At 37.9% G+C, this 115343-nt stretch carries 102 protein-coding genes and 1 tRNA gene (2 of these 103 running past the window's edge); 39 read left to right on the forward strand and 64 right to left on the reverse strand.

Annotated elements, in window-relative coordinates:
- The 21 genes from KO02_RS21790 to KO02_RS21890 all read right to left on the reverse strand — a co-directional run.
- Positions 1 to 616, reverse strand: the beginning of a protein-coding gene (locus KO02_RS21790; protein WP_038701703.1) for a glycosyltransferase family 4 protein. Its footprint begins 641 nt before the window's first position; the window shows 616 of its 1257 coding nt (coding positions 1-616); its start codon is at positions 614 to 616; its stop codon lies beyond the left edge, outside the window.
- A 79-nt stretch (positions 617 to 695) separates the two neighbouring features.
- Entirely contained in the window at positions 696 to 1472 is a 777-nt protein-coding gene (locus tag KO02_RS21795; protein WP_038701705.1) for an AglZ/HisF2 family acetamidino modification protein, read from the reverse strand.
- 5 nt (positions 1473 to 1477) lie between these two features.
- Positions 1478 to 2092, reverse strand: coding sequence for an imidazole glycerol phosphate synthase subunit HisH (hisH, locus tag KO02_RS21800; RefSeq protein ID WP_038701707.1), 615 nt, complete (start codon positions 2090 to 2092; stop codon positions 1478 to 1480).
- Positions 2093 to 3235, reverse strand: coding sequence for an N-acetyl sugar amidotransferase (locus KO02_RS21805; RefSeq protein ID WP_038701709.1), 1143 nt, complete (start codon positions 3233 to 3235; stop codon positions 2093 to 2095).
- Complete coding sequence (locus KO02_RS21810) at positions 3228 to 4448, reverse strand: glycosyltransferase (RefSeq protein ID WP_038701711.1); 1221 nt, start codon at positions 4446 to 4448, stop codon at positions 3228 to 3230. Before KO02_RS21810 ends, KO02_RS21805 begins: the two co-directional genes overlap by 8 nt.
- Positions 4445 to 5443, reverse strand: coding sequence for a hypothetical protein (locus tag KO02_RS21815; RefSeq protein WP_038701713.1), 999 nt, complete (start codon positions 5441 to 5443; stop codon positions 4445 to 4447). Before KO02_RS21815 ends, KO02_RS21810 begins: the two co-directional genes overlap by 4 nt.
- Positions 5444 to 5534: 91 nt before the next feature.
- Entirely contained in the window at positions 5535 to 6416 is an 882-nt protein-coding gene (locus tag KO02_RS21820) for a hypothetical protein (RefSeq protein WP_038701715.1), read from the reverse strand.
- Positions 6416 to 7864 (reverse strand): hypothetical protein, encoded by a 1449-nt coding sequence (locus KO02_RS21825; protein ID WP_038701717.1) that lies wholly within the window; start codon positions 7862 to 7864, stop codon positions 6416 to 6418. The genes KO02_RS21820 and KO02_RS21825 overlap by 1 nt, the downstream gene beginning before the upstream one ends.
- Positions 7861 to 8370: a KdsC family phosphatase gene (locus tag KO02_RS21830; RefSeq protein ID WP_038701719.1), complete on the reverse strand. Its 510-nt coding sequence runs from the start codon at positions 8368 to 8370 to the stop codon at positions 7861 to 7863. The genes KO02_RS21825 and KO02_RS21830 overlap by 4 nt, the downstream gene beginning before the upstream one ends.
- A gap of 8 nt (positions 8371 to 8378) precedes the next feature.
- Positions 8379 to 9425, reverse strand: a complete 1047-nt coding sequence (locus KO02_RS21835; RefSeq protein ID WP_200878589.1) for an N-acetylneuraminate synthase family protein — start codon at positions 9423 to 9425, stop codon at positions 8379 to 8381.
- 2 nt (positions 9426 to 9427) lie between these two features.
- Positions 9428 to 10165: a cytidylyltransferase domain-containing protein gene (locus tag KO02_RS21840; protein ID WP_051960211.1), complete on the reverse strand. Its 738-nt coding sequence runs from the start codon at positions 10163 to 10165 to the stop codon at positions 9428 to 9430.
- Positions 10166 to 10171: 6 nt separating this feature from the next.
- The gene (locus tag KO02_RS21845) at positions 10172 to 11242 is read right to left on the reverse strand and encodes an LPS biosynthesis protein (RefSeq protein ID WP_038701721.1); all 1071 of its coding nucleotides are present in this window, start codon (positions 11240 to 11242) and stop codon (positions 10172 to 10174) included.
- An 11-nt stretch (positions 11243 to 11253) separates the two neighbouring features.
- Positions 11254 to 13770 carry an SLBB domain-containing protein gene (locus KO02_RS21850; RefSeq protein ID WP_038701723.1) on the reverse strand — a complete coding sequence of 839 codons (2517 nt, stop codon included), beginning with the start codon at positions 13768 to 13770 and terminating at the stop codon, positions 11254 to 11256.
- A gap of 34 nt (positions 13771 to 13804) precedes the next feature.
- Positions 13805 to 14665 (reverse strand): glucose-1-phosphate thymidylyltransferase RfbA, encoded by an 861-nt coding sequence (gene rfbA, locus KO02_RS21855; RefSeq protein ID WP_038701725.1) that lies wholly within the window; start codon positions 14663 to 14665, stop codon positions 13805 to 13807.
- Between the two features lie 250 nt (positions 14666 to 14915).
- The gene (gene rfbD / locus KO02_RS21860) at positions 14916 to 15785 is read right to left on the reverse strand and encodes a dTDP-4-dehydrorhamnose reductase (protein WP_038701727.1); all 870 of its coding nucleotides are present in this window, start codon (positions 15783 to 15785) and stop codon (positions 14916 to 14918) included.
- Positions 15772 to 16332, reverse strand: a complete 561-nt coding sequence (rfbC, locus tag KO02_RS21865; RefSeq protein WP_038701729.1) for a dTDP-4-dehydrorhamnose 3,5-epimerase — start codon at positions 16330 to 16332, stop codon at positions 15772 to 15774. The genes rfbD and rfbC overlap by 14 nt, the downstream gene beginning before the upstream one ends.
- Before the next feature lie 244 nt (positions 16333 to 16576).
- A complete protein-coding gene (gene rfbB, locus KO02_RS21870; protein WP_038701731.1) occupies positions 16577 to 17638 on the reverse strand; it encodes a dTDP-glucose 4,6-dehydratase in 1062 nt (353 codons plus the stop codon).
- 152 nt (positions 17639 to 17790) lie between these two features.
- Entirely contained in the window at positions 17791 to 18267 is a 477-nt protein-coding gene (locus KO02_RS21875) for a hypothetical protein (RefSeq protein WP_038701733.1), read from the reverse strand.
- A 477-nt stretch (positions 18268 to 18744) separates the two neighbouring features.
- Positions 18745 to 19743, reverse strand: coding sequence for a mannose-1-phosphate guanylyltransferase (locus KO02_RS21880; protein WP_038701734.1), 999 nt, complete (start codon positions 19741 to 19743; stop codon positions 18745 to 18747).
- A 225-nt stretch (positions 19744 to 19968) separates the two neighbouring features.
- Positions 19969 to 20394 (reverse strand): adenylyltransferase/cytidyltransferase family protein, encoded by a 426-nt coding sequence (locus tag KO02_RS21885; RefSeq protein ID WP_038701735.1) that lies wholly within the window; start codon positions 20392 to 20394, stop codon positions 19969 to 19971.
- Positions 20395 to 20493: 99 nt separating this feature from the next.
- Positions 20494 to 20940, reverse strand: coding sequence for an adenylyltransferase/cytidyltransferase family protein (locus KO02_RS21890; RefSeq protein ID WP_235212307.1), 447 nt, complete (start codon positions 20938 to 20940; stop codon positions 20494 to 20496).
- Positions 20941 to 21348: 408 nt separating this feature from the next.
- On the opposite strand from KO02_RS21890, the gene KO02_RS21895 reads away from it, so the two are divergent.
- The 5 genes from KO02_RS21895 (at position 21349) to KO02_RS21915 (ending at position 25640) form a co-directional block, all read left to right on the forward strand.
- Positions 21349 to 22254 carry a DUF5106 domain-containing protein gene (locus tag KO02_RS21895; RefSeq protein WP_038701736.1) on the forward strand — a complete coding sequence of 302 codons (906 nt, stop codon included), beginning with the start codon at positions 21349 to 21351 and terminating at the stop codon, positions 22252 to 22254.
- Between the two features lie 13 nt (positions 22255 to 22267).
- Complete coding sequence (locus KO02_RS21900; RefSeq protein WP_051960213.1) at positions 22268 to 22720, forward strand: S24/S26 family peptidase; 453 nt, start codon at positions 22268 to 22270, stop codon at positions 22718 to 22720.
- 64 nt (positions 22721 to 22784) lie between these two features.
- On the forward strand, positions 22785 to 23054 hold the full coding sequence (locus KO02_RS21905) for a PqqD family protein (RefSeq protein WP_038701737.1): 270 nt from the start codon (positions 22785 to 22787) through the stop codon (positions 23052 to 23054).
- 111 nt (positions 23055 to 23165) lie between these two features.
- Positions 23166 to 24710: an ABC transporter ATP-binding protein gene (locus tag KO02_RS21910; RefSeq protein WP_235212308.1), complete on the forward strand. Its 1545-nt coding sequence runs from the start codon at positions 23166 to 23168 to the stop codon at positions 24708 to 24710.
- Between the two features lie 12 nt (positions 24711 to 24722).
- The gene (locus tag KO02_RS21915; protein WP_038701739.1) at positions 24723 to 25640 is read left to right on the forward strand and encodes a hypothetical protein; all 918 of its coding nucleotides are present in this window, start codon (positions 24723 to 24725) and stop codon (positions 25638 to 25640) included.
- A 35-nt stretch (positions 25641 to 25675) separates the two neighbouring features.
- Here KO02_RS21915 and KO02_RS21920 read toward each other — a convergent pair whose 3' ends face one another.
- Complete coding sequence (locus KO02_RS21920) at positions 25676 to 27190, reverse strand: S41 family peptidase (protein WP_158500339.1); 1515 nt, start codon at positions 27188 to 27190, stop codon at positions 25676 to 25678.
- Between the two features lie 354 nt (positions 27191 to 27544).
- Here KO02_RS21920 and KO02_RS21925 point away from each other — a divergent pair, with 354 nt between their 5' ends.
- Positions 27545 to 28720 carry an IS4 family transposase gene (locus tag KO02_RS21925; protein WP_038694773.1) on the forward strand — a complete coding sequence of 392 codons (1176 nt, stop codon included), beginning with the start codon at positions 27545 to 27547 and terminating at the stop codon, positions 28718 to 28720.
- A 413-nt stretch (positions 28721 to 29133) separates the two neighbouring features.
- Here KO02_RS21925 and KO02_RS21930 read toward each other — a convergent pair whose 3' ends face one another.
- The 3 genes from KO02_RS21930 to KO02_RS21940 all read right to left on the reverse strand — a co-directional run bounded on the left by KO02_RS21930 (position 29134) and on the right by KO02_RS21940 (position 32213).
- Positions 29134 to 29670 carry a hypothetical protein gene (locus tag KO02_RS21930; protein WP_144243387.1) on the reverse strand — a complete coding sequence of 179 codons (537 nt, stop codon included), beginning with the start codon at positions 29668 to 29670 and terminating at the stop codon, positions 29134 to 29136.
- 556 nt (positions 29671 to 30226) lie between these two features.
- A complete protein-coding gene (locus KO02_RS21935; protein ID WP_038701742.1) occupies positions 30227 to 30754 on the reverse strand; it encodes a 3'-5' exonuclease in 528 nt (175 codons plus the stop codon).
- A 151-nt stretch (positions 30755 to 30905) separates the two neighbouring features.
- Positions 30906 to 32213 carry a replication-associated recombination protein A gene (locus tag KO02_RS21940; RefSeq protein WP_038701743.1) on the reverse strand — a complete coding sequence of 436 codons (1308 nt, stop codon included), beginning with the start codon at positions 32211 to 32213 and terminating at the stop codon, positions 30906 to 30908.
- 221 nt (positions 32214 to 32434) lie between these two features.
- On the opposite strand from KO02_RS21940, the gene KO02_RS21945 reads away from it, so the two are divergent.
- Positions 32435 to 34012: a DUF3843 family protein gene (locus tag KO02_RS21945; protein ID WP_038701744.1), complete on the forward strand. Its 1578-nt coding sequence runs from the start codon at positions 32435 to 32437 to the stop codon at positions 34010 to 34012.
- Positions 34013 to 34173: 161 nt separating this feature from the next.
- Here the strand turns inward: KO02_RS21945 and KO02_RS21950 are convergent, their stop codons facing one another.
- On the reverse strand, positions 34174 to 35598 hold the full coding sequence (locus KO02_RS21950; RefSeq protein WP_038701745.1) for an arylsulfatase: 1425 nt from the start codon (positions 35596 to 35598) through the stop codon (positions 34174 to 34176).
- A gap of 269 nt (positions 35599 to 35867) precedes the next feature.
- Here KO02_RS21950 and KO02_RS21955 point away from each other — a divergent pair, with 269 nt between their 5' ends.
- On the forward strand, positions 35868 to 36971 hold the full coding sequence (locus KO02_RS21955; protein ID WP_144243388.1) for a tetratricopeptide repeat protein: 1104 nt from the start codon (positions 35868 to 35870) through the stop codon (positions 36969 to 36971).
- Positions 36972 to 37030: 59 nt separating this feature from the next.
- On the opposite strand, the gene KO02_RS21960 is transcribed toward KO02_RS21955, so the two are convergent.
- Positions 37031 to 37768: a dienelactone hydrolase family protein gene (locus KO02_RS21960; protein WP_038701747.1), complete on the reverse strand. Its 738-nt coding sequence runs from the start codon at positions 37766 to 37768 to the stop codon at positions 37031 to 37033.
- 224 nt (positions 37769 to 37992) lie between these two features.
- Here KO02_RS21960 and KO02_RS21965 point away from each other — a divergent pair, with 224 nt between their 5' ends.
- A complete protein-coding gene (locus tag KO02_RS21965) occupies positions 37993 to 40113 on the forward strand; it encodes a carboxy terminal-processing peptidase (RefSeq protein WP_144243389.1) in 2121 nt (706 codons plus the stop codon).
- A 79-nt stretch (positions 40114 to 40192) separates the two neighbouring features.
- On the opposite strand, the gene KO02_RS21970 is transcribed toward KO02_RS21965, so the two are convergent.
- The 4 genes from KO02_RS21970 to KO02_RS21985 form a co-directional block, all read right to left on the reverse strand.
- Positions 40193 to 41899, reverse strand: a complete 1707-nt coding sequence (locus tag KO02_RS21970) for a glycoside hydrolase family 3 protein (protein WP_235212309.1) — start codon at positions 41897 to 41899, stop codon at positions 40193 to 40195.
- 125 nt (positions 41900 to 42024) lie between these two features.
- Complete coding sequence (locus tag KO02_RS21975; RefSeq protein ID WP_038701749.1) at positions 42025 to 42567, reverse strand: TetR/AcrR family transcriptional regulator; 543 nt, start codon at positions 42565 to 42567, stop codon at positions 42025 to 42027.
- Between the two features lie 215 nt (positions 42568 to 42782).
- A complete protein-coding gene (locus KO02_RS21980; protein WP_038701750.1) occupies positions 42783 to 43457 on the reverse strand; it encodes a response regulator transcription factor in 675 nt (224 codons plus the stop codon).
- A gap of 7 nt (positions 43458 to 43464) precedes the next feature.
- The gene (locus KO02_RS21985; RefSeq protein WP_158500340.1) at positions 43465 to 44862 is read right to left on the reverse strand and encodes a sensor histidine kinase; all 1398 of its coding nucleotides are present in this window, start codon (positions 44860 to 44862) and stop codon (positions 43465 to 43467) included.
- 151 nt (positions 44863 to 45013) lie between these two features.
- On the opposite strand from KO02_RS21985, the gene KO02_RS21990 reads away from it, so the two are divergent.
- The gene (locus KO02_RS21990) at positions 45014 to 46381 is read left to right on the forward strand and encodes a DUF4270 family protein (protein WP_038701751.1); all 1368 of its coding nucleotides are present in this window, start codon (positions 45014 to 45016) and stop codon (positions 46379 to 46381) included.
- 6 nt (positions 46382 to 46387) lie between these two features.
- Entirely contained in the window at positions 46388 to 47389 is a 1002-nt protein-coding gene (locus KO02_RS21995) for a Kelch repeat-containing protein (RefSeq protein WP_038701752.1), read from the forward strand.
- A 442-nt stretch (positions 47390 to 47831) separates the two neighbouring features.
- Here KO02_RS21995 and KO02_RS22000 read toward each other — a convergent pair whose 3' ends face one another.
- Complete coding sequence (locus tag KO02_RS22000) at positions 47832 to 48824, reverse strand: aspartate-semialdehyde dehydrogenase (protein WP_038701753.1); 993 nt, start codon at positions 48822 to 48824, stop codon at positions 47832 to 47834.
- A gap of 699 nt (positions 48825 to 49523) precedes the next feature.
- On the opposite strand from KO02_RS22000, the gene KO02_RS22005 reads away from it, so the two are divergent.
- From KO02_RS22005 to KO02_RS22050, 10 genes are all read left to right on the forward strand, one after another.
- Positions 49524 to 50474 (forward strand): NAD-dependent epimerase/dehydratase family protein, encoded by a 951-nt coding sequence (locus KO02_RS22005; RefSeq protein ID WP_038701754.1) that lies wholly within the window; start codon positions 49524 to 49526, stop codon positions 50472 to 50474.
- Between the two features lies 1 nt (position 50475).
- Entirely contained in the window at positions 50476 to 51201 is a 726-nt protein-coding gene (locus tag KO02_RS22010) for a YebC/PmpR family DNA-binding transcriptional regulator (protein WP_038701755.1), read from the forward strand.
- 133 nt (positions 51202 to 51334) lie between these two features.
- Positions 51335 to 52972 carry a hypothetical protein gene (locus KO02_RS22015; protein WP_038701756.1) on the forward strand — a complete coding sequence of 546 codons (1638 nt, stop codon included), beginning with the start codon at positions 51335 to 51337 and terminating at the stop codon, positions 52970 to 52972.
- A 73-nt stretch (positions 52973 to 53045) separates the two neighbouring features.
- Positions 53046 to 53789: a DeoR/GlpR family DNA-binding transcription regulator gene (locus KO02_RS22020; RefSeq protein ID WP_038701757.1), complete on the forward strand. Its 744-nt coding sequence runs from the start codon at positions 53046 to 53048 to the stop codon at positions 53787 to 53789.
- 58 nt (positions 53790 to 53847) lie between these two features.
- Positions 53848 to 55203, forward strand: a complete 1356-nt coding sequence (locus tag KO02_RS22025; protein WP_038701758.1) for a flippase — start codon at positions 53848 to 53850, stop codon at positions 55201 to 55203.
- Positions 55204 to 55230: 27 nt separating this feature from the next.
- Positions 55231 to 55872 (forward strand): class I SAM-dependent methyltransferase, encoded by a 642-nt coding sequence (locus KO02_RS22030; RefSeq protein WP_038701759.1) that lies wholly within the window; start codon positions 55231 to 55233, stop codon positions 55870 to 55872.
- A 4-nt stretch (positions 55873 to 55876) separates the two neighbouring features.
- Positions 55877 to 56788, forward strand: coding sequence for a glycosyltransferase (locus tag KO02_RS22035; RefSeq protein WP_038701760.1), 912 nt, complete (start codon positions 55877 to 55879; stop codon positions 56786 to 56788).
- A 1-nt stretch (position 56789) separates the two neighbouring features.
- Positions 56790 to 57545, forward strand: coding sequence for a glycosyltransferase family 2 protein (locus KO02_RS22040; RefSeq protein ID WP_038701761.1), 756 nt, complete (start codon positions 56790 to 56792; stop codon positions 57543 to 57545).
- Positions 57546 to 57547: 2 nt separating this feature from the next.
- On the forward strand, positions 57548 to 57760 hold the full coding sequence (locus KO02_RS22045; RefSeq protein WP_200878688.1) for a DUF3820 family protein: 213 nt from the start codon (positions 57548 to 57550) through the stop codon (positions 57758 to 57760).
- 256 nt (positions 57761 to 58016) lie between these two features.
- A complete protein-coding gene (locus tag KO02_RS22050; protein WP_038701763.1) occupies positions 58017 to 59006 on the forward strand; it encodes a rhodanese-related sulfurtransferase in 990 nt (329 codons plus the stop codon).
- Positions 59007 to 59078: 72 nt separating this feature from the next.
- On the opposite strand, the gene KO02_RS22055 is transcribed toward KO02_RS22050, so the two are convergent.
- The 8 genes from KO02_RS22055 to KO02_RS22090 form a co-directional block, all read right to left on the reverse strand.
- Positions 59079 to 59945 carry a glycerophosphodiester phosphodiesterase family protein gene (locus tag KO02_RS22055; protein ID WP_038701764.1) on the reverse strand — a complete coding sequence of 289 codons (867 nt, stop codon included), beginning with the start codon at positions 59943 to 59945 and terminating at the stop codon, positions 59079 to 59081.
- Between the two features lie 74 nt (positions 59946 to 60019).
- Positions 60020 to 61540, reverse strand: a complete 1521-nt coding sequence (locus KO02_RS22060; RefSeq protein ID WP_235212310.1) for a DUF5689 domain-containing protein — start codon at positions 61538 to 61540, stop codon at positions 60020 to 60022.
- Positions 61541 to 61563: 23 nt separating this feature from the next.
- Complete coding sequence (locus KO02_RS22065) at positions 61564 to 63093, reverse strand: SusD/RagB family nutrient-binding outer membrane lipoprotein (RefSeq protein WP_038701765.1); 1530 nt, start codon at positions 63091 to 63093, stop codon at positions 61564 to 61566.
- 11 nt (positions 63094 to 63104) lie between these two features.
- A complete protein-coding gene (locus KO02_RS22070) occupies positions 63105 to 66353 on the reverse strand; it encodes a SusC/RagA family TonB-linked outer membrane protein (protein WP_038701766.1) in 3249 nt (1082 codons plus the stop codon).
- A 185-nt stretch (positions 66354 to 66538) separates the two neighbouring features.
- Positions 66539 to 67195 carry a tRNA (guanosine(46)-N7)-methyltransferase TrmB gene (gene trmB / locus KO02_RS22075; RefSeq protein ID WP_038701767.1) on the reverse strand — a complete coding sequence of 219 codons (657 nt, stop codon included), beginning with the start codon at positions 67193 to 67195 and terminating at the stop codon, positions 66539 to 66541.
- A 278-nt stretch (positions 67196 to 67473) separates the two neighbouring features.
- Entirely contained in the window at positions 67474 to 67983 is a 510-nt protein-coding gene (locus KO02_RS22080; RefSeq protein WP_038701768.1) for a hypothetical protein, read from the reverse strand.
- Entirely contained in the window at positions 67958 to 68377 is a 420-nt protein-coding gene (locus tag KO02_RS22085) for a hypothetical protein (protein WP_038701769.1), read from the reverse strand. The genes KO02_RS22080 and KO02_RS22085 overlap by 26 nt, the downstream gene beginning before the upstream one ends.
- Before the next feature lie 84 nt (positions 68378 to 68461).
- Entirely contained in the window at positions 68462 to 68731 is a 270-nt protein-coding gene (locus tag KO02_RS22090; protein WP_038701770.1) for a YtxH domain-containing protein, read from the reverse strand.
- Between the two features lie 239 nt (positions 68732 to 68970).
- Between KO02_RS22090 and KO02_RS22095 the strand changes: the two genes are divergently transcribed.
- Positions 68971 to 70509, forward strand: coding sequence for a YifB family Mg chelatase-like AAA ATPase (locus KO02_RS22095; RefSeq protein WP_038701771.1), 1539 nt, complete (start codon positions 68971 to 68973; stop codon positions 70507 to 70509).
- A gap of 1 nt (position 70510) precedes the next feature.
- Here KO02_RS22095 and KO02_RS22100 read toward each other — a convergent pair whose 3' ends face one another.
- From KO02_RS22100 to rsfS, 4 genes are read right to left on the reverse strand one after another with little or no spacing between them, the layout of a single operon-like run.
- Positions 70511 to 71134 carry a rhomboid family intramembrane serine protease gene (locus KO02_RS22100; RefSeq protein ID WP_038701772.1) on the reverse strand — a complete coding sequence of 208 codons (624 nt, stop codon included), beginning with the start codon at positions 71132 to 71134 and terminating at the stop codon, positions 70511 to 70513.
- 4 nt (positions 71135 to 71138) lie between these two features.
- Positions 71139 to 71786: a lactate utilization protein C gene (locus KO02_RS22105; RefSeq protein ID WP_038701773.1), complete on the reverse strand. Its 648-nt coding sequence runs from the start codon at positions 71784 to 71786 to the stop codon at positions 71139 to 71141.
- A gap of 59 nt (positions 71787 to 71845) precedes the next feature.
- Positions 71846 to 73918: an ATP-dependent zinc metalloprotease FtsH gene (gene ftsH / locus KO02_RS22110; RefSeq protein ID WP_038701774.1), complete on the reverse strand. Its 2073-nt coding sequence runs from the start codon at positions 73916 to 73918 to the stop codon at positions 71846 to 71848.
- A gap of 40 nt (positions 73919 to 73958) precedes the next feature.
- The gene (rsfS, locus tag KO02_RS22115) at positions 73959 to 74333 is read right to left on the reverse strand and encodes a ribosome silencing factor (RefSeq protein WP_038701775.1); all 375 of its coding nucleotides are present in this window, start codon (positions 74331 to 74333) and stop codon (positions 73959 to 73961) included.
- A gap of 50 nt (positions 74334 to 74383) precedes the next feature.
- Here rsfS and KO02_RS22120 point away from each other — a divergent pair, with 50 nt between their 5' ends.
- From KO02_RS22120 to pfkA, 4 genes are all read left to right on the forward strand, one after another.
- Complete coding sequence (locus KO02_RS22120) at positions 74384 to 75154, forward strand: biotin--[acetyl-CoA-carboxylase] ligase (protein ID WP_235212311.1); 771 nt, start codon at positions 74384 to 74386, stop codon at positions 75152 to 75154.
- Positions 75155 to 75283: 129 nt separating this feature from the next.
- On the forward strand, positions 75284 to 75733 hold the full coding sequence (locus KO02_RS22125; protein ID WP_038701776.1) for a protein-disulfide reductase DsbD domain-containing protein: 450 nt from the start codon (positions 75284 to 75286) through the stop codon (positions 75731 to 75733).
- Positions 75734 to 75976: 243 nt separating this feature from the next.
- Positions 75977 to 77671 carry a protein-disulfide reductase DsbD family protein gene (locus KO02_RS22130; RefSeq protein WP_038701777.1) on the forward strand — a complete coding sequence of 565 codons (1695 nt, stop codon included), beginning with the start codon at positions 75977 to 75979 and terminating at the stop codon, positions 77669 to 77671.
- A 170-nt stretch (positions 77672 to 77841) separates the two neighbouring features.
- Positions 77842 to 78816 (forward strand): 6-phosphofructokinase, encoded by a 975-nt coding sequence (pfkA, locus tag KO02_RS22135; RefSeq protein WP_038701778.1) that lies wholly within the window; start codon positions 77842 to 77844, stop codon positions 78814 to 78816.
- A 79-nt stretch (positions 78817 to 78895) separates the two neighbouring features.
- Here the strand turns inward: pfkA and pgi are convergent, their stop codons facing one another.
- Positions 78896 to 80545, reverse strand: a complete 1650-nt coding sequence (pgi, locus tag KO02_RS22140) for a glucose-6-phosphate isomerase (RefSeq protein WP_038701779.1) — start codon at positions 80543 to 80545, stop codon at positions 78896 to 78898.
- Between the two features lie 248 nt (positions 80546 to 80793).
- Here pgi and prfB point away from each other — a divergent pair.
- Positions 80794 to 81877, forward strand: a protein-coding gene (gene prfB, locus KO02_RS22145; RefSeq protein ID WP_144243390.1) for a peptide chain release factor 2 whose coding sequence is annotated in 2 segments (ribosomal slippage) — positions 80794 to 80853 and positions 80855 to 81877 — 1083 coding nt in all. Because the reading frame shifts where the segments join, the coding sequence is not laid out codon by codon here.
- A gap of 67 nt (positions 81878 to 81944) precedes the next feature.
- On the opposite strand, the gene dcd is transcribed toward prfB, so the two are convergent.
- The gene (dcd, locus tag KO02_RS22150) at positions 81945 to 82481 is read right to left on the reverse strand and encodes a dCTP deaminase (protein WP_038701780.1); all 537 of its coding nucleotides are present in this window, start codon (positions 82479 to 82481) and stop codon (positions 81945 to 81947) included.
- Between the two features lie 293 nt (positions 82482 to 82774).
- Between dcd and KO02_RS22155 the strand changes: the two genes are divergently transcribed.
- A complete protein-coding gene (locus tag KO02_RS22155) occupies positions 82775 to 83416 on the forward strand; it encodes a 4'-phosphopantetheinyl transferase family protein (protein ID WP_038701781.1) in 642 nt (213 codons plus the stop codon).
- Between the two features lie 135 nt (positions 83417 to 83551).
- A tRNA-Glu gene (locus tag KO02_RS22160) sits at positions 83552 to 83623 on the forward strand.
- Positions 83624 to 83696: 73 nt separating this feature from the next.
- Here the strand turns inward: KO02_RS22160 and KO02_RS22165 are convergent.
- The gene (locus tag KO02_RS22165; protein ID WP_038701782.1) at positions 83697 to 84272 is read right to left on the reverse strand and encodes an HdeD family acid-resistance protein; all 576 of its coding nucleotides are present in this window, start codon (positions 84270 to 84272) and stop codon (positions 83697 to 83699) included.
- A gap of 170 nt (positions 84273 to 84442) precedes the next feature.
- On the opposite strand from KO02_RS22165, the gene KO02_RS22170 reads away from it, so the two are divergent.
- Both KO02_RS22170 and KO02_RS22175 read left to right on the forward strand, forming a co-directional pair.
- Positions 84443 to 86359, forward strand: coding sequence for a peptide-N-glycosidase F-related protein (locus KO02_RS22170; RefSeq protein ID WP_038701783.1), 1917 nt, complete (start codon positions 84443 to 84445; stop codon positions 86357 to 86359).
- Positions 86360 to 86779: 420 nt separating this feature from the next.
- Positions 86780 to 87310: an outer membrane beta-barrel protein gene (locus KO02_RS22175; protein WP_144243391.1), complete on the forward strand. Its 531-nt coding sequence runs from the start codon at positions 86780 to 86782 to the stop codon at positions 87308 to 87310.
- Between the two features lie 90 nt (positions 87311 to 87400).
- Here KO02_RS22175 and KO02_RS23090 read toward each other — a convergent pair whose 3' ends face one another.
- Positions 87401 to 88024 carry a hypothetical protein gene (locus KO02_RS23090; RefSeq protein WP_051960217.1) on the reverse strand — a complete coding sequence of 208 codons (624 nt, stop codon included), beginning with the start codon at positions 88022 to 88024 and terminating at the stop codon, positions 87401 to 87403.
- A gap of 209 nt (positions 88025 to 88233) precedes the next feature.
- The gene (locus tag KO02_RS22185) at positions 88234 to 89409 is read right to left on the reverse strand and encodes an IS4 family transposase (protein ID WP_038694773.1); all 1176 of its coding nucleotides are present in this window, start codon (positions 89407 to 89409) and stop codon (positions 88234 to 88236) included.
- Between the two features lie 171 nt (positions 89410 to 89580).
- Between KO02_RS22185 and KO02_RS22190 the strand changes: the two genes are divergently transcribed.
- On the forward strand, positions 89581 to 90333 hold the full coding sequence (locus KO02_RS22190) for a response regulator transcription factor (RefSeq protein WP_038701785.1): 753 nt from the start codon (positions 89581 to 89583) through the stop codon (positions 90331 to 90333).
- Here KO02_RS22190 and KO02_RS22195 read toward each other — a convergent pair.
- Positions 90330 to 91085 (reverse strand): HesA/MoeB/ThiF family protein, encoded by a 756-nt coding sequence (locus tag KO02_RS22195; protein WP_038701786.1) that lies wholly within the window; start codon positions 91083 to 91085, stop codon positions 90330 to 90332. The two genes, KO02_RS22190 and KO02_RS22195, sit on opposite strands and share 4 nt — an antisense overlap.
- 173 nt (positions 91086 to 91258) lie before the next feature.
- Between KO02_RS22195 and KO02_RS22200 the strand changes: the two genes are divergently transcribed.
- The 3 genes from KO02_RS22200 to KO02_RS22210 all read left to right on the forward strand — a co-directional run bounded on the left by KO02_RS22200 (position 91259) and on the right by KO02_RS22210 (position 93303).
- A complete protein-coding gene (locus KO02_RS22200; protein WP_081918471.1) occupies positions 91259 to 92212 on the forward strand; it encodes a helix-turn-helix transcriptional regulator in 954 nt (317 codons plus the stop codon).
- A 137-nt stretch (positions 92213 to 92349) separates the two neighbouring features.
- Entirely contained in the window at positions 92350 to 92820 is a 471-nt protein-coding gene (locus KO02_RS22205; protein WP_038701788.1) for a MauE/DoxX family redox-associated membrane protein, read from the forward strand.
- 144 nt (positions 92821 to 92964) lie between these two features.
- A complete protein-coding gene (locus KO02_RS22210) occupies positions 92965 to 93303 on the forward strand; it encodes a hypothetical protein (RefSeq protein WP_038701789.1) in 339 nt (112 codons plus the stop codon).
- Between the two features lie 71 nt (positions 93304 to 93374).
- Here KO02_RS22210 and KO02_RS22215 read toward each other — a convergent pair whose 3' ends face one another.
- The 4 genes from KO02_RS22215 to KO02_RS22230 all read right to left on the reverse strand — a co-directional run bounded on the left by KO02_RS22215 (position 93375) and on the right by KO02_RS22230 (position 99898).
- Positions 93375 to 94769, reverse strand: coding sequence for a RagB/SusD family nutrient uptake outer membrane protein (locus KO02_RS22215; RefSeq protein ID WP_158500341.1), 1395 nt, complete (start codon positions 94767 to 94769; stop codon positions 93375 to 93377).
- A 10-nt stretch (positions 94770 to 94779) separates the two neighbouring features.
- Positions 94780 to 97980 (reverse strand): SusC/RagA family TonB-linked outer membrane protein, encoded by a 3201-nt coding sequence (locus tag KO02_RS22220; protein ID WP_038701791.1) that lies wholly within the window; start codon positions 97978 to 97980, stop codon positions 94780 to 94782.
- A gap of 12 nt (positions 97981 to 97992) precedes the next feature.
- Complete coding sequence (locus KO02_RS22225; RefSeq protein WP_158500342.1) at positions 97993 to 98685, reverse strand: TlpA family protein disulfide reductase; 693 nt, start codon at positions 98683 to 98685, stop codon at positions 97993 to 97995.
- A 211-nt stretch (positions 98686 to 98896) separates the two neighbouring features.
- Positions 98897 to 99898, reverse strand: a complete 1002-nt coding sequence (locus KO02_RS22230) for a hypothetical protein (RefSeq protein WP_038701793.1) — start codon at positions 99896 to 99898, stop codon at positions 98897 to 98899.
- A gap of 641 nt (positions 99899 to 100539) precedes the next feature.
- Between KO02_RS22230 and KO02_RS22235 the strand changes: the two genes are divergently transcribed.
- Entirely contained in the window at positions 100540 to 100881 is a 342-nt protein-coding gene (locus KO02_RS22235; protein WP_038701794.1) for a hypothetical protein, read from the forward strand.
- A 58-nt stretch (positions 100882 to 100939) separates the two neighbouring features.
- Here the strand turns inward: KO02_RS22235 and KO02_RS22240 are convergent, their stop codons facing one another.
- Genes KO02_RS22240 through KO02_RS22250 form a run of 3 tightly spaced genes read right to left on the reverse strand, consistent with a single transcriptional unit; the run spans position 100940 to position 103919 of the window.
- Positions 100940 to 102754 (reverse strand): DUF2326 domain-containing protein, encoded by a 1815-nt coding sequence (locus KO02_RS22240; protein WP_038701795.1) that lies wholly within the window; start codon positions 102752 to 102754, stop codon positions 100940 to 100942.
- Positions 102751 to 102987, reverse strand: a complete 237-nt coding sequence (locus tag KO02_RS24460) for an ABC-three component system middle component 8 (RefSeq protein WP_410528195.1) — start codon at positions 102985 to 102987, stop codon at positions 102751 to 102753. The genes KO02_RS22240 and KO02_RS24460 overlap by 4 nt, the downstream gene beginning before the upstream one ends.
- Entirely contained in the window at positions 102984 to 103919 is a 936-nt protein-coding gene (locus KO02_RS22250; protein WP_038701797.1) for an ABC-three component system protein, read from the reverse strand. Before KO02_RS22250 ends, KO02_RS24460 begins: the two co-directional genes overlap by 4 nt.
- 240 nt (positions 103920 to 104159) lie before the next feature.
- On the opposite strand from KO02_RS22250, the gene KO02_RS22255 reads away from it, so the two are divergent.
- Positions 104160 to 104894: a hypothetical protein gene (locus KO02_RS22255; RefSeq protein WP_038701798.1), complete on the forward strand. Its 735-nt coding sequence runs from the start codon at positions 104160 to 104162 to the stop codon at positions 104892 to 104894.
- Between the two features lie 17 nt (positions 104895 to 104911).
- Here the strand turns inward: KO02_RS22255 and KO02_RS22260 are convergent, their stop codons facing one another.
- The 3 genes from KO02_RS22260 to KO02_RS23680 form a co-directional block, all read right to left on the reverse strand.
- The gene (locus KO02_RS22260; protein ID WP_038701799.1) at positions 104912 to 105199 is read right to left on the reverse strand and encodes a hypothetical protein; all 288 of its coding nucleotides are present in this window, start codon (positions 105197 to 105199) and stop codon (positions 104912 to 104914) included.
- 439 nt (positions 105200 to 105638) lie between these two features.
- Positions 105639 to 105854 carry a hypothetical protein gene (locus KO02_RS22265; RefSeq protein ID WP_038701800.1) on the reverse strand — a complete coding sequence of 72 codons (216 nt, stop codon included), beginning with the start codon at positions 105852 to 105854 and terminating at the stop codon, positions 105639 to 105641.
- Between the two features lie 96 nt (positions 105855 to 105950).
- Entirely contained in the window at positions 105951 to 106136 is a 186-nt protein-coding gene (locus tag KO02_RS23680; RefSeq protein ID WP_144243393.1) for a hypothetical protein, read from the reverse strand.
- Between the two features lie 573 nt (positions 106137 to 106709).
- Between KO02_RS23680 and KO02_RS22270 the strand changes: the two genes are divergently transcribed.
- Both KO02_RS22270 and KO02_RS22275 read left to right on the forward strand, forming a co-directional pair.
- Positions 106710 to 108014, forward strand: a complete 1305-nt coding sequence (locus KO02_RS22270) for a hypothetical protein (protein WP_144243394.1) — start codon at positions 106710 to 106712, stop codon at positions 108012 to 108014.
- A 48-nt stretch (positions 108015 to 108062) separates the two neighbouring features.
- Positions 108063 to 109013, forward strand: a complete 951-nt coding sequence (locus KO02_RS22275) for a hypothetical protein (protein WP_051960219.1) — start codon at positions 108063 to 108065, stop codon at positions 109011 to 109013.
- 919 nt (positions 109014 to 109932) lie between these two features.
- Here the strand turns inward: KO02_RS22275 and KO02_RS22285 are convergent.
- The 4 genes from KO02_RS22285 to KO02_RS22300 all read right to left on the reverse strand — a co-directional run.
- Positions 109933 to 111039, reverse strand: coding sequence for an NAD(P)-binding domain-containing protein (locus tag KO02_RS22285; protein ID WP_038701803.1), 1107 nt, complete (start codon positions 111037 to 111039; stop codon positions 109933 to 109935).
- 270 nt (positions 111040 to 111309) lie between these two features.
- A complete protein-coding gene (locus KO02_RS22290) occupies positions 111310 to 113799 on the reverse strand; it encodes a TonB-dependent siderophore receptor (protein WP_038701804.1) in 2490 nt (829 codons plus the stop codon).
- Positions 113800 to 114085: 286 nt separating this feature from the next.
- Positions 114086 to 114859: an enoyl-CoA hydratase-related protein gene (locus tag KO02_RS22295; protein WP_038701805.1), complete on the reverse strand. Its 774-nt coding sequence runs from the start codon at positions 114857 to 114859 to the stop codon at positions 114086 to 114088.
- 4 nt (positions 114860 to 114863) lie between these two features.
- A protein-coding gene (locus KO02_RS22300) for a DUF5686 family protein (protein WP_038703224.1) crosses the window boundary here: on the reverse strand, positions 114864 to 115343 show its final stretch. The gene runs 2046 nt beyond the window's last position; 480 of the gene's 2526 nt are visible here — the last part of the coding sequence; its start codon lies beyond the right edge, outside the window; the stop codon is at positions 114864 to 114866.

The raw sequence follows: 115343 nt of genomic DNA on the forward strand, positions 1-115343 counted from the left end.
GAACAATATGCAATTTACTGTTATTTTCAAATCGAGGAATTATGGTATCATAGAATACTTGATCAATAGTAGTTACAGCTGCCGATTTATTATAAACAAATTTTTCTAAAGATTTGAGAAGTTTAATAACAGGCTTTGATTTCAATCCCCCCTGTTCAATTAAAAAGTCAGGATAAATCTCCTGCACATTATAAATAACTTTAGCTCCTTTAAATTTAGCAATAATTAAGTTGACTAAACCAATGGTAAGCGGAGGTGAAGGCGATAAAATAACATCAACTTTTCTTTCAAGTAAACCTAAAATTAATGCTAATAGATGCCAATACACAAATCCTAATAATCTTAAAAAGGTAGATTTAAATTTTACCTGAGGAATATGTTTTACAGGAATACCGAAATAATCTCCTTCATAATAAAGTCCAAAAATTTTTTTCGTCATCGCATGTCGCTCTACCTGCTCGGAAACTACATTGTAATGAGGAGTTGTTGTTAAAACAACAACCTCATAACCCGCCTCCTTAAAAGCCAGTGCAATATCATTATACAAATAAGCTGTAGATACACCATCTGGAAAGAAAGCGATACTGTGTATCAAAATTTTTTTCTTTTTTAACATCTCTAAATTTCTTTAGACAATTTTTTTTACGCAATTCGAATTAAAAATTATTGTAAAGCACTTGTCAATTCTATTCAAGTTACTTCTCGAACTGATAATTATATAATTTTTCTTTCTCTTTTTTTGTGGGATAATTAATGAGTACTGCTTTATAAATCCCTTTAAATACAAATAAACTACCCGCAGAAACACCGATGATATGATGTTTTTCAATCACTTTCTTTATATCATCTAACGAACCAGCACCACCTAAAACAGTCAAAGGTAAGGAAGTCATCTGTCTGGCTTTATCTATAAGATTCATGTCATAACCTTTCATCAAACCATCTTGATCTATAGAGTTTATAACAATTTCACCAGCCCCAAAATTATGAGCTTCTTCAATAAATTGGAATGGATTAATACCTGTCGACTTTCTCCCATTGTGAGTATATGCCTCGTATCCACCAAATAATTTTTTCTTAACATCCAAAACAACAACAACTGACTGTGAACCAACTCGACTCGCAATCTCAGTAATCAAAGCGGGATTATTTAACACAGAAGAAGAAAGAGCAATTTTTTCAATACCTAAACCAAAGATACGCTGTGCTTGGTCTACATTTTTCACTCCTCCTCCATAACATAGTGGCATACGAGATTGATTTGCAATCCGCTCAATTAAACTGTAATTCGGTTCCAAGCCTTTAACAGTTGCATCTATATCAAAAATCGCCAATTCATCTACCGCTTTTTCATTAAAGATTCTAACAGCATTAATAGGATCTCCAACATATTTAGAATCTTTAAAATTAACCGTTTTTACTAAACCGTTATCTTGAAGAAGTAATGTCGGAATTATTCTAGGTCTTAACATGATGATTAAAGTTTTGCAAAATTATTTAATAATATTTCACCATAATGATGACTCTTCTCGGGATGGAACTGAATTCCGTATCTATTTTTAAAGCTAACTGCACAAGTAAACTCCTCCCCGTAATCCGCAAAAGCCTGTATATCATCCTTTATATTGCATTCAAAATAATAACTATGTAAGAAGTAAAAAATTGCTTCTTTTTCCAAACCAATAAATAAAGGAGAATTTGTCACAGGCTTTACATCATTCCAACCCATATGTGGTAGTCGTGTCACTTGATTTATTTTTGTTTCATCAAATAAACGAACAGAAGCATCAATCCAACCTAAACCTTTCAACTTTCCTTCATCACTATAATTAGCCATCATTTGCATGCCAACACAAATACCTAAAACTGGCAAACCTTCATTCAATACCAAGTGATCCAAAGTCTCTCTCATACCTGAAGCATTCAATTCACTCATAGCATGATCAAAATGTCCTACACCCGGAAGTATTAACTTCTCCACGTATTGCAAATCTTCTTTTGTTTTTGCAATTTTCACAGGAATATTTAACCTTTTATAAACATTTACAAAAGCATTTATATTACCTACACCGTAATCAATAATTGTTATCATCTATCTAAATAGTCTCTTTTCTAGACCAATTTTTTGCATAATCTGAGCCCCGAATTTAATCACACCGATTTTATTCTTATAATCATTGTATGTTTTATTAGGCCCTTCAAAAATTTCTCTTAACTGCTCTGTTCCTAGGTCAAGTTTATGTGCGACATACTCAAATTCCTGAAGTAGGAATTCCTCGGACAATTCAGGTTTAGAAATTCGATCTAACGCATCATTTCTAGACATTTGCCCTGTCAGAATTAAAGAAGAAAAATGTGCTCGTCTTTTCTCAAAGCCAAATTTTCGTGGCAACCAATAATCTTCATAGAATCTGGTAAATCTGGATTCATGATGTTTATGCAAAAATGGTTCCCATCCATAATTTTCTATCAATAATTGCTCAGCTTCCTTTTTTATAAATGGAATATGATTTAACGGCTTAAAAACCTGCATTCCATATACATACTTATAATAGATCTTGTAAGATAAAATATCCACTAAAGGAAATGTTTTGAGTGGTCGTTGCCCAAACTTACCATGAATGTCCTTTACTAAAAGAGTATCAATGCCAGGAAAACCGCCCCATTCCTCAGGTTCACGACAACATTCTGTTGAGAAATTTCCTCCAGTTAGTATATGATTGAAGTTATTCTTACGAGCAAATTGATATAATGCCGAAAAAAAAGCATAGTCTTGAGGTAGATCCTGATCCGTTATTTGAGATTTCAGAAAAGCTAATTGTAAATCTTTCATTTCTTCCCAATTGATCACTTCGGTATATAAATCAAGACTTAAACCGTTTATCAGCTTTTCTATATTACCAACAGCCTTATCTGTATTCCAACCCGCATCTACATGAAAGATTAATGGACGAAGTCCCATTATTTCTTTTGCCACATAGGCTACATATGAACTATCTAATCCACCACTTAATCCAATAATACAGTCAAAATCTTTATTACGACTTGTTTTCTTAATGTGAGCAGCCATTTTCATTAACTCATCAAATCCCTTTTCATCCGTGTACCAGTTCGGTTCAATATTGACTTTAAAATTAGTATAATAGTCGCTTTCACCATTATTATTAAAGATAATATTCGGATCTGATGTATCCATTATAGTCTTTGTACAGATTTGATATGGTCTGTTATTCATTTTCACTTAAATTTAATAATTCCTTATATAAAGCAATATACTCAGAGAATCTATCTTGCTTTTTAAAATGTAATTCTGCTCTTTTTCTACAGTTATTAAAATAGTATTCTTTGCCATGTTCTTTGATTTCTTCAATGGCTGATTTTAATCCTTCAATATCACCTTTTTCTACAACAATTCCAGTTTCTCTATCAATTGTCTCAGGAGAGCCACCAGAATTAAAAGTAATCACAGGTGTGCCGCAAGACAGAGATTCAATATTTGTTAATCCTAATGCCTCTTCTAGAGTTGGATTAACAAAAACATCAGATGACGAATAAAAATTTGCAAGTTCTTCGATACTATTTGTTTTTTCCAGGCCTATAATACCTGTAGGTAATTCCGATATTTGTCGGGCACTTAATCCAATAAGTACAATTTGATAGTCACTAGATAGCTTATCATATAGCTCAATAAAATATTTTAAACCTTTTCTAATATCCCACGGACTGGCAACACCTAAAATCATGAATTTATTGCCAATATTAAATTTTGGCCTTACTTCATTTTCTCTGTAACTAAATTTATCAATATCAATTCCGTTTTGAATGACACGTATCTGACATTCCTTAAAGAATGATTTCTTCGTCTCATCCGCTAACCAGTAAGAAACAGGTACAATAGTTAGGTTGGGTACACTTGTAAAAAGATTCTTCTTCTCAGTGAAATTACTTTCTGACCTGTCCAACAGTAATGATTTTGGATATGATTGAATTTGCGGACATTGGCGACAGTGATCTTTCCACTTTGCACAGCCTATTTGATCATAATATGCACAGTGACCTGTAAATGACCAACAGTCATGAAAAGTCCATACAACTGGTATTTTGACATGTTGCAAATATTTAAATAAAACCTCAATATTTATAAAGTATCCATGCAAATGATGAAGATGAATAATATCCGGTCGAATTGCATCAATACAATCAATTAACTTATTAGTAGCATTAAATGAAAAATGTCCATGTTTATCCGTTAATCTAGTCATTAATACGTGAAAGTAAACACCTAGTTTATTGCCGATTTTTATTGCTTTGGATGTAGTAGTGCTGCCCTCTCGTCCATATGCGATAAAACTTTGCCAGCCTTCTTTAAGAATACTTTCACCTATCTGTTCTGAAATTTTGCCAACAGAACCCACATTTAATTCGCTACTTATTTGAAATACTTTCATTGGGAAATACAAGGCTTATTCTCTGTTTTAATTAATTGTAGAAAAACAAGATAATAAATAACAATATCTAAAAAATCGATAAAAAAAACTTGATCTGTAAAAGCTCTAATTAATAAAATAATCAATAAGCCCTTATAAAAATAATTGCCAGGTTTACAAATCACATAAAAAAATAAAGCATATAATAAAAAACCGAAAAAACCGAAAAAATAATGGGCAGAAAAAAGAGAATTATGCAGGTTAAAATCATATACTGCAAATATAGGATCAATTAAAGGGACACCAATAATGAAATATAAAATATTATTCCTAATTAGTGCCAGATAGGTATCCATGATATCTTGTCTCCCAGTTAAATCCATTCCAAATTCAGCAAAACGACTAAAGGAATTATCAAAAAATAATGTAATCAAATCATAATTGTAATAAAAAAAACTTAAAAGAATTAAGATTAGAATTCCTGTTCGCTTTACTATTGATATCATACTTAATTTGCTGAGTTGATATACAAAAATAAATAATAATAATAATAAAGAAGATATAATGCCGGAACGACCTATCATCAATAACGCTACTACAGTTGAAAAAAGAGCAGGATATATGCTGACATGTTTATTCCATCTAAAATCTTCTACATAATAACAAACTGTATAAATTAAAAAATAAAAACTTACCATATTACGACTGCGATTATACAATATAAAGTCTAAGTCAGTTCCAATAAGTAAATGGTATAGGATATATATTCCAAATATTGATAATAGCACAAAAAAAACATTAGGCCCTATCTTCTTCTCGAGCATAATCTGTACTATTATGCAAAAAAACATTTGATAAATGAGCAAACTACTGTTAGCAAAAAAAATTTTAAAAACAAAAAATACTCCTGATATTAGTGAAAGACCTAGAAAAAAAGCAAAATAACTAACATTTTTAGAAGTTAATCTAAATTCTATACAAAAAACAACAAATAAATATGCAAGTAATACAGGCATTTTAATTATCCCAGAAGAACTAAATCCCAGAAATAGTAAATGATAACACAGAATATATATCTGATATCGGTTCCATATTTCAATTTTAAAGTTAGTCAATTCTCTTTTGATTTATATCTGTTAAATACAATAACGCACTTGAACCTTCATGATAGACGGTCAAACTTTTAGAAAATTTTTTAAAATCTATTAGTAAAATTTCAACTAAAGCTGAATTTGATAAAATTGAGTCATATACAAACTCAAACTCACTATTAATTAAACGTGGATGTGGTTTTAAAAGATACAGTGCATTCTCGTTTTTCATTTCATTCCTGTTATCTGTTAGTATTTTATCAATTTTTATATTATAATTCCAATTTGTAAGGTACAAATGCACATCTCTTCCCGCAACTAGTTTTTTATAAAAATCACGTTGCTCTTTCGAAATCAAATCCATCTTAATCAGCTCTAGATTATCTAGAAAACTTCTTCTAAAGCGCAATCTTGTTTTATGAAAATCAGGAACTAACTTTTCATGTTTCGCTACATCATACATATACAGCCCCTTCACAAATCTACTTCCTCCAAAATATTCACTTACACCGAAAAATTTCAAAAGCATAACCAATATTTTGTTAGGGTGTGTCGCAGAAATTAAATCTGACCTATAGGTGCCTGTTCCTTCTTCATAAACAAAAATTTCTTTCGTCTTTATCTTTCTCAATTTTAGTGCAGTCCTCATTCCATAATCAGAATCAATATATAGATAATCTTCAATTGATACGTTTCTATTGATAAATTCAAATGCCTGATTATAAGTACTAAAACTATAAGTACTATCCCAATATGTGGAATTACGAATCCGGTCAAAAAGAGTGTTAGCGCCCTCAAAATCAGAAAGAAAAATTAGAATATTTATTCCCTCGGTTGAAATATTTATTGCATTACAATATTGCAGGGGCGTTGTTACTAAATAATAATTTTTTCTCATTAAATGTTGAATATGTCCGGGTTTTGAAAAAGCATTTTAATATTTCTAATGGAAAAAAGCATTTTTTTTATATTTAATACAAAAAATGCAAATAGTGGAATTAAAATCATTAAAAAATGTAGATCCATAATAATGATAATTACAGCAATAAAAAAGGGAACTAAAATTGAAATATCAAAGCCTATACGAAGAACATTTAACAAACGATCTTCAGGTAAGAATAAAAATTTGCAAACTTTAATCGCCAGTACAAAATTGAATGTTAGATACGCAATTGATGTAGCAATTAGAACATTATAATAGGTAACCTGATAATAGTAAATCAAAATAAAACCTAAAGCTATATTTAAGATTAATGAAAATAAAGAGGTTAGTGCTAAAAAGTTTTGAGCTCCTTTTGCAATTAAAAACCCTTGTAATCCAAAGCTGTTTGATAGTAATGTCACGACGACTAGAGAAAGTGAAAATGATTGGTAGGTGTCATTAAACTGTCCAAAATAAACACTCAACAGCGGGTATAAAAGCAGAGCAATATAAAAGCATAAATGGGAAAATATAAGATAAATAGTCCTAATTTTCACTAAAAGTTGCTTTGAAGCATCAATAGAAAACTGCTTAAATCTGTTAATTAATTTTGGCCAAATTAGAAAAGAAAATGACTCACTTAATAATACAATAATATTTGCTAAAGAGAATGTGAAAGTAAAATAACCAAAATCTTCTACCGAATAGTATGAACTTACAAAGGTTCTTGTAGAAATAAATATTAAATAGAAAAATGTATTATAAAAAAATAGTGGTAAAGCCAGTCTTAACACTGACTTTTGCAAACGCAAACTTAAATTAAAACTAATCCTTATAGGAAGACTTAAGTATAGAAAGAATAATATGAACAGATTTACGATTGCGTAACACATTAAAAGTAAGTCTAATAATCTTTCCTCTTTAAAAAGGAATAATAATACCGACGTTGTTATTGGAAATATTGCTTGTGCAATTGTAATCTGATTTATAGCGCCATAAACTCGAACAACATTGGTCAAAAGAGAATTAAAATATGCAGTTGAAAAAACTATTATAGATACCAATAAATATTTACTTATCTGATACTTACTACCCAAATCGTATTCAATAACTAAAATAGAATAAGTAATAATAGCAACTATAGACAATAAAAAAAGTAAAAACATAGAATTACCCACAACTAAAGAGATATATTTCTTTTTCTCTTTAGTTGTGGAGCAAATTACATTAACAGAATGAGAGATTCCCAAATTCAGCTGGTCAAAATATTGAAAAACTAAATTTGCAAAACCCCACACTCCTAGATAATATGGACCTAACTTGAAGGCGATAAAAAATGCATTCAAAAACTGAAGGCCATAAATCATGTATTTTGACAAAATAAAAATTAAAGAAGAATTTAATTTTTTAAAAATGCCAATCATTGTATGTTTAATTTGATATTATGAACTATCTTTTTCAACTGTTCTACCCCAATAATGTGTTCGACAAACTCTCTAAACACACCATCTCCCCCTCTACTCTTACAAATATGATCACATAATTCTTGGATATAAAAAGAAGCACTAGATGGACATGATGAAAAACCAACGTGCTGTAAAACTTCCATGTCATTTAAATCATCGCCTATGTAAGCAACATCGTCTAAATGAATGTCAAGCGAATCACAAATTGACTGCAAAACTTCTAACTTATTCTTTACACCCATGTAGAGGTGTTCAATCTTTAATTTCTCGGCCCTTCTTTTTACAATAGCAGTATCCTCTCCAGTGATAATAACAACGGGAATCTCCATATATTTCGCAAATAATACACCTGCACTATCTAGTGTATTAAATTTTTTCCACTCATTTCCTAACTGGTCATAATACATGCCGCCGTCCGTCCAAACACCATCTATATCAGTTGCAATCAATTTTGGAAGTTTCATAAAAATAATTAAAGTACGAAAGTTTTATAAATAACTTCATCAGCAGGGATATCACAGTTTAATTCTCTGCCAAGCAGTTCTTCTCTATCTGCCCATTTAATCCCGTCGCCCGGAGAAAGCATCTGCAAATCTTCTTCTTTAATCACTTCTCCTTTCTTCATTAACCTTTTTGTAGCTATAGATCTTTCTAATTTATTTTTTGCACCTGATACGTCACTGTCTATAAATATATCTTCAATACCTAAGGAGCGCTCTAACATGCGAATGTCTCGAACCATACGATTTACACCATCTGGACCTAATGAACCGGCCTGATCTGTTCCTTTCATTCTTCTATCAATCGTTATATGTTTCTCAATAATTTCGGCACCCATTGCCACTGCAGCAAGAGGTGTTGATATTCCGATGGTATGATCTGAATATCCGACCCTGTAATCTTTATAATTATTTTTTAAAAATTTGATTGTATTAAGATTGACATTTTTAGGATGTGTAGGGTATTGAGAGACACAATGAAGTATGCTCAAGTTAGAATGATACTTAGCAATAACCGTAATGGCGTCATCAAGCTCCTTTTTTCCAGCCATACCTGTTGAAACAATAATTGGAATTTTAGTTTCGGCCAATGCCTCTAGTAGTGGAAGATTAGTCAAATCTCGGCTGGCAACCTTTAAATAGTCGGGCTCGAAATATCTTAGTAAAGATAAACAGCCTACAGCACAAAGAGTCTCAACAAAATCGATTCCCTTGGCCTTCGCATATTTATAAATTTCAAAGTGCTCCTCATCATTTAACTCCAATACTTCACGATGTACCCCGTAAGTAGCTCCAAATGAATACGGGGAATTATATGCGGCATTCATCTGTGATTTTGATAGTTCCTGCTTTAAGTCTCTTTTTGTTAACTTAACTGCATTCATTGGTTTCAATTGTAAATTGAACAAATCTTCTTCTACAGGCCTGCAAGCTAAATCAATTATCAATTTTGCTAAATCAACTGATCCGTTGTGATTTTGACCAATCTCACCAATTACATATACTTCTTTACTCATCATAATTATTTTTTATTATTGATAATATTTAATTCCATTGAGGCGATTAATTTATTATCATTTATAATATATTCTGCTATATTTTCAAAACTGCTATTGAAATCATTACCTAATGCTTTTTCAACTTCCAACAAATTCAGATAATCCGATTCTGTATCTAGTGATAGTCGAATCTTTTCATATTTGGAATAAGATTCTGGAAGTGCCAGCAATCTAATATTAAAATTATCAGGATTTTTATATAAGCCAAAGGTTACATGCTCACAATAGTCAGGCAGATTATAAGTGTCATTGAGCTTTATCAATGCACTACGTTTGACAATTTCGGTGAATACACCAAAATGACATAAAACTGTCGGCAATGATTGATAAGAATATGACAGGTAATCAAAATCAATATTTTCTGATGTTTTTATTAAATCTATCATTTTATCTACATCAATAAATGGACTATCAGAGCAAATTCTTATAATCTTATCAAAATCATATGAATTTGCAGTTTCAATAAATCTTTGTAAAACATTGTCCTCACTCCCTCTATAAAAGGAGATATTGTTTAATATTAAATATTCACATAACTCATCATCAACAATATTATCTGTTGTAGCAACAACGATAGGTATATTTAAAACAAGTAATCGATTTATCAAAAAGGAAAGAATAGTCTCACTTCCAAATTTCTTTAAAATCTTCTTGGGAAATCTAGTCGACCCTAATCTTGCTTGAATAATAATTCCAATCATAAATAGCTAATTAAGTGCTGTTTTATAAATTCTATAAATAACTAGTAAAAAAAACATGAAAAGAGATGATAACGCTGCTCCGAATACAATACCTTTCAGCGCACCGACGCGTTCTATCTTTAAAGGATAAATAGGTGAATCGATCTCTTCGATAAGCGGAGCTTCCTTTAATAAGGCCATTTTTGAAAGTTCCAAATTTTGCACTAACTGACCTAATATAGCTTTATTTGTTTCTGCTGAAAATTGTGATCGCTGAGTGGGAACCAAACGTTGTGCCTGCCTGGTCGGATTCAAATTTGGCGTAGCATCTAAAATAACTGCAGCTGTTGAAATATTGCCATTCATTACTGATCTTACAGAATCCGTTTTATGTTGTAAGATAGCGATGTTATTTAACGACTTTTTAGTTTTCGTTTGAACATAAAAATCATTTACTTTCTTTACTAAAGCATTATTAAATTCTTTTGAAAAAACTTCATTTTTTGATGTTACATCTACCTTAATGATGGATAATTTCTTATCCGGTTTAGAAACCGAAAGATATTTATTATTTATATCAGCAACGGCCTCCATAAGCACACTATCTTTTTTACGTTGCAATAGCGAATTTTTCTGTTTGATGAGATGAAATTCAATATTTACTAAGTCTGAATTTTGTTTTTCCCAACGATTTAGCTTTCCATTTTCCATTAATAGTAGATCTATTAATAAATGATTTTTATCTGAATCACTCGACGCTAAAAGTGCTGCTTGAATCATTTTTCTAGATTTGTATAATTCTAAAAGGTTATCACCTTGAAAAATTCCTCCTCCCGATCCTCCAAGATCAACCCCTACCATGGATGCTATTCCAGCATATTGAGCCAAACCTCCGCCTCCACCAGCTTCTCCGCTTTCCAACACAAAAGTAGTAGTTGCAGTAAAAGATGGAGCTTTAAATTTTGAATATAAAAACCCAATAGATGCTCCCACAAGAATTGATATTATAAATAAGAACCATTTTTTTAACAAAAAACTTATCCAGTCCTTGATTATCAAAATCAATTCTTTTAAACTTATTTCATTTGTCTTATTCATTCGACTCAAACTTAATTTTTAAATAAGCTGATAATAATGGCTAAAGTAGAAGCAACACCGGTACCAATCCCAATCCAAGCCTGCGAACTAATTTTCTCACGAGGTGCACGTTTTGGCACTACAATTTCTGCTCCTGGTTTTACCTCGGGATACCCGCCATCTTTTCCCTTAACAGCTCCGTTGGCATATTGAACAAAAACGCGTTTCTTTAAAGCATTATCTGTAAAGCCACCAGCCTGGTTGACATAATATTTTAAATTCTTCCCTTTCACATAAACTACATTATTCGGGTTTAGGACCTCTCCCATCACTTTTACAGTCTCTAATTCTTTAGGTACTGTAATGATATCACCATCTAGGACCAATAAATCTCCACGTTGATCAGGATTAGCCAGAATTTTATTTAATTCAATACCAACTAAGTCGCTTGGTTCGATATCAGGCGCAGAAACACCTTGTTGTTGGGATACCTTTGCTAAGGCATTATTTTTTGCATTTGGATTACTTGATGTTAATCCATCTTCATTATCAAATTCACCATCCTCTGTATCTTGATTTTCATCGGAATTTTTACGCATTTCCTTCTTAAGGCGTTCCTTTTCTTTTTTCTCTTCAGCCTTCAATTTGGAAAGACCTGTACGCTTTAAAGAAGCTCCTTCTGTATAAGCATAGGATGTTAAACCTCCAGCACGCTTGATGATGTCGGATATACGTTCGTCTTCACGAGATATCGTATATATACCTGGATATAAAACTTCCCCTTCGATTTTCACCTGTCTTTGGGTACGAAATCCTGCATCCCCTAATACGGAAATAACATCATAAGGTTGTAATGCGATATTTAAATCGGATACAATACCTCCATTGATATCAACCAAAATGGTCTGTGAAGAAGTTGTATCTCCAACTTCTCGATTATTTAATCGTCTAGCAATCTCGATACGTGCGTTTTTAGCTGCCTCATTCAGCCCACCAGCTTTCTGAATCAAATCTCCCAAAGTGGCATTACTGGCAAAAGGAAAATCGCCAGGAAGACGCACTTCTCCTTGCACCGTAAACTTGTACTCATCGCGTAAATCGAATATTGAGGCAATCTCAATCTTGTCTTCTCTTTTTAGAGGAATATCTTCCACTGTACCCGCTAATATTTCGCGTACATTGAAATTGATTAATTCCGCGGTATTATCAGCTCTCAACCTATTTATGATACCCCTTTCTAAAAAGGCATCTTCACGTACGCCATCTGCTTGCTCTAATAATTGCTTCAATGTCATTCCCGGTTCCATTCCATATAAACCTGGACGAAAAACTGCTCCTAAAACACTTACACGATTAGCAAAGCGCTCTAATATTGGCTCTATTATAAATTGATCGCCTGCTTTGGGACTATAATCTGCAAACTGATCTGCATAAATATCTTTTACACTACGTTCTTTATCTGTCTTCTGTAATACTTTTATCTTCGCGGTATATGCATCCTCGCTAAAACCACCGGCATACTTCACTAAATCCAACAATGATTCTCCAGATACGGTTTCAAAAATAGCTGGACGTTTCACTTCACCCTCAAACTGCACACGGCTGCCATATACGGGAATATGGATGATATCTTGATCTTGTAAACGGACATTACCACTTTGTATGCCATTGGCTAAGAAATCATATAAATCAATCGTCGTAACCACTTGATTGTTGCGAATAACTTGAATTTGGCGATAGGTCCCCGTTTCACTTGGACCACCTGCAGCATATAAAGCATTGAATACGGTGGCTAATGAGGGTAAACTATAAGTACCCGGCTTGGTCGTAGCTCCCGTCAAGGTAATCCGAATCGTGCGGATATTACCAATATTGACATCTACATGCGTCATCCCCGATCGTATTGCGGAGTAGGTACTGCTTAAACGTTGTTGGATTTTACTCTTGGCTGCAGCAATGGATAATCCAGAAACGTTGATAGCTCCCACATACTCTACTTTTATCGTTCCATCTGCACTTACCGGTAATTTATAAGATGCCTCATTATCTCCGGAGATATCCAATAGAATCTCATCGTCTGGTCCGATAATATAAGAGCTAGGGGTTGCCATCCGCAAATTGGGCTCGAATGTAATGGCATTGTTCTTGAACAGGTCTGACCCAAAAATCTTTAATTTTTTTTCGTCAATAAGCAATGAATCTTGATTGTTATTGCTTCTCAGCGTATCTTGTTCTGAGCCACCATTGACTTGACGACCAGTAGTGGAATTAGAAATTCGATTATCTTGCAGTTGTTTTGGCGTTTGTTTAGTCCGCTTGATTTTTTGCAAACGATCTTTTAGCTTTTGAGCTTCCACAGCAGAAACACCTTGCGCGCGCGCAAAACCGTCCAATTGACTTTCACCATAGCCCATCAATGCAGCTTGTTTGACATACTGTTCAATCTGGGCGTCGCTTAAATCATCAACTTTTATATTGGTGGGATTTGTCTGTGCTTGTACCGAACTCATCAATCCAATCACAAAAATCCATAATAACAATCTTTTCATTCTATATTTCGAATTTTCACAAAAGTAGGGAAATTTATTTAATTAAAAGGCGTAGATATTCTCCATAACCCGATTTACGCAATGGGTCGGCAACCTTTAATAACTGATCCTTATCGATATAACCCATGCGATAAGCCACTTCCTCGATAGCACCGATTTTCATCCCTTGCCTTTCCTCAATGACCTGCACAAATTGTGCCGCTTGCATAAGAGACTGAATAGTACCTGTATCCAACCAGGCTGTGCCCCTGTCAAAGACAGAAACCTTCAGTTTACCGCGTTCTAAGTATACTTTGTTAATATCGGTAATTTCCAATTCACCTCTTGGCGATGGTTTGATTTGCTTTGCAATCTCTACAACGTCATTATCGTAAAAATATAAACCTGGGATAGCAAAGTTTGATTTTGGTGAAAGGGGTTTTTCCTCAATCGATACAGCAACCTTATTTGCATCAAATTCGACCACGCCATAACGTTCTGGATCATTGACTTGATAAGCAAAGACCATCCCTCCTTCAACATCAACACAGGATTGTAACAAATGGGACATACCAGATCCGTGAAAAATATTATCACCCAAGATCAAGGCCACTTTATCATCACCGATAAATTCTTCTCCCAATATAAAGGCTTGCGCCAGTCCATCAGGGCTTGGTTGCTCTATATACTCAAAACGACAACCCAGTTGCGAACCATCGCCCAAAAGTCTTTGAAACTGTGGTAGATCTTGCGGTGTAGAGATAATCAAAATCTCGTGAATACCCGCTAACATCAAAGTCGATAACGGATAATAAATCATCGGCTTATCATATACAGGCATCAATTGCTTACTCACAGCAAGGGTCATCGGATGCAAACGCGTACCAGAACCTCCTGCTAAAATAATTCCTTTCATAATTTTTTTTTATAAGGTAAGAAGGTTAGATGATGGTTAGAAGGTTAGAATTTTTCTAACGAACTAATCTCTTAACGATCTAACTTCTTAACTATCTAATTTTCGAACTTTCTAATGTTAATAGGTTATTTTACTGTCTAACGACTTAACCGCCTAACTTGCTACATGGTTAAGAGCTTATATGGTGAGAAGGTTAGAATTTTTCTAACGCTCTAACTTCTTAACTATCTAATTTTCTACCTAACTTTCCTTACAAACTATCCAAACAAGCAGCTAAGCTATCTCTCCAAAACGGCACCTCTACACCGTAAACGGTCTTAATTTTCGTTTTATCTAGCAAAGAATAATGAGGTCTCTTTGCAGGAGTTGGATAGGCCGTTGATGGAATAGCTTTAATGTCACAATCCAGCTGCTTCAACTCGCGGATCGCAACGGCAAAATCATACCAACTTATTTCTCCTTCGTTACTATAATGATACAAGCCTCCCTCCCATTTATCTGAAGTGATAATCGTCACAATAGCTTTGGCTAAATCATGTGCAGATGTAGGCGAACCGATCTGATCGTTAATAACCGAGATGGAATCCCGCTCGGACATCAAACGTAACATGGTTTTGACGAAATTTTTCCCATGAGTAGCATACACCCATGAGGTACGGATAATAATAGCCTCGGGACACCATTTCTGTATCGCCTGCTCTCCTTTTAACTTGGTCTCACCATATACATTAATTGGGCTTACAGCAGCATCTTCCGTTAAAGGGGTACTAGAATTTCCATCAAATACATAATCTGTTGATATCGCAATCAATTGTTTACCATGTAAGCGACAGTACTGCGCAATCTCATCGGTCGCAAGGTGGTTCACCTGATCGGCAAGTACCGGTTCTGACTCGGCCAAATCCACTGCTGTGTACGCTCCGGCATGAACAATCACATCGGGCTGATACATCGCCAAGATATCTTGAATCAACATTATTTGATCCAATGGAAGCTGTTTACGGTCCAAAAAGTAACATTCCTTACTTAGATCCTGCTCCAAGATTACTTTCAACTCGTTACCTAACTGACCAGTAGCCCCTGTCACCAATATGCGTTGATTCTGATTAACCGATGTCATGTTTCTCTTTAAATGATGCAAATGTCTGTGCTGTTTGATCTTTCTGCGAAAGGATCATATCTGCCTCTGGAACACCCCAGTCAATGTCAAATTCTTGATCTAAAGGAAAAACACCATCTTCTGAAGCTTGGTGATATTGATTATCGCATTTGTAAAAAAATACCGCAGTCTCAGACAATACGCTAAAACCATGTAAAAATCCACGTGGAACATACAGTTGTCTCTTGTTTTCAGCAGAAAGTTCAACAGCCACCGATTGACCATAAGTCTCCGAGCCGGGGCGTACATCGACTGCGACATCGATTACTTTGCCTTCCATTACACGCACCAATTTTGCCTGCGCATGGTCACCCGCCTGCATATGCAAGCCACGTACAACACCATATTGCGATTGGGACTGGTTATCTTGCACGAAATGAGGCTTGTTGCCTAAAATTTGCGCAAATTTTTCTTCGTTATAAGCTTCGAAGAAATAACCCCTCTCGTCTTCATATACGGTTGGTTCTAATATAAAGCAACCTTTTAGTTTTGTTTCTATACTTTTCATTGTTTTTTTTATTCAGTAACGCAGTAACATTAGTAGTAACGTAGTAACAATTAGTGACGTAGTAACATTAGTAGTAACACAGTAACAATAGTGACGTAGTAACACTAGTAGTAACACAGTAACAACAGTGACGCAGTAACATTAGTAGTAACGTAGTAACAATTAGTGACGTAGTAACATTAGTAGTAACACAGTAACAACAGTGACGTAGTAACATTCGTCACTCGGTTACTTTGTAACTCGATTACTTCTTTACTTCCTTATACTGCTCTTCATAATACTTCTGATAATCGCCAGAAGTTACGTTATCCAACCACTCTTGATTATCCAAAAACCAATCGATAGTCTTCGACAGACCTTCTTCAAAAGTAACCGACGGGTACCAACCCAATTCCTTATTGATTTTGTTGGCATCGATTGCATAACGCAGATCGTGTCCTGGACGATCCTTGACAAAGGTAATCAAGGCTTCTGCTGTACCTGTGGGACGGCCTAACTTCTCATCTACCTGTTTACAGAGTTCTTTGACCAAATCGATATTCTGCCATTCATTGAAACCTCCGACATTATAAGAGCCACCATTCTTCCCTTCGTGGAAGACCAAGTCGATAGCTACCGCATGATCGACCACATAGAGCCAATCGCGTGTGTATTTACCATCTCCATAAATCGGAAGTGGCTGATTGGTCAATATATTATGGATGCATAATGGAATTAATTTTTCGGGAAAATGATTGGGCCCATAATTATTAGAACAATTGGTCAACACGATAGGCAGACCATAAGTATCATGATAAGCACGCACAAAATGATCGGAACTAGCTTTAGATGCTGAATAAGGTGAATGTGGATCATAGGCGGTTTCCTCGGTAAAAAGGCCGGTATCACCCAATGCACCATACACCTCATCGGTGGATACATGATGAAAGCGTTTGCCTTCAAATTGACCTTCCCAGATGGCACGGGCAGCATTCAATAGGTTCATCGTTCCGATGACATTTGTCATCACAAACGCTGTTGGATCTGCAATAGAACGATCGACATGAGACTCCGCAGCGAGGTGGATAACACCATCAGGTTGATACTGTTCAAAGACACGAATCATTGCCGCCGCATCGGTAATATCTTCCTTAACAAAAGTATAGTTGGGCTTTTCTTCGATATCGCGAAGATTTTCGAGATTGCCGGCATAGGTCAATGCATCTAAATTGATGATATGGTATTCTGGATATTTATTAACAAAATTCCGTACTACATGCGAACCTATAAAACCCGCTCCGCCTGTAATAATGATCGTTCTATTCATGATATTTCAAAAACTTATAACTACTTAAATCAAGCCTAGCCAGAGGCAGGGCAACAATATCAAAAGTAATAGAATTTTGTGAACAATCAATAACCGAATACGGGTTTAATACGGTACTATCTCTATTTTCATCCCGTGTGGCATCTTAGGGCTTAGTTCTGCCCTTGTTCTTGATAAAGGCCGGAAATCGGAACGGTGACTTTAAAGGTTTTAGATGCTCCACTTACAAAATGCAGTTTACCTGCAATGGTGGTATTTACCCCGGTAAGATCGACAGTATCAATATCATTTTTGATTACTTTATAGCGTACCGAAACCTCAGGCTTACTCACCTCATCATGTTGAAAAGGAAGGGCTAAAGACTGCTCGAGATGGATACGTAAGTCAGGATGCTGCAGATGAACATGCTTGATGGTCGCATGCTTCAGCTTTTCATCATGACTACGACTATGGATAACCAGCACGCCGCTCTTGATACTGCGGTCGCCACTATACTGCCCGGGGCGCTCTTGAAACAGGTAGCTGACAGACATTTGTCCATGATTTGCAAATCGTTGATTTCTCTGTCTTGCCGCCCAAAAATAATAACAGCCAATAAATAGAAAAATTATCAATACTAAAATCAACATGGTTGGTAAAGGTTAAAAAATTAAAAGTAAACATATAAATAGTAACGTAGTCAAGTGACGTAGTAACATAGTCAGTAACGATCAGTGACGTAGTAACAAAATCAGTAACAATCAGTGACGTAGTAACATAGTCAGTAACGATCAGTGACCTAGTAACAAAGTCAACAACGATTAGTGACGTAGTAACAAAGTCAGTAACCGTGTGACTCTTCTAATAACGTCATGAACGAACACATAGTACTTTTCAAACCTGCTCATGCGATGAACATCTTAAATTTAAACCTCATAAAAAGGTTAATTAAAACAATGTTTGAACATAAACTATTGACTATAAGGAAACTAACGCCCAAACATCAAATATAAGTGTTGCATATCATGTTTCCTAACCTTTGAAATTAAATTATGATGAAATAAAAATTAAGAGCAATTAGGTTGTTGCAGCAACAAAAAAAGACCTTCAAATTTGAAGGTCTTTTTTTAATCGATCAGTTTGGACTGATGTCTTTCTAAGGTATTGTAAATCTTCTTGACGTCTTGAGAACTTTCCTTTTGTAGAACCAAAAAAGCATCATTGGTATAAACGAGTATGGTATTTTTCAAACCCACAAATGCACTAAAGATATCGGTACCGATAACCATATTGCCATTTTCATCCGTAGGATGCCCCGTTTCTTTAAGGTAATCGTACATGGACTCAAAGGAGCCTAAATCAGACCAAGTAAAGTCGGTAGCCACCACACGTATTTTCTTGGAGCGTTCCATCACCGCATAATCGATACTAATGGATGGAATTTCTTTGGATAGGGCCTCGTCAAGGATTCCATCTTTTTTATGTTGCCAAGCAGCTAATGCAGTTGCATATACGCGGGGTTCAAACTGTTGCAATTCATGCAGAAGTGTATCGGCACGAAAGCAGAACATACCCGAATTCCATAGAAAATTACCTCTTTCAATAAAATCCTCGGCTGTTTCCTTATTTGGTTTCTCACGAAAGGAAACTACTTGATCGCCCTCAAACTCAATATAGCCATAACCGGTCTCGGGCTTTGTTGCCTGTATACCGAAGGTAACGATATAGCCTTGATTTGCTTTTACGATTGCTTCTTCGATTGCCTGATTATAAGCATCTTCACCCACGATAACATGATCTGAAGGCGTTACGACCAAAATGTCATCTGGATTTGCAGCAAAGGCTGCGAAAGCGATAGCTGCAGCTGTATTACGAGGAGTAGATTCAACGATGTCGATATAATCTACACCACTACTTTCCATCACCTGGCGGCTCAATTGATTATTATCCTTATTCCCAACAACGATTACCTGATTGCAAAAACCCTGATTTCGCTTGACGGTCATTTCGAACAAAGAGCCTTCCTTAAATAAAGAAAGGTACTGTTTCGGATAACTTTTTCGCGATAAAGGCCACAAACGGCTCCCGACACCTCCCGACAGAATTACATGTATAATATCACTCATTATATATCAGTATTATTCTCTTAATTAACTTTCTAAGGTTATATGGTTAGTGAGTTAAAAGGTTAGAGGGTTATATGGTTAGTAGGTTAGAATTTTTCTAACGGTCTAACTTCTTAACCTTCTCACTAACTAACTAACTAACTAACTAACTAACTAACTAACTAACTAACTAACTAACTAACTAACTAACTAACTAACTAACTAACTAACTAACTAACCACTTCTTTAACCAATTTTTTCTGCTTCCTTAGCGGCAACTACTTTCCGTAACCCTTCACTTGAAAAACGATGGCTACGCTTATTATAATAAATTTCAATTCCTTCTTCGATACAATATTTTTTTCCTGTAAACTCCATATCACGGTATTCTTCGCCTATGATACGTACTTGAATGGGTAGCGCTTTGATGATATCGGTCAAATCTTGTTCCGTTTCGTAAGGGATAATCTCATCGACATAGCGACAGCCTTCTAATTGTATATAGCGCTCAACAACGGTCTGCGTTGGTTTAGCCTTATCTGGCGAAACCTCTGACGGATCGGTATTGAGTCCTACAATTAAATGATCACAATTACGGCGTGCTTCCTCCAGCATCATGATATGTCCTGCGTGCAATAAATCAAATACACCAAATGTAATACCTATCTTCATGTAATCTTGTTCTTTCTTTTTTAGTGACGTAGTAACGCTAGTGAACTCGTAACGAGTTATGTTCTATCTAACTACCTAACCTTCTAACTATCTAACTATCTAACCTTTTTCAACTTCATGCTCCGCTACAATGCGGCGCAGGCCCGAACTTGAGAAACGATGATCGCGACTATTGAAATAAAGGGCAATTCCCGACTCTTCACAATACTGGCGTCCCGTAAAATCGCGCTCGCGGTACTCATCACCAACGATACGAACGTCAACCTTAAAGGAGCGTAAAACATCTTCTAGATCCTGTTCTGTAGCATAGGGCACGATCTGATCGACATATTTACAGCCTTTAAGCTGAATGTAACGCTCCACCACTGTTTGTGTCGGCTTGTTTTTCTCTGGACGATCCAAAGTAGGGTCAGTCTGTAATCCACAGATCAAATAATCGCATTGGCGTCTGGCATCTTCAAGCATCTTGATATGTCCTGCATGTAGCAGATCAAAAGCACTAAAGGTGATACCAACACGCATTTCTTTTCCGGGTATTGTAATCATATTTAAACTTATAATAACATTAATAAAGTATCGTTATTCAATATCTCAAAGATAAAGATTATTTATAAAACTAAAGCGGAGATAAGGCCTTCGAGAAAAAATAACCTTTTATTAACATAACCTTGACGAGAAGCGTGCCAATCTTGAAAAAGACACTAAATATACCATTAAAAAAAGTGACTGATTAGTTCGTTTAAATGGAAGTCCTTACACCTTTCAGAAGATAAAAAACCTTAAAACGAAGATAATTAATCCCTTTGTGATTAAAAAAAGAGCTTATGATGGAAATTTTCCCAATTAAAATAATAAGTCAGCCATTCATAAATTTGACGACTGCTTTATTCTCTGCAATTGTATTGTATATAAAATACAATTTATCTAAGTTTGTTTTTGCTTAAGCTGATTATAATGAAATGTACAACTTTTAAGATTTGGTTCTTCCTTGGCGCAATAACTTTGCTCTCCGTCTCTTGCAACCAGCATTCAAAATCTGAAAAACAAAATGCTGATAACGACATAAAGAAGGAGCACTATACCGCAGCAGATAGTGCCGTATTGACTTACTGGGATAAGTTCGATATGGCAGATACGGTGAAAATAAAAGACCCTAATATGGGTGAACAGAAACTTGCTGACTTTATCGCTGCCCTAAATACGGTTTCGGATACGGTAGCTGATCATGCAATAGCCAACATGTTGGACGGCACCAAAGCGAGTAAAGTAGGTTTCGACCATTTCATCAAGCTGTATGAGCACTACCTTTATGATGGAAATTCACCTATGCGCAACGATGTGCGCTACGAATCGGTATTGCGATACCTCATACAGACGGATAGACTATCTGATCTGGAAAAAGAAGCCTACCGCCCCATATACAAGTTGGTACAACGCAATAAACTGGGTAAGAAGGCGGAGGAGTTTGATTTTGAACGCTCTGATGGTCAGGTACAGAAATTGTCTGACGTAAAAGCCAAGTATACTTTACTCCTATTTTACGATACCGAATGCACGCATTGCAAAGAAACCCTAGACCTCTTAAAAGACACCCCGCAACTGGTGCAACTTTTTGAGCAAAAGCAAGTGCAGGTCTTGGCAATCGAGCCCTGGGGAGACCGTCCAAAATGGAAAGGATATCAGTCGCACCTAGCTGACAATTGGATCAATGGCTTTGACAGGGAGTCAACCATACAACATGAACGTCTGTATGACCTCAAGGCTTCGCCTACCTTATACCTGTTGGATGAAAACAAAAATGTCCTTTTGAAAGACACCCAACTCCAAGAACTGATCCAATATCTGATCAGGTTAATTTAAGCGCAAACAAAGGATGAAGAAAACGGAATCGATGACCATCAGCAATGCCTTGTATTTTGAAGAAGTACAACGACTATTGGAAGAAGGTAAAGAAGTATGTATTCGCGTGAAGGGGAACAGTATGCTTCCCTTTATTAAAAGCGGAGACCGTGTACTCTTGGTCGCTTACCAGGGAGAACCACTGCCTAAAGGGGCCAATATCCTAGCGAAACATGAGGGTAATTATATATTCCATCGTTACGTCGGAAAAAAGGGCGATAAATATCTGCTCGCGGGTGATGGGAACTTGGTGCTGCACGAATATATTGCCGAAAAGGATATCCTCGCTCTCGCAACGCGACACTACCCGACCTCAGGTGATGAAACAATTGCCATCGATAAACCCTTATACCGGTTCCGTGGAATGGCCTGGTACTATATGCGCATCATAAGAAAAATAATTACGGTCTTGAAAAGACGTTTTTAGACTGATTTTCTATACTGAGAATAATTATTAACTTTGTTTTTAATAATTTTTTAGCCCTAATAGAATGAAATTAAGAGCAGATTTAGTCTTGAGAACGATTGGTTCGGACCATATGATCGTCGACCCTGGTCAAGAAATGGTTGACCTTTCTACCGTATATACCTTGAACGATACGGCGGCATGGCTTTGGGAACAATTGCAGGGTATAGATTTTACTATTGCGTCTATCGTTGAATTGCTTTGCCAACAATACGAGGTCACCGAGCAACAAGCTCTTGCTGATGCTGAAACACTGATCAAAGATTTCGAAAAACAGGGGTTGTTGGAAAAATAATTTCAAAAAGACCGCCATATCGTAATGAGTAATAATAACCTGAGACACCATACCCGTTGGGCATGGTCCATCAGCAAAGGATACCGAGCTAGGCTCCTCTTCTATTTCATATTGGAGCTCTTCGCCATTGCACTATCATTGCTATTTGTATTCCTATCAAAAAAAGCCGTAGACATAGCCACCGCCACTACAGCGGACATTTCGCTGACTTGGATTCTCATAGGTATTGTGGGCAGTGTGCTATTGGGATTGGGAATACGCGCCTATACTGGATGGCTCAACGAACGCATCAAAATGATGCTCACGCTTGAACTGCAACGCAATATGCTCGATGCCCAAATGCTTTCGGTTTGGAAACTCATCAAAAACTGGCATACCGGAGATATTCAAATCCGTATTCAGACCGACTGCGAAGAAGTGGCCAATTTGATAGCCAAATCTTTGCTCTCCTTTATCTTGACAGCAATACAATTACTGGCTTCCCTTGGATTCCTATGGTATATGGATCCGATGCTCGCGCTCATGATATTGGCGATATCGCCGCTCTTCCTATTCTCAAAAATCTATTTCCAAAAAATGCGTAAGCTGAGTCAGGAAGTGAAGGGCGAGGAAAGTAATTTTTCGAATGTACTGCAAGAAAATCTGCGATTCCGTCTACTGATCAGAGCGATGGGTATCTTTCCGAAAAGAAGAAAGAAACTCACCGACAGCCAACAAGAACTGTTCGCTTTGAAAATGAAGCAGCTTAACTTTTCTACGTACACGCAGAGCGTTATGAAGTTAAGCCTAAACGCAGGATATTTATTGACGTTTATCTGGGGAATCTACAGACTGCACAGTGGACAGATATCTTTTGGTACGATGACCGCATTTCTACAGTTGGTGGCGCGCATCCAATCGCCTATTTTGGCACTCATTACCTTTATTCCTGGATTTGTCCGGTTTAGAGTATCTGCAGATCGTTTACTAGAGCTCAAGGATGGTGAAATAGAACCCCTCGTTGAACAAAAACGGCTCAACAAGATATCAGCACTGCAAATCCAAAACCTATCGTTCAGATACGAAGACAAATGGGTGTTGGATCAATTTAATTTAAATCTAAAAGCCGGTGAGCCAACAGCGATTGTAGGACCTAGTGGTAAAGGGAAAACGACCCTGATACGCTTATTACTATCTCTGATCAAACCGGAAAAAGGAGAAATCCTACTGACGGACCGTGATGGTATTCACGTACTTACCGCTGCTCATCGCATCAATTTCGCCTATATTCCGCAAGGGAATTCACTTCTCAGTGGTACCATACGTGAAAATCTACTCTTGCATGTCAAAGATGGCGGTCACATCGCCATAGAAAAAGCGCTGCGGATCGCATGCGCAGAGTTTGTATTGGAGCTACCCGATGGTGTAGATACTGTAGTGGGGGAATCGGGAATGGGCCTATCCGAAGGACAGGCACAACGGATTGCTATCGCACGAGCATTGATGCATGATGGGGATATCTGGCTTTTTGATGAAGTGACCTCTGCCTTGGATAGAAAGACCGCAGACTTGCTGATCCAAAGACTTTTAGAATATGGGCATGATAAATTATGCCTTTTTGTAACACATGACCTCAGCTTGGTCGATAAATGTAAACACCACATCTATCTGGACTAATGATAACGCGCTATGACTTTAAAAAACCCAATTGAAATATCTCAAAATTATTATAAAATAGCTGATCTGATTGTTAAGATCAACTATCCTGACACCCTGAATCTCGAAAATCTATTGCCTTCTTTCCGTGTTTTTCAGATAGACAATACGAATGAAAAACCTGCACTAAGTATACTACTAAGCACGGATAAAGCGCCTGCTACCGCGGATATGGGTATCCTGCGAAGTGATGAATCCATTGCTTGGGGGGATCGCTTCTGTTTTTACGAGCGGGAAGATTCATTCTTGACAACGATTGTCAATGATCAAGGAAACGAGCAGTGGTGCATGCGAAGTGAACGAAACTTCAGTCAATCCACCATCTATATCCCTTCGAGTACGGAGGGAGAATGCAGTTCGGTGATCTGGTGGATGTTAATGATGGTTTTTGGCCAAGCGGCTTTGCTGCACGATACCATTATGATCCACGCTTCGGTCATCAATTGCAACGGTCAGGGCATTGCTTTCCTAGGTAAAAGTGGCACTGGAAAAAGTACCCATAGCCGTCTTTGGTTAAAACATATTCCGAATACTGATTTGCTCAATGATGATAATCCTGCTATAAGAATTAGCCCTGATGGTATCCACATATATGGAACCCCTTGGAGTGGCAAGACGCATTGTTATAAGAATGAAAAAATCAATTTGAAGGCTTTTGTGCGGTTGCAACAAGCACCATCCAATCTATTCAAATGGCAATCGGGGGTGAGTAGCTTTATTACTGTCTTACCGAGCTGTACGGCCATTCGTTGGAATAAAGACCTGTTTGCGACTATGAACAGTACATTGGAAAAAGTCGTATCGCAGGTTCCAGTAGGCCTATTGCAATGCTTGCCCGATGAGGCTGCTGCGCAACTATGCTATAACCGTATTTTTAACAAACCCGAATAACAGCATTAAAAAAGCCTCCCTAAGGGAGGCTTTTTTTACCTACTTTTCAAAAGTCCTTTTTCCGGCAATTGGTTGATACTGTTGCCTTGCAATACACGCCCTTTGTCTGGTCTAGCAGAACGTCTAGCCGACGCTCTCACCGAGCTTCCTGGTACTGCATCTTCCAATGCTGTTTCTAGCATCGTCTCTGCAGTATTGCCCGAATCTAAAAATATGTAATCTGTTACATTGCTCTTATCAGCCGCTAATCCGTCCCAATATTCAGAGAATCCATCTGCATTTTTCAATTGGAAAGAGGCTGGCCAAAAGGAAATCTTATTTTCGATGATCTGTTCGAAAAATCCAACCGGTTTACCATAGGTCCTCGTTCCTGTAGCAATCACCTGAACATCGAAATAGGGCTTCAACACATTGATCAACATCTCGGCAGCTGAGGCCGTAGTCTCGCTGACCAAGAAATACACCTTACGTAGGTTCAAACTGCTACCACCACTAAAGTAGGTATCCTTAAACATCCCATTCGGGCCTTTTTGGGCACGCTCCATATAGGCATTGGCCTTGTAGGTGACCATCAATTTTTTATCGGTCTTGGTCCCGCCTATTTTATTGGCGATGTATACCGCAGCATCGACATATCCACCGGTATTGTACCGGAGATCAACCACTAGATCCTCGATATGCTGTTCTTCAAACTTTTGAAATACACCATCTACTTTAACCTGATTGAAATTGTTATTTTCGATCTCTTCAAATGAAGATAGCGCCAGGTAGCCTACATTCTTACTTGAATAATGATAGACCGAATCTTTGTATATCGGATCTATCGTATAGGTTCTGTAAGTCAACTCCTCGTTACTGATGGTTTTATCTTCGTGCTGCACTTTGATCGCTAAAGTCCCACCTTCCAATGCTGAGTTTAAACGACTTCTAATCTTACCGAGAGCCGACGGATCGACAGCCTTGCAACCATCATTACCTTCACAATCAATTTCGACAGCATAATCAGATTCACCATTAATCGACAGCACGATATCAGATCGCTTTAAACCTGCATTATCTGCAGGCGAACCTCCTTCAACGAAATAGATAATGGGTTGGGCTATTTTCGAATCGACTGTCCCCATATCAAAATACAAACCGTAACCATCTGCACGATCCATCTTTACTTTGGCTTGCGCACCAATATCATAGCCCGAAAGGCCTTCCATAAAAGAAAAACGATCGTAAACCCCACCATAATCTCTATAGTTGGGATAAGCCGGTGTCATGCCTTTCAATGCAGTGAGAACCGATTGTGCGGAACGGTACTTATCCGTAAATTCAAATGGATTTTCATAAGACGGTATATAATCGTCAGCCCATAAGGAATAAAGTTTGTAGTAGTAATAGACACTATCCCGTATCATCGCATTCGCATCTCGCTCCACAGGAGGAGGTTCGGGCTCTGGTTCTGGATTACTTTTCTTACAGCTTACAAAAAAAAGTGCCACAAGAAAAAAAACAACTCCCTTAGCAATAAGCTGTTGCGGAAATAACTTTGTATTTTTCATTCGAATAATCTGTTCTTTAATGGTCATTCATGCGATCACGAACTGCGTACCTTATCAATTTTTAATCTGTTCTTTAATGGTCATTCATGCTATCGTGATTCGAATAGTTACTTCATGAGCTTGCAAGCTCGATTGACACAAATGTCTCCTATCTCGGCCGAGTTCAAGAAAATTGCTTCGCCAGTTGATTTCGGTTGTGTGAAATGTATTCATCATGATTTCAGTATGCTAATAACAAACTTAGATAAAAATGTTATATATCCAATCAGTAGCGTCCTAAACGTTGAAAAAAGTGGCGGTGTTTTGCTATAGCAAAGTTGCTATATTTAAATCGTCAAATTTTAACACACCGCCATGGTAAATTTAAACGTTTTTAGTCAGATTTTATCACTTATCGACCGCGAATTATTCAAGGTTTTGGTTGCTAAGCACAAGAGTGACAAACATTGTAAAGGGATCAACAGCTGGACGCATCTTGCTAGCATGTTGTTTTGCCATTTTTCTTCTGCAGATTCAGTTCGTGATATCAGTAATGGCTTACGTAGTACGACTGGTAATTTGAACCATTTAGGTGTTGGTAGAGCACCCAGCAAGTCCAATATTTCCTATATCAACAAGCACCGCACCCATGAACTCTTTAAAGATCTGTACTTTTCGCTATTAGATAAGCTATGGCAAAAGGATACCCATTTGCGCAAAGATCTAACGCAATTAAAGCGCAAGGTTTATCTGATGGATGCCAGTATCATCCCTTTATGTTTATCTGTATTTGACTGGGCTAAATTTAGAAGCACCAAAGGTGCTGTAAAACTGCACACTGTGCTGGATTATGATGGATGTCTTCCTGTTTTCATGCAGATTACAGACGGGAAAGTTCATGAAAGCCAGCGTGCGGGTAGCTATAGTTTTTCCAAAGGAAGCGTTGTAGTGGTGGATAGAGGTTATGTGGATTACAACTGGCTCGGGGATTTGGACAGCAGAGGTTGTTATTTTGTTACCAGGAGTAAAACTAACATGAAGTACAACGTTATCAAGTCATACCAGAGTGAAGCACTCCTTGAAAAGGGAATCATTAAAGATGAGATCATTGAGCTTTCTGGTCCATCAGCAGATAGATACAACTCTAAACCATTACGCTTGATTCACTTTTGGGACAGCAGCACAGACAACCAGTACCACTTTCTGACAAATAATATCCAATGGAAGGCATCACTAGTAGCTAACATTTATAAACAGCGATGGCAGATCGAGATTTTCTTCAAGCATCTGAAGCAACGCTTAAAAATATCATCTTTTGTGGGTACTTCTGAAAATGCGGTCATGATCCAAATATGGACTTCGTTGATTGGAATATTACTGCTCAAATACCTTCAGAAGAAGGCTAAATACGATTGGAATCTGTCTAACTTGGTCGGGTTTATCAGGATGAATATATTCGTGAAAATAAATATATGGCAATGGATAGATGATCCTTTTATCAGGCCACCAGTTAAGGGTAAAAATGGACAGCTACAGATATTCTCAGACTAAAAAATAGGGTCAAAATTGAAATTATCTAAAAATAGATACTGTTTCAAGGGAAACACGCGCCTAAAATTTATTTAGGACGGAAGTGATATCCAATCATATTTTCATCGCATATATAACATTTTTTTCGTTCACATTTAAATTATTGGATAACCCGAGTTGCTACACTTAATCGAACCTTTACCAGCGATTAACTTTTATTTTATAACAGAAATAATGAATAAATTATACTTGTAGTCAGTATTTTTTATCTTCAGCAAAGATAGCTGTCACTAACGAATGGCGCAGTCGAAAGGTTCAGAGTAAAATAATAAAGGTGGGATAAAATAATTTAAAGTGCCATGACTATTCATGACACTAAAAAATGGAGTACGCTCACCAACGTACTCCTATATATCCACTATGAAATGAGATCTTTACCCAAAATTGGGCTGCCGCCCTAAGTCACCTTTAGAAGCCGATACTTGGGCATCGACAGGTGCATCTTCAGCCTCGAACTTTTCGACAGGAACGCGAAGACGGAATGGAATACGACCAGATAGATCGGAAGTGATATATCCGGAAATAAGAGCTTGGCGGTCACTCAAAACCCCTGCCTTGCTCAATGATCCTCGAACTCTAAAACGAACAGATGCTTCATAAGCTGTTACTGAATCAGCAGGAAATGAAATCATAATCAACTGATCTAAACTGATATGGTAACAAGAGTGATCAAGCGTTACTTCTTTGATAACGATATTACGAGTATCAAAATTAAGCCTTTCTACAGTAAGAATCAAAGCACCATTTTTTGATTTCCCGCTCTCATGCTCAACATTTTCCATATGTTGGAAACGATACTGCGCACGTAATGTCGCACGCTCTTTAAATTGATGTGATAATCTTACGTTCTTCCTGTAATAAAGGATAGAAAAAACGAATACAATACCGAGTAAAAGATAGATATAAAACATAATAAGTTGAAATAATAGCTGATAAATGCGTTTTCTTTCAAAAGAAAGCATGTCCTTTAAAAGAATTAGAGTAAAGATAATTATTAGCCTAGCACGATGCGATTATAGGGGGGGGACAAAGGGGGGGACATTTTATAATACATTGAAAAACAATAAGTAAAGATAGCAATAAATACTGATGAGAAAATTGATTATGTCTCATATTTTCTATAAATGAAACTTTATATTGACTTAAACACATGGAAGTCTCGAAAAATAAAGGGCAAATATCCTAAAAAGATAAAAAGAGTTTTTAATCTTTATTTAGATTAACACAATATGATGATACCCACTACGACCATGGAAGCTTGGCTATAATACGCTATAAATATCTCCTAAAAGAATATAAAAGGAAAGTAAAACTAGTCTTTGACAAGAGGCTGCGCGGAAGGAAGTCGTTCAAAAAATAGTGTTTAAAGAAAATAAAAGGGCGATAGAAGTTGGCCATCGACAAGCGTCTGCATGGAAGATACTAATCAAAAAATTAGATTTGAAGAAATGAAAAGGAAGGCTGAAATTATCCTTCTATCAGCGTCTCTACGAAAGGATGGCGTAGGTATAATTCGGCACATGCCCTAGCGTCGGAAAGTGCCTCGTGGTGATTGAGATCAATACCCAATACTTCACAACAAGCATTGAGGCGCGCAGGCTTAAATCCTTTGTTGCGATAAATCTTATAGGTACATTCCCACATCTCTGCCAATTGCAACTCATCGTATGCCAAACCATAATGAAGCATGGTTTTTCGCAAGACATTGCGATCGAACAGCTCGTTGTGTGCAATCATCAGTTTATTGGCCAATAGCGATTGAATGGTAGGAAAAAGTTCTTTGAACGTCGGAGAATGAGCGGTATCCCGAGGCTTGATACCATGCACACGCGTGGTCTGCCACATATATTCATTCCGTGGTGGTTGAATCAAGGAATAAAATTCATTGGTGATTATACCCGATTCAACGGTAACGATACCCACGGCACAGGCACTATTCTGATGCCCTGTTGCTGTTTCAAAATCTATCGCTGTAAATGTTAAATCTGACTTCATGCTTTGCTCCTATCCCAACAAAGTTAACAATATCCTGCTAGTTTTTAAAACATCGACAGAAAAATACACACGCAGCCCATCTCATAAAGCCGCCTATCAAAAAATCAGAGGTGAAATACCGCTGGCAGCCCTGATTAACAAATAACAGACTTTAATACCTGTATTTTTCCTTCCACTTATCGCGTAAACTTTGTCTCAATTTATCTTCTTGCGGATTTTTACCCGGGTCGTAAAAAGTCGTCCCACTGATTGCATCGGGCAAAAATTCCTGTGTCACAAAATTACCCGGATAGGCATGCGAATACTTATATTCTGCACCATAGTTAAGCTGTTTCATCAATTTCGTTGGTGCATTGCGTAGATGCAGAGGGACAGATAGATCTCCTGTTTGTTTCACCACACCTATTGCTTTATTGATCGCTTCATAAGAAGCATTGCTCTTGGGTGAACTGGCTAAATAGGTCACCGTCTGTGCTAAAATAATTCGCGACTCGGGCCAACCGATCACATTGACAGCTTGAAAACAGTTATTGGCCAATAAAAGTGCGTTGGGATTGGCATTGCCGATGTCCTCCGATGCAGAGATCAACAAGCGCCTAGCGATAAAGGATGGGTCTTCCCCACCTTCGATCATACGTGCCAACCAATAAATGGCAGCATTGGGGTCTGAACCTCGTATGGATTTGATAAAAGCAGATATGATATCGTAATGTTGCTCGCCTGTTTTATCGTAAATGGCCATGTTTTGTTGCACCTGCTTCAAGACAAAGGCATTGGTGATGGGCTCGTGATGCAGTACCGCAGCATTGCTCACCAATTCCAACACATTCAGCAATTTACGGGCATCACCTCCTGAAAGCCGTAAAATAGCTTCATACTCCTCAATTTCGATGCTTTGCTCTTTCAGAAATTCATCTTCATGTAACGATCTTTCGACAAGCCCAATCAGATCTACACTACTGAGGTGCTCCAACACATACACTTGACAGCGCGATAAAAGTGCTGAAATGACTTCAAAAGAAGGGTTTTCGGTGGTTGCACCGATCAGAGTTACCAACCCCCGTTCGACCGCTCCTAATAGGGAGTCTTGTTGCGATTTGGAAAAACGATGGATCTCATCGATAAACAAGATCGGTTGTTCTTGCTTAAAATTCATCATCGGTTGCTCCTGATTGATATGCATCAACTTCTCCGCTTTTTCAATCACCTCCCGGATGTCTTTGACACCCGCTTGGATTGCACTTAAAGAAAAGAATGGTCTACCGAGCTCCTTGGCCATTAAAAGAGCCAAACTGGTCTTCCCAACTCCGGGAGGGCCCCATAGCAACATGGAAGGAATATTTTTCTGTTGAATAGCATGATACAAGACAGCATCGTGACCTACAATATGCTGTTGCCCAACATAATCTTCCAATTTCTTGGGACGCATGCGCTCTGCTAGTGGTATTCGTGTAGCCATGATTCAAAAGTAAGAAGATATTACCAATTGTGCATTTATTCACATTCAATTTATGTAATTCAAAAATTTGGCTATTTTTGGATAGCCGTTATTGGGTAAACAAGCGGAGGAAAACAACGGTCATGTTTACCACTTGAAGCGCAAACACATGTTTATAACAAACCGAGTGAAATGAGTTCATGTATACAGCTGAGAACTTACACTCTTAAATATTTATTTGAATGAAAAAAAACCGCATTTATATACAGGATTGGTTAGGACAACATCCCTATCAAGGAAGGTCTGATGCCGACAGTTATTATTTACAAGTAGCGAATGAAATCAACAATGCACTCAGTACATTGTGGTTTGACGAAGAAGAAACGGATGCATTGATCAGACCCGAGATCATTAAAACACTGAGTATCTATTTGACCTGCTACCTGGAAGATGTGGTATCTGGAACGAAACTTTTTGAGGCATTCCGCCTAGAGCACCAAGCGCTCTACAGTAAAATGCTACCTTATTTTGACGATCAGGAATTAACAGATTATTACTCCGAGGATATCAATCCGCAGGATGTACTGGTGCTTACCTGGTTGTTCTTTAGTGAACGTAATCCGCATCTATTTTTAGATAAGGATGGTCGCCTGATTGCATTAGTAACGGATCTGGCCTATGCGGTTTTAGAAGAGCATTATGAAGTGGCTCCTGAAAACACTCTTTTACAGCAAGAATATACTTTGCCGGCAGATGCAAACTACCTCCAGGTACGCAATTTTAGTGAAAAAGTTATTGCGACCAATTACATCACGGGGGGGTATTACTACAATAGCTTGATGCAGCATATGGACATTGCCGACCTCGGTCGTTATCAGCATGATCCCGCTTATCTTAACCAGATGACTTTTCGCGTTCGCGACAATCACTTTATTTTCTTCCGTCTGCATTTATTGGCTCTCAAATCTTGTGAGTTTGTTTCTGCTATGTTAGGAACCGCACATCCGCAATATGAAAATACACGCGCAATTGGAAACCGCATCGATAGCTTTTTCGAATATGAAAAAGTAACCCATGATCAGTTGCAGTTGAAACACCTATCAACAGGGGAATTGTTCTTGGTCAACTTAAATTCTATACAGAATTTTAAAGAACCTGCTGCTGGTCAACTTTTCTATATGGAGATCGTTCCGTGGAAGGATGCTTGGAACTTATCGGGAATGATGTCTGCTATCGAGGCTGATCAAATTGACCTCACAACTGATCCTGAAACAACACAAACTTACTTGGTGGAAGCACTCAGGGGAAAAAGAACGCAGATCGAAAAAACGGAGCAGCAGATTGCAGAAGTGAAAGCGCTATTTTCCAAAAAACACAATGACCTATTAGCCTTTATGTCGGAAGTGGACATGAATGACTATATACACGAACTGACAAACACTTATCGGGAACAAAAGGGCTTAGCTCTAGTAGACAAGCAAGATAGCTCAGATGCATCGAAAGATAAGTCGGTGACTGCTTTCTATAATCCGAAATTTGGATTGGAATTTTTCGGTGGTATCGCTGAACTGTTCCCGCTTGAGCAAAATCCGTTTTTTGTGAAAAATGAAAATGAGCCCATCAACTATGCTCAAAATCTATTGCAATTGCTTGTACAAAAGTTTTTCTCGGTGGGATTGGTCGAACATTATTATGCCCTGTACGAAAAGGAAATCAATGAGCAGTTTTTCTATCCATTAGATCGCAACACCTTGGATTTTCTATTGCGATTCTATAAAAGTGAAACCTATCATAGTTTGCCGCTGTTAATGATTAAGTAGTAACGAAGAAATCAGTAACGGAGTGACGAGGGTATTAGTACCAGTAACGGAGTGAATAGTAACAGAGTAACGAGGGTATTAGTACCAGTAACGGAGTGAATAGTGACACAATAACATTTAAACAACAAAGAGCCTGCGAGGCTCTTTGTTGTTTAATGAGGTTATTTTTCAGTCTTCAATAAAGGAAAATCTGCATTCTCCACATGTGATTGTGCAATAAGCTTACGCAGTTCTTCCGCTTTCTTAGGGTTGCTTGCAGCGAGATTGCGTTCTTCCTTAGGATCTTGCTTTAGATTAAAAAGTTCAGGAATAGGATTGCCGCTTTTTACTTTCTGTAAGATCAGCTTCCAATCTCCTTTTCTCACCGCTTGGCGGCCACCGTCCTCATGGAATTCCCAATAGAGGTGATCGTGTTTCTTTTGCTTTTTGGCATTACCCAATAAAGTAGGGACGAAAGATAGACCGTCTGTATTCCGAGGTTTATCAGCCTGAGCAATTTCAGCAAGCGTTGGCATCACATCCCAAAACGCTCCTAGGTAATCAGATGTAGTACCAGGTGCTATCTTGCCTTTCCAATATACGATAAACGGAGTTTTTACACCGCCCTCATAAAGATCACGTTTGTATCCGCGAAGACCACCACTACTATTAAAAAAATCAGGATCTGCACCACCTTCACGATGCGCACCATTGTCACTGGTGAAGATAATCAATGTATTTTCCAATAGATCCAACGCCTTCAACTTCGCTACGATCTGTCCTACTTGTGCATCCATACGACTCACCATACTTGCATATGTAGCACGCGGTTTAGCAACGGATGCATACCCTGGAATGGTCGCGTTTGGACCATAGTCGTTCCCTTTGTGTGCTTTCTCTTCAAACTTGTTGGCATACTGTTCATAGAACTCATCATCTGGTCCCGATAACTCGGCATGAGGAAGTACGGTAGGAACATACAGGAAGAATGGTTGGTCTTTATTATCTTCAATAAATGCCAATGTTTTCTCTTGGATCAGTGCCGGAGCATACTGTCCCTTGGCGAGTAAACCGTTACCTTCTAAATGAATGCGCTCTTTATTGTGCCATAAATGGGTCGGATAATAACGGTGTGATTGGCGCTGACAGTTGTATCCATAGAATTCCTCAAATCCCTTTTGATTTGGTGAACCATAGGTGTCGACCATACCTAAACCCCATTTTCCGAATGCTCCAGTTGCATAACCTGCTTGCTGTAGAAGCATCGCCATCGTCTGTACCGAGTCTGCCAATGGCTGCTGCCCTTCCGGCTCTATTTCTTTATTTCCTCGAATTGGCGTATGTCCGGTATGCTGCCCGGTCATCAAGGCCGACCGCGAAGGTGCGCAAACGGAAGTACCTGCATAAAAATTATCAAATCGGATACCTTCCTTTGCCAAAGCATCAAGGTGCTTGGTCTCGATGATCTTTTGACCATACGCACCCAGATCGCCATAACCCAAATCATCAGCCATAATCAATATGATATTGGGTCTCTTATCTTTTTTTTGCGCTAGAGTTGCACCAGACAATGCAAGGAATAGTGCAAATAATGCTGTTTTTTTCATGATACTAATTATTTTTTCATTATTTATTTTACTATGGCTTCACGCAGCCTTAAGCGAATAGATTGACTTGTTTACCATACTGTTCAATGCGTGAAAGTAAAGAACAAAAATGAAAGCCTAAAACAGGATGAAATACAAATGCTGAGTTGCCATCAAAAAGTTACAATCTATACCTGATATGAAAGTCTAAATACTTTAACAGTATTTTACACATATTTTACTGATATTTGCAAAACCCTCACCAACAGTAGGTATTATACATGATTAAAATGAAGTTTTGGGAAATTTCCTTTCTTAGCACAGCGTTCCTACTTATATTAGGACTAACGGCCTTTTCGCAAGAATTAAGCAAGGATTATACAGGTTCCATAACACAGTACAACAGTAATTTTTCAGGAATAGGTCCGAAAGTTTACTTTCTCCCCCCTCCGAAGTCGAAGACCGAACAGTTGATCGATCTATATGAGAGTAACGACCGTAAGGATTTTGCAAAAAAAATAATAGCAGAACTTCGTTACAATATGCTCTTACAGGAGCTGAAAAATTTAAAAGACAACGGCCCTGGACAACATTTAAAGATTCCAACGGACACAAGTGCTTGGCAAGAGCTCATTGCTCGTGCAAAGAATCAGTTTGATCATGTCTACACCTACTCCCTGCTGAATGCCGCAGGTTTAGCCGCAGTTGAACAGCATCTGACCGATCAGGGAACAGCTTATTTACAAGAAGCGATCGCGATTGCTGCCAAAGAGAAAGATCAACAGGATCTACCTACGCTCCTACACAACTTAGCTGCGGTACAACTGTATACGAAGGCGTATGAGAAAGCCGCTCACACGGCGCAAGAAATCCTGACACGATTAAATAAATCCAAAAACTACAGCGAGCAAGCAGATGCTTGGATGCAATTTGCGATGGCCAATAGCGGCATGAAAAATTACAACGTTGCTGAACCAAATATCATCCGTAAAGCAATACCGCTGTATAATAAAGCGAAGAATTTTGAAGGTAAAATAATTGCTTGGCAACAATTGGCTCAGGTATATTATGAACAGAACAAATATACCCAAGCTCAGTGGTTTCTTTTGCAAGCGCAGCAACTCGCGAAAAACAAAAATTATACGGCAGACCTGGCCGAAATCGAATATGTGCTGGCATCATCCAAACTTTTGGACAATAATATAAATATTGCTAAAAAAGAGTTTTTAACAGCGTTGATACTTGCTCGGAATGAAAAAAACAAACATCTTGAACTTGCGGTCCTAGATAAGCTTGGTGAAGTCTATATCACTTTAAAAGAATATGAAGAAGCGGAAAATACCTATCAGGATTTTTCGAACCTAAAAGCGGAATTGAAAAAAGATACCGATTAGTGTAACGATATAACCTATCGGTATCCAACACGTTGCTACCAACGTTATTCAAGGTGATATCACTTTAATATTTCTTCCAAAAACACCTGTAAATGCTTCCAAGAACGTTGCGCGGCTAAAGGTTGGAAATCTGGGCTCTCTGGATTTGTGAAGGCATGTTTGGCATCTGCATAATAAATCATTTGCCAATCGGCATGTGCACTTTCAACTTCCGTCCTAAAGTTTGCGATTTCTTCGTTAGACACATGTGGGTCAGCGGCTCCATGCAACACCAATATCTTGGTGTTTAATGGCCCATCTGGACGACTCCCTTTACCTAGATTGCCATGGATGGATATCACCCCTTGAACTTCAAGATCGCCTCTAGCGGCTTCTAAAGCACCAGTACCTCCAAAGCAATAACCCATAACGGCTAGACGACCAGGGCTGGCTCCTGCACGGACCAATTCTTCTAACGCCAGACGGATCCGTCGTTGATAAGCTTGGAAATCATTTTTATACTTCCCGGCCTGTTTTCCCGCTTCTGCTGCATTGGATGGCTTATTCCCTTCACCATAGATATCGGCAACAAAGGTCATATATCCCGACTTGCTCAATTGCGCAGCTGCTTGAGTGGCTTCATCATCAATCCCCATCCATGCCGGCAAAATCAAGACCCCAGGTGCACCTGCTCCCGCATCTGAATTCAATAAACCCGTTAATTTTTGATCGCCATCCTTGTAATTAATGGTCTTAAGTTGCGCGAAACTGCTTTCTGTAACGCAAAAACATAGAATTGTCATTATTAAATTTTTCATAACATTATTATTACAGGATGAATTGGTTTCTTCCTAAAGATACTTATCTTCATTTAAATGAGTTATAATTACAACAAATTTAATTTTTATAGATTTATCCGTTAAATTATCAAATAAATTTGTTGATTTGTTGAAATTTATGAACTGAAATTCTTTAAATTTAGCTCTTTGGATTTCAAGTGCTATTTCATTGTATAAAAATGACTATTAAAATTATAGAAAATATGTTTAAAAAGCTAATATTCACCCTTTTTGTTATTTCGATTGTCTCCTGTGGTTCCAAACCACGTGTTAATCTAAGCGAAGTAGAAGGAGGTTTAAAGCCTAGCGCGCAACACGAAGTCATAGCAAAAGAAGTTGCTGGTCTCTTAGAATCGACAAGTTATAAAAAAGTACAACTGAATGATTCCATTTCAAATATTGTATTCGATAACCTAATCAAGTCTTTAGATCAAGGGAAAAACTATCTCTTGCAATCGGACATCGATGAGTTTCAGCAGTATCGCAATACCTTGGGACAAGATTTCCGTAAAGGTGATCTATCGGCTCCATTTCATATTTTCAATGTATACGCTAAACGTTATCTAGAACGTATCCAATACGCGTTAACACAAGTAGATGTTAAGCAAGATTTTACCATCGACGAATCTTATCTTCCTAGCCGTGAAAAATTAGGCTGGTTCAAAAGTGTAACCGAGGCAGATACGCAGTGGAAACATCGTGTGAAATATGATTTATTAAACTTAGAAATGACTACGGTCAATAAAACAGACAGTACAGCAAATAAGCAAAAAGAAACGCTACGTAAGCGTTATACCAACTTGATTTCTCAAGGGAAGAAAATAAATGCGAACGATGCTTTCCAATTGATGATAACAGCATTGACAGATGCTGTGGATCCGCATACATCATACTTCAACCCTTCTTTCGCTCAAGCATTCAATGAGGGCATGGCCAATACATTTGAGGGTATTGGGGCACGATTGATGATCGACAATGAAATGGTGACGATTATGGAAATCATCCCAGGAGGTCCTATTTTCAAAGATAAAAGCTTAGCTATTGATGATAAAATCATTGGTGTTGCGCAAGGTAAAGATGGCGAATTTGAAGATATCATCGGTTGGAGACTTGACGCTGCTGTTGCAAAGATCAAAGGCCCCGCTGGAACGATCGTTAGATTGAAAATATTACCTGCAGGTCAACAGATCAGTGCACATCCAAAAATTGTATCGCTGACACGTGAAAAAATCGTATTGGCAGAAGAGTCTGCTAAAAAAGAAATCTTAAATGTAAAAGGTGCAGATGGTAAAAACTATCGCGTTGGGGTCATCAATATCCCTAAATTCTACATGGATTTTGAGGCTTACCGGAAACGCGACCCGAACTATAAAAGCACGACACGTGATGTGCGCTTATTATTAGATACCTTGAAACAAGAAAAAGTAGATGCCGTCATGATCGATCTACGCTTTAATGGCGGTGGCTCTCTGCCTGAAGCAATCGACCTAACAGGTCTGTTCATTGACAAAGGTCCAGTGGTACAGGTAAGGGATATCCGCAATGCTGTGGATGTAGAAGAAGATAAAAACGCTGGCGTTTCATGGGATGGTCCACTAGGTGTGATGATCAATCGTTTCTCTGCTTCTGCTTCTGAAATTTTTGCAGGTGCTATACAGGACTATGGTCGTGGTGTGATCTTAGGTTCGCAATCTTATGGTAAGGGCACGGTACAATCTGCTGTAGATATGGCTCGCGTGATCAGCCCTACGAGCAAATTGTTATTAAAAGCGCAAAACGAAAAAGATCCAGACACGCCGAATGGTGCTCCTGAATATGGACAGATCAACATTACACTTGGTAAATTCTACCGTGTGAATGGAAGTAGTACGCAACATAAAGGAGTTAGTCCTGATGTTGCTTTCCCGACGCAATACTCGGCAGAGAAATTTGGAGAAAGCTCTGAGCCTTCTGCTTTACCTTGGGACCAGATCAAATCGAGTAACTATACCAAAGTAGCGGATCTGACAGCCATCAATAAAACATTAGAGCAAGAGCATGAAGAACGCATGAAAACTTCAACGGAATACAAATTCTTATTGGAAGATATCGCTACTTTTGAAAAACGTGATGAGGAAACTAAAATACCGCTTCAACTGGATAAATTCAAAAAAGAACGTGATGACTTCCAGAAAAAGAATAGAGACCGCGTCAACGCTTTATTGAAACAAAGAGGGCTTCCATTATGGGAAGAAGGAAAACCACAACCGAAGATGGAGTTTGACTTCGTTCAGGATGAAAGTGCTAAGGTCATGACAGACCTGATCATTCAAGAAAAGAAATAAAGAATATCGTGTTATAAAACAAGAAGGGCTTATCTGTACAGATAAGCCCTTCTTGTTTTATAACCAATTGGTAAAAGAATTATTTACCGTCTCCGTATCTGAAATACTTATTAATCGTGACAGGTAATTTACCACTCGGTATGTTTTGACCTAAAATCGTTTGGGCAACTGCGCGTTGCATGAAGTCATCGTTTTGATAAGCGACAATGATCGTCTTGCTTTTCTGAACACCAGCGAATCCATCTATAGCGTATGGATTGGTGAAAAAGGTGACAATGGATTTTTTAGCTAATTTTTTGACCAATGATTTCACGGCATCGCTTGCTGCAACTTCTGGTCGAGGGCGTGATCGTGTATCGTGGATAGCAAGTATGATCTGTTTGTTCTTTTTCGCTTCCTTGATAATTGGAGCCAATTCTGCCTCAGTGGCATCAGCAGCGATGTAATACTGTGTCTCGTTGGATAAAGCTGTTGCCATTATATTTTGAAAAGTGGATGGCGCTTGAAGACCTATGTTAAGAATTGCTGTTTTCTCCGAAGGCTTAAATGCCTTGATCTTTGCTGTAGATTTTAATACCGTAACGGAAGCTTCGGACAATTGATCGATCAGCTGCTTAGCAGATGGTCTATTCAATTCCGCATATAAATTTTGAGGATTTACAGCTTTATACTGATCCAAACCCAACCATAGCTTAGAAGCCAATACTTTTTTAACGCGTGCATCCACATCGGCCTGATTAATTCGGCCTTCTTGGATAGCTTTCAACACAAGGTCTATCGCGCGTTTGCTGTTTTCAGAAACCTCCAACAGATCATGTCCTGCAATGATGGCCATGACATCTGCTTCACCATTTGGGAAAAACTTTTTAACACCATTCATATCCATCGCATCGGTAACGATCAAACCACGGAACCCCAATTGGTCACGAAGAATCCCTGTTACAATAGGTTTGGAAATGGAAGATGGAATATTGGGCGTTGGATCCAAACTCGGGATATTCATATGTGCAACCATAATAGCCGGAGCACCATCTTTAATCAATGCTTTGAATGGAAACATTTCCAAATCTTCTAACCGCTCTTTTGAAAAAGTTAACTGCGGTAGGTCATGATGTGAGTCTACATCGGTATCGCCATGTCCTGGAAAATGCTTCAACGAAGAAATAATACCGCCATCCATCATACCATCCATATAGGCTTTGGCTTTTCTAGCTACATTTTCTTTATTATCACCAAAAGAACGGAATCCAATGACCGGATTTTTAGGATTATTATTGATGTCTACTACTGGAGCAAAATTAAAGTGCATACCGATGCGGTGAAAATCCTTTGCAACTTCTTGCCCCATTTGATGGATCAATTGATCGTTTTGAATGGCACCTAAAGTCATCTGATAGGGATAGGATAAGGTCGAATCTGGTAAACGCATCCCTAAGCCCCACTCGCCATCAAAAGTAATCAATAAGGGAACTTTTGAAAGCTGCTGGTAGTTATTGAACATCGCGACATGGCGCTCTGGTCCACCTTGAAAAACAACGAGTCCTCCCAATTGCTCATCGTGAACCACTTGTGCTACAGAATCGATATATCGTTGACCTAAATTCGTATGTGCACGCACTAAAAACAATTGGGCTATGCGCTCTTTTGGCGTTAATGTATTGAATACCGAATCTACCCAAGTGTGTGGCGTATTGATATACTGGACAAAGTCCTTTTTGTCTTGTGCTTGTGAGAAAGAAATCGTTGATGCCAGGGTGACAACAGCTAACGCGAATTTTTTTATCATAATTTTTTGTATAAAATAGATTACTAATAACGGGTATTTTTTACACAAACAGAAACAGTTTGTGCAACAAATTTAATAAAACATGCATAAACTTGCATGAGTGGTGACGAAAAATATAATTTAAATCAGTTTAAATTATATTTTTCTTCCAATAAAATGGCTAATTCCATCGCGTGGTCAAGTTCACCATTTGCCTCTTTTTTCCAAAGGGTATCGATCACGATCAATAGCAATTCAGTTTCTAATTCCGGGTCCTTATAGCCCAGCTCTTTAAAAGCCCTTACGATTATTGCTTGTACCGGTTTCATGAATTGCTCATGTTGTTGTCTTGAAAAAGGATGATGCGAAAGTCGTTCCTGTAATTTCCAAAAGATGGGTTCATCAGCGACCAGTTTACTCGGTAAATTGATCATTTTACGTAAGAAGTCCTTAGAATCACGATAAGTCATCATACCCTTATGATGCGTCAATACCTTACGATATCCGGCTTTGATCAGATAGACCAATAAGGAGTCCTTATTACCAAAATGTTTAAAGATTAGGGCCTCGGAAACGCCTGCGTTTTGAGCAATAGCCTTGGTAGAGGTATCTGCATATCCTTGCTCTGAAAATAAATTCAAAGCTTCACGCATAATTTTTTCTTTCCTACTCAATACACTATCTTTCATTTTTTTACTCTTTATACAGCGTACAAACTTAGATAAATTGTCCTTTATATACAATTTACTTGAGCTGAATATTTAATCATATGACGATCAAATTTCAATAGGTGCTCAAAATATGCGCTGCAATTAATTATACGATGTTATCTATGGCATATTCTATTCCGGTAATACGTATTGCTATCTGTTAAAGTACGCTACGTAAATTTCTATATCCATCTTTAATCAACGGTAAGCATATAACCTACTCCGCGCACATTGGTGATTTTTATACGCGAATCTTTATTCAGATACTTTCGAATTCTACTGATGAATACATCGAGACTCCTGCCTGAAAAATACTTATCGTAACTCCAATAGGTCTTCATGATATCCTCTCGAGGAATAACTTGATTCCTGTTTTCATAAAGACTTCTCAGAAGTTCGCTTTCGCGATACGATAGCTTGATCATTTCACCTTTATAACTTAACGTTTGCTTGAGGCTATCTAATACATAATCGCCAATCATCAAGTTTTGGCCCAGTTGCATCTTTGGACTGCTCTTCAATAAGGATGTTATGCGGACAACGAGCTCTTCAATGCGGAACGGTTTTTTGACATAGTCATTGGCTCCAATATGGAATCCTTTGACAACATCTTCGGTCTGTACGCGTGCCGTCAGGAAAATGATAGGCACCTGACTATCGCGTTCTCGTATATGTTTGGCCAGTGTAAAACCATCCATTACAGGCATCATCACGTCAATCAGCAAAATATCTGGCTTTTCCATCTCGAAAGCTTTCAACGCAGTTTGTCCATCCGAGCAATGTCGCACCGCGAATCCATTTGTTTCTAAACTATCGCTGACAATAAGTGCCAAACTCGCTTCATCTTCCACATATAATATATCCATCATAATCCTATTATTTTGGTAGTGTAATGGTAAAGGTACTTCCTTTATTTGGTATGCTTTTTACTTTAATTTCTCCACCATGCTGACGGATGACCTGACGTACATAGGCCAATCCTATTCCAAATCCCTTTACCTGATGTAAATTTCCTTCTGGAACGCGAAAAAACAAACTAAATATATCCTGTTGATAGGCCATTGCAATCCCCTTTCCCTTGTCTGAAATACTAAACTCGATCTGGTCGCGATGCTCCCGTACATGGATGTAAATTTCTACTCGTTCTCCCGAATATTTCACGGCATTTTCCAATAGATTATTGACGACATTTCTAATATGCGAACCATCCGCACGCAAATAGAGCGCTGCAACATCGCTATCTACCGTTATTTTCACTTCCTTATTGACATTGATCTGGAAAGTGTCTGCAGCCTTTTCTAAAATCTGGATCAAATCGATCTGACTCCATTCCAACAGCAGGCCATTACGCTCGTCGACGTCCATTTGTAAGACACGATCGATCATATCGGATAGGTGATCGAGCTCGTTCCTTGAAATACTGAGGTAACGATCCATCTTAGCATAATCCTGTTTGCCTCCGTACAATTGGATCGCCTCTATGGCTGTCATCACGGTAGAAACAGGTGTCTTTAACTCATGGGTCATGTTATTGACAAATGCTTTTTGCATCTCTGCCAATCTATTTTGACGAAAGATAGTCTTAAAAAGATAGCTTATGGAGCCTATAAAAATAGTGACCAAAAGAATAGCGATACCCAATTGCCAACCCAGATCAAAAAGTAGATCTTTCCATACATCTTTAAATTTCACGACCAAAAACTCACTGTTGGCGGCATCAATCATCATAGGGCGCGTCCAAGACAGTTTCTTTTCACGATAGGCTTTACGAATAGCAAATAAACTGTCGCGCGGGATAATATGGGTTGTAATATCGTAACTGGAAACCACCCCCTTATTCTGCAAGGCAAGATCAAATCTGCTCTTTATTTCTTCAATAATAGCTGGGGTACTCTTAATCTGTAAAAATAAAGAAGGAGCCATAATCTCCCCACTGGCTTTCCCCCCCCCTTTACTTGTGTCAGCGCCACCTGCGGTCACCGCTTTACGCGCGATTCGACTTACCCCGGGATGTTTATGATAAGAAACAAGCTCCTGAAAAAGGGTATCAATTTCAGTATCGGTATACTTATCCCTTAACTTCTTGCGCAGTTCGCCCAAAGCACCGCCTTGATCACTTTTCAAATCGCTACTGTGTGCCTGATATACCTCCTGTACGATATTGAACATACTGCGTTCTGCAGAGGAAAGAAACAGCTCCAACCGGTTATTATAACTGCCGTATAACCATATACTCAGGATACTAACCAGCCCGATCCCGGTTAATACCGACATTGTAATCAATAATTTAAACTTGCTTGCCATAATTAAAAACAAATTTAAATTACTAAATTTGCATTCGCCTTGGTAATTAACCATATTTAACAAAATATAACACTGATTAACAATGCGCATTGATTACATTTGCATTATTCAATTTTTAAGCATGATAAGAAATTTTAAGAGACATAGCGTTCAATTTTTATTCTCAGCGTTATTACTGCTAGGCATTTCAGCTTGTAATAAAGATATATCGCTCTCTTTAGACAATTCAAGAGATGAATCAATGGGTATCGTTCCGATGGATTCGCTTCAAGTGAATGCATCCACTTATCAATTGGATGACGTACCGACATCTGCAACAGGCGTTATTCTTGTTGGAAAAAATACGGATATCCTAACAGGTTCCATCACGGCATCATCTTATATGCGTATGGGCATCGGTGAAATCACAACAGCATCCATTCCAACTGCTGCAAAGTACGATTCCATCACATTTGTATTGAAACCTAATAAATATTTCTACGGAGATACAACCAAAACACAAACGATAGCGATTCACCAAGTAACGGATCAGATTACATTAAAAGAGATCAACTCGGGTTCTGATATCAATGAGAAACCAGTTTTTGTAAGTGGTCCGGCCATCTATAACGATCAAAAATTTGCTTACGATCCTACGGCTTTAGGAACGTTATCATTCCAACCTTTTGTCAAAAAACTAGATTCGGTAGCCATTAGATTAGATGATAATTTAGGCAATACCTTATTCTCGATGATCAAAGAGGGAAAGTCTGCTATTTCTTCAAATCAGAATTTTGTTGAGTACTTCAAGGGTATTGCAGTAATACCTGGAGAAAATAATACCGCTATCATCGGTTATAAAGATACCGTAACCATGCAGATTCATTATAACTTTGTCAATGAGCAGGGTTTTAAAGTAAATGCTGTTGCTAAATTCAATTTAGGCGATAAGGCCTACCAATTTAATAATGTCGCATCAGACCGTCAAGGAACAGCATTTAGTGCGCTTACGGTTAAGAATCCTGAGCTAAAGAGTGAAACAACAGCTGGTGATGTTTTCTTAGAAGGTAGCACTGGAACGGTTGTAAAATTGACCTTTCCGACACTTTTGAAATTAGTTAATGATCCAACTGTAGCGATTAATAAGGCTGAACTCGTTATAGAGACGGAGAGCAAATACCAGAACTCGTTTTTCAACTCGCCATCAAGCTTAATCTTAATGGTGGCTAATGGATACGGTAATCCGGTAAGTATGGTCAACACACCATTTGATACAAAGCCACAACAAGCTCCTTATATCGGCGCAAATGATTTTGGTACAAATGCAAAGTATGTATTCAATTTGATTGAATATTTAAATAATATTAAACAAGAAAGCTACTATAATACGTCCCTATTTGTGAGCGTACCAACATCTGGTTTATTCTCTAGTGTAGATAAACTTATTGTAGCAAAGGATGCAAATAACAAACCAAAAATAAAATTAAACATCTTATATACTAAATTTTAACAGTTTATGAACAAGAAAAATTGGCTACTTATCATATTAGCGTGCGTCGTAACTTTCTCAACTTACTCTTGTAAATCGAAAGATAATAATGATGAAGACGAAGTAGTAGAATGGACAAGAGCGTCTGCTTTCGATGGTGACGCAAGAAGTGGAGCAGTATCTTTCTTAGTTAACAATATTGCTTACGTAACAACAGGTCTTTCAAAAGAAGGACAAGTAGATGTTCGCAAAAAAGATACATGGGCATATAGTGCTTCTGCAGGAACTTGGTCTCAAAAAGCTGAATTCCCTGGTGTAGCGCGTAACAACGCAGTTGCTTTTGCTATTGGTGACAACGGATATGTAGGTACAGGTTATGATGGAGCTAATGCTTTATCTGACTTTTATAAGTTTGATACTAAAAATAATACTTGGACTAAAATCGCTGACCTTCCAGCTGAAGCACGCTTTGGTGCTGTTGCTTTCTCTATCGGAGGTTACGGTTATGTAGGTACGGGTTCTAGAAATAATACAGACAATAACGTAAAATCTTTCTACAAATATGATCCTGCTGCAAATGCATGGTCAGCTGTAGATAGCCCATTAGAATCAAATAGAAGATATGGATTCGCTTTTGTAATCAATGATATTGCTTATGTAGGTGGTGGTATCGACAACAGTTCATATCCTGAAGATTTCTTTAAATATGATGGTAAAGGATGGACGAAATTGAATGATTTAAACCGTGATGACAAATCGTACAACTACAACTTAACACGTTCAAATACGTCTTCTTTTGTATTGAACAACTTAGCTTATGTAGTAGGTGGTTACAAACAAACGGTTATCAACACAATCTGGGAATACAACCCTTCAAATGACGTATGGAATGCTGACAATCAAGTTTTCCAAGGTCAAGCTAGACAAGATGCTGTTGGATTTGCAATCGACAACGTAGGTTATATTACTACTGGTCAAAATGGTTCAAATAAATTCTACGATACTTGGAAATTTAATCCTGTAAAATAGGGTAACAATCCATATTTAGACATAATAAAGGGGTCGTATCAGATAAGATACGACCCCTTTATTATGTCATTGAAAAACGCCTCTTTATCGTTTACAATCTTCGCATATCCTCCTCCGACCTTATCACCATTGATCAACTTAGACCAGCCAAATTTTCAGGCTCATGTAGCATGCTTTATACCAAGCTATACCCCTATTCGGATTGTATGCAAGACAAGCCCACAGTTTATGCTATCTCCCATCGGAGGATGGCCGCTTATTTTAGTGAAGAAATAAATTGAAATAGAAACGAGTCTGCTTCATGCAATGCATATACGACAAGCAGATCGAAGAACTAGCGCAGTCCCTTTTCTAGATTGGAATATGGCTATAGGTTATGTCCAAAAGAAAAGGAGCTATAACATGTACTGCTATAGCTCCTCCCTAATAGTATAAATTGAGATTAAATCAAACCTCTTTCTTTTAATGCTTCAGCGATCTGAATTGTATTTGTTGCGGCACCTTTACGTAAATTATCAGCCACAACCCACATGTTTAAGGTATTAGCTTGTGATTCATCACGACGGATACGTCCTACGAATACTTCATCCTTCCCATGTGCATCTTTTGGCATTGGGTATTTCAAGTTTGCAGGATCGTCAACCACAATAACACCAGATTGTGCAGCTAGTGCTGCGCGAACGTCTGCCAAATCAAAATCATTTTCAAATTCAATGTTCAACGCTTCGGAATGCCCGCCCATCACTGGGATACGAACTGTCGTAGCCGTTACTTTAATCGAATCGTCACCCATGATCTTGTTTGTTTCCAAAATCATTTTCATTTCCTCTTTGGTATATCCATTGTCTTGGAAAACATCAATTTGAGGGATGACATTTAAATCGATTTCATATGCATATGCTCGCTCGCCATCTGTTTTTCCAGCACGCTCATCCATCATCTGTTGAACGGCCTTTACGCCAGTACCTGTGACAGATTGATATGTCGATACAACAACACGCTTAATTTTATATTTATCATGAAGAGGCTTTAAAGCGACCACCATCTGTATCGTCGAACAGTTGGGATTAGCAATAATTTTATCTTCGGCTGTTAAAACATCTGCATTTACTTCTGGAACGACTAATTTTTTAGTAGGATCCATACGCCAAGCTGATGAATTGTCAATAACCGTAATGCCTGCAGCTGCAAATAATGGAGCATACTCCAAAGAAGTAGAACCTCCAGCAGAGAACAAGGCAACATCAGGTTTCAAGGCAATAGCTTCAGATAGTGTAACCACCTTATACTTCTTTCCCTTAAAATCAATTTCCTTACCCTTACTACGCTCTGAAGCTACTGGAATTAATTCTGAAACTGGGAAATTGCGCGCTGCTAACACTGTTAGCATCTCAGTACCTACAAGGCCTGTTGCGCCGACTACTGCGACTTTCATCTTGTTACCTTCTCTTTAATTTGTTATGTAATCTGTTGTAAATATTCAAAATAGAATATTCGTATTTCTCAAACTTACGAAATTTAGGGCTAATATTTGACGATTATTGCAAAAAAATACATAAAGTAATATTAATATGGACACATTAATGCCTCTTTAATAAAATATCTTCAAATATTGTTAGCAACCAGCAGCTAACCGTGCTCTTGTGCAGATTGCTAAAATCTACTGTAATAAATGTTAAGATACAACGTGATCATGCTAGAAACAGCATTAAAATTTCATCATTGGAAACTTAATCTACCTCAAATGAGCTGCAAAAAAAATAGCAGATAAATTCTAGACAACATATTAAATAAATTTTTGCTTTAAATATTCGGCAAAAAAGGACGCCAATAACCATGCTCAAAAGTTCTTTTTCCTCCATTACTGAAATGGGTACCAAATGTGCCGATTTATCCTACCAAGAAAACTAAAAAAAAAGCAATCGATTGATATGTAATAAAAGGCCACAAATTGAAGAAATAATCAACTAAAAAGATCTTAAAAGGTATCATTAAAAGGCTTTGATTTACATGAAAACACATTTCAATCACCATGATAATAAAGGCTTTAAACAGACTACAGGTGCATTAATATTCGTTTTTTGACCGCTCACAAAAGATTGATTACCTTAATAAAAATACTATATTTGCATCGATGAAAGAAAGCATTATTATAATCGGTGCAAATGGCCAAATCGGAACAGAATTGGCTACAGCTTTAAGAGAGAAATTTGGTACAGAAAATGTCGTTACTTCCGATATTAGAGAACCTCAAAATTTAAAGGATGGAGAAATTTTCGAACCCCTCAATGTGCTTGAAAAAAGTGCTATAGAATCCTTATTTATAAAATATAAACCTACACAAGTATATCTATTGGCCGCCATGTTATCGGCTACTGGCGAAGTTTATCCGCAAAAAGCTTGGGATTTGAACATGAATGGTCTATTGAACGTATTGGACTTAGCTGTCGAATATAAAGTTGCCAAGATTTTCTGGCCAAGTTCAATCGCAGTATTCGGTCCACATTCGCCTAAGACGAATACCGATCAATATTGTGTGATGGATCCAAATACAATCTACGGTATCAGTAAATTAGCTGGTGAGCGTTTAGTAGAATGGTACCAAGAAAATCGTGGATTGGATATCCGTAGTATCCGTTACCCAGGTATTATCTCATGGAAAGCGGAACCAGGAGGTGGTACAACTGACTATGCTGTTCATATTTTCTATGATGCCTTGAAAAAAGGGACTTATGAATGTTTCCTATCGGAAGATACAGCTTTACCGATGTTGTATATGGACGATGCCATTCGTGGTACTTTACAGTTAATGGATGCGCCAAAAGAAAGTTTAACGATTCGCTCAAGCTATAATTTAACAGGGGTAAGTTTCACTCCAAAAGAACTAGCAGAAGAAATTAAAAAAATTCTTCCTAATTTTACAATCACTTACTCGGAGAATGATCCTAGACAAGCTATTGCAAATTCTTGGCCTGCTAGTATTGAAGATTCTCCAGCAAGAACAGATTGGAACTGGAAGCCAGCTTTTGATTTAGCTAAGCTTACTGCCGAGATGATAGAGAATCTTAAAACAAACAAAATATAACATGGGAAGAGCTTTCGAATTTAGAAAAGAACGTAAATTTAAACGCTGGGCCAAAATGGCTATTCAATTCACGCGTTTAGGTAAAGAAATTGCAATTGCAGTGAAGGACAATGGCCCTCACCCAGAGACAAATTCAAGATTACGTACAGCGATAAACAATGCGAAAGCTGTAAATATGCCTAAAGATCGTGTAGAAGCGGCAATAAAGAGAGCTTCTGAAAAAGATTCTAAAGGCTATGAAGAATATGTATATGAAGGATATGGCCCTCATGGGGTGCCGATCTTAATTGAAACTGCTACAGATAATACCAATAGAACAGTGGCCAATATACGCAGTTACTTCACCAAAGCTGGTGGTACATTGGGTAAAACAGGCTCACTAGATTTTATTTTCAATCGCAAATCTCTTTTTAGATTCCCGGCAACGGAAGATTTAGACACGGATGAGTTGGAATTAGAATTGATCGATGGTGGTCTTGAAGAATTGTACATCGAATCGGATGAAGAAGGTAATGATATCGTAGTGGTACAGACTTCTTTTGAAGATTTTGGCAATATGCAACGTCTATTGGAGGAGAAAGGGATTGTAGTTTCTTCTGCTAAATTAGAACGTATCGCATTATCACATACGGATATCTCTGAAGAAGAAGCTGCAGATGTATTGAAATTAATCGATAAAATTGAAGAAGATGATGATGTTCAGGCTGTATATCATAATATGGCTTAATATTTTCGCATAACAACATTAAAAAGAGCGCTAGTCGCTCTTTTTTTATGTTCAAAATAAGCGTAAAATAGCACCCAAGCTATTAAAGATTAATAAAATAGTATACATTTGTACTAGACTAAATATTTTCAGGATGACTTTTGAAGAATTTTTCACTAAAAAAAAGATAGATTTAATAGCTTTAAAGAAAGCTGACAACTCACTTTATGAAGAATTCAGAAAACATTTCGCGGCAATGGGTGAAAAGAGTTTTGATCACACCAAAAAATTCTGGTTCAATAGACTGCGAAAAAGTTATCGATTAGAGGAAGTAATAGTTGATCAAAAAGAGAGCAAGAAATCGGTAGAAGTAAAGGAACAACAAACGGTCACAACCGAACAAGCGATCCCTGCGACTGGATTTAAGCCTCGTTTTAGAGCTCCTGCAATTCCATCAAAACCAACGACAGACACCGTTAGCGAGGTGGATACAAATGAACCGACTAAGCCTGAAACGGAAGGCACGACTAAGCCTGCCGGTTTTAAACCTCGTTTTAGAGCGGGAGCAACGAAAGCTGCGATACCAAAAGACCCAGCAACCGAAACAACAGACGCTACTCCTAATGCTGAGCAGGAAACAGCACCAATTCCTGAACTGCAAGCTTCTGAAGGAGTCGATAAGACCGCAGCTGCAAATCCTATATCAGAAGAAACAAAAAAACCTGCGGGTTTTAAACCTCGCTTTAAAGCTGGAGTAACGAAAGCTGCAATAACAACAGACCCAGCAGCGGAAACTGCTTCAACAGATGCTACTCCTAATGCTAGGCAGGAAACAGCTCCTACCGCTGAACTACAAGCTTCTGAAGCTACCGATAAGACCGAAGCAGTAAATCCTGCATCGGAAGAAACAAAAAAGCCTGCGGGTTTTAAACCTCGCTTTAAAGCTGGAGTAACGAAAGCTGCAATAACAACAAACCCGGCAGCGGAAGCTGCTTCAACAGATGCTACTCCTAATACCGAGCAAGAAACACCTCCAATTCCTGAACTGCAAGCTTCTGAAGGAGTCGATAAGACCGCCGCTGCAAATCCTATATCGGAAGAAATAAACAAGCCTGCTGGGTTTAAACCTCGTTTTAAAGCTGGAGTAACAAAAGCTGCAATAACAAAAGACCCAACAACGGAAACTGGAAAAACAGACGCTACTCCTAATGCCGAGCAAGAAACACTTCCAATTCCTGAACTGCAAGTTCCCGAAGCTACAGACAAGACCGAAGCAGTAAATCCTGCATCGGAAGAAATAAACAAGCCTGCTGGGTTTAAACCTCGTTTTAAAGCAGGAGTAACAAAAGCTGCAATAACAAAAGACCCAACAACGGAAACTGGAAAAACAGACGCTACTCCTAATGCCGAGCAAGAAACACCTCCAATTCCTGAACTGCAAGTTTCTGAAGCTACAGACAAGATCGAAGCAGTAAATCCTGCATCGGAAGAAATAAACAAGCCTGCGGGCTTTAAACATCGTTTTAAAGCTGGAGTAACAAAAGCTGCAATAACAAAAGCTGCAATAACAAAAGCTGCAATAACAAAAGACCCAGCAACGGAAACTGGAAAAACAGACACTCCTTCTGATACCGAGCAGGAAACACCTCCTACCGCTGAACAGCAAGTTCCCGAAGCTACAGACAAGACCGAAGTAGCAAATCCTGCATCGGAAGAAATAAACAAGCCTGTGGGTTTTAAACCTCGTTTTAAAGCAGGAGTAACAAAAGTAAAAAATAAGGATAGCGAGTAAAAAAACATTTATTTTTTATACCTTCATATAATTACATTTGTATAAATAATTTCTACTATATAAACTATCTGCTATGTTAAAAGAGGAAAGACAAGCTTTCATTATACATCAAATCAATTTGCACAATAAGGTATTGTCGTCAGACTTAAGCATTCAGCTCAATGTATCTGAAGACACCATCCGACGTGACTTAAATGAACTAGCTGAAAATGGTAAAGTACTAAAAGTATACGGCGGTGCACTTTCCAAGTCTTTTCAATTTCCTTTTCAAGATGGCAACGTCTATGCGAAAGAAGCGAAGAAAGAAATTGCTAAAAAAGCGATTACGTTACTTCAAAATGGCATGACCATTCTTGCTGGTGGCGGTACAACGATGATTGAATTAGCTCGACTTGTCCCAGATAGTCTACAGTGTACAATTTTCACCATAAGTCCACTTGTTGCGCTAGAGTTAGCAGAGAAACCTAATTTAGAGGTCATACTGATTGGAGGAAAATTATCCAGAAATACCAATATTGTATCTGGATCGCAAGTAACAAACGAATTATCTGACATCAAGGTTGACATCTGCTTATTAGGTACCAATAGTCTATCTACACAAGATGGTGTTACAGACTCGGATTGGGAAGTAGTACAAATCAAAAAAGCGATGATAAAATGCTCTACGAAACTGGTTATCCTAAGTATCGCTGAAAAGTTAAATTCAGTACAAAAAATGAAAGTCGTCCCACTCCACGATGTGAATTATCTGGTTACGGACTTAAATCCAACACATCCTAGTTTATCAGAATTTGCGAATACCATTAATGTACTGTAAGAATACCCTTTTCATTCTCATGCAAACCTCTAAAAAAAATCAGTAGGTTTGCATTATAATGAAAATACCAGCATTACCAGGATTTAATCCAGAAGCATTCGAAAAATATTTCAAAAACACGGGTTGGCTTTTAATCGCGCGTGTAGGATCTCTTTTTATAAAAATGTTGGTAACCACATTTGCGCTTCCTTCCTATTTGGGAAGTGCACATTTTGGTACTTACAACTACCCGCTAGTCATACTCGCTTTTTTCACGGGTATAGCGACCATGGGAACCGACGGACTCATTACACGACAGCTCTTACAACATCCTGAAAAAGAAAACATATTACTAGGTTCGGCATTACGCATCCGTATCATTACGGGCTTCTTAGTCCTACCCCTCGTATACATCACTTATTTTTTCATTGCTCATTTTGCGCCAGAAGCCCCTGCCGCCTCTTTTAAGCAGGTTGCCCTTGTATCGTTCATTTGCATCATTCAGGCCGTACAAATCATTGATAGCTTTTTTCAAGCAAAGGTAAAAGGCAAGGTTATCATGCTGGTACAGGTCGGGGGAAATATCCTATCGGCTGCTATCAAGTTTGCTTTAATTCTTTTTAAAGCTCCTTTAGATGCTTTCATCTGGACTTTAATCATCGACGTCATCATCTTGCAAATTGGCTACTTAGCGCTATACCATAAAACAGGCAACCGGATATCCAATTGGAAATACGACCCTACTACCGCCAAAGAACTGTTGAAACTGGGGTGGCCACTCGCATTTTCCTCTTTATTCATCACGTTCTATATGAAAATCGATCAATTGATGATCGATGCCATCCTGGGTAAATCGGCTCTGGGCGTGTACTCAATAGTTGTATCACTTAGTGAAAGCTGGTATTTTATGCCTGTGGCCATATCAACTTCCTTATTTCCTGCCATCATGAATGCCCGAAGGACAAGTCCTGAATTATATCAAAAACGTCTCGGAAATCTGTATGAGCTAATGGTATTCGTAAGTGTATCCGTCGCCCTGATCGTGACATGTGTGGCTCCTATTTTATTCAAATATTATTATCCGCCGGAGTATGCTGAAGGATTACATACACTTCAAGTACATATTTGGGCAGGCGTATTTACATTCCTAGGAACCGCTAGTGCCCAATACCTTATTGCCGAAGGTCTCACAAAAATCACCTTGTATCGCACAGCGTTTGGCGCATTGCTGAATGTCATATTGAATTATTTTTTCATACCAAAATTTGGCATTATCGGAGCTGCCTACGCTACGCTAATCGCCTATTTTGCATCTACTTTTTTCCTGCTATTCATTAAAAAAACACGTCCAAACGCCATTCTGATGATCCGGTCCCTCTTCCTTATCGGATTATTATCGACGATAAAAGAAAAGTTTTTGAAAATAAATCGTTAAGTTTATTTTCTCTTATAAAACTAAAAAATGGAAAAAACTGGTAGTTACCAATCGTTATTGAATAGTAAATTGTTAAAAGGGCTCTTATCCTTAGCGTTTAAAGGATATTTCGTACAAACTGGATGGGTCAATTCGTACTTAAACAAAGAATCATTAAACCCTAATGGTGAACCAATTCCATGGCTCACTTATTCCTTTTTGGATTTTTTGGATGGTCGATTAAATAAAAATTTGATGCTTTTTGAATATGGAGCTGGAAACTCCACCCTATTTTATGCGCAACATGTAAAACAGGTAATCGCTGTAGAACACGATACCAATTGGTTTGAACGCATCAAGAATCAAATGCCCGAGAATGTAGAAATGAGGAACATAAGTTTGGAGCATGATGATTATGTAAATGCTATTCTGCAAGAAGATCAGCGCTACGATATGGTCATCGTTGATGGTAGAAAACGTGTTGCTTGTTGTAAAAATGCAATCGAAAGATTGAATGAAGGTGGCGTACTGGTACTGGATGACTCTGAAAGAACACACTATCAACCTGCTATCGATTATCTCGTACAACAGGGTTTTAAACATATCCCTTTCTCCGGTATTGCAATCGGGGCTATCCATAGAAAAGTAACATCCTTATTTTACAAAGAAAATAACTGCTTAGGAATCTAATAAAATGTCAGCTGCTCCAATCATCTTATTTGTTTACAACCGACCTGATCATACTTTACAGACATTAAAGGCACTAGAAAAAAATGCATTAGCGGCTTCGTCCGAACTATTCATTTATTCTGATGCTCCCAAAAACCAACAATCAAAAGTTGCCGTGGAGCAAGTGCGTGAAGTAATCAAAAGCGATTGGAAGTTTAAAAAAGTCCACCTTATTCTGCGCGATACGAACTGCGGACTGGCAGCAAATGTAATCGATGGCGTATCTACAATCGTAAAAAAATACGGACGAATCATCGTCTTAGAAGATGATCTGACGACCTCTCCTTTTGCCTTAACGTATTTCAATGATGCGCTGGAGCGTTATCAACATGAGGATAGGGTGATGCAAATATCCGGATACGGCTATCCATTGAAGGATTTGGCATTGCTACCCGAAACTTTTTTCTTTCGGGTAGCAAACAGCTGGGGCTGGGCAACCTGGGACCGAGCATGGAATCATTTCAACGCTGATATAAATAGCCTCACGGACGACTTTACCACCGAACAGATTCACCAGTTCAGTATTGAAGGGAAAGAGAATTTTTGGAAACAGGTGCAGGAATTCAAATCTGGTAAGATCAATTCTTGGGCTATTCGTTGGTATGCTTCTGTTTTTAAAAATAACGGCCTGGTACTTTATCCTCGCAATTCACTGACCCAGAATATCGGGAACGATGGTTCGGGCACACACACAGCAGCCGAATCTACGTATCAGGTGGTACTTGCTACTGAAAAAATAACACAATTTCCCGAAGATATTCGTGAACATGCGCAGGCTTATGAAGCAATTAAGTATTTTTACGCCCATAGAAAAGGGTCGCTCTTGAATAGAGCAATCCGTTTTGCAAAAAAGAAATTCAACGCATTAAAAAAATAGCATGCATAATCATCCCACATTTTCCATCATTACAGTCGTTTACAATAATGTGCGGGACATCGAACATACCTTAAAATCTGTTGTTGGTCAAACATACAAGCAGATTGAATATATCGTGATTGATGGGCAATCAACGGACGGCACACTAGCCCTGATCGAAAATTACAGATCGCAGATAACGAGGATTATCTCTGAAAAAGATAAGGGTATTTACGATGCGATGAATAAAGGGCTCGCGATAGCTACAGGAGATTATGTGCTCTTTTTAAATTCTGGAGATGAGCTCTATTCAAAGGATACTTTGGCCAATTTAGCTGCCCTGAGCGATGATGCGGATATCCTATATGGGGAAACCTTTTTAATCAACGAAAAGCGGGAAATAATCGGTGAGCGCCGACACAAAGTCCCGATGCATTTTGATTGGAAAAGCTTTCGCTATGGCATGAACATCTGCCATCAAGCGATTTACATCAAACGAAGTATTGCTGAACCTTATGATTTGCACTATAAATTGTGTGCTGATATTGATTGGGTGATAAAAGCGGCAAAAAAGGCCAATAAATGTGTCAATGCCCAGCAACATGTTGCCCGCTATTTAGTGGGTGGTATGTCTAAGCAAAGACATCGCGAATCGTTGAAAGAACGGTATGATATTTTCAAAAAATACTACGGAACGATTCCAAATCTGTTCAATCATTGTATTATTGGGCTGAGAATGATCGCCTATCGCATTAAAAATGGTAATCCTGAAGACTAATGATGAATCCTGATATCTTAACAGAACTCGTAACGGTAAAAATGCCTTTTGGAAAATACAAAGGATATACCTTATGTAATTTACCGGAACCTTACTTGGTTTGGTTCCATCAGAAGGGCTTTCCTCCCGGAAAACTTGGCATTCAATTGGGTACACTTTACGAGATAAAATTAAACGGATTGGAATATCTGTTGGAACCTTTGAAGAAAAAGTAATCAAAATCATCACGGTCACCACCCCCTATTTTCTATATTTCCCGCTTATCATAGTTTTGAGTCTGCTCGCAACGATACTTCTGCTATAGATAATTTTTGATGGTAAAGGAGATCGCAATAAGGATATATGGAACAGATCTATCCCCGTTTCTTTGATATATGACACAAATAAAATTGTAAATAAAACAATTTTATCTAATTTTGCATTGTAATTCATTTACATTAAACGCCGTTTGCAGCGGTATCAATGAAAACTATGGCACAATATCAAACTTTACTGTACTATTGCTACAGCCCTATCGCTGACGCTGAAAAATTTGCGGCAGATCACTTAGAATTTTGTAAATCGTTAAATTTAGTTGGACGTATTATCGTTGCGGAAGAAGGTCTAAATGGAACGGTATCGGGTTCCCCGGAATCCTGTAAAGCGTATATGGATGCCATATATGCCGATGGCCGATTCAATCATACCGAATTTAAGATAGATGAAGTATCAGAGCCTTCTTTTATTAAGATGCACTGCCGCTATAAAACCGAAATTGTGCATTCTGGCCTACGTGACCCGAAAATTATCGACCCTACGCAAAAAACGGGTATCCATCTTGAACCGAAAGACTTTATGGAAATGAAGGATCGTGACGATGTTGTGGTGCTTGATGTCCGTTCCAACTATGAGCATAATGTGGGCCGCTTTAAAAATGCGGTAACGTTAGATATTGAAAATTTCAGAGAGTTTCCGGAAAAAGTGAAGGAACTAGAACAGTATAAGGGTAAAAAAATATTAACCTATTGCACGGGTGGTATAAAATGTGAAAAAGCTTCGGCCTTATTATTGGCGGAAGGTTTTGAAGATGTATACCAATTGCACGGGGGTATCATCAAATATGGGAAAGAAGCTGATGGGAAGGATTTTGATGGTAAATGTTACGTGTTTGACAATCGTGTTACTGTAGATGTCAATTCGGTAAACCCTGTGGTTGTATCAAAATGCAAAAACTGTGGGCAGGAAACACCGAAGATGATCAACTGTGCTAGTCCCATCTGTAATGAGCATTTTACACAATGTGATGCTTGTGGCGAACAATTGGAGGGCTGTTGCTCTACAGCATGTCAAGAAGACCCGCTAAAGCGTACCTACGATGGTACAGGTTACTATGTAAAAATACCACAACCTGTCAATATGGATAAAATAAGCAAAAGAAAACATAAAAACTTCCCATCAAAAGTTAGTTTAGAAAATTCTTAATAAAAGAAAAGGGTCGAAAATATTTTCGACCCTTTTCTTTTATAATGTCATTACTTATTTATAATAACCTGATTATGGCAACTCCTCATAAGGATAGTCCGAACAGAATTCAGTGACACCAAGAGCCATTACGCTATCAATTTCTTTTTTACTATTATTATTCCCACAAAGTAACTTAATGCCTAGCTTCGCACATGTATCAACTAAGTTTTTGTCTATCAAATTTGCATTAGGTGCATAATATGTTGGATAAAATGTCAGTAATTTCATGTTTTCTTCAAATGTTCCCTTTGTCGCATTGAGCATTGTAATAATTTTCGGAAAATCCTGATGTACAATTTCCAAGGTGCGAGGATCGAAGGACTGAATAATGACGCGGTCAGCAATATTTTTATCATTAATGTTCTTCATTAAATCTTTCACAAATACCACCGGATTAGGTTGCGCCTTTCCATCTCGTTTTGGATTGGTTTTGGTTTCAATGCTGTAGCGCGGTATAACACCCAAAGTTTTCGCATAAGCTTCAACACTATCTATTAAATCTGTCAACTTTGGAATCTCTGATTTAAAATTACGTTTCTTGGGAAAATCCTTGTGTTGTTGGCTTCCCACATCATATTTAGCAATCTCTTGATAGGTCATTTTATAAATAGCATGCTCTTTCCCATTTCTTATTGGTTTTCCAGCTGGGTCTAATGTAATCAAGGAGTCCAACCAAGGATCATGGGAAACTACGGCATGTCCATCTGAAGTGAATGCGATATCCAATTCCAATACTCCAGCTTTCTTATCTAAAGCATGTTTCATGGCTGCTATGGTATTTTCGGGCATTAGGCCTCTAAAACCGCGGTGTGCGTAAATAACAATATCTTGTTGAGCATAAGAAATAAAACTCCCAAATATTGTACAAATTATTAAAATAAACTTTTTTATGATCATATCAAATAAAATTGGTCTGCTATATAGCGCAATAATTAAAAGAGCAGCTTAAAAAGCTGCTCTTTAATTTGTTATTATTCTACGAGTATCGTTGCGTTTTCAGGTTCTATTTCTGCAATGGTAGACGTTTTGGTCATCTCTACATTATTTTGGCTACGAGCTGCCGTCCAACGTCCTAGCGTTAGATTATACTCCCCACCAAGACTTACAAAATAACCTACATCTGCTGTATTATATTTCAAAAATAATTGATTTGTACCCTGCTTAAAGAAAGGCTGTGGTTCCATAGTTAAAGGATTGATAACATCATAGAAATCATTATTTGTAATACGATAACCTTTATTTCCTTCCCAAAGAGCTCCGCCTCCTGAATTATTCATAACATCTACTGGTTTTGAATCCTTTGTCACAGTGGTTCCTTTAAAAATAGCTATTCCAAAAGAGTTGCCACTGTTGGCGAACAATCCTGATCTTTTACTTCCAAAATCAAATCCATCATTTTCATTATAATCGTAATTTAACACCCAATTGGAAGACGCTAAACTGGTAGAAGCACCTCCATTGATCAGCTGATATTTTCCGCCGACATAAAAGAATGTTCCCTTACGCGCTACACCTTTTGTTAAATTAAACTTATACGTTCTCATTCCCCCTGTTGCCCATCCATTTGCGGGTGCACCTGTAGGTGTTGAAGCATTAGCATTATTGCTCACAACAACAGAATAAGGTGTTTTAGAGAAATCGATATCCTCTGTAGCCATTAACTGCAGATATTCATAGTTGGTGTCTGAGCCTTTAACATCACTAGAAAAACCTGTTATGATAATTGATGCGACTTCAATTTCAGAACTGAGCATCAGAACATCTGCTTTAGAACGACATCTCAGATAAGGAGTACTGACACCGGTACCGTCTTCCTGACCAAAAACAATACCATAGTAATTGCCTAGTATATAAGGTGATTGTTGTGAAAAATCAGCCTTTTCATTTGTTACTAAATTTAAGTTGCCAAAACCATCATTTAAAACTTTAGTTCCAGATAGTATCTCGCCTGCTTTAGGAATTGGGTTAAATCCTCCCTTTAAAATAATAACCAATGTGCTTTCATAGGCATCTGGATTTTCCAATATCGCCTTAGACGTCACAACATTGTTTGTAATTGGTCGTCCAGAAGCTACCTTTGCAATTTGACTTTCTTTAATGTTTTTAAGTTTCAAAATACCATCCTCACGCAAAAGTTGACTGCCAAGGATATCAATAATGACAGAATCTCCAGGTTGATAATTCATTGCGGCATCGCCTAGATCGATTGAAATACCGCGTAACTTCCCTAAACGTCTCGTATCCTGTACAACGAGTAATCCTTCAGGAAGATTGCCCCCCTTATGATCCGATACGACCAATGCTGCTAGCTTACTTGAGCCCGCTAATTTTTCAGCATCAATAGTAACCATTTCACCTTTAAATAAAGCTCGAAGATCAAAAATCCCAATGTGTGAACTAATTGTTCCTCCCGGATAATTTGTATCTTGACATGATGTCATGGCTACCAAAACCACCATCATTGTTATGATATTAAAAAATTTTTTTTTCATCTTAATTTCTATTGAATCTGCTATTAAGGTTTTTGCCACCATACTTTGGTATTAATCAAATCAGCTCCTTGATTAGCAATAGCTTCTTTATAGCTTTTAGGATTTGAAGATTGTACGATAACGGGGTACACCATTCGCGATGGCATCTCACCATTATTATTCAAACCAGGACCTTTTGGTAAAACGGGGTAACCCGTTCTACGGTGTTCAAACCATTGTTGTAAATCGACTGTAAAAAGCGCATAATATTTCTGCAAATGCAGAGTTTGCATTTTTTGTGCTAAAGTTTTACTTTCATCCCATTGTATATCCGCATTGGTTAGATAATCTTGCACGGGAAGTGCCCAATTTGGAATCCAGAGCTTAATGTTGTTTTCTACTCCACTATTATAATACGTTTCGGCCGAGCCAGAAATCCACCCTTTGATGATGGCTTCAGCTTTGATGAATTCAACTTCAGCATAATTCATAAGCATACCCGTTAATGGTTCCGTCTGTAAGCTATTGACACCTGCATTTTGATCATAGGAATAGAAATAACTCATCTTCGTATAATCTTCTGCATTTCCAGCAGCATAACCACTCTCTACTCCAACATAATTTCCAGAAACAGGAGCAATTCCTAATCTATTAATACCGCTAGTGCCATATTCAGGAATATTTAAACGTGGATCGTTCCAATCTCTTAAATGATCAATAAAGAAAGATGCGAGAGAAGTAGCACGAAAATCTTGTGCCCTAGTCCCCATAAATGGTGAAAGATACGCTCCCTGTCCAGTCCATCTTAATACTGCAACATCACTATTGCTGGTCATGATAGGATACTCACTAGGGTTATCTTCTAGTATCTCCTTTATCTTTTTAATTGCACCTGCGCCCACTTCTTCTTTGTGCGCAACCCGAAGCAACAACCTCAAATACATGGAGTTAGAAAATTTACGCCATTTTAAGATATCACCAGCAAAAATGGGATCACTTGAAGCCTCAATTGCATCGCCTCCCTTAAATAATTGATTGGCTTCTTCAAATTTTTCAAACATGCCCCTGTAGATATCCTGTTGCTTATCAAACTGAGGTTCTAAAATAAGGGAATCTCGACCTAGTAAAGCTTTTGAATAAGGAACGTCTCCATAAGTATCGGTCAATATCGAGACCAACCAAGATTGACCAAGTAATGCCACCCCTTGATAGGATCGGTTGAACCCGATGCCTTCTGAAGCCGTAAGGTACATATCCTTAAAGTTCATGAGATGTTTATAATGTTGATCCCACAGATAACTTGACCAGCTTGGTCTGAAGTCATAACGAAAGACTTTACCGTCTCCTTCCCCAATCGAGACAGTTACTTGCATCAATTCATTAGTAAAACTTCTATTTCGACTCATATTAGCTGTAATTGCATTTAAAAATGCATTAGCCATAAATTGTGAAGGGTATGCATTTGTTGTTTTGACTGGATCTGTATTTAAGTCTATAAAGCCTTTATCACAGGACTGCAGACTCATCGATAATGCCAAAAAAGCAAAAGATATTTTTTTGATAGTGTTGTTCATTGTATTTCAACTTAAAAACCCAAGACTAAATTAAATCCTATTGTACGTGTTGATGGAAACTGAGCAATTTCAAAGCCTTTTAGAATATCTCCACCATCCAATGTTCCAAATTCAGGATCAAAGGCTGGCCATTTTGACCAAATAAATAAATTTCTTCCATAAAGACCGATTGTGGCCTTATCTAAACCCCATCTTTTTAAAACATCTTTTTTGAAGGAATAATCCAATCTTGCCTCACGAAATTTGATGAAATCGGTTGGGAATGTACTGCCTTCAGCATTATCTTGACCATAATGTGAACGATAATATTCGTCAATATTGGTTGCTACAACATCATTTTTTCGATAAGTACCATCACCATTGGAAATTACACCATTTCCAACAATTCCATTGTAGCGACCTGGGAGCGTATTTTTTGTTTTCCCTTGTTCTGCTAATTTATAATGTGTTAAAGAATGACCTACTGCTCCCCACTGGGTATCAAATAAGACGTTTAATCTAAAATTCTTATAACTAAATGTATTTCCCAGACTTAATTTTCCGGTTGGAATCGTATTACCTAAATAGACAACATTCTCTGTTAATAGAGCTGCACCGGTTTTTTCATCGTATATAACTTGACCATCTGGAGCGCGTTGATATCCTATGCCATACATATCACCCATACTTCCACCTTGTAGTCCAACAATTTGCCCACTTCCCACTGAACGATATTGGAGCACAATCGAAGAATCAGGAATTGACATAATTTTATTGCTATTAGCGCTATAAGTAATACTAGATGACCAATTAAATCCTTCTTTATTGACAAGCTGATTCGTATTTACAGCAATCTCCAAACCTCTATTACGAACTTCTCCCATATTCATTAAATATTTGGAATAGCCTGACGATGGATCAATAGTACGGTAAAGATGCTGTTTACTTGTATTGCCTTGATAAACCGCTACATCAATATTTAAACGATTTTTAAACATGCGTACATCTGTTCCAAACTCTATTGACCGTGTCGAAAGCGGTTCGATATAAGGATTGACTAGTGTAGTTGGATTTTGCAATGAGCCTCCAATAAGTGGGTTACCCCCTACATATCCAAACTGTGTCATATATGGTGCATCTACACCTGATCCAACCCAAGCAACGGACGCACGTAATTTCGCGAAATTAATGGCTTTGGGTAATGAGAATAATTCGGATAATACCAAACTACTGTTGAAGGAGTTATAGAAGAAACCTACATTTTTATCGGGAACGATTGACGAAGCTAATGTACTCGACCAATCCATTCGTCCCGTTACATCAAAAAATAGATAATCTTTGAATCCTGTGGTAACTAAACCATAAAAACTATTGATTTCAAAATTACTAACGCTCTGAACACTTTTAATACCATACTTATTATTCGTATGGTTATATACTCCTGGAAAAGTCAAACCATCTGATGCTAAAGAGGTCACACGGTAATTATTACGTAATGTACCTCCACCTCCTGTAGCGGTTATATGCCAATCCTCATGTATTTGTTTATCATATTTCAACAAGAAGTCTAGATTCGTTTCCTTTGAAAAGATATCTTGTGTACGGTAGCTCCCTTCGGCAAATTTAGAACCGGCATCATAAGGTCGCAGCTGTGCTCTATCTTCGCTAGAGAAATCAATAGATGCTCTTACCTGTGCGCTAAATTCTTTTGAAAACTGATAGGAAGCCTGTGCATTACCGGTAAATGTATTACGGTTATTGCGGTTAATAAATTCATAAGAAATCGCATACGGGTTTTCCGGGTATGTACTGTAAGGATACATTATTTTCCGATTCTCTTGACCTTTTACCCAATAATCTTGTAACCAGTTTACATCTGCACTAGGTTGCCAAAAGATATACCAATACATCAACGATTGATTACCATAGCCTGCCCCAGGTAAGTTATCACTGTTTCGGTTATTATAGCTCACCTTGGAAGTGATACTCAATTTATCACTTACCTTCGAGTTGACGGATAAAGCGACTGTATTGCGATCATAGCCTGTATTGGGTAAAATCCATTGATTACGAACATTGGTTGCAGAGAAACGCGCATTTGTTTTTTCCGATCCACCATCAATTGAGATGGTATTCATGTAAGTTTTACCGACATCAAAAAAGGTATTGCTATTTTTATAAGGTTTCCAAGGTGTTCGCTCTGTTCCAACTGCCTGAAGATTAGGGTCAAATTGAAAAAAGTTTTGACCATCAAACTTAGGTCCATAGGCAGAACTGGTACCGCTTGTACTTCCGCCGTCAATTGTCGACCCATAGGAGTAATAATCTGATCCTCCTGTGCCCTGACCATACTCATATTGTAGATCTGGCCAACGGTTGACGCTTTCAAATGATGTATTTGAATTTAAGGTTATCCCTAGTGATTTTCCATTTCTTTTGGCTCCTGATTTAGTGGTGATGATAACGGCACCATTGGCTGCTTTTTGTCCGTAAAGGGCAGCTGCCCCCGGTCCCTTTAGCACCGAAACACTTTCGATATCTTCAGGATTAATATCGTCCATACCGGAACCGTAATCTGCTGGCATATTATCACCACCGGTACCATAAATAGCATCAGAACCATTGCCTGATCGTCTCCCTGATCCACTATTGATAATCACACCATCAACAACAATCAGCGCTTGATTTTCTCCCGTTAAATTATTCTCCCCACGTAAGATAATCTTAGTTGACCCTACTGGGCCTGCTCCTGAGCGCATAAGATTGAGTCCTGCCACTTTACCTGACAAGGCATCCATCCAGTTGCTCGAAACGGCATTCGTAAGCTCTTCTCCCTTTACAGTACTGACCGAATAACCAAGAGACTTCTCTTCTCGTTTTATACCTAATGCTGTGACCACAACCTCTTCTAAAGCACGTTCAGTGGAGTGCAATTTAATTTCGACATTTGAAGCCTGGTTGTTGACCTGCTCCTCATGGGTACGATGTCCCAATGACTTAAAAGTCAATACTGTTCCTTTGGCAACTGTTAATGTAAATGCCCCAGCATTGTCCGTCTTACCAATGCTCTTACTGCCATTGAGAATTGAAACATCAGGTAAAGGATGTCCATTTCCATCCACTACTTTTCCTTTAAAGGAAACACTTTCTTGTTCCAAAATATTGGAAAAGATTTTAGTTTCGACATGGAGATTTGATGCAAAAAGAGGATACGAACTGCATTCGAGTATACTACATACGAGCAGTGCTTTTTTTAAATGAGATAGGTAATAATGATTCATGCAAGAGTTTTTGTCAACGGGTTTTACTTCCGCACAAAAATGCAATCCCAATATTAACATAGCTGTTGTTTTATGTTAACATTGTTTTACTAAATGAATGTCTATATAAGCTTTTTGTTAATTAACCGCATAAAAAAAGGAGTAAAATAAAAATTTTACTCCTTTTTTTATATAACCTATATGTATTAAACTTGATCAAAAGACCATTTTACATAATTTATATTCTTATCAACAGCGAGATATTTTTTCTCATAATAGGTTTTGATTGACAATACTTCGTCTACCAAATCAGAATGGTAAAGATCTGCTGTCTCTGCATACTTTTTCAAACCTAAGATTTCAATCTGCTCTAATGTATAATTATAAAAACCATCATTATCAGTTTTTAGGTTCATAAACCCTCCATCTTGCAAAACAAATTTATAACGGCCTAAGAAAGTAGGATTTGTTAATCGTTTTTTCTCACGGCTATCCTGAGGTTGAGGGTCAGGGAAAGTAATCCAAATTTCAGCAATTTCATTTTCTTCAAAATATTCCAAAATGGTTTCAATCTGAATACGTAAAAATCCAACATTCGTGATACCATCTTCAATAGCTGTTTTAGCTCCTCTCCATATACGATTACCTTTGTAGTCGACACCAATAAAGTTCTTTTCAGGAAAAAGTTTAGCAAGATTAACGGTATATTCACCTTTACCACAGGCCAACTCGACCACGATTGGATTGTTATTTTTAAAATGCGTGTTAGCCCACTGACCTTTAAGTGCTTTACCCGCATCAAGTTCTACGACATTGTCAAAAGTTCCAATCTCCGCAAATTTTCTAAGTTTGTCTTTACCCATTACTATAAAATATGCGACAAAATTAACCTTATATTTTAAGTAATCAATAGCTTAAGCATGAAAAGATTTTAATATAATGCTACAAATACAGATACAATCATCAATCTGATTATGGTTCAGGTATACTATCTGCTATCTTTTCGTTGCGCGCTGCTACATTATTCAGAAAAAATAATGAAAAAGGAAGAGAAAGAGCAAATTATATGCTCAAAAGAATCAAAGCAATAGGTCTAAGGGATGGTATAGACAATCCAGCTAATAGCGAAAACAGCAGTTTTTTAGTATGTTTCACTATAAGATGGTATACCATATTCATTGACTTGATCTTCCAACTCAGGAGGACTGACAGCTGAGGCTTTTCTTTTTTTCTTTTTACTGGGCTTTATAAAGTTCGTGGCTTTGGCAATTAAACTCGTTACCATATCTTGATTGACTTGACCAAGTGCTTTTTCCGAAGCCAATAAGAGTAATGCTTTTTTCAATACACCTGCTTTTCTAAAGAAAAATCTATTCATCACAAAAGGAACACCTATACGCAAGCTTTTCGTTAACCAATCGCCACTTTTCGCTTCTCCTTTTACTGTAGAAGAAAACAGACCCGACAGCATATCCAATCCTGGGATATTTGATTTAACAGCCTTAAAAATACGCATGGGTGTTTCAATCTTATGATTTAATAAACTTACCTGCGATTTCAAATAGGCTTCCTGCTCATTTTTTAAAACCTTAAGACGTGCAATCTCAGTTTTAAGCTCGGCTAAATTATGAATTTTGCTGTGTTTCGTCATGTTCTACTTTTTCTTGTTTCACGTTATTATCTTCTTCTTCGTCCTCATCAGTCCATTTGGCAGAAAATCTCCGTATGGATAGATCCATAAACGTAGACTCCAGCTTAGACTCAAATACACGAATGAGCAAGACTATAATTATAAATATACCCGCAGTAGCTAAAAAGCCCAAAGAATAACTACCCAATACCTCTCCTAAATAAAAGCCCAGTGCAAGACATAGAAAAAACAAAATGAATAAAGTCAATATCAATTTTGCAGCATCAACAATTAAACTTGCAATTAAACGAGAAGATCGCTCTACAGTCTTAAGTCGAATTAAATTTAACTGCGAATCTAAATATTCCTTTGTTTTTTGGAATGTACCACTTAAGGAGAATTTTTCTTCTTCCATCTACTTTTATGTTAAGAATCAGAGGCGGAAAGCCCCTGATCATATTATTGATAATGATTTCTTTAGTCAGGAGATTGCAGCGATTTACGCGTGCTCAGTTATTTCATCTTCTAGAAGATCTTCTCCTTTATTTATTTTCGTTTTTAACGTTGAAACTATTTTCTCTTTAAGATCAGTTAATTGATCGACTTGTTCTTCAGCTCGCTCACGGATTGCATCACCTAAATCTGCTAATGATTCATTAAGCTTATCTCTTGTCTCTGCTCCTTTATCCGGTGCAAATAAAATTCCTAAAGCCGTTCCTGCAGCCAAACCTGCTAATAATGCTACTAATACTTTACTATTATCGTTCATAATCTTAAACTTTAAATTTTAATCCTTGCAATCTATCTCAATCAGTAATAATACAAATACCTAAGCAAATCGTTTGCCAAAAGCCAATAATTTTTTTGATATATGATAAAAAGCGATTACAACAATATAATAAATGTTATCTAAAATCACAAATCGCCTTGTACTTCAAGGTAAATAAATCATTTTCAAAAAATAATAGATATATTTTATTAACTTTAATTACCAGTTAGACCAATTATATGTTAACAAAGACCTATAGCAGTGCTGTATACGGTATCGAAGCTACAACAATAACAGTTGAAGTTAATATTACCGCAGGTACCCGATATTATATCGTGGGCTTACCTGATAATGCCGTGAAAGAAAGCTTGCAAAGAATAGAAAGTGCCATTGTGTCTTGTGCCTGTCGGATGCCCCGCCAAAAAATAGTCGTCAATCTTGCTCCTGCTGACATTCGAAAAGAGGGGTCTTCCTATGACCTGGCCATTGCTACAGCGATATTAGCTTCCTCGGATCAGATAAATAGAGACAAACTTGCCGATTATTTGATTCTAGGGGAACTCTCATTGGATGGGAAAATCCAACCGATAAAAGGCGTGCTCCCTGTTGCCATTCAAGCATTGAAAGATAAGTTTAAAGGAATCATCTTGCCCAATACAAATGCCAGAGAGGCTGCCATCGTATCGAACCTAGCTGTTCTCGGTGTGGACAACCTAACTGAAGTCATTGATTTTTTTAATGATAAAGTGAAATTGACCCCTACAATCGTGGATATTGAACGGGAGTTTTCGAACACAGCGACTTGTGTGGATACCGACTTTGGCGATGTTAAAGGACAGGAAAATATAAAGCGGGCATTGGAGATCGCTGCTGCCGGTGGCCATAATGTGATTTTAATAGGTCCTCCTGGAGCAGGAAAAACAATGCTTGCTAAACGGCTATCAACCATACTGCCTCCTTTAACGATTGAAGAATCGTTAGAAACCACCAAGATACATTCCGTTGCAGGACAATTGGCTGCCAAGGACTCGCTGATGACCCGAAGACCTTTTCGCGCACCACATCATACCATCTCCGACGTTGCTCTTGTCGGCGGTGGTACAAGCCCCCAACCTGGAGAAATTTCGTTGTCGCACAACGGGGTATTATTTCTAGACGAACTTCCGGAATTTAAAAGAACCGTCTTAGAGGTGATGCGGCAACCCCTAGAATCGCGAAACATGACCATCTCACGAGCAAAGTTCTCGGTGGACTACCCTGCTAGCTTCATGTTGATCGCGGCGATGAACCCTTGTCCATGTGGTTATTACAACCATCCAGAGAAAGAATGTATATGCGGAAGTAATGCCGTTCAACGGTATCTAAGCAAGATATCAGGACCGTTATTAGATCGAATCGATCTCCATGTAGAAGTAACCCCTGTCGCGTTTAAGGAGCTCGTATCAGACCAAAAGTCTGAAAAAAGCGAGGTAATTCGCCAGCGTGTAATAAAGGCTAGAAAAGTCCAACGCGAACGCTTTAAAGACAACAGCACGATTCACAATAATGCGCAGATGAACAGTGTACAAGTGCGAAAAAACTGTGCGATTGACGAGCAGGGTAAGCTGTTATTAAAAACAGCCATGGAAAAATTGGGTTTGTCGGCCCGCGCTTACGACCGGATTTTAAAAGTGGCAAGAACAATAGCCGATATGGAACATGAATCCATCATACAAAACCACCATCTTGCCGAAGCGATCCAATTCAGAAGCCTAGATCGCGAAAGTTGGGCTGGATAACCTAAAATTGACTGATAAAATGTTTTAAGATCCAGGGATAAAGCAATAAAGTAAGGAGTACTCCAGACAATGCTCCGAATAAATGCGCATCGTGGTTGATACCATCACGCGAATTTTTTGATCCCCATACACAATAGGCTAGAAAAAGAACCGCGAATATGTATGCAGGCATTGGGATGATCATAAAGATCCCTAACATCATTTTAGGATCAAACATGATGTAACTAAACAACACGGCACAAATTGCTCCTGAGGCTCCTAAACTGTAGTAGCCGGGATTATTCTTCTGTTGCAGAATCGTTGGGATATCACTCAATACTAAACTCAAAACATAGATTAGGGCAAATTGAAAATGACCCCAATCACTGATCTGGATCAACATCTTCTCTAATCCAAATCCAAAGTAATAAAACGTGATCATATTGAAGAGCAGATGTCCCCAATCTTTATGTACCATACCACTTGTCAAAATGGTATAGATACGTTTTTTACGATAGATGCTATAGGGGTGCAGCATCATCTCGCCCAATACTTGTGGGTTTGAAAAGCTATAGATGCTCGATGCAATGGTTAAAGCAAAGATAATACTCGCTACTGGAGTTAAAAACAGATATTCTTGTATCATAAAATTAAAAACGATCCTCTAATAATAAAACATATAATTCTTTCGGTCCATGTGCACCTAATACCAAACGTTTTTCGATATCGGCTGTGCGGGAAGGTCCGGTAACAGTGGAAACCATCGTGGGAATCTGATCTCCATAACGACGCTGCATATAAGAGAGCGCGTCCTTAATGTCCCACACCATTTGAGAAGCTTTTGCTATCACAATATGGATTGGGGGATAAATCCCTAATCGACGCCCTGAAGCATTGGCACTACTCACCATAACACTGCCATTGCGTGCAATCAAAACTTCACATGAAGTAATCCCTGCATCGGCTTCATCAAAGTCAACTTCATTCGTATGAATAGGGAAACCATAAGGATTCAATAAATCTTGAACACCTTTTTCCCATGTAAATATTTTTTTAATATTATTTTCCTCGGTGAGGTGAATCAAATTTTCAATCAAATCAATCTCACCGTCACAATACAAGAACTTTCCTCCAACAGCTGTCAGCTCGCGGGCAAAGGTAACATCGACTAACTCATCCTCTTCCTGGTATAACGGAGTTTTCTGGAAGTTAGGATGTGGATTTTCATTTTTTTGTACTAGAGCCTGTCTTATTTTGCCTAGCATCTGCTCTTTACTACTGCTGTTTTTAACATTCATGCGGCGGACTACTAAAAAATACAGCGCTTCTTTTTAAAGAAGCGCTGTAAAACTAAAATTTATACGTTTGGACTATCCTCTTCTTTAATACCTACTTTAGGTTCTGCACCACTAGCCTCTTCGGGAAGTACATCCAACGGAAGATCCGTTTGTGGGACGCCACCTCCATCGCCACTATTCACAAACTCATCGTATGTTGTTTTTGTATCAAATGGGCGTTTACCTAAGATTTCTTCCAAATCACTTTGAAATAAGATTTCCTTCTCTAATAATTTCTCCGCAATCGCAACCAAACCATCTTGTTTATCTAACAATAACTGTTTAGTTCTTGCATAAACATCTGTGATTAAATTACGTACCTCAGAATCAATTAATTCTGCCGTTTTGTCAGAATAAGGCTTATGAAATTGTTCAGATCCATCACGGAATGAAACATTACCTACCTTATCGTTCATACCATAAATCGCAACCATGGCATATGCTAATTTTGTGATTCTTTCCAAATCATTTTGAGCACCTGTAGATATGCGTCCAAAAGTAATGTCTTCAGCTACACGTCCACCCATCGTCATACACAAACTATCGACTAATTGCTCTGTCGTATATAAGAACTGCTCTCTCGGTAAATACTGCGCATATCCCAAAGCTGCTACGCCACGAGGTACGATCGATACTTTTACCAAAGGATCGGCATGCTCCAAATACCAACCTGCAATCGCATGTCCTGCTTCATGGTAAGCAACAATTTTCTTCTCTTCTGGAGAGATAATTTTATTCTTTTTCTCAAGGCCTCCAATCACACGGTCTACCGCATCCTGAAAATCTTGCATATTAATTTCCGTCTTATTCTTACGCGCTGCGATTAAAGCTGCCTCGTTACATACGTTAGCAATTTCTGCCCCAGCAAAACCAGGAGTCTGTGCTGATAATTTTTTGGCATCAACTTCTTCTGCTAATTTCAAAGGCTTCAAGTGTACCTTAAAGATATGTTCACGACCAATTAAATCGGGTTTATCAATAGACACCTGTCTATCGAAACGACCTGGACGTAATAATGCACTATCCAATACATCGATACGGTTGGTTGCAGCCAAAATAATAACACCTGAGTCCGTTCCGAAACCATCCATCTCTACCAAGAGTTGGTTTAAAGTATTCTCACGCTCATCATTACCACCCATCATTGAGTTTTTACCACGAGCACGACCAATAGCATCGATCTCATCGATAAAGATAATACACGGTGCTTTTTCTTTCGCTTGTTTAAATAAATCACGGACACGAGAAGCACCAACACCTACGAACATTTCCACAAAATCAGATCCTGATAATGAGAAGAAAGGAACTTGAGCCTCGCCTGCTACTGCTTTGGCAAGTAAAGTCTTCCCTGTTCCTGGAGGGCCCACCAATAATGCACCTTTTGGAATTTTACCTCCCAAATTGGTGTATTTTGTTGGGTTCTTCAAGAAATCAACAATCTCCATCACTTCTTGCTTCGCTTCCTCTAGTCCTGCCACATCATTGAATGTGATATTCACTTGAGATTCTTTATCAAACAGCTGTGCTTTGGATTTACCAATATTAAAGATTTGGCCTCCGCCACCTGCACCACCACCACTCATACGACGCATTAGGAATAACCATAACAATACCAATACCACCATTGGTAGAATAAACGTTACGAAATAATTCGTCCATGGGTTTGAGCGATCTTCATAACTCACGCCCAAACGAGGTGTACCCTCAGGAAGATTTTCTTGAGCAGCTTTTAAATTTGCCGCTAAAATATCAGCAGAAGCTTCTGTAAAAGTATACTGTGGCCCAGCTGCAGGTGTCAAAGACAATGCATTTGGTCCAGGGGCTACTTCTTTATATTTTTCGTCATTTAAACGATCTTTTTTGATGTAAACGTCAATTTGAACAAGATCATTTTTCTTTGTTCCTTCTAATTTCTCAACATCACCAGTAGGTAAAATCTTAGATTCAAACTCACTGTATGTAATTTTTTTAGTCGTGACATCGCTAAAAACATATTGTAATGCAAAAAAAGCCAATATCAATGCAAAACTAAGCCACATGATATTAAACTTGGGCGGTTTTGGGGTTATTTTACCTGTTGGTATTTTCTTCATTCTATCTTATTTATATCGTTTTAATTCTAATTTCTACTATTTAAGCACTCTGAAAGTCTTGAATTTGCGCATCGCCCCATAGGTCTTCGATGGCATAAAGTGTTCTTTGCTCCTTCTTAAAGATGTGGACCACCACATCAACAAAGTCTAATATCAACCACTCTCCTGTCCCCTGACCTTCTTTAAATTGTGGATCTTGCCCAAATGCCTTATAAACCTCGTCCTCGACGCTTTTCGCTATTGCATGAGCTTGAATGTGGGAATCTGCATGGCAGATTACAAAATAATCAGACACAGAACTGTTAATGTTTCTCAAATCCAATCGCACAATTTCATTGGCTTTCTTCTCCTGCATCCCATAAACAACCACCTCTGATAATCGGGTTGACAATTCCGAACTTTTATTTTTATCCATTAAAAAATATTATAGTTTTGACTATTATATACAATTAAATATTAATCACTTTGCAAAATAACACATTTTCAGGACTTATCATCGGTCAAAGTTTAATTACTCTCGAACGTGTGGCTTCCACAAATGATTATTTTAAAGATAACTTGTCAAAATTCAAGCCACAGGACGAAGGTTCTGCCATTTTAGCAGTAGAACAATTTGCTGGAAAAGGCCAAAGAGGCAACATTTGGACGAGCGAGCCTGGTAAAAATATCACGACGTCAATTCTACTTTACCCGCATTTCCTAGCGATCAATCAACAATTTTCCCTATCCTGTGCAATAAGCCTCGGTATATTCAACTGGATAAAAACGAAAACCGACCAGAAAGTACACATTAAATGGCCAAATGACATTTATGTAAATGATGAAAAAATAGCAGGGATACTCATTGAAAATAACATAAAAGGGTATCAGATAGCCACGAGTATTATTGGCATTGGCATTAATGTGAATCAAATCAATTTCGAGAATAGCAACCATATTACTTCGTTAAGGTCCATTACCGGTGTCAACGAGCCTTATGTGATTGCTGATTTAGCCCAGGAACTCTATGTTTTTCTAGATATGGAATACAAACGACTCCAAAATGGAGATCACGAAAAGCAACTAATAGCATATAATCAACATCTGTTTAGAAAAGATGAATGGAGAAAATATAAGGTCCATGAAGAAGAAATGATAGGCAAAATCATCGAAGTACATGCAAACGGTCTCTTGCAGATTGAAATCGAAAATGAGCTAAATGAATTTAGCCTTCAGGAAATTCGGTATATCCTGTAAGCAACAAAATAATTACCCTCTTCCGATAAATATATTCGCGCAAACTAGTAAATTTGCTAAAAGAAATTAAACTTTAGTTGTTTCACTTTGTCATACTCAGGAACAACAACTATTTAAAAAATTACACTGATGAAAAAATTCACATTAATAATAGCAGTATTATTTTTTGCTATTTCAGGTGCTGTGGCTCAAATCCATGACCCAGTAAAGTTTACGGTTGCTTCAAAAAAATTAAACAGTAAAGAAGCTGTCATATTTATTAAAGCAACGATTCAAGATGGATGGCATATTTATTCTCAAAACGTTGGAGAAAATGGTCCGATTCCGACTTCTTTTACATTCCCTGCTTCTAAAGAATATACTTTAAATGGTAAGACAGCCGAGCCAAAACCAGCCACCAAATATGAAGAAGTATTCAAAATGAATGTCGGTTATTTTGCAAAAGAGGTTGTTTTTCAACAAAAAGTAAAATTAACAAACGGCACTGCAACAGTGAAAGGTTCGGTAGAATACCAAGCTTGTGATAAATCACAATGTCTTCCTCCTACTGATTATGCCTTTACGGTCACGATCAAATAAGGTAAAACATAAAATTTTCAAGAAACGCTAATCAGATAAACAACATCCGATTAGCGTTTTGTTTTTTCAACCCTTAATGAAGTGTTAAAACTGAAGCGATAAACAGATATTGATCACGAAAGGGCAATTGTATGCTTAATGTTGCAACCAAAATAGTAAAATTGACTTTACAACTACTAAAACATAAGGCTATTCTCCTCGTCTTTTTTTATTTTTACAGATTATATTTGAACTCTACAAAAAATGGCTAAAAAGAAACTATTTTTATTTTACTTCGTTGTTTTCAGTTTATTTATTCCTATTCTTTCCTTTGCAACCGTGCAAGACTCTTTGCTTAGTGTTGAGGGAATCGAATTTACAGAATCGACAGATACAGCAACACTTTCCGAAGTTCCAGAAGATCTGGTTTTCTCAGAAAGCCCCGACACGATAAGTCAGGATACTGCCCAAACCACACAAAAGGCGGCAATCGAATTAGCTCCTGAAGAAAAGAAGTCTCTTTGGGGTATTTTCCTTGCAGGTTTAATTGGTGGTTTCGCAGCCCTCTTAATGCCTTGTATATTCCCGATGTTACCGCTTACGGTTAGTTTTTTTACTAAACAAGCAGGATCAAGAGCAAGTGGAATCAGCAAAGCGCTGTTATATGGATTATTCATCATCATCATTTATGTCGCCCTGGGTATGATCATCACCATTTTATTTGGTTCTGATGCGCTCAATGCTCTATCTACAAATGGTGTTTTTAACTTTATATTTTTCCTTTTGTTGGTTGCATTCGCAGCCTCTTTTTTCGGTGCATTCGAAATCACATTACCAAGTTCGTTTGTCAATAAAATGGATGCTAAGTCTGATAAAGGTGGATTAGTAGGTCTTTTCTTTATGGCATTTAGCCTTTCTTTAGTTTCCTTCTCTTGTACAGGTCCTATTATCGGAACCCTACTGGTAGAAGCAGCTTCTAAAGGAGAGCGACTGGCTCCAGCAATTGGAATGCTTGGTTTTTCCATTTCATTAGCCATTCCCTTCGCTCTATTTGCCATGTTTCCTTCTTTATTAAAATCGCTTCCTAAATCAGGTGGTTGGTTAAATAGCGTAAAGGTGGTATTGGGATTCTTGGAATTGGCCTTAGCGCTTAAATTCTTATCCAATGTTGATTTAGCTTATCATTGGAACTGGTTGGATCGCGAGGTCTTCTTAGCACTATGGATCGTTATTTTCGGATTGATGGGACTCTACTTAATTGGGAAAATCAAATTCTCTCATGATAGTGAATTGAAATTCTTATCTGTACCGCGTACATTTTTAGCTATCATCGTCTTTTCGTTTGTTGTCTATATGGTACCTGGTCTTTGGGGAGCTCCTCTCAAGTCAATTTCAGCTTTCTTACCACCGTCGGCAACGCAAGATTTCGATTTATCGGCAGGCGTGGCAGGTGCTTCACCTGTACATTCGGATGGGAAAGTGAAAAAATATGCAGAAATATTCCATGACCGTGGTACACCTAAGGGGTTTGACCCTTATTATGACTACGATCAAGCAATTGAGACTGCAAAAGAATTGAATAAACCTGTTTTAATCGATTTTACGGGCTGGAACTGTGTTAACTGCCGTAAAATGGAAGCTAATGTATGGACAGACCCTAATGTTGCTAAATTATTAAAAGAAGGATTTGTTATGGCGGAACTTTTTGTGGATGACCGCACGGAATTACCCGCTGAAGAACAGGTTATTTCTTCTTATTCGGGTAAAAAGATTAAAAATATCGGAAACAAAAATTCTGATTTCCAAGCTTCAAAATTCAACAGTAATTCGCAGCCTTTATATGTGATCGTAGATACGGAAGGAAATGTGTTGGTACCACCATCAGGTGCTAACTACGACCCTATTGAATACGCGAAATATCTACAAAGTGGCATTGACGCTTTTAAAGCGCTAAAATAACGGTTTAATAGCCCCGGGTTTTGCTCATCCAGTCCTTGTTTGAGCATACAAAAAAAGAACTTCAACTTATTTGGATCATTTATTTACAAATAGATAATCCGAATAAGTTGTTTTTTTCATTCAACTGGTTTATATTGCAAACCGAAATACGATTTATCTAAGTTTAAATTATGAGTAATATTAAAAATATAGCAGTATTAACTTCTGGGGGAGATGCTCCAGGGATGAATGCTGCCATTCGCGCGGTAGTTAGAGCAGGTATATATAATGGTTTAAATGTTTTTGGTGTAAAAAGAGGTTATGACGGTTTAGTAAATGGCGATATGTATGCCATGGACGTGAAATCTGTAGCCAACATCATCCAACGTGGTGGAACCATATTAAAAACGGCAAGAAGTGATGAATTTCGCACCATAGAAGGCCGTCAAAAAGCCTATGAGAATATTAAAAAACACGAAATAGATGCATTGGTTGTTATCGGTGGGGATGGAACTTTTACTGGAGCTTCCAAATTTTTAGATGAATTTGATATTCCAATTATTGGTCTACCGGGCACAATTGATAATGATCTTGCTGGAACCGATTTTACAATTGGCTACGATACGGCTATCAATACCGTCATTCAAGCAGTCGATAAAATTAGAGATACTGCAGAATCGCATGACCGCCTATTCGTCATCGAAGTAATGGGTAGAGACTCTGGACTTATTGCCTTGAGATCGGGTATCAGTACAGGTGCTGAAGCCGTTTTGATCCCTGAGTTTAATGTCGATTACGATGCGATCATGAAACGCTTGGATAAAACCCGCAAAAGCAAATCATCACGTATCATAATCGTTGCCGAAGGTGACTCTGAAGGTGGAATGGTTGTTTCTGAAAAAATCAAAGCAAACTTTCCGAAATATGATGTTCGCCTCTCTATCTTAGGTCATATTCAACGTGGGGGAAGCCCAACATGTATGGATAGAGTATTGGCCAGCAGACTAGGTGTTTCCGCTGTAGAGGCACTGCTTGAGGGTCGTAAAGGTGAAATGGTTGGTTTAGTTCATGGTGAAGTGCAATTTATATCTTTCAAAAAAGCAATTAAACACATTGATGCAATCAATCAAGATCTATTGCGGATCGTGGAAATCCTTTCTTTGTAATCTTTACAACTGAAGGTTAATAAAATAAAAAAAGCTTAGTTAAGAATTTAACCAAGCTTTTTTTATTTTCCGTTAACGCTTATGAGCGCCAAGCTTTATATTGATTGATCAAGCCATTTGTCGATGAATCGTGGGTGGTAATGATATCTTCGGACTCCAGCTCTGGAAGAATCTGACCAGCAAGTTGCTTACCTAATTCCACGCCCCATTGATCAAAACTGAATACATTCCAGATGATTCCTTGAACAAATATTTTATGCTCGTAAAGTGCTATTAACGTTCCTAATGAACGTGGAGTAACTTTTTTAAGCAAAATAGAATTACTAGGTCTATTTCCTTCAAACACTTTAAAAGCTTTCAGCTTTTCAATTTCTTCTTCAGATTTACCTGCAGCTTTTAATTCTGCTACAACAGTCTCTTCAGATTTACCATTCATCAAGGCTTCTGTCTGTGCAAAGAAATTGGACAATAACATCTGATGATGTTGTCCAATTGGATTTAAACTGATTGCTGGTGCAATAAAGTCGCAAGGAATCAACTTCGTCCCCTGATGGATCAGTTGATAAAAAGCATGTTGACCATTGGTACCTGGCTCACCCCAAATGATAGGACCAGTTTGATAGTCGACACGGTTACCATTACGATCGACATACTTGCCATTACTTTCCATATCGCCTTGTTGGAAATAAGCCGCGAAACGGTGCATATATTGATCATATGGTAATATGGCATGACTTTCTGCTTCAAAAAAATTATTGTACCAAATCCCTAATAATGCTAGAGTAATGGGAATATTTTCTTCAAATGGAGTTGTTCTAAAATGCTCATCGGCCTCATAGGCTCCAATCAATAGTTCTTTAAAATTATCATAACCAACAGCTAAACTGATGGACAAGCCAATAGCTGACCAAAGTGAATAACGTCCACCGACCCAATCCCAAAACTGGAACATGTTTTTCGTATCGATACCAAACGCCGCAACCGCAGCTGTATTGGTACTTAATGCTGCAAAATGCTTCGCTACATCCTCTTGTTGAGCTCCACTTTTCAAGAACCATGCTCGAGCTGAGTTTGCATTCGCCATCGTTTCTTGCGTCGTAAACGTCTTTGAGGCAATTAAAAATAAAGTCGTTTCGGGATCAAGGTCTTTTATCGCTTCGACAATATGCGTACCATCTACATTGGATACAAAGTGCATATTCAAGTGTGTGCGGTATGCTTTTAGTGCCTCTGTAACCATAACAGGTCCTAAATCTGAACCACCGATACCAATATTAACCACATCGGTGATCGCTTTGCCGGTATACCCTTTCCACTCGCCAGAAAGAATACGATTTGTAAAGGATTCCATTTGTGCTAAAACAGCATGTACATCAGGCATCACATCCTGTCCATCAACAAGAACTGGTTTTCCGGATTGGTTACGTAAAGCGGTATGCAACACTTGACGACCTTCTGTTTCATTGATTTTCTCTCCTTGAAACATGACTTCAATCGCTTCAGACAAGTGGCATTCTTTGGCCAACTGACGCAATAACGCTACAGTCTCGTCATTCACTCTATTTTTCGAATAATCTAAAAGAATATCATTGAACTCGATGCTGTATTTCTCAAATCGGAATGAATCTTGATCGAACAAGTCCTTTAAGCTGTGCTCATTAATCGTGATATAATGATCTGCTAAATAACGGTAAGCAGCCGTCTGTGTAAAATCTATTTTTGGTAACATATCTTTCAATTTTAATCAAACTTAGATAAATTTGTTTTATTTACCATGTTAATTGTAGCCTATCATAAAAAAAATATTTTAGTTTTGTTACTCTTTTTTCATTGGGATTCATGGTTGCTATGCAATTATCGATTGCTACTCTGCCATCAAAAGCATACTCTCGAGGAAATATAAAAATTAATCACTATCATTTAAATCATACCTAAGCTTTTTGGGCTTTTCTTATAGAAAGCTGTATCTTTGTGATTATGACCAAAGAACAAATTCAAGATTTGAGGGATCGTGTAACTTCCCTGAGGAGGCATCTTTGACATCGATGCTAAAAAAGAAGCATTAGAGAAAGACCAAGCCATTACCTTACAACCGGACTTTTGGAATGATTCAAAAGCTGCTGAACAAATATTACAATCCATCAAAGTACAGAAAGTATGGACCGATCATTTTGATCAGGTCGTGGCATCTGTTGAAGATACCGAGGTATTGTATGAGTTTTATCAAGCTGGCGATGCAACCGAGGCCGAACTTAATGAACAATATCATCTTGCTGTAGCAGAGGTGGAAGAATTGGAGTTCAAGAACATGCTGAGCGCCGAGGAAGATCAACTGGATGCTATTCTACAGATAACTGCGGGTGCAGGAGGAACGGAAAGCTGCGATTGGGCCGCCATGTTGATGCGTATGTATATCATGTGGGGCGAGAAAAACGGTTACAAAGTGACAGAACAGGACGCGCAAGAAGGTGAGGTTGCTGGGATAAAAACGGTAACGCTACAGCTGTCTGGTAATTTTGCCTATGGCTATCTAAAAGGCGAAAATGGTGTTCACCGATTAGTCCGCATTTCTCCCTTTGACTCCAACGCGAAACGACACACGTCATTTGCATCAGTATATGTGTATCCTCTTATCGACAACCATATCGAAATTGATGTGAAGGATTCGGAAATCGAATGGGATACCTTCCGTGCTGGTGGAGCAGGTGGTCAGAATGTGAACAAGGTGGAGACAGCGGTACGTCTGCATCACAAACCAACTGGTATCATCATCAAAAATCAAGAATCTAGATCACAGTTGCAGAATAAAGAAAACGCTTTCCGCTTATTGAAATCGCAATTATACGAGATTGAAATGCGCAAACGTCAAGAAGCGACAGATGCAATCGAAGGCAATAAAAAGAAAATTGAATGGGGCTCTCAAATAAGAAATTATGTCCTACACCCTTATAAATTAATTAAGGATTTAAGAACGAATTATGAGACATCCAATACACAAGCAGTATTAGATGGGGACCTCGATGAATTCTTAAAAGCATATTTAATGGAATTTGGAGGATAAACAGTTATCCAATAAAAAAGAGCAAAGATTTTTAAGTCTTTGCTCTTTTTGTTATGTTGCATTTAACCTAAAATGAATTCTTCCACATCATAGATTCCACTGGTTTTATCGTTTTTGTATTATACTTGGCATTACCTTTTGTATTGTAAAGAATCTCTACATCACCTTCTACTACAAAATAGATCAGCTGTCCGATCGGCATACCTGCATAGATGCGCACGGGTTGAGCACATGAGATCTCTAACGTCCAAGTATTACAAAATCCAACGTCACCTTTTCCGGCAGTCGCATGGATATCGATACCGAGACGACCTGTACTTGATTTTCCTTCTAAAAATGGCACATGTTTATGCGTTTCCGTATATTCTAAAGTAACCCCCAAATAGAGTGTGTTTGGCTCTAGCACAAATCCTTCTTCGGGAATTTCAAAGTGATCGATCTCATTATGAAGTTTAGCATCCAACACACGGCTCTTATAGGTTGCTAAATACTTCCCTAAGTGAACGTCATATGAATTTGTACCTAAGCATTTACGGTCATATGGTTCAATAACGATATTGCCATTCTCTATTTCTTCTAGTATACGTTTATCCGATAAAATCATGTTTATTCAATATTATTCCAGATTAAAGTTGAACCTCAATACGATAGAAAGGCCACCTTCAATCATTTATTTTCAAACTTAGATAAATTTGTTTTATTTACAATTTTAAATGTGTGATATAAAAAAACAAAGTTATTGATTTATCGTCTTCCAGCAAGAAATATTTTTGGCAAAAACACAACATAATCGATCCTATTGAACAAGACTTTCTGCTATTTCTTTTATTATTCCAACTGGATCAAGTTTCTGCTCCCTCCCCTTTTATATCAAAACTAATTTATCTAAGTTTGAGTATGAGCTTAGTATACCTACGAGAATTGGACCAGCACACCAAATTTGCGATTTGGCGCATTGAAGAAGATGAGCATACCCTATCCAACCAACTGCAATTGGGCGCGCTGGAGGAACAAAAGCTCATCAGCCTATCCAATGGTAAGCGGCGATTACATTGGCTTGCTACACGGGTCCTCTTGCGCACCCTGCTCAATACAACTTCCTATATCGATTGTCCTTCAGATAGCAACGGTAAACCTTACCTTGGCAATTTCCCACAAAAGATATCGCTGACCCATTCTTTTGATTACGCTGGAGCCATCATCAGTTCGGCAGGTGAAGTGGGTATCGATATGGAAATCATTAAATCTAAAGTCGAGCGTATCGCGCATAAATTTCTCAAAGAAGAAGAACTTCATTTTATAACGCATGGAGAAAATCGTTTGGCTCAGCTCTATGCTTGTTGGAGTGCCAAAGAAGCCGTTTACAAATTACAGGGCAATGCAGGCGTTTCTTTCTTGCATAATATGACCATCTCTCCTTTTGAATACGAAGAAGACGGCATATTGCAGTTGTATTTGGAAAGTGAACAGCACAATCGCTTTTTTAATGTGCATTATGAGAAGTTCAATGACTATTTACTAGCATACGTGGTCGAATAGGACCGATTTCTTCATGAAAAAAGGGCTCGAAAAAAAATAATTTTATTCAGATTCAAAGAGTTACGAAAAAGGTGTCACATTTATTTTGGAAGAGTTAAAAATGCGCTTATCTTTGCATCACATTAATAAACAAATGGCCCGTTCGTCTAGGGGTTAGGACGTTAGATTTTCATTCTAGAAACAGGGGTTCGATTCCCCTACGGGCTACAAAAAAGCGACTCCAAAAGAGTCGCTTTTTTTATGTCTTAAAGTCAAAACGCCAGATTTTGGATTTTTATTGTTAAAACTCTCCCAAACGTTTATTTAAGCCCTTCATTTTAATCGATAAAAAGATATTCAGTACTCCAAGTATGATAAAGGAGAATGAAGTATAGAATACGATTGTCATCCCTCCGAAAACGGGATTCCAAATCATAATGAAAGATAGTATTAAGCCAGCCACACCTATAATCATCGTATAGATCCATCCTTTAAACCCATGCTTCTTTAGTTCAAGAGCTTTTCCAATGCCCGTAATCGAATAAAATAGGATTCCAAAACCCACATAAAGCGAGAGCGCTACCATAGAGATCGCAGGATTTGAAATCAACAGAAAACCTAAGAACAACCCTATAATGCCACTAATTAATTCCCAAACCCAATGGTTCAGTGTATTTCGATTGACGATGGCATAGATGATTTCAAGTATACCTGCTACCAGAAACGTAGTTGCAAATATAATGGCCAATGTCAAGTAGGCCGCCAAAGGAGTCCTAGACACCCATATTCCAACTAAAATAAATAAGATGCCTAATATCAAAGGTATATACCAATGTTTTACAGAACTTTTGATTTTTTCTAAAATTGGATTTTCCATATGAGTTAAGTTTTAATTAACTTAAATATACCTTAATTATACTTAAAAATCTTAATCATATTTAAGCTAAACGTATGAAAAGTGTTTTTTAGACAAATACTAGACCTACTCCTTCAGGACATTGATAAAACATCTTATCTTTATGTTTTTAAAAAAATAGCTTAACATTAATGAACTTAAAATCAATCCTAACCTTATTTTGCCTTATCTTCGGTTTTAGCGCCATAGCCCAGAAACCCGCGGTAAGCCACGTTGTTACCCATAACCGTACTACGGTTATTTGTGACCCTGTCACAGCTGCAAACCCTTACCCTGCATGGGGTGTGTTCCCTAAAAACGATGCTCCTATCCGCAAAGTAACCATGCACGTTACGCTCGGTAGCCCTGACAGCATTAACACCGCGCATTGGGATTACCTCGATCATATTATACTACGTCGCAAAGGCGGTAAAAATACTCCTGAGCTTAACTATGAATTGAGCAGAATGCTAACGCCTTATGGCAGTATTTACAATAAAGGGTGGAGCTGGAAATGGCAGGTGGATGTAACTGACTTTGCTCCATTGTTACGTGATAGTGTCGAAATTGTCTATGTGCACACCGGTTATGAAGATAAAACGGTAGGTTGGGCACTCAGCATAGATTTTGAGATCTTATCTGGCCCCTCAGTTGTGACACCGCTAGGTATGGAGCCTTTATGGAATAAGGCCTATAAGTATGGTGATCCGAACGAAAAAATTGAAGAGCATCTCTTACCGATAGATTATGAATCAAAAAACGGTGCAGCATTAAGCCGTATCCGCATACAGCATACCGGTCATGGTATGGACAAGCCACGTGGCTGTAGTGAGTTCTGTAGTCGCTGGCGCGAGATCTCGCTGGATGGTAAAATCGTAGACAAACGTGATATGTGGAAAAAATGTGGAGACAACCCGCTCTATCCTCAAGGCGGTACTTGGATCTACGACCGTGCCTACTGGTGTCCTGGTGATTTGCAAAAGGCAGATGTCATCGACGTTTTCACCAAACCGGGTAAACATCAGGTATCTTTAATGATGGAACCTTATACTGCGACAGATAATATACAGGCTACTGAAAACATCTCATCCTTCTTGTTCCATTATTCGGCACCAAAGCAAAAGACGGATGTAGCGGTTGAATCGATTATGGTACCCAGTGATGAACAACGTTTTTCGAGGTTGAATCCCGCTAGCTCTGGGCCACGTATTTCCTTCAGAAACTTAGGATCGGACCCCATTCGTTCATTGACTATCGTTTACGGGACTAAGGGTTTCCCGACTAAAACATTCCATTGGAAAGGAAATCTGCCATTCAACCAAGTCGCTGATGTCATCTTACCAGGAGAGATTCAGGAAAAAGATGGTGAAAACACATTTCAAGTGACGCTTAATCAACCTAATGGAAAGAAAGATGCTTGGACAGGAGACAATAATATGGAAACGATTTTCACAGCTCCACCGAGATTTCCTGCTGAATTTGTCTTGCAATTGTTAACGAACAAAAATCCGGAAGACAACAGCATCTATCTAGTCAATGCACAAAAAGATACAGTCTACCAGAAAATAGCGACACAGCTAGCGGTTGAAACCGTGTATACTGATACCATCCGTCTATCGGAAGGCAATCATTCCCTTCGCTTGATCGATACGGCGGGCAATGGTCTACAGTTCTGGGCACAACCTCAAAAAGGAGATGGACACCTCCGTTTATTTGATATGAATGGTAATCTCATCCATGCTTTTGAGAGTGACTGTGGTAGTGGCGAAATGTTTAGCTTCAAGGCTATCCAAGGTTTTGAAATGGATACGACAATAGCGCGACATGCATTTTCGCTATACCCAAGATCAGTTATCGATAAAACGGAATTGAATGTTGTATCCAACAAGCGCAATGATATGACGGTTCAGATTACCGTTGATGGTGTGCTTTGGCAAAAACATGAATATAAAGCGGTTAAAAATGCATTATTCAGCTATGACCTCACCCATCTTCCGAAAGGAAGAATCGTGCTAGAAGCTTTTATGGATGGTAAAAGTGCATTCAAAGGACGAATCAATAAAAGATAATAAGAATTAAAAAAGCGAATCTTTTGATTCGCTTTTTTATATTACAGAGTACCCCATATCTCCCCTTAGCTACCAATCTAAAGGAAAGTTATAGTTATCACCACGTGTCAGTTCCAAGGTTACATTGTAACTTTCAGAAAACATACTTTCTTTCATTACTAACTTACCCCTAGTAAACGCAATGAACATCCAAACACCTATTGAACTATACAAATGTAGCGGGATAGGATTAAAATAACGTTACACAAAAGTGTAGTTATCAATTATTGTAAAAGTCTTTTACCTCAAGAGAGAGTCCATTTATAAGCGTTATTTAACATGACATAACTACACTTTTGGGTAGTTAAAAAATCTAATATTATCTATAGATTCGCCCCTGTTAGATTCTAAACAAAGCCATCTTGACAAAAATCAATTATAATGATAAAACACACCCTTCTAATAACCTCTATAGCACTAACTTGCGCTTTAACCTCGAATGCACAAACATCAAAATATTCAGTCGGTCTATTTAGCGACATTATGCTGGAAGCTCCGACTTACAGTACGTTTTACGGAGTAAATGGTAGCTACAGCCTCAATAATCACGGTGTCATTCAAACATTTGTTGGATACAGCAATGTACATATGACAACCGTTGGGGCGGATTATATCTACAACATAAAAGATAATACAAAAAGTAATTTTAATGTTTATGGAGGTATAGGGATATCTGGGGATTTTTATAAGCAAAAAATAGAGGTAGAGTACGAAGGGACCAAAGCCAAAGGCTATGCGAAAGCAAACTATCTAGCCATAAATCCTACAATTGGAATTTCATACCATTTTGACGTCATCCGTTCTACTTTTTATGCCGGTTACAAGGTTAAATATTATGCATTTGAGAATGCTATGGATATTAACTTCCTATCATTGGGACTTCGTTATCATCTTAAGCAAACTCCAAGATGATGAATCAATTTGTTATTTAAAATTTTGACTGTTATATATTCTAAAATCATATAGCAGTCAAAATCTTAACCTTTAAAGACTCCATAAGTATCAAGCGTAAATCCGCTTTGAATGAGTACAATACGCTAATTCAGAAATACTTTTATCGTAAAATTCTTTTAGTGTATCACCATGCATACAAATTGCGATGGTCTCAGACCCTAAATAGGATACAGGTTCGGACATAACTTCCGATATGATCCCCATTCTCGTGAGGGTTTTTAAAAGTTTGCGATCGCACTCCGCAAAAGCGATAGAATTAGGAACTGAACATATGGGGTGAATGGCCCTCAAAACCATTTTTTTAAAGAGGTCAACAGAATTTAAGCCTTTTCGAATAGCAAATCTACCGATATGCCATATCGTAGCATCTTTAGGCATATGCTCATATTTAAGTACATCCATACCAAAAATACGCTCAATAGGTAGTGCTCCAATCCGATTCCATTTTAAAGTTCTGATACTTCCCATAATTTGATGAGATTTATCCTTGACAACGTAGTAATAAGCATCATCGAAATAAGCCTCTTCTTCATCATACAGCTGATCCACAAGCGCATCATATTCATTTGGATGAGACTCTTGGGCATGATGTATAAAATTCTGATCAATAACAAACTTTGTCGCATCATACAACTGATTTTTCCCTATGGCCTGGATTTCCTTTTCAAACATGGTTTTATAACTATGGAGCAAATCTAGGAAAGAGCATATAAAAATACACTACACGAAAGTATAGTATTGCATTAAATAATAGTGTAGAAAACCAACCATTTAAATTAATCAACTGCATTTAACTCACTTCCGTCCTAAATAAATTTTAGGCGCGTGTTTCCCTTGAAACAGTATCTATTTTTAGATAATTTCAATTTTGACCCTATTTTTTAGTCTGAGAATATCTGTAGCTGTCCATTTTTACCCTTAACTGGTGGCCTGATAAAAGGATCATCTATCCATTGCCATATATTTATTTTCACGAATATATTCATCCTGATAAACCCGACCAAGTTAGACAGATTCCAATCGTATTTAGCCTTCTTCTGAAGGTATTTGAGCAGTAATATTCCAATCAACGAAGTCCATATTTGGATCATGACCGCATTTTCAGAAGTACCCACAAAAGATGATATTTTTAAGCGTTGCTTCAGATGCTTGAAGAAAATCTCGATCTGCCATCGCTGTTTATAAATGTTAGCTACTAGTGATGCCTTCCATTGGATATTATTTGTCAGAAAGTGGTACTGGTTGTCTGTGCTGCTGTCCCAAAAGTGAATCAAGCGTAATGGTTTAGAGTTGTATCTATCTGCTGATGGACCAGAAAGCTCAATGATCTCATCTTTAATGATTCCCTTTTCAAGGAGTGCTTCACTCTGGTATGACTTGATAACGTTGTACTTCATGTTAGTTTTACTCCTGGTAACAAAATAACAACCTCTGCTGTCCAAATCCCCGAGCCAGTTGTAATCCACATAACCTCTATCCACCACTACAACGCTTCCTTTGGAAAAACTATAGCTACCCGCACGCTGGCTTTCATGAACTTTCCCGTCTGTAATCTGCATGAAAACAGGAAGACATCCATCATAATCCAGCACAGTGTGCAGTTTTACAGCACCTTTGGTGCTTCTAAATTTAGCCCAGTCAAATACAGATAAACATAAAGGGATGATACTGGCATCCATCAGATAAACCTTGCGCTTTAATTGCGTTAGATCTTTGCGCAAATGGGTATCCTTTTGCCATAGCTTATCTAATAGCGAAAAGTACAGATCTTTAAAGAGTTCATGGGTGCGGTGCTTGTTGATATAGGAAATATTGGACTTGCTGGGTGCTCTACCAACACCTAAATGGTTCAAATTACCAGTCGTACTACGTAAGCCATTACTGATATCACGAACTGAATCTGCAGAAGAAAAATGGCAAAACAACATGCTAGCAAGATGCGTCCAGCTGTTGATCCCTTTACAATGTTTGTCACTCTTGTGCTTAGCAACCAAAACCTTGAATAATTCGCGGTCGATAAGTGATAAAATCTGACTAAAAACGTTTAAATTTACCATGGCGGTGTGTTAAAATTTGACGATTTAAATATAGCAACTTTGCTATAGCAAAACACCGCCACTTTTTTCAACGTTTAGGACGCTACTGCATTTAACTAAGATATAATCACCTTTAGCGATAGAAATAATTTTTAAAATTCATATCTTTAACAAAACGATGAAAAACATAACATGGTGAATCAATTTTTCTTTCCGAAAAATACGGTAGATAATTTATCCGAAAAAGATCTCCATCGACAACTTGATTATAGAGAAGCCATTTATGCATTAGCCAGAACTACCTATTCTAGCCTATATGTCATCAATTATGCAACCCAGGCATTCGAATATGTATCTGAAAATCCACTTTTCCTTTGTGGCCATACTGCACAGGAAGTACAAGATATGGGCTATGCATTCTATTATAAATATGTCACGAAGGAAGATCTAGATTTGCTCACACAGATAAATAAGATAGGTTTTGATTTCTTCGATACTATACCCATTTCAGAAAGACGGCTTTATACCATTTCTTATGATTTTCATTTACAAAGTGATGTAAAGAAAAAAATATTGGTCAACCAGAAGTTAACTCCGATGTTCTTAACAGATTCGGGTAAAATATGGAAAGCCCTGTGCACGGTTTCATTATCAACCCAACGAAATTCTGGAAATATTCAAATATCAAAGAAAGGATATAATCAAATCTTTAAGTATGATCTAGAAAAGAATAGGTGGAATACAGTGGAGGTTATCAAACTTACTGAAAGAGAGAAAGAAGTCCTCCAATTTTCCATCAGAGGATTTACGATCAATGAAATCGCACAAGAAATCTTTGTCTCGCCAGAAACCATCAAATTTCATAGAAGAAAACTATTTGACAAAATGGGGGTCACCAATATGTCAGAGGCCATATTCTATGCAGCGAATAATAAATTGCTTTAAATCCCCTTCATAGCATTGAAGTAAAATTCAGGAAACTTTTTCACAGTTGCTCCTACTGCAAGGTCAAATAGTACAGTGGTACACATAGCAGCCACTATCCAGCTACCAATAGCAAGCTGTGGTGGCGACATATCTCCATCTTCATTTTTAAACTTTTCGACCACTTCTCGGACCCAATCTTGTGGATTTCCCCAAAAAGAAAGGTTTCCGAGCGCATATTCAACAAAATCAATCTCTGAAAACTTGTGACCCGACCTTTCTATACTATCCAGACGAGCGCCAGCAGGATCAATCACAGCAAGCAATCCTCCCCAACCCATATTATAGGGGTGCAGAACGGGTATCTTATGCTCACTACATAGTTGATCAAATCTCAAAGGAACATCCGAGCTGAAATCCAATGCATTTATTGCTATTTGGTGCCCTGGTATATATTGCTCTAGATTATCTGCTGTCAAGAAAGTATTATAGATCGTGATATTTGCCTTATCATTAATGCCAAGCAGTCTCTTTTTTATGGCCTCTACCTTAGGACTATCAATATCTTTTTCAGTAAAATTCTGCCTATTCAAGTTGGTCAATTCAACGGTATCACCATCGATAATCGTTAAGTTTTCAAAGCCAAACCGCAGCGCGCATTCTGCTATCTCGCTACCTATACCACAACCAGCAAGAAGAATAGGTACATCTTTTATCAACACTTGCTCTTCCTGGGAAATATAAATACGATTTCTGCTATAGCGATTTTCCATACTATTAAATTTGGCCAAAAATAATGCATATTGTGCGCAATAATCTTACACAAAAGTGTAGTTTACAGCTAAAACTATCCTTTTGTGCAGCGAAAAAGTAGTGTTAAAAAATTATCTTCACCAACCAATTATTAACCGATCAATAAAAACATAGATACTCAAATCTTCCGCGTATGGCAGATCATTATCAGCTCTTGTTCCATAGCCAACCTATACATACTGCACATGTAATGGGCAAGCTCCCGCTATGGAGCAAATATAAGATGAGCATCGCACAATCTGCAGTACTACAAAAATTTGAAGACCATAGCCAGATCCTTCGGCAGAAGCTCCAATACGGTCCTTTATTTATCGAACTCTTTCAAATAGAAGCAGACCATTCCTTTTCATTTGCTTATACGACAACACAAAACCGGTTATTTCTATTTTTCTTATTGGAAGGGAGAATAGCCTTTTCTGAAAATGGGACATCAGCGATTAGTAAGGCCAATCCACACCACTTCTATGTTTCACACAACCGTGCAGGGCATTATACTGTAAACAGTCTACAAACGGAAAGTACCATTGGCTTGGTGGTATCCATCCATCCCAAATGGGCAAAAAAAGCAGTCGCCATCTATCCCAATCTTCATCATGCCATTATAGCGTTACTCAAATCCAATACCTCCTATGGTATCATGCCACATTGTCCAATAGATATAGAAGTACAGAAATGGATCAAAAAGACACTCGAAATACCGAATGACAACCCATTTCTGTTTAAGAATCTATTAAAAGCATACATCGTGCAAGGACTAGCATATTATGAAAAATTGCTTATCAAAACAGGCGCAGCATACGTGTATCGCGTCAAATTATATATCGATAAAAACTACAGCGATCCAGACATCGATATCAAACAATTTGGTGAAGTGGCCTATATGACCACATCCTCACTACAACGAAAATTTAAGAAAGAATTTGGCACTACCATGTATGACTATTGTACCCAAGTACGTCTAAAACAAGCTTACAAGCTCATCCATAATGACAATGTACCTAAAGCAACAGTGTGGTTCCAGGTAGGCTATCGAGACCCGAGCACCTTTCATAAAGCTTATCACAAATTCTTCAGCAAAAAAGGATAGCCAATCCTATGCTCTTCTCCCCTATTTTGGAATAAAAAGTTATTAGCTCCCATTTCATGGTGAATATTGGAGTTTTCTTCCTTCTCTATCTTCAGCATTCTTTGGAAATTTGTTTTAATGAGTTTTAAAACAAAGAAATGAAAAAGAACAGTTACATATTTATAGTCGTGCAATACAGTTTTATCCTGCTATGGGGAAGTTCGGCAACCTTAAAGCTATTGAACATCTCCGAGACCAAACAAGAATTACTTTTGCAACCCTTTCCAATCTGGATGTGCGATATCCTATGGTGGTTGTTGCCAGTATTACACATCGCACTAGTACTTGTGCTACTATATAGACCAGCAGTTAGTTTGGGAATTAAACTTTCGACAATGCTAATCACCATGTACACTCTTTACTTACTAATTGGGGTAACTAAACTGATGGGTTCCACCCCTTGTACCTGTGCAGGGCTGTGGCCGACAAACAATCATTGGTTACATATTATACTTAACAGTATATTTATAATTCTAGGCATATTATATTGGATATTGGCCCATAAAAGCCATAACGGAAAAGACGTTAATTTCGAACTTGGTAGAAGGGAGGATGTGATCTTATCTTAAGCAAAACGAAATTGCAGGGTTAAGGCCTCCCTGCTGTAACTGATGAATCTCCATCAAAGCTAAAACCTCGGAATAGCAAAAGTGGCAGGTCATGTGATGGACCTGATGAAATCAAAACATGATAATTTTTTAAATTTTATAATTATGAAAAAAATATTAAAAAATTTGAACATAGGTGCACTAATTGCTCTAATATCGGTAGTTACAATGACTGTATCATGGAAAAACCATGAAGGCAAAAAGGCAACCCCTACATGGTATCAGGTGAGCTTGATCAGCCCTACAGGTGGAAATATCGCTACCAACCAGAAAATTGACGGGCTCTATCCGGGCGGTGCACCAAGCGGAAGCTGTAACAATTTAGCGGGAGCTACCTGTGCTGTTCAGCTGAGCGATGTTCTGGAACCAATTGATATGCCAGCGACGGTCAAAGAAGCGAACGATGACGGTTTCACTTCCCAGGCCTTCCGCCAACATCAATAGCCCAGTAACTAATTAAAATAAGTCAATCGGGTCAATATCCAAAAAAAGGGAGGCAGATTTGCCTCCCTTTCCTATCTCTGGTTCTGCTCGATTCCATTTGCGTCAATTTCTGACTGCGGAATAGGCCAGACCCACTTTTTTTCGCCGGGTGCAAGTTCATATCGTACCCCGTCCAGCATCCTGGAAAAAGAAACCAAATATCTCCCTTCTTGGTTCAACCTTCGGGCATCTTCCCACCTACTCCCCCGCATAAAAAGTTCCTTTTTTCTTTCGCCAAGAATATACGCTAATAGATCATCAATCTCCCCAAGTTCAAGGTTCCTGTAAGAGCTGTGGCTGAATCTATTCTTTCGCAAAAGGTTGATGTCATCCAGGGCATTCTTTTCCGATCCGGCGCGGGCGGAGCATTCTGCACGGATAAGCAGCATTTCCTCTACGCTGAGTCCCGTGAAGAATTCATTACCTCCATAACCACAATAAGAACCGGAATATACCTTTGTTCCATCTGGCCGTGTGAAAAAATATATTTCCCCCCTAAGATCCTGCTGTTCAATTGACCTGGTGAAAAGTGTATCTATATTTTGTCTGGTCGGCATGATGATCCCTCCAACGGCAGCTGCGGAATAGAAAATAATCGACGGGTTGTTCTTCCCATAAGGCTCAAAATAGCTTCCATAGATATCCGTTATTGAACCTGTTAAGTTATTGTAATCCACTAGCGTACTTCTTTTTTTGAGAACGATGTCTGCATATCTGAGTGCCATATCAAATTTTCCCTGCTGGAGATAGACCTTCGCCAGAAGTGCCTGCACGGCTGTGGTGCCCGGCATATAGGGATTGATGTCGTCTACTATCCGAATATTCTCGGCTTCTTTTAGGTCATCCAGTATCCGGTCGTAAACCTCCTTCAGTGAAGAGCGGCCGTATCTGACAGAAATATCATAGTCCACCCGTAAGGGCAGACCGGGATCCTGTCCAGCGGTAGGTTCATGATATGGTCTGCAGAATAGCTGCGCCAGCTGATAAAAGTTCCATGCCCGGTGGAAACGGGCACTGACCTTTACCCTGTCCCGATTGGCCGTTTCTCCCTGTCCGGAAGCTGCAGACTCGACATCCAGGGCAAGATTGGCGTACATGATCCTTTCGTACGCTAGATCCCAATCTTTGATATTCCGCAGGGAGCCATAGGGATTGTCCTGCCAGGTATAGGCATACTGGTGAAACGGTGTGTACTGTGAGCCCGCCACAAGATCTGCGGGATTTTTGACATAATATTCGTCCGCTCCAAGATAAGCCAGATCGCTTGAAGTATAATACATGTTTTCCCGGCCCAGGATCGCCAGACAATCTTTGGACGTCTTTGGAACGACCTGACCGGATGTACGCTTGACATCCAGAAAATCTTTGCCGCAACCTGTCAAAATAACGGCAAAGCATAAAATCAAATAGTTTTTTAAATCTTTCATAATATCGATGTCAAAAGTCCAACCTAAGTCCAAATGCAAAGCTTTTTGGCGCCACATAATCCGCAATGGGAAAATCCGGGTCCAGGCCGTAACGGTTCGCTTTCCAGAGAATACCCAGATTACGGGCATATCCATAAAGCTGTACATGCTTAAATACCGATCCTGGTAACATAGTTACCGGAAGATCATAGGAAAAGCTGACGTCCTGCAGCCGCACATGGCTGCCGCTGGGCACAAAATTTTCATATTGCTCAAACATGGCGTACAGATTATCCGACGGATCCCCGGATGTTGCCGGAATATCTGTCCAGCGTTCATCCCCTGGATTCTGCCACCGGTTCAGGTAATCCATATGATACTGAAGCCTGTATTCTCCTTCGGGAACGGTTGTCGAACGCCGGAATACATGTCCCATTTTCCATGAAATAAGGAAAGAAAGGCTCATGTTCTTCCATCTGATCTCATTGCGTAAAGAACCATAGACGGTCGGGACCGTGACCCCCGCGGCGATGAGATCTCGGGGCGAAAGGCTGTTAAAATAATCAACGCCGTTTCTGGTGCGCTTCCCGTCAAGGAACATCATTACTGTGCCATCACCGGGATCGAGCGAGTATCGGGGCAGTGCAAATAGAACATCCTTGCTCTTACCGACCACAGGAAAAGAAGGAGGAAGCAGATAATTGTATAATCCGATATTATTATTTGCTGAATACCCGGTGACCTCATTGTGGACAATGTTGAAAAGGAGCGTACTGTTCCAGTTAAAAGCTCCAAGGATATTCCGACTGCTGAGCTGGATGTCCATTCCTTTTGTTTTCAGGTCCGCATAGTTGATCAGGTTTGATTTTTCAGCGAAACTTTCCGGATAGATTCCGGTACTCGGGGGCACAACCCTGGCTCCGATCAGGTCATTTGCGTTTTTTATGTAATAATCGGCGCTTACCGAAATACGATTATCGAGTAATCGGGTATCCAGACCCAGATTAAATGTTTTCACCTGTTCCCAGCGCAGGGACGGATTTCCGATACTCCGCACAATGGCCCGTGGAAGCCCGGTGTTTTCACCCGTAGCGGAATGGTCGATAGTAGGCAGGGAACTTACATTTTTATTGACGTTTCCGGCAATGCCATATGTGGCCCTCAGGCGCAGATAATCCATTTTCGAAACTTTGAACCAGGATTCTTTTGTAAGATCCCAACTTGCACCCGCCGACCATAACGGAGTTCCTTTCTGGTTTGTTTTCACCCCGAACAGGTTTGACCCGTCCCATCGGAGTGAACCGGAAAGAATATACCTGGTTTTATAGGTGTAGCTTGCATTTCCAAAATAGGACAGGTAACGGTCTGTAAACTGCTGTTTTGCAGAAAGAGGGGCCAGGAGTCTTGACCTGCCGCTGGGACGTGTTTTATAATTTTCGGTATAGTTGTAATTGTTGTCTCCTATCAACAGATCTGGGTCATAATTGTACAAGGTATAGCCTGGGTTTGATGCCTGTATCATTTCCCTGACCTCAGCTCCCGTCAGCACCGTTATCTCATGTTCTCTACCAAGACTCTGCGAATAGTTCAGCTGCGTGCGGGCAGAATGGCTCCCCGAGAAAGTGGACGACAGTTCACGGAATACACCCCCATAGGGGATGATCTGCGTGCCGTCGGCCTGCGTGAAGCGGTTGACGATATTGCGCGCATAATAGCTATCCTTATCATACTCGGCCGTACTAGATGAGTTTCCCCTGATATATTGATAGCTTGCGCTGATGTTGAAATGCGGGAGAAAATCGTACCTCAGTCCCAGGTTTGCCCTGAGCTCATCGCTATTGCCCCGCTTGTCCATAAGCCCACGTTCCTCCAGCGGGCGGTATTGCCATCCCAGTAGGCCATTAACCTCTGCCTGACCCACATAGACCTGCCTGTATTCTTTGATGACAGCTGCAGGATTTCCGTTTTCATCCGCTAATCTCGTGTAGGGGGAAAGACCGACATTTGTGGCGTTTCCCTTAAGGTCGTCCAATGTGAGCTGGTTATTCTGATTATTCTGTCTGCTGTACCATAACGCCGTAGAAAGTTCCAGCTTGCGAAATGGCCTGAACGTATTCTGTAGGTTCAGGTTTATTCTATCGTTAGCACCTCCGATTTCGCTCAAGCGGTTTTTGTCATATCCTCCGGAGACATAATAGGTGAAATTCTCTCCTCCACCTCTGGCATTCAGCGCATATTGCTGGTACATGGCGGGTCGGTAAAGGTATTTCATCGCTTCGCTGCGGACTTCCGTATTTTTTAGAATGGCTTCCTTTCTCTCAAACTCTGCGCGACTGAGTGTCCCTTTATCCAGCGCGATCAGCATTTCCACATACTCAGGGAACGGAGTCTGCTGGGCATTTTCCAGATAATATCCGCCCTTTTCGTATTTTTCTTTTTCAATCGCCATGACAGTCTCAGATGGGAGACGGTTTCGTCCATATAGCAGGCCGGGCTTCTGTCCGATGGTCAGGTTACTATTGATAGAGAGCTGACCTTTCTGTCCATATTGTCCTTTTTTTGTCGTGATCACGATCACACCATTTCCTGCACGTGCTCCCCATATTGAAGCTGCTGCACCATCTTTCAGGATCGTGATGTTATCAATATCATTCGGATTTATGGAGCTGATATCACCGTCGTAGGGAAAGTTGTCCACAACAATAAGCGGGCTTGCATCGGACTGTATGGTCGCAAGTCCCCTTACACGGATATCTGATGCTTTGGTCCCGCCCGGCGTAACAAACTGGACACCGGGAGCGATGCCGTCAAGCCGCTGAAGGATATTTCCACCCACAGAACGGTTCATCAGTTTATTGTCAATGACAGTAAAAGACCCCGTAGCCCTTTCTTTTGGAATCGTGTAGAATCCGGTATTGACAACCTGAACTTCGTCAATTGTATTACTGATTTTTTCTAGAGCAATAGTCAGGGTGCTGGTACCCGAATTAACTCCTATATTCTGGCTGCTGTACCCCATAAAACTGATGGACAGGGTGTCCGGTAGTCCCGCATTGCCAAAAGAAAAGTAACCGTTTTTGTCTGTCTTTGTCAAAATACCTGACTTTTTTAATTTCAGTGTTGCATCGTACAGTGGTGTACTGTTTTCATCCCTTACATATCCCGAAATTTGGGCATTTACAGTAAAGAGGGAAAATAACAATAGGATGGTGATGGTTAAACGTTCTTTCATATTTCCTTCTTCTTAAAATGGTGATTTCCACATATCCTTCTCGGGAATGGCCGTAATTTCACCCGCCGCCATTTTCGTGAGGATAGGTTCCACATCTACTGTTGCATCGGTAATACCGACCAAGATTCCATTTTTTATCCAGGCCGAGGGGCCTGTAACAGATGTACCACAGAAATATGCATTTAGCAGGTACACCTCAGGACCTACAAGCTGTGGCGAAGTCCAACCCTTTTTTCTGGCAGTGAGCTCGGCCTTATAATCAAAGTCCAGCATGAGGCCGACAGACTGAACTTGACTATCATACTTTGGCCCAAGCTCTTTCCACTTATCCATAGATTCAAGACATGGCGCGCACCATGTAGCCCAAAAATCCAAAACAAGCATCCTATCCATGGAAAGCTCTCGTAATGTGACACTATCCCTGTCATATACATCGTTCACTATACGCATGGGAAGGTCCATGATATCGTCTGGAACCATTTTTCCTATTTCAAGTGGAGATATCCGGCCCTTAATTACATTGTATTCAAACAAAGGGTACTTCATCAGATTGGCGTCTGGATTAAAATGCAAAATCTGAGCACGGATATTATCCTTGTTTTCAATTTCGACAAAATAGGGGATATTTTGTCGTTCTATCTTTTTGGACATTTGCCCATCAGCCCCGCTGTCCTGGTGGGGCGACTGAGCTGATAAACTAAACATATAAAACACAGCAATGCATGTTAATAGCATTCTTGTGCTCTTCAATGCATGTGAGGAAAAATATAAATATTGAAAAATTGCTAGTACTGGTGCAAGTATAACTTTTACGGTATCCAGTACTTTATAGACCAGTACTTCACTATTAATATCTCTAATACTTCTATTTATCCGCCACAAGACGTGTTTTAAGCGACTCAAAGAGTTGTCACATTCAACATGAGTAAAATACTTGGCTAAAAAAATTAAAAGGCTTAAAAGCTCTTATTTGAGATAACGCATTCGCCAAGTAGGGATTAAGCAAGGATGAAGCCAGTCCTAAGCGTACATAGTGTGTTGATAGTGCGTAAACGGGTACCGTTTTACACACTATCCATGCTTGGCAAACGCTTAGCATACGCTCTACACATGCTTGATTGGTAGTCAATCTAGCCTTGGCCGTGCGTTCAACAACTGAATCAACCTCCAAATTTAAGTTTCCTACTTCCCGACCAGAAGTCACATCGGTCATACTAATCCCGGTACCCTTCCAGTAGCTTCTCAGTACCTCTTTGGTACCTCTCCAGTAGCTTCGTAGTACACTCCTAGTACCTTTTCGGTACCTTCCCCGTGAACTAACAGTACTTAAACAGTACATTCTGGGTACCGGGTTCGTACTTCCTTCTATCCTGCTTCGAACCTCACCCATCCCTTGCACACCTCTGACACATCTCCCAAACATCGGCTGCCCAAGAAAAGGTAATTGGAAGGTAATTAAAAGGTACTTAGCAGGTCGTAAATACTTCGAAGCTGGTACGAACACAGTACGAAGCTGACCCGAATTTGAGAACAACCTATCCTCAATAACTCCTGTCCTGCAACCGACCTTATTCCCGCTTTCTTCTGAGCTTATTCTGCCATACTTCGGCTTTTTATCCAATTTTATTCGAGTTGGCTTTGAGTTTTCATACTGTTTGACTCGAAAAAAATTCGAAGCGGACTCGAAGCCCACTCGTAGAAAGTTAGAAGTTGGTGCGAAGTTGGTCAGAAGTTTAGCATGTTGACCTACGAAAAACGCAGTATGTTCTAATGCAATATTACATTCTGATGCTTTAGCATCAATAGACCGATAACTTGTCGTGAACCACACTAAGCAACGGTTTTTAATGGAATGAATGGACTGGAGAATCTCCCTTAAATAGGCAAGTTCTCTCCCACCCTTATAAAAATTGTTCATTTTTAAAGGTTTAAAAAACTGCGACCTATTGACAAAGGAAACCCTTGTAAATACTAACACACATACCCACCTGCTCCTAAGCCTAACTTAGGTCACAAATAAAAAAATAGGATTAATTTCGATTTACCTAAGCACGTTTGAAAGAATTCATACAAGGTTATTTAATTGGCGTCACGTGCTTCAAGATAGGATGGTCATATCAATGACCTCACCTCCGAGCTACTCGGGGGCGCTGATGATGTTTCTGAATTTTGTTTTTTTCATATCTGCATAAATAAAAATATAATTAATGCAGTGAGCTTCAGAAAAAAGCGGGCCTCTGCTCACTACTCCTCCCAGGCACGTTTGGACATAGTGAGTGAGCGCCCGCCCAAATCTATATTTTTTTAAATACAAATCCAAAAGCGGGCTTCACTCAGATTCTTGCGTCACTCATTTTGCCTGGGAGGAACAAGAAATTTGGTAAAAACTTTAACGGTTTTTCTACAAAAAATCTACTATTTTATACAAAATAGGAATTGAAAAACCTAAATATTATACAAATATATACAATTATGTATAATAAACAAGTGAATTTTGTAGAATTTCACTATTCTCTCTAGAAAATATATTGAATATCTTCAAGAGTAAAGAAAAATAGGATGTCTGAAGAAAAAAATAGAGGGGAATTTTTAAACAAAATAATCACTCAAAAAGGAATAAACATTGGAAAATTAATGAAGCGAATAGGATACCATAGAACGACATATTATACCCACATTAAACAGTCAAAACTTGATTATTCTATTTTATCTAAATATGCAAAGGAAATCCCATATGACTTCGCAATAGAATTTCCTGAAATACGACAATATAATTATAGTATTGAACCTCAAAACAAAATTCAATCTGTTAAAGATGTAGAAGCAGATAGAGACAAATGGAAGGACAAATACTATGACCTTTTAGAAAAGTACAACAACTTATTAGAGCAATCCAAATAATGTGACACTCCAATAAAGGAGTGCTTATCCTCCTATGTCCAATCAATTACAATATAATTTAAAACTCGAAACCAAATAGCGTTCCACTCGGATTTTTATCGTTAAGTTCTAAAACCACATTATCCGGGCTAAAATAAATAGGATTTTCCTCTTCATCAGTAGGCAAATCGGACTTAATGACCGACAAAATATACTGAATATCATATTTAGAGGTAATCTCTTGAATCAATTTTAAAAGTCTAATTTTAATGCCATTATCTTGCTGGGATAAGACATCATCATGGTAGACAAAGCGAAAATAAGATTCTTCATTATTGGCAACCAATATAGCTAAGTCGAAAACTACGCAAAGAATTTTCCGATATGTCCTACCTTCATCCTTCGCTGTATCCATCGATAGTATACCTTTTGTCTTTATCACTGGAGGTTTGAAGTCCACATTATTGTTCGAGTTTATAGACCATGATATATAAGTATCTTCGTCCATCACCTCTGAAAAATATTTAGAAAACTGATTGCGGATCAACTTATACTTCTCGTTAATCTCCGTATGATTACTTATTTCTTTTATTTCAGTTACTGTTGCCTCAATATCTTTCTTAAGTTCTTCTTTCTTTTTGTCTTCGGCAACAATTAAATCGATAACTTTTAGTTTTTCCTTTAGCTGTATAAGCTCCGATTCGAGCCTAGCCAATTCTTTTTGATAGGCTTTTAATTTTTTAAAGATATCTGTATCTTTTAAAAAGCTGAATAAATCTTCCTTCTTTGAATTTAAGGTTTGTAACTTGTCATTGACCTCCTGTAGCTCCTCAGATTTCTGTTTTAGCGTTTTACGTAAAAGTCGGTTTCGATCCTTTGTGAGCTCTTCATTAAATTTCAATAAATCTGCATAATCCTTTTTCAATTCGGTTGGGAAATATAATTTGGATTCATTGAATACTTTCTCCACCTTATTGAGATCAAAAGAAATATTATTCTTGATGGAACTCTGCAGTTTATTAATATCGAAATTTAAATTATAGGACAGGGTATTTAATTCGGATATTTTATTCTCGATCTCATCAATCCCACTCTCAATCATTCTTTTGTCTTGCTCATAGAAGTTGAGTTGATCTATTTTTGATTCGGCGTCTTTTGTCTTCGACTCCTGTAATCCTATCTGAGCTATTATCTCATCCCTATCGGTGTTGTTAATTGAAAAGTCCTGCTTCAATTGAGCTATATGATCATTGATCCTTTCTTGCTTCTCATCGTTTCGATATTTTCTTCTTAAAACATCGCCGTTGAATCCCAGCAAGTCGAACATAAAGGGCTTCCAATCAATATCCTTTCCCCCTTTAAATTTGGATAATCGATAAACATCTTCATAATCCGGTTGCATCCGAATACAGTAGTTTACAGCCTTTCTATAATCGTACTCTTTATTTTTGAACAAATCAAATTTGAAATACTCTGCCAACTTCTTTTTGGCAACTTCAATCCCCAAATCTTCATGTACCCAATTCAGAGGTGGTTCATAACCATCTGCACGTTGTTCATTTATACTTATAGACGTTTTAGTATGACTCTCCACACTTCTTTTTATGGTAAGATATCGACCATCATTCAATAATACCTCCAAGTAGAAAATATGGGATCTAAAAACTGGTTTATTATCGGCATCCAGTACCTTTAGAAGAAAATTATTCTTATCTATTTTCTTAATCAAAAGATAATCTATCAACTCTGCTAGCTTTGTCTTACCTAGATCATGCGAATTCTTTCGCTCTTTGGGGTCTGTTAATACATCTGCATAAATAATACTAAGACCTCTTAGGTTAAAGGTAATATCTTTGAATCTTGAATCACTACAAAATAATTTACTTAGCTTCATGAGATTGATTTAAAGGAGTCTGTTTTTTGTTCGTAACTTATCTGGTTCATTAAATACAGAAAGTTGAGTGCATAAGGAAAGTTGATTCTCGCATCGTCCCCCAATGATTGAAGAACTTTCTGCATTAGCGTATCATACTTTATAGCATAGAACGCATTAAGCTCTGATAGAATAACCGAACTGATGTTAATAATAGAATATTTCAGATTTGTATGCCTGTCAGGTTTTATCATTTTATCCCAATTAAACACTCATAGTACATATAGTGCAGCAAAGTGTAAATATGCCTTTTTCCTTTAATACTTTGACCATCACAGATCTTTTTGTATATGAATACAAACACTTGCTCAAAGTCTGCAAAGTTATCTCTTTTAATTTGAATTACATTCCTCAACTCGGCAGCGATATCAAAATATTGTTCTTTTAAGTCTTCATTTCTCACATCACTAAGAAAAGACTGTATCTTTTCAAAATCCTGCAAAGAATGTGCTAATATTTCATTTTCGAAATAAGATTGGCTCAACGTATTTTTTTTATTCTTTTCTTCAATTTTGATTCGATCAAGATCAAATTTTATTTTTTCCACTTCGGCAATCAGTTCAATAGATAAACTTCCTAACTGTCCTCTAAAGGCGCCTATTATCTCTTTTATTTCATTTTCGGAAAAATCAAAAGGAATGTGGTGCAAATCTAGACCAAATTCTTTAATGATAGTTTTATTCGGGTTTATGTATAAATCATTCAAAGATTCCTTTCCAATAATAATTACATTTTCTAAACCTGTCTCTTTTTTGATTTTTTTTAAAATATCTTCACCTGAAATGCCAGAATATTTTCGATTAGTGAACAATACGTAACAATCTAATTCATTGTTCTCTTTTAGCTTTTTTATTTTCTTGATTTCCAAATCGATGATTGAGGAAAAATCCTTATCTGCGCATGAGGCAATTACATTGCTTGTGTGTTTCGCCTGAACAATAAATTTACCCTTCCAAGGCTCGTTAGTAGATGGAAAACATGAAGCAACTCCATGAAATTTTCCATCTCGTCCACCATCTTTTCCTTGAGCAAAAGAAATGACTCCCATGCCCAATAAATCTTGACATATACGGTTTGCCAATTTTTCGAAAACTGAATCTTCTAATAATTCTAATCTATAATCCATAATAGTACTTAGGCGCTAACCAAAAAAGCAGAGTTGCTTTGTCTTTTATACAATTGACCTTTCTATTTTAAACATATATAAAATTTAATACAAAAACAAAATTAAAATGAAGGTAGCTCTACATCATATAGTATATTGTCCATTCTACTTAATTTATCGAAGAAATACGTTTGAAAATCTTAAATCTGATTTTGATTAAACATAATAAATTAATACTTTAATCATTTAACAAAATAAATAATGAAAGAGAAATTATTACTGATTATCAACAACCTAAACAAACCATATGAACTAAATAGTTCAAAACCTATTATTAGTCTTGCCTTCTTGGCCTTCTGCATTCCGGTATTGGGACTCTTTTATCTTTGGATATATAATAATAAGTTTGGTATAGACTATTATGCAAATTTTAATCTTACAGACGCAGTTGCGGTATTATATCAGAAATTAATGTATATCATTTTGATTTTTCTGTTATTTTCCTTTCTACCCCTATCGTTTATGGTTATTACACATTTGTCCCCTCCAAAATCCACCAAGGGAAAACCAACCGTATTACTCATCTTTCTTTACCTTTTATTCGGAACTTTCATCCTATGGGTGCTATGTGATTTACTTAAATTCCCGATCTACCAAACTATTATAATTTTGACATTCGCATTTATTGGAGGTTTAGTCTACATTTTTGGGCATAAAATTACTGGAAATATAATTTTAGCTGGAGTATTATTTGCTTTTATGTTTGTCTGTGCACATGTTGATGCAGGTTACGTGAAAAATATCAGACCAAAATACAACGTTGTATTGAAACAGCATTCAAATCTACCGATCTTAACCGAAGGGGATACTTCTAGATATCTTATCTATAAGACAAAAGAACATTATTTTATAAAAAATGATAAAGAGAATCTAGTTTACAAATATTCCATCACGGGAAATGAAATGGTCAGTTTCACACCCACCAAAGACAAATAGAGTGGAATTAGCTCATTTTATAACTTTAAATAAGACACCAACTCGCGAGCTGCCGCACCTCCTGCACGATTGGCACCAATAGTAGATGCCGATGGTCCATAACCTATTAAATGTATTCGTGGATCTTTGGTCACCTGTGTCGCTAATCTTCCTGTCATCTCGATTCCGCCTTTATCATTGATTAAACTTAATGGCGCAAGATGATCTAGGGAATGTCGAAAACCTGTATTCCAAAAAATAACATCTGCATCCAATGTTTTTCCATCCTTCCAACTCACACCTCTTTCAATAATCTCATCGAACATTAGGTTTGCGATTTTAAGGCTTTCACAGTTTGTTTTTATTAAAAAAGCCTTTCCATATGAAAGGCTTTTGCCTCTTTTTATTAGCTATTTCTGATTTATACATTTAAAGTATTCTTTTACTTTATTGGCAGATTCAGGGTTAATTTCCCTATCATATATATATAAACGAAAATCTGTTATTATTTTTGATTCCAAAATTTTCAAATCTGAGGCTTTCATGGGAATATATGCATTATAAGAATACCCATTACGAATTACTTTAGGCTCTACAGGTACATCTGGATAAGAAAGTTTAGCACCATCCTCTAGCAGGATAGTAACTCCTTTTTTTCCTACGTTTGCTGTACTTCCAGAAGTTGTCAGACTGAGATAAGTTGTTTTGCTATCTCCTTTAATAACTTTGATTATTACAATACCCTGCGACGCAGGCGTTGAATACCTAGTTGAGTTTCAAATTTGTCCTTTTCTTCTGTAATATCAGAACAGAAAAAGCCTTGTGGATATTCATTCCCCCGATCACCTCAAGCTCAAAATCTGGTTCAAATGAAGGATCATACTTATAGTAGACATCACCAATTTCTTTGTTTTTTAATTGAAGAGCATAAACTGTTTTAGAAGATGAATACTTAAGCTTTTCTTCTATTGCATCTGTCACTGTAAACTCTTTACAGACCAATCGTCCATAATCTGATAATGCATATATTGGATTGTCAGTAGGAAAAAGTTTATTTTTGGGTTTATCGTCAAGGAACTATCCTTTTTGCCTATCAAAAGAAGTATAGTAGTTTTTATAAAGGTATTTTCTCAATTCCTCTTTTGCTTCTTTCGCCCTAACTGTCTTTCCAATTAAAAGCTTAGGGGTATTTGCAGGAAAACCCTGACCAACCGAAATAAGAGCAATGAACATGCAACAAATTGTAGTGTAAATTTTTTTCATAATTATAATATTGGATTATGAAAAAAAATAGTAAAATATATCTAACAATAGATTTCTGAAACTTAAACTTCTTGATTTAAAAATTCATAGTGCAAAGTGTTTAAAATAAAGTTCTCTTTTATCTACAAGCTTTACAAATTAAGATTAAAGCTTTGCAATTGTACGTAGGTTTGATCAGAATCTAGAATTAACATCAATTACTATCGTAAGAAAATGGCTCTTTTAATCTTTTACAAACTATTTTTGTTAAAAAAAATAGTTGAAGTACATAGAAAATCTTTTTAGAGAAATTTAATTGTCCGGAATAATATTTCACACTTAGCTTAATCTGGAAAGTCTTTTTAGGATAATAATCTAAAATTGAACAAGCTATTCTGTTATTTACAACTTTATTTACCACAAATAAATGTATATTTTTATATTTTAATCGCAAATTATAAAAATTAATTTCATAAATTTATCTGAAGCGGATTTAGCAAACATGGAGATGTTTGAAAGTGAACAATTAATTATGATTTTTTAACTCTACATAATAGTGTTATTATAAATTTATATAACTTAACTTATTTTTGAATGAGAATATTTTTAATGTACTTTTCTTTTCTTCTTCTTTTATTAAGCTGTAAGAATGAACCAATATTATCCCTTGAAGACAAGGAGACTAATATTAAATCGATCAAAGCTGACTTTGAAAAGAAAACTGGTTACCAACAAACTGATTCTTTTTTTGTCAATTCAAGTTTTAAATCGGTTATTGACTGGAATACATTTTATGAAATCGGAAAAGATACACTTTATGTAAAAATTAAAGTATTAGATAGACTTGAGGTTTTAGTTGCAGATTCAACAAGAATCCTTCTTAATGACAATGTTTGGATAAGAGGAACAAGAAATGGGGAAGAATGGAAATATAGTGTCCTTACTTTTATACCAAGTTCTAAAGCAGCAAATTATAGTGGAGCAATAATCTCTAAATCTGTACAGAGTGGGGCACAAAATATTTCATTCTACGAATCAAATGTGAAAGTGTCTAGAGAGATGGTGAAAAAAGCTGGAAAAGCACCTGCAATGCCAACCAATTGTGTTTATGGATATATTAATGGATACTTAAATGAAATCTCTTGTTCAGGTGGCGGATCTAGCGGAGATGAAAATAATTCAACTTATCCAGGAGATCCCAGAGATTATCAAAATTTTCCACCCTCAGGAGGCGGTGGTGGAGGTACCGGTGGAGACGGTACAGTTCCAACTTATAATGAAGTGCCAGATAATCCTGATAAAGAAATTATTGATGCTTTACAAGGATTTCCTTGTGCTCAGGAAGTATTAGCAAAATTACCTAACTTAGAAAATAAAATTTCAACGTGGTTGAATAGCGTATTTAAAAATAGTAGCGATTTTAATATTACATTTTCTGTGGATGCTAGTTTAGCAGGTACTTCCACTGACGGATATCACACGTCATATGGAAATTTGAATAAGCAAACTCATAATATTAAATTAAATCCCGACATTCTTAAAAATTCATCTCAGGAATATATAGCTGCAACAATGTTTCATGAAGCATTACATGGATTTTTAAATAATGAAAAAACTAAATTATTAATGGAAGGTAAATTACACCAATTTGGGATATTATATCCTGGATGGACATCTACTACAGTTGGGGGGCGGGAAAGATTCGCTAATGACCATTCTAGTTTAGGCACAGAATTGGTGAATCTTTCTCAAGCGATAAAATCATTTAGCCCTAATATGAGCAATTATGATGCAATGGCTATTGCAAAGGGAGGTATAATAATCAATATGGATCAAGTTGAATCAGGTATAAATAAAGGTCATAGAAAAGGAGAATCTGGAACACGTTGTAATAAATAATTATGTTCAATTCTTTTATCGTTTTATAATCTATGAAATTAACAAATTATGAGCAACAAATTATTAAAAATTGAAAAGCTGAAAATTTTCTCTTTTCTACTTTATTTCGCCATATATTTTCAAAGTGTTGGACAAACCAAATACTTTGTATTAGAAAATAATACTAAGGATTTCGAGGTATCTCGCTTTACAATGAATACACAATCTCTTTACGGAATTAATAGAGAGGTCATATTATTTAATTTGTTAAAAAAAGAAGACACATTGATTGGTGAAGACGGAAAATTGAACGGTCAATCAGATTACAATATTATATTATTTTCAATATTACCAAATCTAACCGGAAAAGAAGATTGGGAGAAAATCGATGTTGATACAATACAATCTTCATTCATCACATTAGATGAATTAGAGCAACTTCATACAAAAAACTCCTTATCATATTTTAATAATGTTGTGAAGGACACAACAAAATACTTTAATACTTATAAAATCATAGTAAAAAAGGAAAATAATTACTACGTACCCAAATTTTGTTTATTACAATTTTATTCTGTCAGAAATCGACCACATGTTTTCACAAATGTGTATGGAACGATTAATACTGAAGATTCGAGATACACCATTATTGAATTTGAAAAAATATTTAAAGAAACATATCCAAGATTGGATTTCCCTTTAAATAGAATAGATAAAGAACCCTTATCTTTCATGGACTGGACTAGAGATAGAAAAGAATATTTGTCGAAGAAATTCACGCTAAAGAATAACTTGATTGGTTATCAGTTTTGGACCTACATAGATTGGACTAAACATGATTTTCAGTATGACTTTGAACGGGGTATTGATCGTTTTCTATATTTGCCAGGTAAAGGGATTATTGGTGGTTCATTTGACTTCTATTTTTACTTTCATAGAAAGAAATTGCCGATTAAATACAGTGATTTCATCCAAAATATAAAGGAAGAAAAACTAATGATAGCAGATAGTTTTAAATAAAAAACTAACCACCCTCACAGAGCCTCCCAAAGGCATTAAGTGAGGTGGTTATTAAACTAATTAAATTAGTTAAAATGCTAAATAAAATAGTTGTATAAAATACTTCCATCAGGTATTATAAGCAATATAAAAATACAAGAGTTGTCTAATCTGGCCAAATTACAAAACAAGAGCTGAGCTTTTGCTGGTCTGATTACACACTTTTTTGTAAAACTGAAAATAAAAAACTTACTTAACCCTACAATAACCGTGTTTTTGACCCTATATTTGTCATAAGGCATACGTTCTACCTCTGCATTGATGCACTTTACCTTCGCGTTCATGCATCCTGCCTTCGAGTGCATGCATTCTGACGGCAGTATCCCACGAAGTGTGTAAACTTGATTTAACTGTGTTTCAATCTATCTTTAACCATAATACTAAATTGCCCTTATAACAACCCTCAGTTGGCGAGTGGTCTATTCCACATCATGGTAGGTGAGATTTGATGTTTATCATCGCAGAATTATCATCTTATTGTCAAGGTGATTCTGTGTTGTAACAATTGTATCCGATGCCCCGTTATATCAGTTCATAATTTAGGTTTATAATTGGTTAGTAAAACTCCTGTCGCTCCCCGCTTCAGGAGTTTTCTTATTTTTTAGAACAAATGTAGTGGTCAACTCCATTATATCTCTATTGCGGGTAACCAACACTCTTGGGTGCACGACAGAATTCTATAAAATTTGTTGACCGCAACTATTTAATCTATCTTTTGATGCTTTTTTAATGACAATATGTTGTAAATAAGTGAACCGTATTATGATAGAAAGCAACACAGCGAATAGCCAAGGTAAGGTTTAATACCGAATGAACTTAATAAAGACATCGCTCAAGAGGAGAAGGTTTCAAAAGTGATTAATAGTGGAATTAGCTCATTTTATAACTTTAAATAAGACACCAACTCGCGAGCTGCCGCACCTCCTGCACGATTGGCACCAATAGTAGATGCCGATGGTCCATAACCTATTAAATGTATTCGTGGATCTTTGGTCACCTGTGTCGCTAATCTTCCTGTCATCTCGATTCCGCCTTTATCATTGATTAAACTTAATGGCGCAAGATGATCTAGGGAATGTCGAAAACCTGTATTCCAAAAAATAACATCTGCATCCAATGTTTTTCCATCCTTCCAACTCACACCTCTTTCAATAATCTCATCGAACATAGGTTTGCGATCTAAGATACCTCTTTGCAACATTTCTTCAATAGCCGGCGTCAGGGGCAATCCCGTTACGGAGACAACTGAACTTGGAGGCAACCCTTCGCGTACCCTTTTTTCAACTTGAGCAACTGCCTCACGTCCAATTTCTGGTGTAAAATCACCCTTGACAAAATCGACCGAGCGACGAGCGACCCAAGTAGTCTGTGTGACTTTGGAAATCTCTCCTAACAACTGGATTGCCGAAATGCCACCACCTACAACAATGACATGTTTGCCAATAAATTCTTCAGCATGATGGTATTCACCTGTATGCAATTGTCTACCCTGGAATTTTTCCCACCCTGGATATCTTGGACAATTTGGAGTTTTCCACGTACCTGTAGCATTGATAAATCCACGCGCATTGAATTGAACACCATTGGTGTGGATAAGAAATCGTCCATTTCGTTTCGTTACTTCCCTCACCCGTACAGGACGAACTACGGGTAAACCAAATGATTTCTCGTACTGTTCATAGTATTTAGGAAGCGCTATATTTGCTTGCAAAGTGACATCGTTCGTATTTACAGCATCTGCGAATCCCATTCCTGGGAGGTCATTTATTCCATTGACATTGTCCAACGTCAAAGAGTCCCACCGGTGTTGCCAAGCTCCACCTGGGGCAAACTCATCATCCAATACCACAAAACCCTTTCCCGGCTCTATCCCCGCTTTTTTAAGATGATATGCAGCAGATAGACCTGCTTGACCTGCACCAATGACAACAATATCTACCTTGTAGAAAAAATCTGGACGAATTTGTAGGTTTTTATCAGCTTCCATAATGATAAATTTTATAGGACTAGCTTCCTTATTGTTTTAGGACTTATCCGGCTAACGACAAGATACTAATTGTATCATTATATTGCCTATTCCTATTAGGAAAAATTTAAATAAGTCGATTGATGCAAAATCAAGAGTTCAAATGTTGATAGAAAAATGTAACGCAATAAAAAAGACCGCATCAAAATTTAGTTTTGATGCGGTCTTTTTTATTTAAAATCATGGATTAAGTCAATAAGACTTTATCCGTATATAGTCAATGTAAAGCGACTAAAACTTATAATTCAACGAGAATGCAACATTGCGCGGATCAATCTGGTTGATGTAACCACCACGGAAGTATGAATTTAATCCAACCTCGTCCGTAATATTATTGATGAACAATTTGGCATCGAATTGTCTCCATCTATATCCTACTTGCGCATTTAATGTCGTATACGCTGGCATGTCAAATGGTTTTATACCTGCGTTATAAGTATGTCCATCATATTTCGTGCTGTACTCATTGATAGGACGTTCGCCCACATAATAAACGCCTGCACTCAAACTCAGATTACGCAATGCACCTTTATTGACGACATATTGTACCCACGCATTAGCGGTGTTTTTAGGAGCATTCATCGGTGCCGAGCCATTCACATAGGATGGCGAGTTCTCATAACGTGCATCGAGATAAGCATAGCCTAACATCACGGTCAAATTTTCCAGAACACGTCCATTCAACTCGGCCTCGATACCTTCACGAACCAAGTCTCCTGCCTTAAAGTATAAGCCTGTTGGGTCGCTGGAATTCGGTGCATACTCGGCATTGGTCAAGTTGGACGTATTGATATGAAAATACGTCAAATTGAAACGTAAACGATTGTTGATCCAATCTGACTTGATTCCTCCTTCAAACTGTGCTGTAGTAGAAGCTCCTGCTGTACCTCCGTCCACCATAGGGTTGGCCGCACTTCGCAGGTTGGTCGAATTTGTATAAGACCCGAAGACAGTGAAGTTCTCAAATGGTGTTACGATAACTCCTGCCATTGGATTCCACGCAGATTCGCGTTTCTGGCCATTGGAAACAAAATCTTTCGTGATGATCTCGGAATAACGTAAACCTAATACCGCTTTGAAATACTTATTGAACTCGATGACATCCTGTGCCATAAAACCAATTGATGAATAATAGCTACGTACGGGATCTTTTGGTGTATAAGCGATCTTGTATCCTTGGCGGTCTACGCCCAATGAATCGACATAACCTACTTGGGTCAGGTCATTGGTCCAATCGCCATGAACATCAATAATGTCAATATAGGTTTGCTTTTGTTGCGCTTGGGTCAACAGCACATTTTTTTCTAAAGGACTAAACTTAGAACCAAAAGCCGTAGTCGAAGCATCCGCAATACGGTAATCTACACCCGCCTGTACCATATGCTTTACTTTACCGGTATAGAGATCCTGTCCGATTAAATCAAACTGGAACGTCGTGTTCTTATCGTCGCGAAGACTCTTATTCATCGTACGCGTAAACGTATTGTATTGCTTAGCATCATCGGCAATCAAACCTGCAGCGGTAGATTGATTGTCCACTTGATAAGAAGACTTTGCTATGGAAGCACGAATAGACCAACGATCGGTCAGTTCATGGTTCATCTGCGCCATAAAACTATTCATCGCCGTATTGTTGTTGTCCGAATCAAATCCTAAAAAACGATCATTGGGCAATACATATAAGGCATTGACATCTTGCTTAGGATTCAGGTTTACGGCTGATGTAACGGGTGTACGATTATCATTGAAGTAATCTCCTTCCAATGTAATGGTTGTTTTTTCACTCGGTTTCCAGGTTAAAGATGGGTTGATATAAACACGGTTTGATTGTAAACCTTTACGGTAACTATCGCCTCTTTCATAAGCACCGTTCATACGGAAAGCGACCGTTTGTTTTTTATCTAAAACGGTTTGGAAATCAAAAGTCGGACGGAACTGTCCCCAGCTACCCACACGAACACCTACTTCACCCTTATTTTCAAATTGCGGTGTTTTGGTTACCACATTGATCACACCTCCTGCATTACCAATATCGGTGATCACGCCTTGCGTGACTGCAGCAGATCCTTTGATCATCTGTATCGATTCGACCCCTTGCATATCCACAACTCCCGAAGCAGTCTGGAACTGAGAATCCATACGCACCCCGTTTTTCAATACAGGTACCCCACGGAAACCACGGGTTGATAACGATTCTTTCACACCTCCATAAGAACCAAATAAGGTAACTCCGGGTATATTCTTAACGGCATCTGTCAAAGTCAAGATACCTTGATCTTGAATCACTTTACTGGAAATGACAGAAATACTTTGGATTTGATCGGATGGTTTTAAGGGCATTCGCGTGATCATCTCTAATCCTTTCGGCTTTTTATGACGTTCGCCAAATACTTCTATCTCATCCATCTCTTGTTCACCTTTAACCAGTACAATTGCTTTTAATACAATTTCCGCATTATTTACATCGTATTCATGCGCTATGGTACTCGTTTGATATCCCATATAAGAGAAGCGAATAACCGTGTTACGGTCAACTCCATCCAGTCTAAAGTGTCCCTTATGATCTGTTCTTATCGTTTTATCACCAATGGTTACGGTGACTGCACTGAGTGGGTTTTGATTAGCATCTACAACTTTTCCTTTTATTACACCTGAGGTCTGAGCATATGCACTAGCTCCGATTAAAAGTGAAGAAGCTGCAGTAAGTAAGTATTTGTTCATTTCGATAGTCTTGGAATTTATCTTTAATTAATCTAAATAGATTGCAACAAAGGTATTAAAAATCCTTATTTAGAACAATTAAAAATAAAGATTATCCGAACAAAGAGTTTATTTAACTGAAAATGAGTAAAATCAGTTTACTAGATAGGAAACACAACTTAAAAAAGTTGACTGAGAATCAAGATGAAAATAAAAGGTCTATCGCTATAAGGGGTATAGTCAAATGGCCTTGATTAGTGGCGTCATATAGCTGGTAATCAAGGCCAAATACAGTTTTTATGTGGCATTAGAAGTTCGGTTTTCTTTTTTTTAAGAAAGCATCAACGCCTTCTTTAAAGTCTGCTGTTAAAAAGAGATCGGAGAAATGTGCAATCTCGACCTCATAGCCCGTTCTTTTACCAAAATCAAATGCATTTACCGCATCAATAGCTGCTGCCACCGCCGTACTTGATCTAGAGAATATACGTTGGAGTACGGATACAGACCTATCGAGCAATTCGTCGGCGGGCACTACTTCATTGATCAATCCGATTCGAGAACCCTCTTCGGCGGTAATCATATCTGCAGTGAGTATCATTTGCAAAGCTCTTCCGCGGCCCACCAATTGGGTTAATCTTTGCGTTCCGCCATAGCCTGGCAACAGTCCTAAAGAAACCTCGGGGAGTCCTAATTTTGCATTTTCAGATGCAAATCGCATATGACAAGCCATCGCTAATTCCAGTCCACCTCCCAGAGCAAAACCATTAATAGCTGCGATAATCGTCTTTTTCGAGTTTTGGATCAATTCCGTGAAAATATAGTGACCTCTTTCCGAAAGATCTTTTGCATCGGCATGTTCCAGAGCTATAAATTCTTTAATATCCGCACCTGCAATAAAAGCTTTTTCACCAGCTCCTGTGATGATAGCTCCTTTTACTAGCGCATTTTCCTTTACAGCTATTAGCACAACTTCAAGTTCGTCAAGAGTCTGCTGATTCAAGGCATTTAATGCGGGAATTCTATTTATCGTAATAAATGCGATATTATTTTCAACTCGGTACAAAAGATTTTGAAATTCCATAATGCTAAAAATTTAAATGAAGAGATACTCCGTACGTATCTCGGGATACGTTAGGGTAATTCAGATAGGTTAACCGTCTTTTATATTCAACTCTAAATATTTTAAAAATATTATCAATCCCTACGATACCCTCCATGTAAGGTTGATTACCCATTACGCGGGTTTTATCCAATCCTTCATCATCACGATCAAACTGAATGAGGTCGGTATTGATATTTGGGTTATTATGATCACTCAATTTTCCATAATAAAATTTAAATCCAGTTACCTCCCGCCATTTCAAGCGCTGTAATAAAGGTATTCGATTAAATATATAGCCATCCCAATGGTGATAGTAGGCAAATTTGATAAAACGATCGGCCACAAACTCCATATTTGATATTAAATCAAAATTTTGCAATGGCCCTGACTTATCCGCTTGTATATCGGGCATTTCTAATATAGGGTAATAAAGTGTTCCCCAAAGCTTACCCGCACTTAATTC

Origin of the sequence: Sphingobacterium sp. ML3W, from assembly GCF_000747525.1 — a bacterium.
Taxonomy (GTDB): domain Bacteria; phylum Bacteroidota; class Bacteroidia; order Sphingobacteriales; family Sphingobacteriaceae; genus Sphingobacterium.

Excerpts from the sequence above, each read along its gene's own strand:
- KO02_RS21795 (WP_038701705.1), bottom strand. The coding sequence starts at position 1,472 with ATGTTAAGACCTAGAATAATTCCGACATTACTTCTTCAAGATAACGGT.
- hisH (WP_038701707.1), bottom strand. The coding sequence starts at position 2,092 with ATGATAACAATTATTGATTACGGTGTAGGTAATATAAATGCTTTTGTA.
- KO02_RS21805 (WP_038701709.1), bottom strand. The coding sequence starts at position 3,235 with ATGAATAACAGACCATATCAAATCTGTACAAAGACTATAATGGATACA.
- KO02_RS21810 (WP_038701711.1), bottom strand. The coding sequence starts at position 4,448 with ATGAAAGTATTTCAAATAAGTAGCGAATTAAATGTGGGTTCTGTTGGC.
- KO02_RS21815 (WP_038701713.1), bottom strand. The coding sequence starts at position 5,443 with ATGCCTGTATTACTTGCATATTTATTTGTTGTTTTTTGTATAGAATTT.
- KO02_RS21820 (WP_038701715.1), bottom strand. The coding sequence starts at position 6,416 with ATGAGAAAAAATTATTATTTAGTAACAACGCCCCTGCAATATTGTAAT.
- KO02_RS21825 (WP_038701717.1), bottom strand. The coding sequence starts at position 7,864 with ATGATTGGCATTTTTAAAAAATTAAATTCTTCTTTAATTTTTATTTTG.
- KO02_RS21830 (WP_038701719.1), bottom strand. The coding sequence starts at position 8,370 with ATGAAACTTCCAAAATTGATTGCAACTGATATAGATGGTGTTTGGACG.
- KO02_RS21835 (WP_200878589.1), bottom strand. The coding sequence starts at position 9,425 with ATGATGAGTAAAGAAGTATATGTAATTGGTGAGATTGGTCAAAATCAC.
- KO02_RS21840 (WP_051960211.1), bottom strand. The coding sequence starts at position 10,165 with ATGATTGGAATTATTATTCAAGCAAGATTAGGGTCGACTAGATTTCCC.
- KO02_RS21845 (WP_038701721.1), bottom strand. The coding sequence starts at position 11,242 with ATGAATAAGACAAATGAAATAAGTTTAAAAGAATTGATTTTGATAATC.
- KO02_RS21850 (WP_038701723.1), bottom strand. The coding sequence starts at position 13,770 with ATGAAAAGATTGTTATTATGGATTTTTGTGATTGGATTGATGAGTTCG.
- rfbA (WP_038701725.1), bottom strand. The coding sequence starts at position 14,665 with ATGAAAGGAATTATTTTAGCAGGAGGTTCTGGTACGCGTTTGCATCCG.
- rfbD (WP_038701727.1), bottom strand. The coding sequence starts at position 15,785 with ATGACATCGGTTAATCAGAATCAACGCATATTGGTGACAGGGGCTACT.
- rfbC (WP_038701729.1), bottom strand. The coding sequence starts at position 16,332 with ATGAAAAGTATAGAAACAAAACTAAAAGGTTGCTTTATATTAGAACCA.
- rfbB (WP_038701731.1), bottom strand. The coding sequence starts at position 17,638 with ATGAATAGAACGATCATTATTACAGGCGGAGCGGGTTTTATAGGTTCG.
- KO02_RS21875 (WP_038701733.1), bottom strand. The coding sequence starts at position 18,267 with ATGTTGATTTTAGTATTGATAATTTTTCTATTTATTGGCTGTTATTAT.
- KO02_RS21880 (WP_038701734.1), bottom strand. The coding sequence starts at position 19,743 with ATGAGTGATATTATACATGTAATTCTGTCGGGAGGTGTCGGGAGCCGT.
- KO02_RS21885 (WP_038701735.1), bottom strand. The coding sequence starts at position 20,394 with ATGAAGATAGGTATTACATTTGGTGTATTTGATTTATTGCACGCAGGA.
- KO02_RS21890 (WP_235212307.1), bottom strand. The coding sequence starts at position 20,940 with ATGATTACAATACCCGGAAAAGAAATGCGTGTTGGTATCACCTTTAGT.
- KO02_RS21895 (WP_038701736.1), top strand. The coding sequence starts at position 21,349 with ATGAAATGTACAACTTTTAAGATTTGGTTCTTCCTTGGCGCAATAACT.
- KO02_RS21900 (WP_051960213.1), top strand. The coding sequence starts at position 22,268 with ATGAAGAAAACGGAATCGATGACCATCAGCAATGCCTTGTATTTTGAA.
- KO02_RS21905 (WP_038701737.1), top strand. The coding sequence starts at position 22,785 with ATGAAATTAAGAGCAGATTTAGTCTTGAGAACGATTGGTTCGGACCAT.
- KO02_RS21915 (WP_038701739.1), top strand. The coding sequence starts at position 24,723 with ATGACTTTAAAAAACCCAATTGAAATATCTCAAAATTATTATAAAATA.
- KO02_RS21920 (WP_158500339.1), bottom strand. The coding sequence starts at position 27,190 with ATGAAAAATACAAAGTTATTTCCGCAACAGCTTATTGCTAAGGGAGTT.
- KO02_RS21925 (WP_038694773.1), top strand. The coding sequence starts at position 27,545 with ATGGTAAATTTAAACGTTTTTAGTCAGATTTTATCACTTATCGACCGC.
- KO02_RS21930 (WP_144243387.1), bottom strand. The coding sequence starts at position 29,670 with ATGTTTTATATCTATCTTTTACTCGGTATTGTATTCGTTTTTTCTATC.
- KO02_RS21935 (WP_038701742.1), bottom strand. The coding sequence starts at position 30,754 with ATGAAGTCAGATTTAACATTTACAGCGATAGATTTTGAAACAGCAACA.
- KO02_RS21940 (WP_038701743.1), bottom strand. The coding sequence starts at position 32,213 with ATGGCTACACGAATACCACTAGCAGAGCGCATGCGTCCCAAGAAATTG.
- KO02_RS21945 (WP_038701744.1), top strand. The coding sequence starts at position 32,435 with ATGAAAAAAAACCGCATTTATATACAGGATTGGTTAGGACAACATCCC.
- KO02_RS21950 (WP_038701745.1), bottom strand. The coding sequence starts at position 35,598 with ATGAAAAAAACAGCATTATTTGCACTATTCCTTGCATTGTCTGGTGCA.
- KO02_RS21955 (WP_144243388.1), top strand. The coding sequence starts at position 35,868 with ATGAAGTTTTGGGAAATTTCCTTTCTTAGCACAGCGTTCCTACTTATA.
- KO02_RS21960 (WP_038701747.1), bottom strand. The coding sequence starts at position 37,768 with ATGAAAAATTTAATAATGACAATTCTATGTTTTTGCGTTACAGAAAGC.
- KO02_RS21965 (WP_144243389.1), top strand. The coding sequence starts at position 37,993 with ATGTTTAAAAAGCTAATATTCACCCTTTTTGTTATTTCGATTGTCTCC.
- KO02_RS21970 (WP_235212309.1), bottom strand. The coding sequence starts at position 41,899 with ATGATAAAAAAATTCGCGTTAGCTGTTGTCACCCTGGCATCAACGATT.
- KO02_RS21975 (WP_038701749.1), bottom strand. The coding sequence starts at position 42,567 with ATGAAAGATAGTGTATTGAGTAGGAAAGAAAAAATTATGCGTGAAGCT.
- KO02_RS21980 (WP_038701750.1), bottom strand. The coding sequence starts at position 43,457 with ATGATGGATATATTATATGTGGAAGATGAAGCGAGTTTGGCACTTATT.
- KO02_RS21985 (WP_158500340.1), bottom strand. The coding sequence starts at position 44,862 with ATGTCGGTATTAACCGGGATCGGGCTGGTTAGTATCCTGAGTATATGG.
- KO02_RS21990 (WP_038701751.1), top strand. The coding sequence starts at position 45,014 with ATGATAAGAAATTTTAAGAGACATAGCGTTCAATTTTTATTCTCAGCG.
- KO02_RS21995 (WP_038701752.1), top strand. The coding sequence starts at position 46,388 with ATGAACAAGAAAAATTGGCTACTTATCATATTAGCGTGCGTCGTAACT.
- KO02_RS22000 (WP_038701753.1), bottom strand. The coding sequence starts at position 48,824 with ATGAAAGTCGCAGTAGTCGGCGCAACAGGCCTTGTAGGTACTGAGATG.
- KO02_RS22005 (WP_038701754.1), top strand. The coding sequence starts at position 49,524 with ATGAAAGAAAGCATTATTATAATCGGTGCAAATGGCCAAATCGGAACA.
- KO02_RS22010 (WP_038701755.1), top strand. The coding sequence starts at position 50,476 with ATGGGAAGAGCTTTCGAATTTAGAAAAGAACGTAAATTTAAACGCTGG.
- KO02_RS22015 (WP_038701756.1), top strand. The coding sequence starts at position 51,335 with ATGACTTTTGAAGAATTTTTCACTAAAAAAAAGATAGATTTAATAGCT.
- KO02_RS22020 (WP_038701757.1), top strand. The coding sequence starts at position 53,046 with ATGTTAAAAGAGGAAAGACAAGCTTTCATTATACATCAAATCAATTTG.
- KO02_RS22025 (WP_038701758.1), top strand. The coding sequence starts at position 53,848 with ATGAAAATACCAGCATTACCAGGATTTAATCCAGAAGCATTCGAAAAA.
- KO02_RS22030 (WP_038701759.1), top strand. The coding sequence starts at position 55,231 with ATGGAAAAAACTGGTAGTTACCAATCGTTATTGAATAGTAAATTGTTA.
- KO02_RS22035 (WP_038701760.1), top strand. The coding sequence starts at position 55,877 with ATGTCAGCTGCTCCAATCATCTTATTTGTTTACAACCGACCTGATCAT.
- KO02_RS22040 (WP_038701761.1), top strand. The coding sequence starts at position 56,790 with ATGCATAATCATCCCACATTTTCCATCATTACAGTCGTTTACAATAAT.
- KO02_RS22045 (WP_200878688.1), top strand. The coding sequence starts at position 57,548 with ATGAATCCTGATATCTTAACAGAACTCGTAACGGTAAAAATGCCTTTT.
- KO02_RS22050 (WP_038701763.1), top strand. The coding sequence starts at position 58,017 with ATGGCACAATATCAAACTTTACTGTACTATTGCTACAGCCCTATCGCT.
- KO02_RS22055 (WP_038701764.1), bottom strand. The coding sequence starts at position 59,945 with ATGATCATAAAAAAGTTTATTTTAATAATTTGTACAATATTTGGGAGT.
- KO02_RS22060 (WP_235212310.1), bottom strand. The coding sequence starts at position 61,540 with ATGAAAAAAAAATTTTTTAATATCATAACAATGATGGTGGTTTTGGTA.
- KO02_RS22065 (WP_038701765.1), bottom strand. The coding sequence starts at position 63,093 with ATGAACAACACTATCAAAAAAATATCTTTTGCTTTTTTGGCATTATCG.
- KO02_RS22070 (WP_038701766.1), bottom strand. The coding sequence starts at position 66,353 with ATGAATCATTATTACCTATCTCATTTAAAAAAAGCACTGCTCGTATGT.
- trmB (WP_038701767.1), bottom strand. The coding sequence starts at position 67,195 with ATGGGTAAAGACAAACTTAGAAAATTTGCGGAGATTGGAACTTTTGAC.
- KO02_RS22080 (WP_038701768.1), bottom strand. The coding sequence starts at position 67,983 with ATGACGAAACACAGCAAAATTCATAATTTAGCCGAGCTTAAAACTGAG.
- KO02_RS22085 (WP_038701769.1), bottom strand. The coding sequence starts at position 68,377 with ATGGAAGAAGAAAAATTCTCCTTAAGTGGTACATTCCAAAAAACAAAG.
- KO02_RS22090 (WP_038701770.1), bottom strand. The coding sequence starts at position 68,731 with ATGAACGATAATAGTAAAGTATTAGTAGCATTATTAGCAGGTTTGGCT.
- KO02_RS22095 (WP_038701771.1), top strand. The coding sequence starts at position 68,971 with ATGTTAACAAAGACCTATAGCAGTGCTGTATACGGTATCGAAGCTACA.
- KO02_RS22100 (WP_038701772.1), bottom strand. The coding sequence starts at position 71,134 with ATGATACAAGAATATCTGTTTTTAACTCCAGTAGCGAGTATTATCTTT.
- KO02_RS22105 (WP_038701773.1), bottom strand. The coding sequence starts at position 71,786 with ATGAATGTTAAAAACAGCAGTAGTAAAGAGCAGATGCTAGGCAAAATA.
- ftsH (WP_038701774.1), bottom strand. The coding sequence starts at position 73,918 with ATGAAGAAAATACCAACAGGTAAAATAACCCCAAAACCGCCCAAGTTT.
- rsfS (WP_038701775.1), bottom strand. The coding sequence starts at position 74,333 with ATGGATAAAAATAAAAGTTCGGAATTGTCAACCCGATTATCAGAGGTG.
- KO02_RS22125 (WP_038701776.1), top strand. The coding sequence starts at position 75,284 with ATGAAAAAATTCACATTAATAATAGCAGTATTATTTTTTGCTATTTCA.
- KO02_RS22130 (WP_038701777.1), top strand. The coding sequence starts at position 75,977 with ATGGCTAAAAAGAAACTATTTTTATTTTACTTCGTTGTTTTCAGTTTA.
- pfkA (WP_038701778.1), top strand. The coding sequence starts at position 77,842 with ATGAGTAATATTAAAAATATAGCAGTATTAACTTCTGGGGGAGATGCT.
- pgi (WP_038701779.1), bottom strand. The coding sequence starts at position 80,545 with ATGTTACCAAAAATAGATTTTACACAGACGGCTGCTTACCGTTATTTA.
- dcd (WP_038701780.1), bottom strand. The coding sequence starts at position 82,481 with ATGATTTTATCGGATAAACGTATACTAGAAGAAATAGAGAATGGCAAT.
- KO02_RS22155 (WP_038701781.1), top strand. The coding sequence starts at position 82,775 with ATGAGCTTAGTATACCTACGAGAATTGGACCAGCACACCAAATTTGCG.
- KO02_RS22165 (WP_038701782.1), bottom strand. The coding sequence starts at position 84,272 with ATGGAAAATCCAATTTTAGAAAAAATCAAAAGTTCTGTAAAACATTGG.
- KO02_RS22170 (WP_038701783.1), top strand. The coding sequence starts at position 84,443 with ATGAACTTAAAATCAATCCTAACCTTATTTTGCCTTATCTTCGGTTTT.
- KO02_RS22175 (WP_144243391.1), top strand. The coding sequence starts at position 86,780 with ATGATAAAACACACCCTTCTAATAACCTCTATAGCACTAACTTGCGCT.
- KO02_RS23090 (WP_051960217.1), bottom strand. The coding sequence starts at position 88,024 with ATGTTTGAAAAGGAAATCCAGGCCATAGGGAAAAATCAGTTGTATGAT.
- KO02_RS22185 (WP_038694773.1), bottom strand. The coding sequence starts at position 89,409 with ATGGTAAATTTAAACGTTTTTAGTCAGATTTTATCACTTATCGACCGC.
- KO02_RS22190 (WP_038701785.1), top strand. The coding sequence starts at position 89,581 with ATGGTGAATCAATTTTTCTTTCCGAAAAATACGGTAGATAATTTATCC.
- KO02_RS22195 (WP_038701786.1), bottom strand. The coding sequence starts at position 91,085 with ATGGAAAATCGCTATAGCAGAAATCGTATTTATATTTCCCAGGAAGAG.
- KO02_RS22200 (WP_081918471.1), top strand. The coding sequence starts at position 91,259 with ATGGCAGATCATTATCAGCTCTTGTTCCATAGCCAACCTATACATACT.
- KO02_RS22205 (WP_038701788.1), top strand. The coding sequence starts at position 92,350 with ATGAAAAAGAACAGTTACATATTTATAGTCGTGCAATACAGTTTTATC.
- KO02_RS22210 (WP_038701789.1), top strand. The coding sequence starts at position 92,965 with ATGAAAAAAATATTAAAAAATTTGAACATAGGTGCACTAATTGCTCTA.
- KO02_RS22215 (WP_158500341.1), bottom strand. The coding sequence starts at position 94,769 with ATGAAAGATTTAAAAAACTATTTGATTTTATGCTTTGCCGTTATTTTG.
- KO02_RS22220 (WP_038701791.1), bottom strand. The coding sequence starts at position 97,980 with ATGAAAGAACGTTTAACCATCACCATCCTATTGTTATTTTCCCTCTTT.
- KO02_RS22225 (WP_158500342.1), bottom strand. The coding sequence starts at position 98,685 with ATGTTTAGTTTATCAGCTCAGTCGCCCCACCAGGACAGCGGGGCTGAT.
- KO02_RS22230 (WP_038701793.1), bottom strand. The coding sequence starts at position 99,898 with ATGAACAATTTTTATAAGGGTGGGAGAGAACTTGCCTATTTAAGGGAG.
- KO02_RS22235 (WP_038701794.1), top strand. The coding sequence starts at position 100,540 with ATGTCTGAAGAAAAAAATAGAGGGGAATTTTTAAACAAAATAATCACT.
- KO02_RS22240 (WP_038701795.1), bottom strand. The coding sequence starts at position 102,754 with ATGAAGCTAAGTAAATTATTTTGTAGTGATTCAAGATTCAAAGATATT.
- KO02_RS24460 (WP_410528195.1), bottom strand. The coding sequence starts at position 102,987 with ATGATAAAACCTGACAGGCATACAAATCTGAAATATTCTATTATTAAC.
- KO02_RS22250 (WP_038701797.1), bottom strand. The coding sequence starts at position 103,919 with ATGGATTATAGATTAGAATTATTAGAAGATTCAGTTTTCGAAAAATTG.
- KO02_RS22255 (WP_038701798.1), top strand. The coding sequence starts at position 104,160 with ATGAAAGAGAAATTATTACTGATTATCAACAACCTAAACAAACCATAT.
- KO02_RS22260 (WP_038701799.1), bottom strand. The coding sequence starts at position 105,199 with ATGTTCGATGAGATTATTGAAAGAGGTGTGAGTTGGAAGGATGGAAAA.
- KO02_RS23680 (WP_144243393.1), bottom strand. The coding sequence starts at position 106,136 with ATGAAAAAAATTTACACTACAATTTGTTGCATGTTCATTGCTCTTATT.
- KO02_RS22270 (WP_144243394.1), top strand. The coding sequence starts at position 106,710 with ATGAGAATATTTTTAATGTACTTTTCTTTTCTTCTTCTTTTATTAAGC.
- KO02_RS22275 (WP_051960219.1), top strand. The coding sequence starts at position 108,063 with ATGAGCAACAAATTATTAAAAATTGAAAAGCTGAAAATTTTCTCTTTT.
- KO02_RS22285 (WP_038701803.1), bottom strand. The coding sequence starts at position 111,039 with ATGGAAGCTGATAAAAACCTACAAATTCGTCCAGATTTTTTCTACAAG.
- KO02_RS22290 (WP_038701804.1), bottom strand. The coding sequence starts at position 113,799 with ATGAACAAATACTTACTTACTGCAGCTTCTTCACTTTTAATCGGAGCT.
- KO02_RS22295 (WP_038701805.1), bottom strand. The coding sequence starts at position 114,859 with ATGGAATTTCAAAATCTTTTGTACCGAGTTGAAAATAATATCGCATTT.